Below are 115,343 nucleotides of genomic sequence, written 5' to 3'. Positions count from 1 at the left end.
CGGGGGTGGGCGGCTCCCAGCCGCGTGCCGGCGGCGGCATGCACGGCGGAGCGAGCATGAGCGGCCGGGTGAGGACGGGCGCCATCTCGCCCCCGGCGGGCGGCAACTCGCCCCCCGCGGGCGGCAGCTCGCCCTCCGCGGGCGGCAGCTCGCCCTCCGCGGGTGGCCGACTGTTGCGAGGTGTCGGGGGCGCGGCTCATGGCCGTACGAGATCGCGCAGGTCGGCGAAGCGACGGTCGCCGATGCCGTTGACCTCACGCAACTCGCCCACCGAGCGGAAACCGCCGTGCTGGGCGCGGTAGTCGACGATGTGCTGCGCCAGCACGGGGCCCACACCCGGCAGGGTGTCCAGTTGCTCCACGGTCGCGGTGTTGAGGGAGACAGGTGCCGCCGGTGCCGCTCCCGCTGCCGCACCAGGGGCGCCGCCGATGGCGGTTCCGCCCACCCCCACAGGAACCTGGGCGGGAGCGGGGCCCCCGACGACCACCTGCTCTCCGTCCACAAGGAAACGTGCGCGGTTGAGCCCGTCGGTGTTGGTGCCGGGACGCACCCCACCGGCTGCGCGCAGCGCGTCGGCGACGCGCGAACCGCTCGGCAGGCTGTGGATCCCGGGATCGCGGACCTTGCCACTGACGTCCACCACGATCTCGGGCCCGACCGTGCCCCCGGCCTTCGGCGCACCCGGCGAGATCGCCGACTCCGCCTCTTCGCCCCGCTGCTCCGATGGGTAGGGGGCCACCGCTCGCACCACCTCGGGCGCCCGGACGGACTGGGTCCGGCCCGCCCAGAAGTGCTGGACGGCGAAGGCCGCGGCCACCACCAGCAGCACCGTCAGCGCGAGCACACTGCGCCGCTCGAGGCCGCACCTCAGCTGCAACCACACAGGCAGCCGCTCCCGCAAAGCCGGCCCGACCCCGGCCCACCACGTCTCCCTTCCGCGGATCGCCAGGCCGTCCTTGCCCAGCGCCGAGCCATCACTCACAGCGCCCGGGTCGTCCGCGTCGTCCGCGTCCGAGTCCTCCAGGTCGTCCACGACTGAGCCGCCGTACGGGCCGTACGGGCCATGCGGGTTGTACGGCCCATGCGGGTTGTCCGGGCCATACGGGCCGCCCGGAACGCGCGAGTCATGCAGCGCTCGCGGCGCCTGCGACTCCGCCCTCAGCGCGGTGCCGCCCGGCGGCCCCTTCCCCGACTCCCGCCATTCCCCGACGCGTTCGTGACCCCCGACGCGTTCATGACCCTCGGCATGACCGGCCCCTTCGGCACGACCATCACCCTCGGCGTGACTGGCACCCTCGGCATGACCGGCACCCTCGGCACGTTCGGCGAAGAGTGCCTCCGCGCGTAGGCGGAGCTCGTCCGCCGACGCGTGACGTTGACGGGTCCTGCTTCGGCCGGAGGGACGATGGTGACGGGTGCGGCCGTCGGAGGCGGGTCCCCGTCCGGGGCCACTGGTCGCGGTCGCTGTGCGTGAACGTGATCGAAGTGCCATGCGACGAGGATCGATCACCTCGACACCCTCGCGATGATCATGGTCAAATCCCGTGGACAACCGCCCACTTGTGGATAACTCCGTCACCCACACGAGCGGACATCACGCCCCGTCACCGAGGTGAGACCACAACCCCCAACAGTCCGGGCCCCGTGTGCGCCCCGATCACCGCACCGACCTCGCTCACGTGCAGGTCGGCCAGCCCCGGCACCCGGGCCCGCAAGCGGTCCGCCAGGGCCGACGCCCGGTCGGGGGCCGCCAGATGATGGACGGCGATGTCGACGGGGGCGCTGCCCGCCCGGTCGGCCACAATCTCCTCGAGGCGGGCGATGGCCTTGGACGCCGTCCGTACCTTCTCCAGGAGTTCGATACGGCCCCCGCCCAGCTGCAGCAACGGCTTCACGGCGAGCGCGGACCCGAGGAGGGCCTGGGCCGCGCCGATCCGGCCGCCGCGCCGCAGATAGTCGAGAGTGTCGACATAGAAGTAGGCGGCCGTGCCGGCGGCCCGTTTCTCCGCGGCCGTGACGGCTTCGTCCACCGTGCCGCCCGCTTCCGCCGTCTCGGCCGCGGCCAGCGCGCAGAACCCGAGCGCCATCGCGACCATCCCGGTGTCCACCACGCGCACCGGTACGGCCGCCTCGCGGGCGGCGACGACCGCCGCGTCGTACGTACCGGAGAGCTCCGCCGACAGGTGCAGGGAGACGATGCCGGTGGCGCCGGACTCGGCGACCTTGCGATATGTCTCCGCGAAATGCTGCGGGCTGGGACGCGAGGTCGTGACCGACCGTCGCTTCTGCAGTGCCTGCGCGAGCGAACGGGTCGAGATCTCGGTGCCCTCTTCGAGCGCCTGGTCGCCGAGGACCACGGTCAGCGGCACCGCGGTGATGCCGTGGCGCTCCATCGTCCGCGGCGGCAGGTAGGCCGTTGAATCGGTGACGATAGCGACATGGCGGGACATGAGCTGGAGGTTACCTGGCGTAGCGCCCGGACGGCAGCCCGGCCCCGCCGGCCCGGGGCGGCCGTGTCCGGATCAAGTCGTGCTCTCGGGACGGGGTTTCTTCTGCCAGGGGTACACCGGGCGGTCGGCCGGCGGATCGAGGGCGGGAGACGTCGGCTCCTCGGCCGAGTGTGACCGGGGCGTCTGCGGCCAGGTCTGCTGGACCGTGGCGTGGTCGGCGACGGGCGCCTCCGGCCAAGGGGGCGGCGGCAACGGAGGCTCCGCCTTCGTCCAGTGCCGCAGGGCGCCGGACTCCACGTCGATCTGCGCGCTCAGCGCGTCCAGGTCGTCGTTCGCGAAGCGGTGGGCGCGGTCGCGGGCCGCCCAGCGCAGCGAGTCCGCCGAGTGTGTGAGCCGCTCGGTACGCTCACGCAGCGAGGGCAGCCGCTGGGCCAGCGTCGCCCGGTCGGGCTCGGACTCCATGCGCTTGAGCTCGCCGTCGAGTTCGTGGCCGTGCACGCTGAGCCGCTCGAACAGGCCGATGGACTCCTTGAGCGTCTCGTCCTCGGCCACGCCCGCGTGCAGCGTGTCCTGGGTGGCGCGCATCGAGGTGCGCAGCTTCAGCCGCAGCTGGGCGATCTCGCCGACAGGTCCCGGTTGCGCGAAGGACTTGGCCCGCAGGGTGTGGTCCTCGACCGTGCGGCGGGCCTGGGTGATAGTGCGGTCCACGCCCCGCTTGGCGGCGCCGACCACCTTCACCGTGGCATAGGCGCCGAGCGCCAGGAAGAGAACGAAGAGCAGGGCGACGATTGCGATCACTGCTTCCACAACGCTCCTCCTCGACCGGTGGCGGCGTTCGCCGCGCCACTTCAACGGTAAACGCAAAGGGCAGGCTCGGAGTTCCAGAAAAACCCCGAACCTGCCCGTAGGGGACTACCCCGAGCCAGGACAGCGACCCGAAACGAGACCGCTCACCATCTGGCCCACCGCCTACCGCCCACCAGCTACGCCGTGACGATGTTCACCAGCTTCGGCGCCCGCACGATGACCTTGCGGATTCCCGCACCGTCCAGCGCGGCCACGACCTTCTCGTCGGACAGCGCGACCTTCTCCAGTTCCTCCCCGGAGATGGACGGGGAGACCTCCAGGCGGGCCTTGACCTTGCCCTTGACCTGGACCACACAGGTGACGGTCTCGTCCACGACGTACGCCGGGTTCGCGACCGGGAAGTCCTGGTGGACGACCGAGTCGGTGTGGCCCAGCTTGCGCCACAGCTCCTCGGCGATGTGCGGGGCCAGCGGCGCCACCAGCAGCACCAGGTTCTCGGCGACGGAGCGCGGCACCGGGCCGGCCGCCTTCGTCAGGTGGTTGTTCAGTTCGGTGACCTTGGCGATGGCGGTGTTGAACCGCAGTCCCTCCAGGTCCTGGCGCACCCCGTCGATCGCCTTGTGCAGGGCACGCAGCGTCTCCTCGTCGGCCTCGGTGTCGACGACGGTGACCTCGCCGCTCGCCTCGTCGACGATGTTGCGCCACAGCCGCTGCAGCAGCCGGAACTGGCCCACCACCGCGCGCGTGTCCCACGGCCGCGACACGTCCAGCGGGCCCATCGCCATCTCGTACAGGCGCAGCGTGTCGGCCCCGTACTCAGCGCAGATCTCGTCGGGAGTGACCGCGTTCTTCAGGGACTTGCCCATCTTGCCCAGCAGCCGGGAGACCTTCTCGCCCTGGTAGTAGTAGGCGCCGTCGCGCTCCTCCACCTCGGCGGCCGGCACCGCGATGCCCCGGCTGTCGCGGTAGACGAAGGCCTGGATCATGCCCTGGTTGAACAGCTTGTGGAAGGGCTCGACCGAGGAGACGTGCCCCAGGTCGAACAGCACCTTGGACCAGAAGCGCGCGTACAGCAGGTGCAGTACGGCGTGCTCGGCGCCGCCGACGTACAGGTCGACGCCGCCGTGCGGCTGTCCCTCGCGCGGGCCCATCCAGTACTGCTCGATCTCCGGGTCGACCAGCTCCCGGTCGTTGTGCGGGTCCAGGTAGCGCAGCTCGTACCAGCAGGAACCGGCCCAGTTGGGCATGGTGTTGGTCTCGCGGCGGTACTTGCGCGGGCCACGTCCGTCGCCCAGGTCCAGGGTGACGTCGACCCAGTCCTCGTTCCGGGACAGCGGGGTCTCCGGGGAGGTGTCCGCGTCGTCCGGGTCGAAGGTGCGCGGCGAGTAGTCCTCGACCTCCGGCAGCTCCAGGGGCAGCATCGACTCGGGCAGGGAGTGGGCGACGCCCTCCTCGTCGTAGACGATGGGGAAGGGCTCGCCCCAGTAGCGCTGGCGGCTGAACAGCCAGTCCCGCAGGCGGAAGTTGACGGTGCCCTCGCCGATGCCCTCGCGCTCCAGCCACTCGGTGATGCGCGCCTTGGCGTCGACGACACCCAGACCGTCCAGGGAGACGGCGGTACCCGAGGAGTTCACGATCTTCGCGTCGTAGGACACGAAGGCGTCGTCCCACGAGGAGGTGTCGGTGTCGCGGCCGTCGGTGGGCTCGACCACGCAGCGGATCGGCAGCTCGAAGGCGCGCGCGAAGGCGAAGTCACGCGCGTCGTGGGCCGGGACCGCCATGATCGCGCCAGTGCCGTAGCCCATCAGCACGTAGTCGGCGATGAAGACGGGGATGCGCTCGCCGTCGACCGGGTTGGTCGCGAACACGCCGGTGAAGACGCCGGTCTTGTCCTTGGCCTCGGCCTGCCGCTCGACGTCCGACTTCGAGGCGGCCTGGGCTCGGTAGGCGGCGACGGCCTCGGCGGGCGTGGCGTGACCGCCCGTCCAGACGTCGTGCGTGCCCTCGGGCCAGGCGGCGGGGATGAACTTCTCGACCAGCGGGTGCTCGGGGGCCAGCACCATGTAGGTCGCGCCGAACAGGGTGTCCTGGCGGGTGGTGAAGACCGTGATGTGCTCGCCGTCGACCGGGAAGTCGACGCGGGCACCCTCGGAACGGCCGATCCAGTTGCGCTGCTGCAGCTTGATGGCCTCGGGCCAGTCCAGCGCGTCCAGGTCGTCCAGCAGCCGGTCGGCGTAGGCGGTGATCCGCATGTTCCACTGGCGCAGCTTGGCCTTGAAGACCGGGAAGTTCCCGCGCTCGGAGCGGCCGTCGGAGGTGACCTCCTCGTTGGCCAGCACGGTGCCCAGCCCGGGGCACCAGTTGACGGGCGCGTCGGAGGCGTACGCCAGGCGGTACTCGCTCAGGACGTCGGCGCGCTCGACGGCGCTCAGCTCGTCCCACGCGCGCGTGGTGCCCGGTACGGCACGGTCACCGCTCTCGAACTGGGCGACCAGCTCGGCGATCGGGCGGGCCTTGTCGGCCTCGACGTCGTACCAGGAGTTGAAGATCTGCAGGAAGATCCACTGGGTCCACTTGTAGTAGTCCGGGTCGATCGTCGCGAACGACCGGCGCTTGTCGTGGCCCAGGCCCAGCCTGCGCAGCTGGGACTTCATGTTGTTGATGGCCGCCTCGGTGGTGATCCGAGGGTGCTCGCCGGTCTGCACGGCGTGCTGCTCGGCGGGCAGGCCGAAGGCGTCGAAGCCCAGGGTGTGCAGGACGTTGTGGCCGGTCATCCGCTGGAACCGGGCGAAGACGTCGGTGGCGATGTAGCCCAGGGGGTGGCCGACGTGCAGGCCGGCCCCCGACGGGTAGGGGAACATGTCCATGATGAACTTCTTGGGCCTGGCGACCAGCTCGGGGTCGCCCGCCAGGTCACCCTTGGGGTTCGGGGCGGCGTAGGTGCCCTCGGCGTCCCAGAAGTCCTGCCAGCGTGCCTCGATCTCGGCCGCCATGGCGGCCGTGTAGCGGTGCGGCGCGACCGCCTCGGAGGCGGCAGCGGGGTTCGTCTCGCTCATGATCCTCAAAGCTCCATCGATCGTCTCTGCCTGCGGCTGCGACATCAAGAAATGAAAAATCCCCTCGCACAGGAGGGGACGCCGCGCCGATTCCGCACCAGCCGGCTGTCCGGCGGTCGGGACTGATCAGCGCGGCTCGCTAAGCAGAAGGCGTACGGCACGCATGGCGTTAGGGTACCGCAGGCGTTGAGCACGCGGCCACGCGCTTACGTATGCCTCCTTGGCACCGGGTGCCGCCCCCGTACGCCCCACGGGACTCGTCGGCATCGCCCGACAAAAACTGAACCAAGGTCAAAGGTTACTTCGCGTAACAGCCAGTAAAGGACATCGCAACGACACCGTGGTCGTTTGATAACAACGCAATAACCAAAACCTCGTACTCACCGGTATGGCGCCACCTAGAGTGCGGCAACGGGACCGCTTTCCCGAACTGCTCGGAGTTGCCCCCATGAACGATCGTCGTAGTAACAGCTCGCTTCCCCGGACAGGCCGGTCGGCCTACGGGATGGCGTCGGCTGTCGTCCTGCTCCTGATACCCGTGGTGGTGCTGGTAGGAGGTGACAGGTTCCGCGACTTCCTGAACTTCGGCGCGGGCGTCCTGTCACTGGTGTCGCTCAGCTGCTCGGTCATCTGGGGTCTCGTCGCCCAGGACCGGATCTTCCTGAACACACGTCAGCGGATCATCGGCCAGGCGGTGCACCGGACGACCGCGGTCGCCTCGATCGCGTTCCTGCTGCTGCACCTCACCACCAAGATCGCGCTGGATCACACCCAGTTGATCGCCGCGGTACTCCCCTTCTCCCTCGGCGTCACCGGTAGCGCCGGCCTCATCGGACTCGGCTCCCTGGCCGGCCTGCTCATGATCTTCGTCGGCATCACCGGCGCGCTGCGCAGCAAGTTCGCCTCCCCGGCCCCGGTGGCAGCCCGCTGGCGAGCCATGCACATGCTGGCCTACCCGGCCTGGTGCGCCGCTCTCATCCACGGGCTCTACGCGGGTCGCGCGGCGAAGCCGATCTTCGTGATCATGTACGGCATGTGCCTGCTCGGGGTCACCGCGGCCCTCGCCCTGCGCGCGGCGCCCCGGCCGGTCAAGCGCAGGGTCGCCGACCGGATCGCCGCGGTCCTGGGCTCCGAGGAGCGGCCGGGCCGCGAGGGTCTGGACGCGAGCCGCGCCAGGGTGGCGGAGTCCGCGCTCCCCGGCTACGAGAACCAGCGCGGCGGGCCACCGCGCGGCGGCGGGTCCCGCTTCGACGCACCGGCGGCGCAGCCCCCGGCCCCGGAGCCCGCGAACGGCTTCGCGGCCGCCTACCGGGCCGTGTCGACGCCGCAGCGCCCCCAGCAGCCCTTCGCCGCCGCCGACCAGACCGCCTGGATGAACACGCCGATGGACATGCAGCCCACCGAGGCGATCCCGCGCATGGACGGTTCGGGCAGCACGTCCGGCAGCTGGCCGATCCCCTCGCCGCCGCCCGTGGGCGAGGCGCCCCCGTCGGCCTACGACCCGATGCAGGACACCGGATACAACATCCCGACCTATGGCAGTTCGGGCGCGGCCGGGTACGGGACGAGTGACATGTACGACACGGGTGAGTCGAACAGTGCCTATGGCACGTATAACCCGAACGACACGTACAACAGCGGTCCCGCCACTGAAACACTGCCCGGTGCTTCCTACGACTACGACGCACCGGGTTCGGGCGAACCTTGGAACACGCCTTCCGGAGGCTTTAAGTGAACGAGGCCCTGCCCGACGTCCCAGAGGTCCGCGTGGTCGGACTTCCTCAGCTCACGTCGGGTTTCGACCTTGTCGAAAGGCTCGATCTGCCCATGCACCTCAAGGTGCACGGGCCGCTCGAACCCCTGGGCGGCGAGCAGCTCGCGAAGCTCGCCGAGAACATCAACCTGAAGGGCCGCGGCGGCGCGGGTTTCCCCTTCCACAAGAAGCTGCGCTCGGTCGCCGAGGCGGCGATCAAACGCGGCGTACGGCCGGTCGTCGTCGTCAACGGCAGTGAGGACGAGCCGGCCTGCCGCAAGGACACGGTGCTGATCAACCGTGCCCCGCACCTCATCCTGGACGGTGCCCTGCTGGTCGCGGAGGCGCTGGGTGCCCGCACGCTCGTGGTGGGGGTCACCCGCGAATCGACCCAGCGCTCCATGGAGGCCGCGCTCGCCGAGCGCGGCCTGAGCAACGGGCGCCGGTCGGCGCTGCGCGCGAGTGTGCAGCGCAACCCGATCCGGATGGTCACCGGTGCCGCCGCCTCGCTGATCCGCTCGATCGACGGCGGTCCGGCGATCCCGCCCGGCCGCAAGGTCAGCGCCTCACAGACCGGCGTGGGCGGCGCGCCGACCCTGCTGTCCAACGCCGAGACCTTCGCCCAGCTGGCCATCGCCGCCCGCATCGGCCCGGAGCGCTACGGCAACACCGGCCTGTACGACGAGCCCGGCACCGTCCTGCTGACGGTCTCGGGTGCCGTGGCCCGTCCGATGGTGATCGAGGTCCCCACGGGCGTCCCGCTGCGCTACGTCCTCCAGCTGGCCGGCGCCCCGCCGGTTCCGCAGGGCGTGCTGACCGGCGGCTACCACGGCAAGTGGATCGACGCGGCGACGGTCAACGAGGCGGTGGTCTCCCGTAACTCCCTGGACGCGGTGGGCGGGGCCCTCGGCGCGGGCGCGATCCTGCCGATCAGCCAGGAGACCTGCCCGCTGGGCGAGTCGCTGCGCGTGGCGCAGTGGCTGGCGGACGAGAGCGCGGGACAGTGCGGTCCCTGCTACCTCGGCCTGCCGGCCGCCGCACGCGGCATGGAGGACATCATCAACGGCGGCGGCCCGGCCGCCCTGGAGGCGCTCAAGCAGGTCGCCAAGAACGTCAAGCGGCGTGGCGCGTGCTCGCACCCGGACGGCTCCGCGATGTTCCTGGAGTCCACCATCAAGGCGTTCACCGACGACCTCGCGGCGCATGTCCTCGGCAACGGCTGTGGACGGCCCGTGGAGGGCGTTCTGCCGCTCTTCGAGGCCGGCATGACCCCCGCGGGCATCACGAGCGGCGCGCCGGCGGACGACGGCGGTGGCAGCCGCCAGAAGATCTTCGTCGACTGGACGCTGTGCCGTGGCCACGGCCTGTGCGCGGACATCCTCCCGGAGGTCTTCCAGCTGGGCGCCGACGGCTTCCCGACGGTGGCGCAGGCGAAGGTGCCGCAGTACGCGGAGGCGAAGGCCCTGCGGGCGGTACGCCGCTGCCCGGCGCTCGCCCTGCGCCTGGAGGAGGACACGCGCTCACAGGCGCCGTCCCGGAACCTCCCGGTGCTCTCCCAGGGCCGCGGACGCCGCGCTCTGGGCCGCTGAACACGGGGGCGGTGGGCCGCCCGGCTCGGGCCGCCCACCGCTGAGCCGCACAGGCGTACAACTCCGTGTCCGCGTCGTACACATGACGAGGGCGGGCCATCCGATTCGGATGACCCGCCCTCGACGTCTGTGGAGCTAAGGAGAATTGAACTCCTGACCTCCTGCATGCCATGCAGGCGCTCTACCAACTGAGCTATAGCCCCTCGTGGTGTTCCGCCCGGCTTCCCCGGCGGCGACGCCAACATTACACGGTCCACCGGGTGCAGCACCAAATCGTTTCCGTTCTGGACGGATACGGGCCGTACGCGGCCCTTGTGACGCCGTTCGCGGGGTCGGCGTCAGGCCGTGACGAAGGAGTAGAACCGCTTGAGCGTGCAGTGCTCTTCGAGGAGCCGGCCGTAGATCGGCTCGCCCTCCAGTTCACGGTACGTCTCGATCGGGTCGCCCTTTATGATCAGCGCCCGCGCGCATTCCTCGCACCAGTACTGGTAGTCGGGGTTCACCGGTTCCATGTCCCGGACAATGGGTGTGCCGCTGCCACACCAGTCGCACTTTCGCCTGTGTGCACCCATCGATCAGCTCCAGCTGTGGCCGCAGGCCGTGCACACGTAGGAGATTCCCCCGTTGTCCCCGAGGACTTGGGCGACCCGGACAGATCCGCAGGAAGGGCAGCTGAGACGGGTGACCGTGTCCCGAGTCGACGCTGCATCGAGGAGGTGGCCGACCTCATCGATGATGCTCGCAGGCATCACTGCTCCCTCCCGTCGGGCCGCGCCCCCTTCCGGCCGTTTGATTCTGCCACGACCGGACCAATACGGTCAGCGACGCCTCAGTACCAGTCCGGACACGGCACCCGCCGCGGCGGTCCCGGCCGGCGTGAACGTGCACGCCAACAGCGCCTCCGCAGAGGTATACGCCCCGGAGGCCCGAGTGACTCAAGTCGGATCGGACACAGTGTGCGGCTGCCCTGTGCGGGTGACCGTCGGCGGAATGAGAAATCCCGCCCCCCGGAAGGGGACGGGATCTTCGTGAAACCGATCTTTGACAACTCAACGGAGTGTCGATGTGTGGAGCTAAGGAGAATTGAACTCCTGACCTCCTGCATGCCATGCAGGCGCTCTACCAACTGAGCTATAGCCCCGCGTGTTCTTCCCGCTCGGCGGGGGCGAACAAGAAGAACTTTAGCCTGCGACCTGCCGGAAAGTGAAATCCGGGTCCCGGTCCCGAGCGACGCCCGGTCCGGGCCGCTCAGTCGTCGTCGCCGAGCACCGGCTCCGGGAGGGTGCCGGCGTTGTGCTCGAGCAGACGCCAGCCGCGGGCGCCCTCGCCGAGCACCGACCAGCAGCAGTTGGAGAGGCCGCCGAGGCTCTCCCAGTGGCGGGCCTCCAGACCGAGGAGGCGGCCGATGGTGGTGCGGATCGTGCCGCCGTGGCTGACCACGACGAGCGTGCCCTCCTCGGGCAGCTTCTCGGCGTGCCGGAGCACCACCGGGGCGGCACGGTCGGCGACCTCCGACTCCAGTTCGCCGCCGCCGCGGCGCACTGGCTCACCGCGCTTCCACGCGGCGTACTCGTCGCCGTGCCGGGCGATGATCTCGTCGTGCGTCAGGCCCTGCCAGACGCCCGCGTAGGTCTCGCGCAGGCCCTCGTCGTGGGTGACCTCGAGGCCGGTGAGCTCGGCGAGCTCGGCGGCGGTGTTCGCGGCCCGGCGGAGGTCGGAGGCGACGATCGCGTCGGGCTTCAGCGAGGCGAGCAGCCGGGCCGCGCGGCGGGCCTGGCCGATGCCCGTCTCGGTGAGCTCGACGTCCGTGGTGCCCTGGAAACGGCGCTCCACGTTCCACGACGTCTGGCCGTGCCGCCAGAGGATGACGCGACGGCCCCGGCCGCCCCCGCGGCCGGCCCCGGCTGCGGAGGGGGCAGTCACCGCAGCTCCCCGAACTCCTCGGCGTCCTCGTCGGACCGCACCTTGGCGTGCTCCTCGCCCTTGCCGCGGGTCGCCTTGGCGTCGGCGGGCAGTTCCAGCTCGGGGCAGTCCTTCCACAGCCGCTCCAGGGCGTAGAAGACACGCTCCTCGCTGTGCTGGACGTGGACGACGATGTCCACGTAGTCGAGCAGGATCCAGCGGGCGTCGCGGTCGCCCTCGCGGCGCACCGGCTTGGCGCCGAGTTCCTTCTGGAGCCGTTCCTCGATCTCGTCGACGATCGACTTGACCTGGCGGTCGTTGGGCGCGGACGCCAACAGGAAGGCGTCCGTGATCGACAGGACGTCACTGACGTCGTAGGCGATGACGTCGTGGGCGAGCTTGTCGGCGGCCGCCTGTGCGGCGGTGGTGATGAGCTCGAGAGAGCGGTCGGTCGCGGTCACTACATGGCTTTCCGTCGGCGGGCACTGGATGTCAAGGGTCTCACGGACAGCCGACGGCGCCCCACGTGATGAGTGGATCACGTGGGGCGCCGTTCGCCGCGTGGGCGGACAGGGGCCTAGGACGAGGAGGGCGTGTAGTCCTGGCCGAGGATCACCGAGACGTTCGCGTTCGAGGTGACCTTGCCCTTGGTCACGGAGCCGGTGGGCAGGCCCAGGGTCTTGGCGACCTCGGTGGCGTTCTCCTTGTCGGCGGCGTCCGTGTAGACGACCTCGGACGCGGCCCGGGTGGTTGCCGTACCGCCCCCCAGGAAGGTGAAGCCGCCGTTGAGGAGCACCACGCGGGCCTTCTCCGTGTTGTCCTTGGTGCCGCTGGCGTTCTGCACGGAGACCCGGACCGAGGTGCCCTGGTCGGGGCTCTTCGCGGTCCCGCCGAGCACGTCCTTGACGACGCTGGCGCTGGTCTCGGCGCTGAGCGTGCCGTCGGTCTGCACGGGCAGCAGGGCCGTCTTGTAGTCGCCGCCCTTGGCGAGGTCGGAGAGCTTGGCGAGGAAGGTGCCGAGGTCCTTGTCGGTCAGCGACGGGTCGAGGATCTGGGCGAGCGTCTGGACGGTGGTGGTCGCGCCCGCCGGGTCGGAGGACAGCTTGCGCATCACGCCCTGCATGACCTGCCCGAACCGCTCCAGCTGGGCGTTCTGGGCCTCGCCGGTGGCACGGTAGGTGGCGTAGGCGACGGCCGCCTTGCCGCTGAGTGTCTGGGCCTCGCCCTTGTGGACGAGGGGCGAGGTGCCCTTCTTGGCCGCCGGGTCGGGCACGTCGGCGTTGGTGTCGACCTCGATGTTGCCGACGAGGTCGACGAGGTTCTGCAGGTACGGGGTGTCCAGCCGCCAGGTGCCCTGGATGTCGGTGCCGAGGACGGTGTCGAGGGCGTCGCGCGTCCCCGAGGAGCCGTCGTCGTCGACGGACTTGGCGAGGGTGGTCGTGGAGCCGTCGTCGTCGGTCAGGGAGAGGGAGTTGGGCAGCAGGACCGTGGTGGCCTGCTTGGTGGTGGTGTTGTCGACGAGCAGCGCCGTGGAGGTGCCGCCCTTCCTGGTGTTGTGCAGGTGGACGACGATCACGTCCCGCTTCTGGGCGCCCGCGGCCGTGGCGGCGTTGGTCTTCGTGTCGGACGAGGACAGGCCGGGCAGCTTCCCGGCGTACCAGAGATAACCGACCCCGCCGACCGCGACCAGGGCGAGGGCGACGACCAGGGCGACCATGCGGCCGCGGGCCCGGCGCTTGGCCTCCTCCCGGCGCTCGGTGCGGTTCTCGGTGAAGTTCAGCCAGTCGATGACGTCCTCGGACTCCGTGTCGGGGTCCTCGACGAAGGCGAACTGCTCGGTGCGGTAGTCCCGTTCGGGCTCGGCGGAGTGCTCCGGTCCGGCCGCGGTCCCGTACTCGCCCCGCGGCTCGCCGTGGTCGGGTGCGGGGCGGGCCGGGGCTTCCGGCGTCCCGGGCGGGCCCGCCTGCTGCGGGATGTACGCGGTCTGCTCGGCGACGCCGGGCTGCTGGCCGCTGGTGGCGGTCTGGCCGTAGGGGTCGTACGCCGTGGTGGGGCCGCCGGTCTGCTGCGCGCCGGTGGCGTAGGGGTCGTACGCCGTGGTGGGGCCGCCGGTCTGCTGCGCGCCGGTGGCGTAGGGGTCGTACTGCGGTACGGCCGTCTGCGGGCCCGTGCCGTAGGGGTCGTAGGAAGGCGCGGGCTGCTGCCAGCCCGTCGCGTACGGGTCGTAGCCGTAGCTCTGCTGCGCGTACGGGTCGTACGGCTGCTGCGGAGCCTGTTGCGGCGGGACCTGTTGGTAGACGGGGCGGCCGTACTCGTCGTAGCCGACGATCTCGTAGGGGTCGCCCTCGTAGCCCGCGTCGTGTCGGTCGTTCACCGGTGCCCCTCTCGGCTCACTCGCCGCGGTACAGCTCACGCTTGTCGATGTAGCGCACAACGCCGTCCGGCACCAGGTACCAGACGGGGTCACCCTTGGCGACCCTCGCACGGCAGTCCGTGGAGGAGATGGCCAGGGCGGGCACCTCGACGAGCGAGACACCGCCCTCCGGGAGGCCGGCGTCGGACAGGACGTGGCCCGGCCGGGTGACTCCGACGAAGTGCGCCAGGGAGAACAGTTCTTCCGTGTCCCGCCAGGTCAGGATCTGTCCGAGGGCGTCGGCGCCCGTGATGAAGAAGAGATCCGTGTCGGGGTTGAGCGCGCGCAGGTCGCGCAGGGTGTCCGCGGTGTAGGTCGGGCCGCCGCGGTCGATGTCGATCCGGCTGACCGAGAACTGCGGGTTCTCGGCGGTGGCGATGACCGTCATCAGGTAGCGGTCCTCGGCCGGTGAGACCGCGCGGTGGGTCTTCTGCCACGGCTGACCGGTCGGGACGAACACCACCTCGTCGAGGTGGAACTGCGCGGCGACCTCACTGGCCGCCACGAGGTGCCCGTGGTGGATCGGGTCGAACGTTCCGCCCATGACGCCCAGGCGGCGCTTGCCCGGGCTGGCCGGGCCGTTGCGCGGGCCTCTCACCGAACGGCTCCCGACACCGCCGCTCACCGAGGGGTTTTTGGCACCGCTCACCGGCTCGTCGTCCGCACCGTTCGCCGCGTCGTTCGCCGGACCGGTAGGCATGTCCTGCTCTCCCATGCGTGCAGACCCTACCGGCCCGGCCTGAGAGGCCCGGCCGGGAGATCCCCCGGGACGGCCCGGAAAGGGGCCTTTGCCGGACTCAGCGGTCGCGGTTGAAGCGGGTGGTGATCCACAGCAGGAGCAGCAGGACGAAGAGCGCGCCGCCGCCGGTGAGGTAGGGGCTGAGGCTCTCGTGGTTGCCGCCGTGCTCCTCGCCCTCGGCGGCAAGGGTGACCAACTGGGCAGCGGTGCTGTGGAAGCTCATCTTCGTCAGGACCTATCCGGTGTGGGCGGGATAAAGATGTCGGCTCATGGTAAGCGGGCAGCTCGGGGGCGATCACGCCGACTCCACCGTTGGGAACCTTCCCGCGGCCTCAGTCGTCCTTCCGCTTGTACCCCCGCAGCAGGAACCACGCGGTCAGGACACAGCCCACGATCATCACGATCAGGACGACCCGGAGCAGATTGCCCGCCCCCTGCTGCTCGGCGGCGCTCGCGGCCTCGGTGAGCCAGGCGGCTGCGGGACTGTGCTCCATGGCTGGGCTCCTTCGCTGTACTGCCCGCCCACGGTATCTCCGCCTAGGCTGGGGCCTGCTTCGGGGGCGGGCAGGGCCGCAGACGGCCACACAGACGCACATGGGGGGAAGACATGTCCGACGACGGCCACGAGCAGAACGGGCACGAGCAGGTGCCGAGCAGGCAGCGCAGGCGCTTCGCGGGGATCTCCTCGCGGGCGTACGAGCACCCGGCCGACCGCTCCGCGCTGGTGGCGCTGCGCAAGCTGAGCGGGTTTGACACGGTCTTCAAGGCACTGAGCGGACTGTTGCCCGAGCGCAGCCTCAGGCTGCTGTTCCTGTCCGACTCCGTGCGCGTCTCGGAGCGGCAGTTCGCGCACCTCAACGACATGCTGCGGGACGCCTGTTACATCCTGGACCTGGAGAAGGTCCCACCGATGTACGTCACCCAGGACCCGCAGCCGAACGCGATGTGCATCGGCCTGGACGAGCCGATCATCGTCGTCACCACGGGGCTCGTCGAGCTGCTCGACGAGGAGGAGATGCGGGCGGTCGTCGGGCACGAGGTGGGCCACGCGCTGTCCGGCCACTCCGTCTACCGGACCATCCTGCTCTTCCTGACGGGCCTGGCCCTCAAGGTCGCCTGGATACCCCTGGGCAACCTCGCGATCATGGCGATCGTGACCGCGCTGCGCGAGTGGTTCCGCAAGTCGGAGCTGTCCGCGGACCGGGCGGGCCTCCTGGTCGGGCAGGACCTGCGGGCCTCGATGCGCGGCCTGATGAAGATCGCGGGCGGCAACCACCTGCACGAGATGAACGTGGACGCGTTCCTCGACCAGGCGGAGGAGTACGAGTCGGGGGGCGACCTGCGCGACTCCGTGCTCAAGATCCTCAACGTGCTGCCCCGCTCCCACCCCTTCACCACGGTGCGGGCGGCGGAGCTGAAGAAGTGGTCCGAGTCCCGCGACTTCCAGCGGATCATGGACGGCCACTACCCGCGGCGCAGCGAGGACAAGGACACCTCGGTCGCGGACTCCTTCCGGGAGTCGGCGGCGAGCTACTCCACCCAGGTCAAGAGCTCCAAGGACCCGCTGATGAAGCTGGTCACCGACATCGCCGGCGGGGCCGGGGACCTCGGCGGCCGGGTGCGGCGCGGATTCGGCGGCTTCTCGAACTCCGCACCGCAGGACGGGCCGCCGACCGAGCAGCCCCCGTCGGACCCGCCGCCGCGCGAGGGCGACTGACCGCGACGGACCGCGTGGTTCACACCCGCCTCACACCCTGGGCTGGGCGCTCGTCGCGAGGGAACCGCACAGGGCCGTGGCGCTGCCGGTCGCGTACGGGTCCGTGCCGGCCGGGCCGCCCGCCTTCGCGGTCTGGCCGGCGAGCAGCGGGCGCAGGTGGTTCGTCGAGTCCTCGGCGCAGGACAGAGGGCCGGCCTGGACGTACGAGACGACGAGCTGGGCCGTGTGCAGGCGCAGGTCGTCGCGGTCGAAGCGGAAGTGCAGTTCGCGCCGGACGGTGAACAGCGAGGCCTTGGCCCCGCTGTCGGCGCCGGCCGGCCGGAGGGCGTACACGAAGGTGTGGTCCGCGGTGACCTCGAGCGTGGAGGAGTCGGTCTCGGCGGCCTGGAGGGTGCCCTGGACCCGGATCTTGGGGTCGGCCAGCTCGGCGCCGGCCGGGTCGAAGCGCACCAGCCAGCCGGTCGGCGCGTGCCGTCCGTCGGCGGCCGGATGGGCGAAACTCTCGTCGAACTGGTCGAGTTGGTCCGTGTCGAGGAGCACCCGCACGGGACGGACCTGCCGGCCGGCGATGACCTCGGGGTAGAGCGAGGACCGGACGATGTAGTCCTTGGCGGTGGTCAGGGCACCGACGACCTGGCTGTCCGAGAAGTGCGCGGTACTCCGGGAGGCGGGCAGCGGGATGCCCTCGGCGCCGACGCGGAACTGCGCCGCGGGGCTGTGCGCGTACAGGTACTCGGGCGTGACGTGGCCGGGAACCGTGCCGCCGGGGGTGAGCGGGATGACGGTCATCCGCAGCGGCTCCACGGGCTGCCGGACGGCGGGGTCCTGGTAGGGGTGCCGTACGCCCATGTAGATCGCGGTGCCGAAGGCGACGGCGATCAGCAGGACCAGGACCAGCACCTGCCGGGACAGGCCCCGGCGGAGGGGCGGGCGGCGGCGTACGGCGGGCGCGTGGTCGGCCATGCGCTCCTGCGCGGAGAACTCCTGGAGGCGGGCAGCGCGGACGAACGACTCGTCGAAGACGACGGATCGGTATTCGTCCTCTCCACCACCGGGGCCGCCCTCGGGTGCCCCCTCAGGTGGTTCTCCAGGCCCTCCCATATCTTCAGGGTAGGTCTCCGGGAGCTCAGGTAAACGCCCCGCTGTGCGACAACTTCTGACAGGTTCTCACCAGGAATGCGCGGGAGCCCGCCGACTCGGGTCAGGGCGTGCGCGGGAACGCCGAGACGGTCGGCCGGGAGAAGTCGGCGGAGGCGGAGGGCGCCGCGGCGCTGCCCTGCTCCAGTCCGGTCGAGGCGGGCGGTGGGACCCGGTCCCGGCTGCCGCCCGAGGACGCGCCCCGGTAGACCGCCGCGAAGGCCAGCGCGACCATGCCGACACCCATCACGACAGCCAGCATCCAGGCGACGGGGCGGTGCCAGCGGACCTGCTTGCCGGAGGCGCCGTAGCGCCCTTCGAGGACGTCGGCGTCGTCCGGGTCGTCGAGGTCCGGATCATGCCCGAGACCGAACGGTCCGTCGGGGCCGAACCCGTGCTCGTAGCGTTCGCCTCTGCCGAGCGCCCGGCGTGTCTCGGCCTCGGAGGCCTCCGCTCTCGCCCGGGCGGCGGCCAGGAGGCGTTCGACGGCGGTCGGCTCGTGCACCACGGCCGCCTGTACGAAGGCCTCGTCGAAGACCACGGAGGCGAACTCTTCGTCCGGCACCCCGCGGTCGTGGTCGTCGTCGGGCTCCCAGCCGTCTGGGAACGGCATGCCCCCCACGTCCTCCGGCACGGATCCAGAGTAGACCTGGGGGGTCGTTTTGGGCAGGCGACGGGGAAATTCGTCCGGTCGGCGAGACGCCGCCGTCCCGGCCCGACGGGGCGCGCCTGCGCCCCGTGGACGGGCGCCTGCGCCTTCCGCCGCCATCAGCGCCGGATGTGCCCGTCGCCGGTGACGATGTACTTGGTGCTGGTCAGCTCCGGCAGCCCCATCGGGCCCCGCGCGTGCAGCTTCTGCGTCGAGATGCCGATCTCCGCGCCGAAGCCGAACTGCCCGCCGTCGGTGAACCGGGTGGAGGCATTGACGGCGACCGTCGTGGAGTCGACCAACTGGGTGAAGCGCCGGGCGGCCTGCTGGGACGTCGTCACGATGGCCTCGGTGTGACCGGAGGTCCACAGCCGGATGTGCTCGACGGCCTTGTCGAGCGAGTCGACGACGGCGGCGGCGATGTCGTAGGAGAGGTACTCGGTCTCCCAGTCCTCCGGGGTCGCCTCCACCACGGTGGCCTTGGAGTCCTTGGCGTAGGCGAGGACCCGCTCGTCGGCGTGCACGGTGACCCCGGCCTCCGCGAGGGCGTCCAGGGCGCGCGGCAGGAACTCGGGGGCGATGTCCTGGTGGACGAGGAGGGTCTCGGCGGAGTTGCAGACGCTGACACGCTGCGCCTTGGAGTTGATCAGGATGTCGACCGCCATGTCGAGGTCGGCCTGGGCGTCGACGTAGACGTGGCAGTTGCCGGTGCCGGTCTCGATGACCGGGACGATGGACTCCGAGACGACGGTCTGGATCAGCGAGGCGCCGCCGCGCGGGATGAGCACGTCCACCAGACCGCGGGCGCGCATCAGCTCGCGCACGCTCTCACGGCTCTCGCCGGGCACCAGCTGTACGGCGTCGGCGGGCAGCCCCGCCCCGCCCACGGCGTCGCGGATCACCCGGACCAGGGCGCTGTTCGACTCGAACGCCGAGGCCGAGCCGCGCAGCAGCACCGCGTTGCCGGACTTCAGGCACAGGGCGGCGGCGTCCACGGTGACGTTCGGGCGGGCCTCGTAGATGATCCCGACGACGCCGAGCGGGACACGGACCTGGCGCAGGTCGATGCCGTTGGGCAGGGTCGAGCCGCGGACCACCTCGCCGACCGGGTCGGGCAGGGCGACGACGTCCCGTACGTCGGAGGCGATCGCGCGCACCCGCTCGGGGGTCAGGGTGAGCCGGTCGATGATGGCCTCGCTGGTGCCGGCCTCGCGGGCCTTGGCGATGTCCTTGGCGTTGGCCTCGACGATCTCGCTCGTACGGACCTCCAACGCGTCCGCGACGGCGAGCAGCGCGTCGTCCTTCTCGGCCCGCGGCAGCGGCGCGAGGTCGGCGGCGGCGGCCTTGGCGCGGTAGGCGGCCCGGGTGACCGGGGACATGGAGTCGTACGGAGAGAGCGTGGTCATGAGCAAAGGGTAGTGCGCCGGGCGGGCGCGTACACCGGTCGTTCCACAGCGCGAGACAGGCTCAAAAGGGGTGAACCCCGACAGGGGTGGCAGGTGCCGGACCGTACCCCTCGGCGATGCGCTGGTGGTAGGTCTGGCGGTCGATGACCTCCAGGCCGACGATCTCCCACGGCGGCAGTCCCGCGGTCTGGCGGTGCTCGCCCCACAGACGCAGGGCGACGGCGGCCGCGTCGTGCAGGTCGCGCGCCTCCTCCCAGTAGCGGATCTCCGCGTGGTCGTTGGCGTATCTGCTGGTCAGGAGGAAGGGGTGGTCGTGCGCGAGCTGCTCGAGGGCGCGCCGCACCTCCTTGAGCGGGGCCTCGTCGCCGGAGACGCTGAGGGTGATGTGCCACAGCCGCGGCAGGTCCTCGGGCTGCTCGCCCTCGTACCGGTCGCCGGCCGCGACGCTCGTCAGGGCCCGCTCTTCGCCGACCGCGCGGGCGGTAGCACCACCGCGGGACGCCGCCGCCCCAGGGCGCACTCGTCTCACGACGGCCTCCTTTACACAACGGTCGAGCAGTGCGCGGGCAGTGCTCGTGCTCAATGGGTCCCTGAGACAAAGTTGAGCAGGCCGCAAGGGCTCGTGGGGCGGTTTTGCGGAACGTCCACCTCAGGGCGACGCCTCCACCGGGGCGTTCACCCCGTTTTCGGGTGCCTCGGGCACCTGTCCGGTCCGGTGCCGGGTCCGCTCAGGGCTGCAGAAGCACCAGGTCGTCCCGGTGGACGACCTCGCGCTCGTACCCCGGCCCCAGGTCACGGGCCAGTTCCCGGGTCGAGCGGCCGATCAGCCGAGGGATCTCCTTGGCGTCGAAGTTGACGAGCCCGCGGGCCACCGCGCGCCCCTCGCCGTCGAGCAGCTCGACCGGATCGCCCGCGCTGAACTCCCCCTCCAGCCCGGCGATTCCGGCCGGCAGCAGCGACTTGCGGCCCTCCACGACCGCGCGCACGGCTCCGTCGTCGAGGGTCAGCGAGCCCTGCGGGGTGGAGGCGTGCTGAAGCCACAGCAGCCGGTCGGCGGAGCGCTTGCCGGTGGAGTGGAAGTAGGTGCCCGTGTCGCCGCCGGTGAGCGCGTCCGCCGCGTGGACGGCGCTGGTCAGCACCACGGGGATGCCCGCGGCGGCCGCGATCCGGGCGGCCTCGACCTTGGTGACCATGCCGCCGGTGCCGACGCCCGCCTTGCCGGCGCTGCCGATGTCGACGTGCGCGAGGTCGGCGGGTCCCCGCACCTCCGCTATCCGCGAGGTGCCCGGCTTGGTGGGGTCGCCGTCGTAGACGCCGTCGATGTCGGACAGCAGCACCAGCAGGTCGGCGCGGACGAGGTGGGCGACGAGGGCGGCGAGCCGGTCGTTGTCGCCGAAGCGGATCTCGTCGGTGGCGACGGTGTCGTTCTCGTTGACGACCGGGAGGGCGCCCATCGCGAGGAGCTTGTCGAGGGTGCGGGAGGCGTTGCGGTGGTGGGAGCGCCGGCTCATGTCGTCGGAGGTGAGCAGGACCTGGCCGACGCGCACGCCGTAGCGGGCGAAGGAGGCGGTGTAGCGGGCCATCAGCAGTCCCTGGCCGACGCTGGCAGCGGCCTGCTGGCGGGCGAGGTCCCTGGGGCGGCGGCGCAGACCCAGCGGTGCGAGGCCGGCGGCGATGGCTCCGGAGGAAACGAGAACAATCTCACGTTCTCCGCCGCTGCGGATCTTGGCGAGGACGTCGACGAGCGCGTCGACCCGGTCGGCGTCCAGGCCACCGGTCGCGGTGGTCAGCGACGAGGAGCCCACCTTGACGACGATCCTGCGGGCCTCGTTCACGGCCTGCCTTGCCCCTGCCACCTTGGTTTTTGTCCCCTCGCGTAGGTCCTGGCCGTCCTCCCGGCAATCTACGCGAAGCGGGGCGGGGGCCGCGCGTCGGTCCATCTCGCGGACATACCGCAGCTGTAACTGCTCACTCACGCACCGCATATGGCAAAAAGGTTGTGCAGGTTGCTCATAGAAATCAAAGAGGGTTCAAATTTAATCTGAAGTTTGTGTCACCTACAGTTCGCCACGTGAAGCGCATACTCCTCAGATCGGGGAAGAGCCCCTACGACGTCGTCCCTGTGGAGGAAGCCCTCCACCGCGACGTCATCGCCACCAACTCCGGCAACCTGATCTTCAGCGACGCCGCACACAAGATCCTCGAGACTCCCGACACCGAGGTCGTCTCGAACCGCATGCGGATCGACCCGGCCGCGGCAGGGCGGATCAACGAGGAGTACGACGCGTTCGTCGTACCGCTCGCCAACGCCTTCCGGCTGTCGTTCGAGCCCGCGCTGCAGAAGCTCACGCGGCTCATCACCAAGCTGAAGATCCCGGTCGTCGTGGTCGGGGTGGGGGCCCAGTCCTCGCTCGACTACAACCCGGACCGACTGAAGGCCATGGAGCCCTCGGTACGCGAGTTCGTCGCCGCGGTGCTCGACCGCAGCGCCAGCATCGGCGTGCGCGGCGAGTTCACCGAGCGGTACCTGAAGGACATGGGTTTCCGGGACGTCGAGGTCATCGGCTGCCCGTCCCTCTTCATGTACGGCAAGGAACTCGCGGTGCGCAAGGGCCCGTCGGCGCTGAGCGCCGACTCCCGGATCGCGATCAACGGTTCCCACAGCGCGGTGCGCACCCAGGGCCTGGACCAGGTCATCCGCCGTACCCACGCCCGCTACCCGAACCTGCGGTACATCGCCCAGAACCTCAGTGACGCCAAGCAGCTGCACTGGCGGGACCTGTCGCACTCCAACGGCAAGGTCAAGGGGATGCCGTCGCACCCGGACCACCCGATGTACGCGGAGGACAAGGTCCGCATCTACATCGATCCGGTCACCTGGATCGACGACCTGCGCGACTTCGACTTCTCCTTCGGCTCCCGCATCCACGGCAACATCGCGGCGCTGCTCGCGGGCACCCCCGCGACGGTGCTGACCGCCGACTCGCGGACGCTGGAGCTGTGCCGTTACTTCGACATCCCGCACCAGCGCATCGACCAGATCCCCGAGGACCTGGACCCGGCGCGGCTGTACGAGGAGGCCGACTTCACCAAGCTGTCCAGCGGCCACCAGGAGCGTTTCGAGCGCTTCACGGGCTTCCTGGACAAGAACGGCCTGCGGAACACGTTCACGCACGGCGACGGCGGCGCGGCCTTCGAGGCCCGCATGCGGAAGCTGTCCTTCCCGGCGGGCATTGGCCCCTGGAACGACATCGACCTCACGTCGATCACCACGCGGTTCGGCTTCCTGGAGAGCCGTATCACGCAACTGTCGAAGGACAACGCGCAGTTGAAGCGGGACGTGGCGCGGGCCAAGGCGATTCCCAAGCAGACCGTGGTGTCCCTCAAGCCGTCCCAGGACGCGTCGTCGAGCTCGGTCTACCGCCGCGCCCGTCGTGCCGTCGGTCGTCCGCTGCGCCGCCTGCAGCCGGGTCGCGACTAGCAGTTCCCCCGCCCGGGTGCCTTCCGGGCAGACACGCGTGCGCGTGCCGACCAGCGGTCGGCACGCGCACGCGTGCGTCCTGCCCGGGGAACTCGACCCGGCCGGGCCACCCGGAGACAGGAGGCGTGCCCGGGACGGCTGCCTGTCCGCACCCGGGGGCGCCGTGCCGACCGCTTCCTGACGGTCGTACGGCCGGCGGGTCATGCCGCTGCCGCCCGGTCCCCGGGGCCGTCGTCGCGCGAGGGCAGGATGCGGCGGGCCCTGCGGGCCACCCGGCGCACCAGGGAGTCGAGCCGGTCCTCCCGGTAGCCCGGGAAGGCGCGGGCCTCGCGGGGTGGGGCGAGGTAGACGGTGTCGGGTATGCCGGCCGCCTCGTCGCGGAAGTGCGGGTAGGCCAGGTAGAGGCGGCTGCCCTTGCGTTCGAGGACGGGGGCGGGTGACTTCTTGGCCCGGACGAACGCCACGACCTCTGGGAGGAGTTCGGGCCGGCCGGTGGCGACCAGGTGCAGCCGCAGGCGCTCGTGGACCTTGAGGCGGCGGGCGACCTCGTCGTTCCAGTAGGCCTCCATCAGGGGCTTCGCCAGCGTGAACTTGTTGCGCCGGACCTTCTCGCCGTCCTTGAGGTACTTGGGTCCGAACTGCGGCAGAAGGGTGACGACGAAGGGGCGGACCATGAGTGTGTCGCGCCCGGGGCCCGGCGGGACCATCTCGGCTATGAGCCGCATCAGCGCGCGGGCGGAGTCGAAGCGCAGGGTGTAACTCCCCCGTTTCGTCACGTGCTTGCCGTCCTCGCGGCCCACCAGGTAGTAGCAGGTGTGGTCGGCGATGACGGAGACGCCGTCGGCCCGCAGGTAGGCCTCCATCGTGAACAGCGCGTCCTCGCCGGTCCACAGGGACTCGTCGAACCGCATGCCGTGGCGTTGCAGCAGGGCGCGGCGGAAGAGTTTCTGCGCGCTGAGCGTGAACTTGATGTTGGAGGAGAAGACGTCCGTACGGTCCAGGTTCTGTCCCCACATCGACTTGGGCGCGGTGCGGTTGACGCCCTCGACCCGGCCGACGACCACGTCCGTGCCGTTGCGGTCGGCGGTGGCGACCATCCGCTCCAGGGCTTCGGGGCCGAGCCGGTCGTCGGCGTCGAGGAAGAAGACGTAGCGGCCGGCGGCCTTGCCGAGACCGACGTTGCGCGGACCGCTGGGGCCGCCCGAGTTCTCCTGCCGGATCACCGTGACCGGCAGGGGAGCGCGCTCCGCGAACTCCTCCAGGTACTCCCCCGTGCCGTCCGTCGAGCCGTCGTCGACCGCGATGACCTCGATGCGCGCCGGGTCGAGGGTCTGGGCCTGAACCGAGGCGAGGCAGTCGACCAGATACGGCATCGCCTCGTACGCCCCGATGATCACGCTGACGTCAGGTTGCGGCAGGGTCACTCTTCCCCCTAGTCATGGAACAATCCCCCTGAATCCGGCCATTGGCTACCTGGAAGACGATCCGTCGCGGTGGCTGGTTGCCTGCGCTCCACCGTTTCGTGACCCAGGTCACGCGGTGATCGGAAGTCCTGTGTCCACGGTAGGCGGGGCGGGTAAGAGCGACGGCCGGAACGGTAAAGCGAGGACGAGAACAGCGAAAGGGCTCGGCCCCCGGGAAGCACTCCCGGGGGCCGAGCCCTTGGTACACGAGCCGAGGCGGTCAGCCGGCGGCCACCCCGTCCGGGTCGCCGGGCGTCGAGGCGGCCCGCGGCACGGGCATCGCGTCTGCCAGCTCCTCCGCCTCCTCGGCGCCGGCGGAGGCGATCCGCGCGTCCTGGCCGACGTTGCGGGTGTCGGCCTTGATCGCCAGGTTCTTCACCGCGGTGTCGAACTGGACGATGGACGTCGGCTCGTCCGGGCCGAGCAGGTACTGCTTCAGCTCGCCGCGGTCCTCGGCCAGCGGGTCGGACGCGGGGTCACGGACCGCCGCGAGCAGTCCGTCCAGCTCGGCCGCGCTGTTGGAGAGGATCACCGCGGCGCGCACCGCGGTGTTCTGCCGCTTGAACTCCTCCACGCCGAGCTCCGCGGAGTCGGTGACCGCGTACGGCTTGCCGCTCGCGATGAAGTCGGAGACCACGCTGGAGATGTCGGAGACCATCGCGTCGGAGACGTTGAAGCAGTCGTACAGACGCGGTTCCGCGCCCGTGATGACCCGGTGCTCCCAGCTGCCGAAGGAACGCCAGTAGGCGTCGTTCCACTCGGTGCGCAGCCGGGCGATCTCCTCGTGCTTCTTGACGTCGACCAGACCGTCGCGGGAGGCCTCCGCCTCGTCGCCCTTCTCGTCGCCGCTGCCGGACAGTTCGGCGATCCGGGCCTGGACGCGGGCGAGTTCCGCCTTGGCCTCGGCCTGGACGGTCGCGTCGGTGGTGAAACGCGGGTCGGCGGCGCGCTCGGCGGCCGCCTTCTCGATCAGGGCGGTGATCCGGCGGTGCGCGGCGCCGGCCAGGGCGCTGCGGGTGCCGGTGAAGGGGTGCGGCTTGTACAGGACACGGACCGGCGGGTCCGCCTGCACCAGCTTCCGCACGATGTTCTCGCCCGCGAGCAGGATGGAGGTGTTGCCGGGGTTGTCGTCCCAGCCCTCCCAGGTCGGGGCGTACAGCACGGTCGGGCAGTCGCCGTCGGCGGCCGCGCCGCGGGCACTCTCGGCGGCTGCCTGAGCGGTCCGGATCGGCGCGAGCTGGGGGCGGCCGACCTCCACGATGTCGTCGTCGCGGACGCCGACGTCGGCGATGGCGTAGCGGTCGCGGCCGGCCCGGCCCGCGGTCCACACCTCGTCGTACACCTTGCTGAACGGGTTGACGCTGGCGAGCTTGTCGCTGTCGCCGTGGCCGATGAAGACGTGCTTCATGGTCGGGACGCGCAGCAGGTGGATGTTCTTGCCGACGTTGGCCGCGTACAGCGCGACGCGCACCGTGGACAGGTCCATGTTCATCAGGTGCACCCCTCCGGGCACGCAGATGACGGGGACCGTGGTGGGCGCCAGGTTCTGCAGTATGACGCGCTCACGCAGCAGGATCAGCGGCCGCGACTCCAGCTGCTCCATGGTCTCCAGCCACATGTTGACCTGGTAGGTGGAGTCCTTGGAGCCGGAGAAGTAGAGCACCGTCTGCGGCCGGTAGTCGCCCAGCCACTCGTCCACCGCGGCCAGCACCCGTTCGGCGTTCGGCGGCACCTTGCTGCCGCGCACGTACGGCATCAGTGCGACGACGTAGAGGGTGCCCAGGAACAGCGTCACGCCTATGCCGACGAAGGCCGCCACAGCCGAGTCGGCGGCCCCGGCGACCAGCATGCCGACGACCGCCGCGAGGTCGAGGTGGAGCATCTTCTCCGCGGAGCGGTTCAGCAGGCCCCGCGGCGGGGCGTCCGGGATGCGGATACGCGCGGCCAGGTCGACGTTGCGGGTGGCCACCGGCATCCGGCGGCGGTTGCGGATCAGGGTGACCAGCGCGCCGTGCGGGGCCTGGAGGCCGTAGAAGGCGATGAAGCAGGCGATCGCCCCGTAGAAGACCAGACCGTCCGAGAGGTCGAGGCGGGCCAGCAGCAGGATCAGGAGCAGCTGTCGGATCAGGAAGCGGATCGACAGGCCGGCCCGCACCTTGCTGAGGCGGCTGACCAGGTAACTGTTCCTGCGATGCAGGAAATGGTCCGCGAGGTACGTCACGGCGGTCGCGGCTGCGAAGGCGGGGACGCTCGGGACAAGGGCGGCCAGCATGAGGCAGGGGTAGCCCAGCATCATGAGGACCGCCGCGGCCAGCTCGGCCGCGCTGCCCACCCGGGCCACGCGAATAGCGGTGGATATCACGGAGAACCTGCTCTGGGAGGGGTGCCGGTTGTCAAAGCCGAAAAAGTCCGGAAAGCGAATGGTGAAGGCTCCGGGAGTTTACGGATTCAGGCCCCTGTGAATGCTCGACGAACGGGCAGCCACAGAGGCCTGAATAACGGAAGGCTATTTGCTGTTGATTATGCCACGCCGTCCTGGCGGTCCAGCACGCTGGCCAGTGCCGCCTCGAAGCCGGAAGCCTCGCCGGCCGACGCCGTCGGGTCCTGCTGGCGGACGTCGATGACATGTCCGGTCAGCTCGGACAGCAGCACGTCGAGCGAGGTGCGGGCCACCGCCTCGGAGGAGAGCAGCGAGCCCGACGGCTCCTGACCGAAGGCCTTGGTGCGCATCGGCGTGGCGGTGCGCTCCGGGTTCACGCAGTTCACCCGGATGCCGTCACCGGCCCACTCGTCCGACAGGGCCTGGGTGAGGTTCACCATGGCGGCCTTGGTCGAGGAGTAGAGGCTGTACTCGGCGCGGCCGCGGGTGTAGCTGCTGGAGGTGTACAGCAGCAGCTGGCCCTTGGTCTCGGCGAGGTACTTGTAGGAGGAGCGGGCGATCTGCACCGGTGCCAGGTAGTTGACCTTCAGCGCTTCCTCGATGGTCGCGTTGTCGGTCTCGGCCAGCTTGCCGATGCGCAGCACGCCCGCGGTGTTGACGACGTAGTCGATGCGCCCGGTCTCGCCGTACGCCTTGGACAGCGCGTCGTCGACCTCCTCCGGGTTCTCGACGTGGGTGCCGGTGGTGGAGCGGCCCAGCGCGTACACCTTCGCGCCGTAGGACTCGGCGAGTTCCGCGATGTCCTTGCCGATGCCGTACGAGCCGCCGAAGACCACGACCGTCTTCCCGGTGAGCAGTTGACGGTAGTCCTCCTCGCCGTTGCGCTCGGGCGTGGCGGTGGAGGCCAGCTGGAAGAGCTTGTCGGCGATGAAGACGTCGACCGGCTGGGTGACCTTCATGTTGTACTCGTCACCCGCGACGACGTGGATCGGCACGTCCGGCAGGTACTTGAGCACGACCGAGCAGTCGTCCGTGGCCTGGAAGTTGGGGTCGCCGGCCGCGACCTCGTAGGCCCTGCGGATGGTGGACAGCTTGAAGGCCTGCGGGGTCTGGCCGCGGCGCAGCCGGGCCCGGTCCGGGATCTCCGTGATGAACTCGCCGTCCTCGCCGTGCGTGCGCGTGACGATGATGGTGTCCGCGGACGGGATGGCGACGTCGACGGCCTGGAAGCGCTCCAGGGCCGTGACGCAGTCGTCGATCACACGCTGCGACAGCAGGGGGCGTACGGCGTCGTGGAAGAGGACGTTGCGGTCCTCGCCCTCCGCCAGTCCCTCGCCGAGGGCGGAGATGGCCCGCTCGGTGGTCTCGTTACGGGTCGAGCCACCCTCGATGACCCGCGTGACCTTACGGAAACCGGCCTTGGCGACGATCTTCTCGACGTCGGGCACGTAACCCGGCGCCATCAGCACGATGATGTCGTCGATCGAGTCGGCCTTCTCGAAGGTGGTCAGAGTGTGCTCGATGACTGCCTTGCCGGCGATCTTCAGCAGCTGCTTGGGGATCGACAGACCCACCCGCTGGCCGGTGCCACCGGCCAGGATCACTGCGGTGGTACGGGGCTTGGCTATGTGCTGTGACACAGGTGACCTACCTTGGGGCGACAGGGAACGTGGAAATGGTCCCACTCCTGGTTACCGCAGTGCAAGGTGAGCGCCCTCCACTGCATATGTGCGCGCAACCCGTCATTCACCTCGCACTCCTGGTGATCGCGGAGACCTTCCGACGGCACTGTGAATTTACTGTGAGTAAGTCCACAGGTGTCCGGCTTTGCCGTGGACGGCACGGTGGGACGGACGGTGCGGCTCACCGCCGCCCCAGGCGCTTCAGGCAGCGATGGCCGAGCACCCTCACGAGCTCCTTGGACGTCGTCTGGTGAACCGTGCGCGCCTTGGCGGCCGCCGTGTGCCGGACGGGAGCCGCGGCGGCCGCGGCCAGCACCCCGTACAGCGCCTGCGCGGCGACCTCCGGGGCGATCCGCGGCGCGGCGGGCGTCTCGGCGGCCGCCGGTTTCGGCACGGCGGAAAGAAGTTCCGGATCGCCGAGGACCCGTACACCCATTGCGGTGATGCGCCCCGCCATCTCGGCCCCGATTCCGGCGGCGGCCTCGACGGCCCAGGCCGGGGTGCAGATCCGCACGTCCCCGGGCGAAGGCTTGCACGAGTTCTTCATATGCATGACCGCGCCGTTGCGGACAAGCTGTGAATACAGCTCGTCCGGCAGCCCATTCCCGCGGAATTCCTTATTAAGATTCCGCAGCATTTCGGTCTCGGCCAGGGTGAGGGAGCGATTCGCCGTGTCCGGTGCCGGCCGCAGCAGGTTCTCCGGCAGTCCCAGCAGCGACTCGAAGGTGCGCAGCAGACCGTCCCGGTCGCTGTCGTCGACCACCACGACCGTGACCCGGTCGGGGCCGAGCACCCGTGCCCAGCGCTCCACCAGCCGGTCGTGCCGGTGCCGGCGCCAGAAGCTCGGGGTGGGCTTCTCGTACGGGGCCCGGCGGAGCATGTGGTCGAGCCAGTCCTCGTAGCCCGTACGCAGGCCGTTCTGCACGTACTGCTGCCACTGCGAGGGCATGACGCGGGTCAGCGGGCGCAGGGTGACCAGGACGTGCGCCCGGCCACCGCCGAGCTGCTCGACGATCCGGGCGATCGTCGCTTCGCTTTCGGCGTCGGCGAAGAACTCGCTGCTGATCACGGAGGTGCTCCGGCCGGTGGCGTGCACCTGCTCCAGGAGCCGGTTCCAGTGTCTGTCGGCGGGCCGCGGGTCGCCGATCATGGCGGGCCGGGCGCACGCGGCGAGGACGGCCTCCATGGGGTGTCTGCTCGTGGCCGGGAACGCGACACCGTGCTCGGGCAGCGTGTCCTTCGCGGCGAACAGCGCGCCCTGGAGGGCGGTGGTCCCGGTCTTGTGCGGGCCGATGTGCAGCAGCCGGGTACCGGAGGGCAGCGGAGTGATCGCGCCGGCCGCCCCGCTGTCGTTACTCGTACAGTCCGTCTCCATGGTCAGAGGACGGTAGGAGGGGTGTCTGAGGCGAGGCTGAGAGAGACCTGGGACACGGATGAGTCCCAGGCTCCCGTCACACGCGGTTCACGGCCTCACACCGCCGTCACGCCCGGCCGGCCCGCCTCGACCCGGAGAGCGGCCAGCGTGCTGTGCGTGGCCCGCGGCTTCAGCACGGTGTCCACGACCCGGACCCGCGCGTCGATGCCGTCGCGGCGGATGTCGAAGAGGTGGTAGCCGCGGTGGGCGTCGATCAGCTTCCAGTGCGGGTTGTCGGCCCTCAGCGGATCGAACTGGGCGTGGAAGGCCGCCTGGTCCTGGTCGCCGTTGCTGGCGATCGAGGTACCGACGAACTCGGCGCCGACCACGGCCGAGTCCGGGTCCGCGAAGTCCCGCTTCAGGTCGCTGATCATCGTCAGGTGACGGTCGCCGCTGAGCACGACCGGGTTGCGGACGCCTGCGAACTCCTCCAGGAGGGCGTTGCGTTCGGCCTGGTAGCCGTCCCAGGCGTCGTAGTACCAGAGCTTGCCCTCGCCGATCTTCAGGTCGGTCTCGGCCATCATGATCTGCGAGGCGATCAGGTTCCAGCGGGCGGGTGAGCGGCGCAGTCCGTTCAGCAGCCACCGCTTCTGCTCGGCGCCGAGCATCGTCAGCGCCGGGTCCTGGGCACCGGCCTGGCCGGTCGCCTGGTCGCCGCGGAACTGCCGGGTGTCCAGCACGTTGAGCCGGACCAGGCTGCCGAACTCCAGGCGGCGGTACATCTGGATGTGGGGGCCGTTCGGGATCGCCGTCGCACGTACCGGCATGTGCTCGTAGTACGCCTGGTAGGCCGCGGTCAGCCGGGTCACGAAGGCGTCGTGCGACTGCTTGTCCGGGTCCTGCGGGACCTCGCCGGCGAAGTCGTTGTCGACCTCGTGGTCGTCGAAGGTGACCACCCAGGGGGCGTTCGCGTGCATCGCCGCGAGGTCCGGGTCCGAGCGGTACTGCGCGTACCGGTTGCGGTACTGGGTCAGCGTGTACGGCTCACCGGTCCCCTCGTGCCGGCGGACGGCGGTGGCCGAGGGCGCGGACTCGTAGACGTAGTCACCGACGAACAGCACGAAGTCGGGGTCCTGCTCCAGCATGTCGGCGTACGGCGTGAAGTAGCCGTGCTGCCAGTTCTGGCAGGAGGCGAGCGCGACGCGCAGGGTGCCGCCGGAGCCGAGCGGGTGCGGGGCGGTGCGGGTGCGGCCGACGGGTGAGAGGCGGCCGCCGGCCCGGAAGCGGTACCAGTAGACGCGGCCGGGACGGAGCCCCCGTACATCCACATGAACGCTGTGCCCGTACTCGGGCAGGGCTCGGGCGGTGCCCCGGCGTACGACCTTCTTGAACCGCCGGTCCGCCGCCAGCTCCCACTGGACCGACACCACTTGGTCGGGCATGCCGCCGCCGTTCAGCGGGTCGGGGGCGAGCCGCGTCCACAGCACGATGCCGTCGGGCAGCGGATCACCGGAGGCCACGCCGAGGCTGAACACGCCTTCGGGCAACGGGGTTTCGGCCGCGCGGGCGGAGGCCGGCAGCCACAGCTGGGCGGCGGCGGTGGCGCCCAGCACGGCGGCACCGGCGGTCAGAAAGCGGCGTCGGTCGGGTGTGACTGCTTCGGTCATCGGCGGACTCCCCTGCGTCGCTGGCCACTTGGACACCTGGAAGCTCACGCTTCGGGTCGGTCGGCCCGCTGAACACAAAGGCTCGCGTGCATGACAAGTGGGGAGACAACAGAAAACCCGTCGCGACACGGGCGGAGGCCGGGCCGCGGCGGGTCACCCCACCGGACGGTGGGCGGTCAGTAGGCGAAACCCCGTACCCAGCCGGGCCTTCGTGCCGTCGGTGCCGAGGCGGCCGTTGCCGAAGACGCTCGTCCCGCTCCCGGTGACCACACCGGCCGCGCCGGAGTCCTGGAAGACGGCGACCGAGCCGTACGGCTCGTGCCGCGGCTCCTCCAGGACCTCCGGCGGTCGCCCTCGAGGTCGCCGAGGGCCAGGGTGCCGGCCGCCTCTCGGGGCCGGCCCTGCGCGTTCTTCAGGACGGTGGGCCGCGTCAGGCCGTTACGGCTGCCGCGTACGAAACACGAAGCGGCGGGCGCGCCCGAAGGCACGCCCGCCGCTGGAACCCCTCGTACCGTTCAGGTGTGGCTAGAAGGGCTTGAAGTCGTCGAACTCCTGCGCCGCCTCGTCCCGTTCGGCGTCACGGTCGCGGCGTCGCTGGGCGGCGGGGCGCGGGGCCTCGAGGCGGTGGTCCTCGCCGCGGCGGCCGAGCATCTCCGCGCCGGCCATGACGGTCGGCTCCCAGTCGAAGACGACCGCGTTGTCCTCGGGTCCGATGGCGACGCCGTCACCGGAGCGGGCGCCCGCCTTCATCAGCGACTCCTCCACACCGAGGCGGTTGAGGCGGTCCGCGAGGTAGCCCACGGCCTCGTCGTTGCTGAAGTCGGTCTGGCGCACCCAGCGCTCCGGCTTCTCGCCGCGCACCCGGTACAGGCCGTCCTCCTCACGCGAGACGGTGAAGCCCGCGTCGTCGACGGCCTTGGGCCGGATGACGACCCGCGTCGCCTCTTCCTGCGGCTTGGCGGCCCGCGCCTTGCCGACCACGTCGGCGAGCGCGAACGACAACTCCTTCAGCCCCGTGTGCGCGACGGCGGACACCGCGAAGACGCGGTAGCCGCGCGCCTCCAGGTCCGGCCGCACCATCTCGGCGAGGTCCCTGCCGTCCGGTACGTCGATCTTGTTCAGGACGACCATCCGCGGCCGGTCGCCCAGCCCGCCGTACTCGCGCAGCTCGGCCTCGATGATGTCCAGGTCCGACAGCGGGTCCCGGTCGGACTCCAGCGTCGCCGTGTCCAGCACGTGCACCAGGACGCTGCAGCGCTCCACGTGCCGCAGGAACTCGAGGCCGAGCCCCTTGCCCTGGCTGGCGCCCGGGATCAGCCCCGGCACGTCGGCGATGGTGTACACGGTCTCGCCCGCGGTGACCACACCGAGGTTGGGGACCAGCGTCGTGAAGGGGTAGTCGGCGATCTTCGGCTTCGCCGCGCTCAGCACGGAGATCAGCGACGACTTGCCCGCGCTCGGGTATCCGACCAGCGCCACGTCGGCGACCGTCTTCAGCTCCAGGACGATGTTCTGGAGGTCGCCGGGTACTCCGAGCAGCGCGAACCCGGGGGCCTTGCGCCGCGCCGAGGACAGCGCCGCGTTGCCGAGCCCGCCCCGGCCGCCCTGCGCGGCGACGTAGGACGTGCCCTGGCCGACCAGGTCGGCGAGCACGTTGCCCGCGCGGTCGAGGATGACGGTGCCGTCCGGCACCGGCAGGACCAGGTCCTGGCCGTCCTTGCCGGAGCGGTTGCCGCCCTCGCCGGGCTTGCCGTTGGTGGCCTTGCGGTGCGGCGAGTGGTGGTAGTCGAGAAGGGTGGTGACGGACTGGTCGACCGTGAGGATGACGTCGCCGCCCCGGCCGCCGTTGCCGCCGTCGGGCCCGCCGAGGGGCTTGAACTTCTCACGGTGGACGGAGGCACAGCCGTGACCCCCGTTACCCGCGGCGACATGCAGTTCGACGCGGTCCACGAAGGTGGTCATGTGGGTGCCTCCAGCACTTCAAAACGTACGGTTGTGTCTACTGCTCTAACACGCGAAAGGCGGACCCGCCTTCCCACCCGGGAAGTGAGGTCCGCCTCGCGCGACGAAGCGTTCGGTCAAGCCTGTGTCAGGCGACCGGAACGACGTTCACGACCTTGCGGCCACGGCTGGTGCCGAACTCCACCGCACCGGCCTGCAGCGCGAACAGCGTGTCGTCGCCGCCACGGCCGACGCCCGCGCCGGGGTGGAAGTGGGTGCCACGCTGGCGGACCAGGATCTCACCGGCGTTGACGACCTGACCGCCGAAGCGCTTCACGCCGAGCCGCTGAGCATTGGAGTCGCGACCGTTCCGGGTGGACGATGCGCCCTTCTTGTGTGCCATCTCTCCTCAGTCCCTTACTTCGCAGCCGCGGGGATCTCAGTGACCTTGATCGCCGTGTACTGCTGGCGGTGGCCCTGACGACGGCGGTAGCCGGTCTTGTTCTTGTAGCGAAGGATGTCGATCTTGACACCCTTGTGGTGGTCCACGACCTCGGCCTGGACCTTGATACCGGCCAGGACCCACGGGTCGCTGGTCACGGCTTCGCCGTCGACCACGAGCAGGGTCGAGAGCTCGACCGTGTCGCCAACCTTGGCAGTGGAAATCTTGTCAACCTCAACGATGTCGCCGACAGCAACCTTGTGCTGGCGACCACCGCTGCGCACGATGGCGTACACGCGGATCTCACTCTCTCGCTCGGAACGGGATCCCCGCAGTCCAGCCGCCCGGCACGCGAGCGGCCTCTCCGGAGCACTCTGTGCCCTGGAGGATGAGGTTTACGGGGATGCGGCGCCTAGGGAACACGCCGACGGTCAAGACTACGGTCCTGCTCCCACCGGGTCAAACCGAGCCCAACGACCGCCTCCGGCGGCCAGATCCGGCACTCGTCCGGCACGCCGGAGGAACGGACACGAAGGAGGCGCGGGACACCGGCCGATGCCGGTGTCCCGCGCCTCCTCAGCCGCTTGGAGCGGGTCAGTCCTCCGTCGTGGCGGACACGGACGGCGCCGGCTGCTGCGCCGCCGCGGTCGTCTTCGACGTGGCCTTGGCGGCCGTCTTGGCGGTGCTCTTCGCCGCCGCCTTCTTCGCCGTCGTCTTCTTGGCGACCGTCTTCTTGGCCGCCGTCTTCTTGGTGGCGGCCTTCTTCGCCGTGGCCTTCTTGGCCGTCTTGCGGGCGGCCGTCTTCTTGGCCGGAGCCGCGTCCTCGGCGCCCTCGGCGTCCGGGACCTGCTCGGCGGCCGGTGCCTCCACCGCCGACGGGACGACCACGACGGCCGCCTCCTCGGACGCGGTGGGTGCGGTGGCCTTGCGGACGGCACGGCGACGCGGGCGGGCCGGGGCGGCGCTCTCGGCGGGCGCCTCCGACTGCCCGGCCGCAGCCGGCTCGGGCTCCACCGCGGCCGGCTCGGCCTGCGGTTCGGCCACCGGCACGGTCTCGGCGACGGTCACCACGGCGGCCTCGCTCCCGGCCGGCGAACCGGCGGGCGCGGACACCTTGCGGGTGGCACGACGGCGCGTACGTCCCTTCGGCGCGGCGTCCTCGACGGCCGGAGCCTCGACGTCCGCGACCTCGGGGGCGACCGACGCCTCGGCGACCGGCGCCTCGACGACCGGGTCCTCCGCGGCGGCCGGCGCGGCCTGCGCCTCGGCAGCCGTCTCCGGGCGAACCGGACGCTCGGCCTCCTGCTCGGCCGTGACGTCCTGGGCCGTCGGGACCTGGTCGCGGTGAGGAGCCTCGTACCTGCTCTCCTCGCGCCTCGGCGCACCGGCCGGAGCCGACGCCCGCCGGCTCGCCCGGCGCCGCGAACGACCCCAGCCGGCCGCGGCCTCCGCCTCGGCGGCGCTGCTGTACAGCTCCTCGTCCTGGGAGAAGTCCGGCGCGGGCAGCGCCAGGGGCTCGGCGACCTCGGCCTCGCCCTCGGTCTCCTCGGGAGCCTCCAGGATGTCGACGTCGGCCTCGTGCACGTGCCCGTCGCCGCCACGCCCGCGCTTCTTGCGCTTGCCGCCGCCTCCGGCGGAGGTCGGCTGCTCCATGTGCACGATGACACCGCGCCCGTTGCAGTGGACGCAGGTCTCGGAGAAGGACTCCAACAGGCCCTGGCCGACCCGCTTGCGGGTCATCTGCACGAGCCCCAGCGAGGTCACCTCGGCGACCTGGTGCTTCGTACGGTCGCGGCCCAGGCACTCCAGCAGGCGCCGCAGCACCAGGTCGCGGTTGGACTCCAGGACCATGTCGATGAAGTCGATCACGATGATGCCGCCGAGGTCGCGCAGCCGCAGCTGACGCACGATCTCCTCGGCCGCCTCCAGGTTGTTCCTGGTGACCGTCTCCTCGAGGTTGCCGCCCTGACCGGTGAACTTGCCGGTGTTGACGTCGACGACGACCATCGCCTCGGTCCGGTCGATCACCAGCGAACCGCCGCTCGGCAGGTAGACCTTGCGGTCCAGCGCCTTCGCGAGCTGCTCGTCGATCCGGTACGTCGCGAAGACGTCGACCTCGGAGGTCCACCGGGACAGCCGGCCGGCCAGGTCGGGCGCGACGTGCGAGACGTATCCGTGGATGGTCTGCCACGCCTCGTCACCGCTGACGACGACCTTGGTGAAGTCCTCGTTGAAGATGTCGCGGACGACCCGGACGGTCATGTCCGGCTCGCCGTAGAGCAGCGTCGGCGCGTTCGAGCTGCCGCCGCTCTTCGCCTTCTTCTGGATGTCGTCCCACTGCGACTGCAGCCGCTCGACGTCACGGCGCAGCTCGTCCTCGCTCGCGCCCTCGGCCGCGGTGCGCACGATGACGCCCGCGTCCTCGGGGACGATCTTCTTGAGGATGGTCTTCAGCCGGGCCCGCTCGGTGTCGGGCAGCTTGCGGCTGATGCCGGTCATCGAACCCTCGGGCACGTACACGAGGTAGCGGCCCGGGAGGGAGACCTGGCTGGTCAGGCGGGCGCCCTTGTGACCGATCGGGTCCTTCGTCACCTGGACGAGGACCGACTGGCCGGACTTCAGGGCGGCCTCGATACGGCGCGGCCCGTTGGCCATGCCCAGCGCCTCGAAGTTGACCTCACCGGCGTACAGGACGGCGTTGCGCCCCTTGCCGATGTCGATGAACGCGGCCTCCATCGACGGCAGCACGTTCTGGACCTTGCCCAGGTAGACGTTGCCGACGTACGAGGTGGCCTGCTCCTTGTTGACGTAGTGCTCCACGAGGATGTTGTCCTCGAGGACGCCGATCTGCGTGCGCTCGCCGCTCTGGCGGACGACCATCACCCGCTCGACGGCCTCGCGCCGGGCCAGGAACTCGGCCTCGGTGATGATCGGGACGCGCCTGCGCCCCTGCTCACGGCCCTCGCGGCGGCGCTGCTTCTTGGCCTCCAGGCGCGTGGAGCCCTTGATGGACTGCACCTCGTCGGAGAACTCGGCGGGCTTGCGGGGCTCACGGACCTTGACGACGGTGCGCTCGGGGTCGTCGGACGTCGTCTCGGCGTCGCCGTCGGAACCCGAGTCACCGGAGCGGCGGCGACGACGCCGACGGCGCCGGCTGCTGCTGGAGCCGCCCTGCTCGTCACGGCTCTCGTCCGTGTCCTCGTCGTCCTCCTCGGCCTGCTCGGCGGTGTCCTCGGCGTCCTGGTCGGCCTGCTCGGCGGCGAGCTCCTCGGAGTCCTCCGCGTCCTCGTCACCGGCGGCCTCGGCGGAGTCGCCACGGCGACGGCGACGGCCACCGCGGCGGCGACGGCGGCGCGAGCCGGTGTCCTCGGCCTCGTCGCCCTCGGCGTCGGCGGAGTCCTCGTCCGGCTCCTCGGCCTCTTCCGGCTCCTCCTCGACGACGACCTCGGCGGTCTTCGTCTCGGCCTCCTCCGCGGCACCGGCGCCCCGGCGACGACGTCGGCGGCGCCCGCCGGTCTCCTCCTCGACGGCCTCGGGAGCCGTGGAGGCCACAGGAGCCGCGGGGGCCGCGGGGGTCTCGTCCACCTCGGCCTCGGACACCTCGGCGGCGGCAGCGGCGGCGGCCCGCTCGGCGGTCTGGAAGACAGGTGCCTGGAAGACGGCGACCGCGGGCCGCACCGGACGGCGCGGGGCGTCGGCCGCGCCCGAACCGGCGGCGGGCTTCGGCGCCGAGAACCCGCCGGCGGCCTGGCGAACGGCCCGACGGCGCGCACGGCGCGGGGCGTTCTCCTCGGCGGCCTCGGTCTCGGTCTCGCTCTCGGCCGCCTGGGGCTCCACGGCGGTCTCGGCGGCCTGCATCTCGGCGGCGGCCGCGACGGGCGCGGCCTCCTCGCTCACGGGGGTCGTCTCGGCGGGCGCGGTCACGCGCCGCGTGGCCCGACGGCGCGTCCGGCGCGGCTCGGCGTCCTCGGTCTCCGCGACGGGCTCCGCGGCGGTCTCGGCGACGGGCTCGGCCGGGGCGGCGGGCTGCTCGATTGTCTCGGCGGGCGCGGTGGTACGGCGGGTGGCCCGCCGGCGGGTACGGCCGGCCGGCGCCTCGGCCGGCGCTTCGGCCGGTGCCTCGGCACCCTCGACGGCCGCGGTCGTGTCCTCGGCCTCGGCGTTCTCCGCGACCTCGGCGGCGGCGGGCGCCGACACACGACGGGTCGCACGCCGACGGGGCCGCCCGGCCGGTGCGGCCTCCTCGGCGGCGGGCGCCTCGGTGGGCGCCTCGGCGACGACCTCGGCCGGAGCCGCCGTGGCGGGCACCACGGTCTCGGCGGCCTCGGCGGAAGCGGGTGAGGCGGCGGGCGCGGACGCACGACGCGTCGCACGCCGACGCGGCCGCCCGGCCGGTGCGGCTTCCTCGACGGCGGGCGTCTCGACGACGACCTCGGCCTCCTCGGCCTCGGTGAGCTCGACGTCCTGCGCGATCTCGTCGGTCACGAGGTCCCCGGACTCCGCGGCCGGTATGGCCGGAGCGGTGGTCTCCGCGGGGGTCTCGGCGGTCCCGGCGGGCGGTCCCGCCGGCCGGGAAGCGGCCCTGCGCCGACGACGCGGCGGCAGGGTGTCGCTGGGGGTGTTCTGTTCGGAACCCTCAGTGGGTTCGGTGGGCTCGAGCATGCGGGCGTTTCTCCCGTCAGGCTCCCGGGCGCCGCGCCTGGTCCGGCGGTGATGCCGGTGACGTCCGCGGCTCGCGCGATGCGCGGTGCCGCCGTCCGGGGCGCGGGCGCCGCACGGGAGCTCTCTAGTGTCCTGTCTCGCCGGTTCCGTACGCCGAATGCGGACGGCCTGGCGAAAGTCTTGTGGTCGGTGCGCTGCCCGACCCAGGTGGCTCCCGAGTACCAGGGCGGCGCTACGACATCCGTCCCTACGCGGAACCTTCCTTACGCCGGCGCTTTCGCGGCGGCAGTTACGACGACCGTGGATTGCTCGGTCGGCGCTGCCTCGCGGTCGGGCGCGAGCGGGTCGGTCACCGCACCGGTCTCTTCATCGAACAGCCCCTGCGCCAGCCTGGTCACCCCTGCGGGGACCGGCGGCGCCAGGTCGGCCACGGCGCGAAGACCGGACAGGACGTCGTCGGGTCGAACGGCAGGCGTCACGTGCCGAACAACCAGCCGCAGTATCGCACAGGGCTGGTCCGTCGGCCTATCAGCCTGTGCGTCACGCGTTTCCAGGTGCGCGACGGCGGGGCGGGCGTCGAAGGTGCGCATGCCGTTCTTGGCCATGCGCTGGACCTCGACGCTGTCGGCCGCGTTGAACGCGGCGACCGCGCGCTCGGCGTCGGCCGGGTCCACTCCGACCAGCCGCAACTCCCACACGGAAGCCGTGAGCCGGTCGGCGAGACCCGAGGTCCGGGCCTCGACCGCCTCGATGACGTCGAGCCCGGCGGGCAGCGACTCGTCGAGGAGGATCCGGAGCTGTTCCGGGTCGCGCGCGGCGGTGAGCGCGATCTCCAGGTACTCCGCCTCACTGCCCGTGCCGGTGGGTGCGGCATTGGCGTACGACACCTTCGGGTGTGGCGTGAACCCCGCCGAGTACGCCATGGGCACCTCGGCACGGCGCAACGCACGCTCGAAGGCGCGCTGGAAGTCACGGTGGCTGGTGAACCGGAGGCGGCCGCGCTTGGTGTAGCGCAGTCGGATGCGCTGCACCGCGGGTGCGGGCGGCGGGCCTTCGGGCTGTCGCTTGCCCAGTGTCGTTCAGTCCTTCGTGAGAGCGGTCGTACTTCTTCCTAGAGTACGTGTCTCCGGCGCGGGAGGTTCCCGCCGGTCCACCGCCTCCGGGGGCCGTGGTGCCCCGAGGAGCAGCCGCCGGAAGTCGGCCCGGGCCTGCCGGGCTGACTCGCGGGCGGTGGTGAGCACCTGTCGGGTGGCCCGCCCCACGGCGCGCGCGACCTGGCCGGCGGGCCGCAGTACGAGGTCACGGACGGCATGCCCGACGGGTGTGAGGACCGTTCGGTACACCCACCGCACCGGCTCCACGAAGATCCACCGGAAGAGGGTGGCGAGGAAGCGGCCGACGGCGAGCGAGAGGTGCCCGGCGATCCGCCAGGCGTGTCCGAGCGCCTCGCCGACCTCCCGCCCGACGACGAGCAGTACACGCCCGGCGGGAGCGAGAACCCACCGCCACAGGGCGACCGCCGGCAGCACGACAACGATCCGGGTGACCCAGTACAGGGCGAGACCGACACCGGTCACAACCCCGCGCACCACCCACGCGACCGCCCGTCCGACTGGCACGAGGACCCACTGCCACAAGGCGACCGCCGGCAGCACGACAACGATCCGGGTGACCCAGTACAGGGCGAGACCGACACCGGTCACAACCCCGCGCACCACCCACGCGACCGCCCGTCCGAAGGGCGCGAGGATCCACGCGTACACCCAGCCGGCAGGCACCACGAGGAGATACCTCGCGAGCCACGCCACGGCCGTGTACACCCCGCCGCCGAGCGCGACGAGCCCGGCCCCGATCTGCCCGAGCGCCCAGAGCAGGGCGTGCCCGACCGGGGTGAGCACGCGCGCGTACACCTGGGCGAGGCCGTGTCCGAGGGGGGTCAGCACAAAGCGGTAGAGCGCGACCACGGGCAGGACCAGGAGAACATGGCCGAGCACGACGAGCGCCCTGCCCAGTGGGACGACGGCGTACCGCCACAGGGCCACCAGGGGCCACACGAACACCGCCCGCCCGGCCCACACCAGTGCGCGCCCCAACGGCCGTAGCACCACGTCGTTCAGCACCCGCCCCACGACGACGAGCAGGTCCCACGCCATCCGCACCGGTACCACCAGCACGAGCACGACGATCCGCACGGGCAGGCGGATCGCGACGGCGAGGCACCCCTCGGGGTCCTGCGTGCGCGGCGGCGGCTTCTCAGGGTCCATACCGGCGTAGACGCCGGAACCGCCCGTCCGGATGCATGGCACGAGCCCCCCGCCTCGATCGGCCGGGGGGCTCGTCACGTCGACGGGGGTGCCGCGAGGTGTCAGTGCGTGTGTCCGCTTCCCGCGGGCTGCTTCACCGAGAGCGGCAGGAGCTTCTTGCCCGTCGGGCCGATCTGGATGCTCGTGTCCATGGCCGGGCACACACCGCAGTCGAAGCACGGCGTCCAGCGGCAGTCCTCGACCTCGGTCTCGTCGAGGGAGTCCTGCCAGTCCTCCCAGAGCCAGTCCTTGTCGAGGCCGGAGTCGAGGTGGTCCCACGGGAGGACCTCCTCGTAGGTGCGCTCACGCGTGGTGTACCAGTCGACGTCGACGCCGAACGGGACCAGCGCCTTGTCCGCGCAGCTCATCCAGCGGTCGTAGGAGAAGTGCTCGCGCCAGCCGTCGAAGCGGCCGCCGTCCTCGTAGACGGCACGGATGACCGCGCCGATGCGGCGGTCGCCGCGGGAGAGGAGGCCCTCGACGATGCCGGGCTTGCCGTCGTGGTAGCGGAAGCCGATGGAACGGCCGTACTTCTTGTCGCCGCGGATCTTGTCGCGGAGCTTGGTGAGCCGGGCGTCCGTCTCCTCCGCCGAGAGCTGCGGTGCCCACTGGAACGGCGTGTGGGGCTTGGGGACGAAGCCGCCGATCGACACCGTGCAGCGGATGTCGTTCTGGCCGGAGGCCTTGCGGCCCTCGGCGATCACGTTCATCGCCATGTCGGCGATCTGCAGGACGTCCTCGTCGGTCTCCGTCGGCAGGCCGCACATGAAGTACAGCTTGACCTGGCGCCAGCCGTTGCCGTAGGCGGTGGAGACGGTCCGGATCAGGTCCTCTTCGGAGACCATCTTGTTGATGACCTTGCGCATGCGCTCGCTGCCGCCCTCGGGGGCGAAGGTCAGTCCGGACCGGCGGCCGTTGCGCGTCAGCTCGTTCGCGAGGTCCACGTTGAAGGCGTCCACGCGGGTCGACGGGAGGGACAGACCGATCTTGTCCTCCTCGTAGCGGTCCGCGAGTCCCTTGGCGACCTCGCCGATCTCGCTGTGGTCCGCGGACGACAGCGACAGCAGGCCGACCTCCTCGAAGCCGGTCGCCTTCAGGCCCTTCTCGACCATGTCGCCGATGCCCGTGATGGAGCGCTCGCGGACCGGGCGCGTGATCATGCCGGCCTGGCAGAAGCGGCAGCCGCGCGTGCAGCCGCGGAAGATCTCCACCGACATGCGCTCGTGCACCGTCTCCGCGAGGGGGACGAGGGGCTGCTTGGGGTAGGGCCACTCGTCGAGGTCCATCACCGTGTGCTTGGACACCCGCCACGGGACGCCCGACTTGTTGGGGACCACACGGGCGATACGGCCGTCCGCGAGGTACTCGACGTCGTAGAACGCCGGGACGTAGACCGAGCCGGTCTTCGCGAGGCGGAAGAGGACCTCCTCGCGGCCGCCCGGGCGGCCCTCCGCCTTCCAGTCCCGGATGATCTTCGTCACGTCGAGGACGGCCTGCTCGCCGTCGCCGATGATCGCCGCGTCGATGAAGTCCGCGATCGGCTCGGGGTTGAAGGCCGCGTGACCGCCTGCCAGCACGATCGGGTCGTCGAGCGTACGGTCCCTGGACTCCAGCGGGATGCCCGCCAGGTCCAGCGCCGTCAGCATGTTCGTGTAGCCGAGCTCGGTCGAGAAGGACAGCCCGAACACGTCGAAGGCCTTCACCGGGCGGTGGCTGTCCACGGTGAACTGGGGGACGTGGTGCTCCCGCATCAGCGCTTCCAGGTCCGGCCACACGCTGTAGGTGCGCTCGGCGAGGACGCCCCGCTGCTCGTTCAGCACCTCGTAGAGAATCATGACGCCCTGGTTGGGCAGCCCGACCTCGTACGCGTCGGGGTACATGAGCGCCCAGCGGACGTCGGAGGACTCCCACGGCTTGACCGTGGAGTTGAGCTCCCCGCCGACGTACTGGATCGGCTTCTGCACGTGCGGGAGCAGAGCTTCGAGCTGCGGGAAAACCGACGCAGCGACTTCGGCAGGCATCTCGCGAACCTTCGTGAGCTGGACTGAACGGACAGGGGTGACCATCCAGACTAACGCGAACGCGACGGCTCCCCGGACCGTCAGACGTCCGTCGTGCCCGTGATGGCCTGCCACGCCCCGGGCAGCGCGGCCTCCACGGCGGCCGCACGGCCCTCCTCCCGTCCGTACAGCACTCCGTAGGTGAAGGAGCTCTCGCCCGCCGCGTGCGCGACCGCGGAGATCTCGCGCAGGGTCTGGCGGACCATGACGCTGTCCTGGTGGTCACCGAGCAGGCCCTGCAGCGACTTCATGGACCTGGCCAGGGCCTTGGCCGGGTCGCCGAGGGCGAGCACGGCCGCCTCCGCCGCGTACCGGGTGCGCTTGGCCTGCTTGCGGGCCTCGTGCACGGCGACGTCCCGGTCCTGTCCGGGAGACAGTTCGATCGCCTCGGTGACGAGCCCGGAGAGCCTGCCGAAGTCCTTCCGTACGGCCTTGGCGATCACCTTGTCGGGCTTCCCCGCGGCCGCCTTCAGCAGCGGCGGCTCGTTGATCAGAGCGTCCAGCGCGTCGAGCAGGGCCACGTAGCGCTCGGAGTCCAGCACGCCGATCAGCCGCCGGCGCGAACCGCCGCGACTGGCGTTCGCCCAGGTGAGCAGGCGGGAGCCGACGGGGCCCGAGACCAGCGTGGGGGGCACCTCGGCGAGGGCCGCGGTCAGCCGCTCGGTCAGCACCTCCCGGTCCCGGTCCACGCCCAGCTCACCGGCCAGCCACTTCAGTTCCGCGCCGATGGGATCGGTGGCCGCGCGGTCGAGGACCTTCCCGTACGAGCGCAGGGCGCTGCGCGTCCGGCGGGTGGCGACCCGCATCCGGTGCACGGAGTCGTCCTCGTCCTGGCGGACGGCCGGGTCGAGTGCGACGACGGCGTCCCGCTGCGCGCGGACGTACGCGAGAACGTGGTCGCCGGCCGTCACGGGCTCCGCCGCCGACCGCTGCGGCAGACGCCGCTTCCTGCCGCGCGGAGCGGTCTCCGCGAGCGCCCGCGCCAGTTTGGAGGCCGACTTCGACGGCTGTACGCCCGCCTTGCGCAGTCGCTTCTCCACCGTGTCGAGGAAGACCGGGTCGCCGTCGTCGGCGAGTTCCACCTCGATCTCGGTCCACTGGGCGCTGCCGCCGCCCCCGGTGAGCCGCTCGGCGCGCACGGAGTCCACGCTCACCTCGGCGAGCAGCCGGCCGTCCGCGTCCAGGAGATCGCGCACGTCCCGGTCGGAACGCAGCCGGACCACGGGTACGAGTTCGGCCTCGCGCACCCGGGAGCGGACGAGGCCGGCGAGTTCAGGGGGGACGCTGTCGGAGAGCGGCGCCCGGATCTCGTCCCGTACGCCCGGAGCGACGGGGAACTTCAGATGCCAGCCGGCGTCGGACCCGCCGGTGCGGCGGCGCAGCGTGATCGAGGCCGCGGCCAGGCGTTCGTCGGTGGTGTCGTGGTAGACGGCGTCCAGTTGCGCGACACCCTTGTCGACGACGGCCGCGACCCCGGCGACGCCGGTCAGATCGGGCAGTCCGCTGTCGTCGGACTCGTACTTCCGCTCGATCTCACGCTTGGTGTCCGCCATGACCCGAATCTAGTGGTCGGGGGGCGGTTAGGGCAGAGGGCCGCCTTCGGGCGGGTGCGCCGGGCCGGCCGTGGCGCCCGGCCGGCCCGGCGGCGGCTAGTGCCGCAACAGGCAACGTTCGCCCCGTCGCGACGCCCGGCACGCCCTCTCGCCGCACCGGCCGAAAGCCCAAGTACGTCCAGTACGAGGACTTCCGGCCGGCACACCGAGAGCACGCACCGGACGCCGCTCCTTGACGGGCAAACGTTGCCTGCCGCGGCACTAGGCGGACATCGGCCGTTGCACCCTGATCGACTGCAGCAGCCCCACCGCCACCCACACCGCGAACATCGAGGATCCGCCGTACGACACGAACGGCAGCGGCAGGCCGGTGACCGGCATGATGCCGAGCGTCATGCCGACGTTCTCGAAGGTCTGGAAGGCGAGCCAGGCCACGATCCCGGCCGCGACGATCGTGCCGTACAGCTCGGTCGAGTCGCGGGCGATGCGGCAGGCACGCCACAGGACGACGCCCAGCAGCAGGATGATCAGGCCCGCGCCGGCGAAGCCCAGCTCCTCCCCCGCGACCGTGAAGACGAAGTCGGTCTGCTGCTCCGGCACGAACTGCCCGGTGGTCTGCGAGCCGTGGAAGAGGCCCGCGCCCGTCAGGCCACCCGAACCGATCGCGATGCGGGCCTGGTTGGTGTTGTAGCCGACGCCGGCCGGGTCGAGGCTGGGGTTGGCGAAGGCGGCGAAGCGGGCGATCTGGTACTCGTCCAGGATGTGCAGCTGCCAGACGGCGATCGCGCCGGTGGCGCCCGCGGCGATCAGGCCGAACACCCAGCGGTTGGAGGCGCCGGAGGCGAGCAGCACGCCCAGCACGATGATCACCATCACCATGACCGACCCGAGGTCGGGCATGAGCAGCACGACCATCATCGGTACGGCGGCCAGACCGAGGGCCTGCAACACCGTGCGGTGGTCGGGGTAGGGCTTGTCGCCGGCGTCGACGCGGGCCGCCAGCAGCATCGCCATGCCGAGGATGATCGTGATCTTCACGAACTCCGAGGGCTGCAGCGAGAAGCCGCCGCCGAGCACGATCCACGAGTGCGCGCCGTTGACCGTCGAGCCGAGCGGGGTGAGCACCATCAGGAGCAGGAACACCGAGGCGCCGTACAGGAGCGGCACGGCCGTGCGCAGGGTGCGGTGGCCGAGCCAGACCGTGCCGAGCATCAGGGCGAACCCGATGCCGGTGTTCATGAGGTGCCGGATCAGGAAGTAGTACGGGTCGCCCTGGTTGATCTCGGTGCGGTTGCGGGTGGCCGAGAAGACGAGCACCGAACCGATCAGCGACAGTGCCAGCCCCGCCAGCAGTATCGGCCAGTCCAGCCGGCGCGTGAGCGAGTCGCGGGCGAAGACCCGGGTCCAGCCCGCGCGTTCGGGCCCGTACCCGGAGACGGAGAAACTGTTCGCGCCCGTCATGTGAGCATCCTCCGGCTTCCTCTCGCCCGCCGTCGCCGGCGCGTGTCACGGTTGGTCGCCGTGGCCGTCGCCGTGGTGGCTCCGGGCAGCTGCTCGTCCTGTTCGGCCGGGCCCTCCTGGCTGGCCCGCTGCTCCTTGGCCGGGTCCTTGGCGACCTTCGGGGACTTGATGGTGCCGTCCGTCCGGACCTTCGGCAGGCCCTTCTGCGGGGTGGGCAGCAGGGCGTTCTTCTTGTTGATCGCGCCGTCGGCGGACACGCCGTACAGGGCGTTGTAGATGTGCCGCACGGCCTCACCGGAGGCGCCCGAACCGGTACCGGCCTGGGCGATCGTCATGACGATCGTGTAGTCCTTGCTGTACGTGGCGAGCCAGGACGTCGTCTGCTTGCCGTAGACCTCGGCGGTACCGGTCTTGGCGTGCAGCGGGATCTCGTCCTGCGGCCAGCCGCCGAACTTCCAGGCGGCGGTACCGCGGGTGACCACGCCCTCGAGGGCGGCGTCCATGCCCTTGATCGTCGCCTGGTTCACCGGCAGCCTGCCCTGGGCCTTGGGCTTGATCTCCTTGACCGACTTGCCGTCGGCGCTGACGATCGCCTTGCCGATGGTCGGGGTGTACATGGTGCCGCCGTTGGCGAGCGCCCCGTAGATCACGGCCTCCTGGATCGGCGTGACGAGGGTGTCGCCCTGGCCGATGGAGTAGTTGATCGAGTCGCCCTCGCGCATCTTGTTGCCTTCGAGGCAGTTCTCGTACGCGATCTTCTCGACGTAACTGCCGTCCTTCTTGCCGGTCTTGCACCAGCCGTCCTTGTTGGCCTTCCAGTAGCTCTCCTTCCACTGGCGGTCGGGGACGCGGCCGGTGACCTCGTTGGGCAGGTCGACGCCGGTCTCCTTGCCGAGGCCGAACTGGTGGGCCGCCTTGTAGAAGTAGTCCTTCGGCTCACCCTTCTTTGGGTTGATGCCGCCGTCCCTCTTCCACTCCCGGTCGGCGAGGCCGTAGAAGACGGTGTCGCAGGAGACCTCCAGGGCGCGGCCCAGGGAGATCGGGCCGAAGCTCTCGCCCTCGAAGTTCTTGAAGACCTGCCCGCCGACGGAGTAGGAGCTGGTGCACGGGTAGCCGCCGTCCCACTCGTAGCCGGCCTCGACCGCGGCGGCCGTGGAGACCACCTTGAAGGTCGAACCGGGCGCGGACTGACCCTGTATGGCCCGGTTGAGCAGCGGGTAGTCGGAGTTCTTGCCGGTGAGCTGCCGGTAGTCCTTGGCGGAGATGCCGCCGACCCAGACGTTCGGGTCGTACGTCGGGGCGGACGCCATGGCGACGACGCGGCCGGTCTTGGCCTCCATGACGACCACGGCGCCCGAGTCGGCCTTGTAGTTCTCGCCGGTGATCTTGTCGAACTGCTGACGGGCGATCTTCATCGCGTCGTTCAGCTCGAACTCGGCGACCCGCTGGACACGCGAGTCGATGCTGGTGACGAGGGCGGAGCCGGGCTCGGCGGCGTCGGCCTCGGCCTCTCCGATGACCCGGCCGAGGTTGTCGACCTCGTACCGGGTGACGCCCGCCTTGCCGCGCAGCATCTTGTCGTACTGGCGTTCCAGGCCCGACCGGCCGACCTGGTCGGAGCGCAGGTAGGGCGAGTCGGTGTCCTGGGCCTTGGTGATCTCGTCGTCGGTGACGGGCGAGAGGTAGCCGAGGACCTGCGAGGTGTTGGCCCCGCCGGGGCTCGGGTAGCGGCGCACGGCCTCCGGCTCGGCGGTGATGCCGGGGAAGTCCTCGGAGCGCTCGCGGATCTGCAGCGCCTGCTTGGGGGTGGCCTCGTCGGTGATCGGGATCGGCTGGTACGGCGAGCCGTTCCAGCAGGGCTGCGGCGTCTTCGCGTCGCACAGCCGCACCTTCTGCATGACGTCCTCGGGGGCCATCCCGAGGACGCCGGCCAGCTTGGTGAGGACCGCCTTGCCGTCGTCGCGCATCTTCAGCAGGTCGGTGCGGGAGGCGGAGACGACCAGCCGGGTCTCGTTGTCGGCGATCGCCACGCCGCGCGCGTCCAGGATCGAACCGCGCACGGCGGGCTCGACGACCTGCTGGACGTGGTTGCCGGACGCCTCCTTGGCGTACTCGGCGCCCTCCCGGATCTGCAGGTACCACAGGCGGCCGCCGAGGGTGCCCAGCAGGGAGAGGACGAGGATCTGGATGACGACGAGCCGGATCTGGACACGTGGGGTCCGACCGGTCTCCGGGATGTTGGTCATGGGCGCGGCCCATTCCGCGGAAGGGTGGTGGTGGGCGACGGGTGGGCGTTGGTCACTGCGGCCGCCTTCCCCTCTCAGAGCGTGTGCGGGCAGAGCGTGTGCGAGCCGTACGCACGCGAGCGGTGCGCATGCGAGCTGTGCTGCGTGTACGAGTCGTATACGACGGACCTGTGAGACCGGGGCCGGCCAACTCGCGTGACGTCACAGCCGCTTGACCCCCTTGATGCGTCCGGCGCGGGCGGTGCGGGCGCGGGCGGCCTTGACCCTCAGTCCGTTGCGCTGGCCGCCGATTCTCAGGCCCGTGCCGGCGGACAGCCAGCCGGAGGAGATGTCGGTCGCCTTGGCACCGGAGTTGCCCTCGGCGAGCGGGTCGTTGTCGGCACGCCGGGCCAGTGCCATGATCCCGGGGACGACGAACGGGGCGAGCAGCAGGTCGTACAGGGCGGCGGAGAACAGCAGGCCGGGCAGGCCCACATGGCGGGCGGCGGTGTCGCCGACGAGGGCGCCGACCCCGGCGTACAGCAGGGTGGAGCCGATGGCCGCGGCGACCACCACGAGCATGGGTCCGGTGGCGGACTTGAGCCGGCCGTTCTCCGGCTTGGCGAGCCCGGCGAGGTAGCCGATCACGCAGAGCACGAGGGCGTAGCGGCCGGCGGCGTGGTCGGCGGGCGGGGCGAGGTCGGCGAGCAGACCGGCGCCGAACCCGACGAGGGCGCCGCCGACATGGCCGTAGACCATGGCGAGGCCGAGGACGGTGAGCAGCAGCAGGTCGGGGACGGCACCGGGCAGGTGGAGGCGGGCGAGGACGCTCACCTGGAGCACCAGGGCGACGACGATCAGGGCCGAGGACAGCAGGATCCGGTTGACGCGCATGGGCTACAGCTCCTACTGCTCTTGCTGGATCTGGCCGTCGACCGGCTGTCCGGACGGGGTGACGGTCACCGTCACGGTCGGCGTGGGCGTCGGTTTGGGCTTCTTCGGGAGCACCGTGTCGCGCGGGTCCTTCTTCGGGGCCTCGACGACGACTCCGACGACGTCGAGCTTGGTGAAGCCCACGTACGGCGTGACGTAGAGGGTGCGGGTGAGGCCGCCGCCGGAGGGGTCGACGCGGGAGACGAAGCCGACCGGGACGCCGGGCACGAAGGGCTTGTCGGCCTGCGAGCCGAAGGTGACGAGCCGGTCGCCCTTCTTCACCTCGGCCTTTCCGTTGAGGAGTTCGACGCGCAGCGGACGGTCGCCCTGACCGGAGGCGAAGCCGAGTTCGTCGGTGGACTCCATGCGGGTGCCGACGGTGAAGTCGGGGTCGTTGGCGAGGAGCACGGTGGCGGTGTTCGGGCCGACGGTCGTCACGCGTCCGACCAGGCCGTCCCCGTTGAGGACGGTCATGTCGCGCTTGAGTCCGTCGTTGGCGCCGGCGTCGATGGTGATGGTCCAGGAGAAGCCCTGGGCCGCTCCTATCGCGATGACCTCGGCGCCCTTGATGCCGTACTGGCCCTGGCCCGCGATCTTCAGCATTCTGTCGAGCTGGGTGAGGCGGCTGCGGTTGCGGTCGTCGCTGCCGAGCTTCGCCTTGAGAGCCGCGTTGTCCTTCTCCAGCGCGGCGAGCCGGTCGTGCCGCTCGCCGGAGTCACGGATCGCGGAGACGGCGTTGCCGACCGGGGCGACGGCGCCCGACACGCCGTTCTCGATCGGGCCGAAAACCGTGGCCGCGGCCTGGCGGGCACCGTCGACCGGTGAGTCCTCCCCACCGCGGATGTCGACCGTGATCAGCGCGAATGCGACGGCGATCAGCAGCACCAGGAGCAGCCGGCTCTCTCGTGTGTCCCTCACGTGCGGCGGCCGTGCCCTTCCTCGTCGTAATGCGGGAATTCGTGTGTGACGCCACGGGAAACCCGGGCGCTATAGGGGAGCTTATGCATCTATGTCAACGATCCGCCGTACGAGAGGAGATCATCTCGTACGGCGGAATCGAAGCGTTACGTCATCTGCGCGGCTGGGCGTCCAGCACCTGCTGGAGCGCCTCGAACTCCTCGACGCACTTGCCGGAGCCGAGCGCCACGCTGTCCAGCGGGTCCTCGGCGATGTGGATCGGCATGCCGGTCTCGCGGCGCAGCCGCTCGTCGAGCCCGCGCAGCAGCGCTCCGCCGCCGGTCAGCACGATGCCCCTGTCCATGATGTCGCCGGACAGCTCCGGCGGGCACTTGTCGAGGGTCGTCTTGACGGCGTCCACGATGGCGTTGACGGGCTCCTCGATCGCCTTGCGCACTTCGGCGGCCGAGATCACGACGGTCTTGGGCAGCCCGGAGACGAGGTCCCGGCCGCGGATTTCGGTGTGTTCGTCGTTGTCGAGGTCGTACGCCGAACCGATCGTGATCTTGATCTGTTCGGCAGTCCGCTCACCGAGGAGGAGCGAGTACTCCTTCTTGATGTGCTGGATGATCGAGCTGTCCAGTTCGTCACCCGCGACGCGGATGGACTGGGCGGTGACGATGCCGCCGAGCGAGATGACCGCGACCTCCGTGGTGCCGCCGCCGATGTCCACCACCATGTTGCCCGTGGCCTCGTGGACCGGCAGGCCGGAACCGATGGCCGCCGCCATGGGCTCCTCGATGATGTGCACCTGGCGGGCGCCGGCCTGGGACGACGCCTCGATCACGGCACGGCGCTCGACGCCCGTGATGCCCGAGGGCACACAGACGACGACCCGCGGACGGGCCAGGTAGCGGCGCTTGTGGATCTTCAGAATGAAGTAGCGGAGCATGCGCTCGGTGATCTCGAAGTCGGCGATGACACCGTCCTTCAGCGGGCGTACGGCAACGATGTTGCCCGGCGTCCGCCCGATCATCTTCTTGGCTTCCGAGCCGACCGCGAGGATGCCACCGGTGTTGGTGTTGATCGCGACGACGGACGGCTCGTTGAGTACGATCCCGCGACCCCTGACGTACACCAGCGTGTTGGCGGTCCCGAGGTCGACAGCCATGTCACGGCCGATGAACGACATTGAGTTCCCCATCAGGATTCGACTGGCCTTCCCATGAGCTTTTGAGGGCTTTTCAGGTCGGCGAGGTGGGTGCTGTGACGTGCAGGCTTCCATCGTAGACGCGCCTGCCCGAACACTGCGCGAGGGTCTTCGCCATTGTCAGCAGATCATGCGCCGCCCCGCTTGTGGAGACGGCCCATAGGGGGCATGCGTTCCCCCGATCGGCACGCATATGCCACGGGACGGCCGAAAATGCGCGGCCGTCCCAGGTCAGGGGGGCGAGGGACCTGACGGTCCCTCGGAAAAATTGGTCCGACCGGCTCAACCGCGGCCGGGGAAGAAGAGCTTCACCTCGCGCTGGGCCGACTCCTCGGAGTCGGAGGCGTGGATCAGGTTCTCCCGGACGATCACACCGTAGTCGCCGCGGATGGAGCCGGGGGCGGCGGCGATCGGGTCGGTCGGACCGGCCAGCTGCCGCACACCGTCGATGACCCGCTCGCCCTCGACGATCAGCGCAACGACCGGACCGGAGGCCATGAACTCCACCAGCGGCTCGTAGAAGGGCTTGCCCTTGTGCTCGCCGTAGTGCTGCTCCAGCGTGTCCTGGTCCAGCGTGCGCAGCTCCAGCGCGGTGATCGCCCAGCCGGCCTTGCGCTCGATGCGGCTGATGATCTCGCCGGTCAGGCCACGACGGACGGCGTCGGGCTTGAGCAGGACGAGGGTGCGCTGGCTCACGACGAGCTCCTTCAGGTCAGAGATTGTGCGGGAGGACGAGGCTACAGGGCGTGTCGGGACGTCCGTTACGCAGCGTCAGGTGTAGAGGCGGCGGCCTGGGCCGCGAACCTCGCCTTCGCCTCGTCGATCTTCCGTCCGTAGTGGACCGACGCCCACCACAGGGCCGCGAAGGCCACACCCAGCACGAACATGGTCGGGACGACGAGGCCGGAGGCGACCAGGGCGATCTGGAGGGCCCAGCCGAGGGCGACTCCCCCGGGGCGGGTGACCATGCCGCACAGCGCCACGCACAGGAACATGGCGATACCGCTGACCGTCCACACCGTCGCCGTGGACAGGCCGGGGTCCTTCATCGCGACGAGGCCGGCGAAGCCGATGATGAAGACCTCACCGATCAGGGTCGAAGCACAGAGCGTACGCACGGGGTCAGCCCCTCCCCAGCAGCAGTCGGGCCTCACCGACGGTGATGACGGAGCCGGTGACGAGCACACCGCCGCCGGCGAACTCGCCCTCCTCCTCGGCCAGCGTGATCGCGGCCTCCAGCGCGTCGGGCAGTCGCGGCTCGACCTGTACGCGCTCCTCGCCGAACACCTCGACGGCGATCCCGGCCAGCTCGTCCGCGTCCATCGCGCGGTGACTGGAGTTCTGGGTGACGACGATCTCCGCGAAGATCGGCTCGAAGGCCTCCAGGAGCCCCCGGACGTTCTTGTCGCCGCTGGCCCCGACCACACCGATCAGCCGGCTGAAATCGAAGGCCTCCCCGACGGCCTCGGCGGTGGCACGGGCACCCGCCGGGTTGTGGGCCGCGTCCAGGACGACGGTCGGCGAGCGCCGTACGACCTCCAGCCGGCCCGGCGAGGTCACGGCCGCGAAGGCCTTGCGGACCGTGTCGACGTCGAGCGGCTCGGGCCGCTGGGAGCCGACGCCGAAGAACGCCTCGACGGCGGCCAGCGCGACGGCCGCGTTGTGCGCCTGGTAGGGGCCGTGCAGCGGCAGGTACACGTCGGTGTACTCACCGCCGAGCCCGCGCAGGGTCAGCAACTGCCCGCCCACGGCGACCTGCCGCGCCACGACTCCGAACTCCAGACCCTCACGGGCCACGGTGGCGTCGACCTCCACCGCCTTCTTCAGCAGCACCTGCGCCGCGTCCACCGGCTGCTGGGCCAGGATGACGGTCGCGCCCTGCTTGACGATCCCGGCCTTCTCCACGGCGATCTCGCCGGGCGTCTCACCGAGCCGGTCGGTGTGGTCGAGGTCGATCGGGGTGACGACGGCGACGTCCGCGTCGATGACGTTGGTGGCGTCCCAGCTGCCGCCCATGCCGACCTCGACGACGGCGACGTCGACGGGCGCGTCGGCGAAGGCCGCGTACGCCATCCCGGTCAGCACCTCGAAGAAGGAGAGCCGGAACTCCTGCATGCCGTCGACCATCTCGACGTACGGCTTGATGTCCTCGTACGTCTCGATGAACCGCTCGGCGGAGATGGGCTCCCCGTCGAGACTGATCCGCTCGGTGACCGACTGCACGTGCGGCGAGGTGTAGCGCCCGGTGCGCAGGTCGAAGGCGCCGAGCAGGGTCTCGATCATGCGGGCCGTGGAGGTCTTGCCGTTCGTCCCCGTGATGTGGATCGAGGGGTACGACCGCTGCGGATCGCCCAGCACGTCCACCAGCGCGGCGATGCGGGCGACGGACGGCTCCAGCTTCGTCTCGCCCCACCGCGTCGCCAGCTCCGCCTCGACCGCGCGCAGGGCCTTGTCGACCTCGGGGTCCGCCGGACGCGTGGGTACGTCGGTCCGGGACAGGCCGCCCCGGGTGCGCAGGGTCCGGCTGCCGGCCTCGATGACCGCGAGATCGGGGTCGCGGTCGGTCTCCTCGGCGATGATCTCGTCGAAGGAATCCAGGGGATCGGGCAGGTCGTGGTCACCGTTCGGGGGGAGCTCGCTCACGGGGCCAGTCTACGGAGCTGTGCCGCACCCCGGGGGCCAGCCCCCGGACCCCCGCTCCTCAAACGCCGGAGGGGCTGATCATCAGCCCGTCCGGCGTTTGAGGACGAGGCCCGTTCAGGGCCGAAGCGGGGGTCTGGGGGCGGCAGCCCCCAGCACGGCCAGCGGGGCCAGAGCCCCGCTAGACCTGCGGCAACCGCTCCAGCTGCGCGGCGATCCGCACGATGTCCGCCTCCGCCTTGGCGAGCCGGCTCCGGATCCCGTCGACCACCTTGTCCGGCGCCTTGGCGAGGAACGCCTCGTTGCCGAGCTTCCCGTTCGCCTGCGCCTTCTCCTTCTCCGCGGCGGCGAGATCCTTGGCCAGCCGCTTCCGCTCGGCGCCGATGTCGATCGTCCCGGACAGGTCGAGCGCCACCGTCGCCCCCGCGACCGGCAGCGTCGCCGTGGCCGAGAACTCCTCGCCCTCCGGCTGGAGCCGCAGCAGCTGACGGATGGCCGCCTCGTGCGGGGCGAGCGCGGTGCCGCCGAGCTCCAGGCGGGCGGGCACCCGCTGACCGGGCTGCAGGCCCTGGTCGGCGCGGAAGCGGCGGACCTCGGTGATGACGGACTGGAGGCTCTCGATCTCCCGCTCGGCGGCGGTGTCCCGGAAGCCGCTGTCCGCCGGCCACTCGGCGATGACGACGGACTCGCCACCGGTCAGCGTGGTCCAGAGGGTCTCCGTGACGAAGGGGACGACCGGGTGCAGCAGCCTGAGGGTCACGTCGAGGACCTCGCCGAGGACCCGCTTGCTGACCTCGGCCGGCCCGCCGCCCGCCTGGAACGTCGTCTTGGACAGCTCGACGTACCAGTCGAAGACCTCGTCCCAGGCGAAGTGGAACAGCGCGTCGGAGAGCTTCGCGAACTGGAAGTCCTCGTAGAGCGCGTCGACCTCGGCGACGACGGAGTTGAGGCGGGACAGGATCCAGCGGTCGGTCGCCGACATCTCCGACGCGTCCGGCAGCGGGCCCTCGACCGTCGCGCCGTTCATCAGCGCGAAGCGCGTGGCATTCCAGATCTTGTTGGCGAAGTTGCGGGAGCCCTGGACCCAGTCCTCGCCGATGGGCACGTCGACACCGGGGTTGGCGCCGCGGGCGAGGGTGAACCGGAGCGCGTCGGAGCCGTACTTGTCCATCCAGTCCAGCGGGTTGACCGCGTTGCCGAAGGACTTCGACATCTTCTTGCCGAACTGGTCGCGGACCATGCCGTGCAGGGCGATGGTGTGGAACGGCGGGGTGCCGTCCATCGCGTACAGGCCGAACATCATCATCCGGGCGACCCAGAAGAAGAGGATGTCGTAGCCGGTGACCAGGACGGAGTTCGGGTAGAACTTCGCGAGGCTCTCGGTCTGTTCGGGCCAGCCGAGGGTGGAGAAGGGCCACAGGCCGGAGGAGAACCAGGTGTCGAGGACGTCGGTGTCCTGACGCCAGCCCGCACCGCTCGGCGGCTCCTCGTCGGGGCCGACGCAGACGGTCTCGCCCTCGGGGCCGTACCAGACCGGGATCCGGTGCCCCCACCACAACTGCCGCGAGATGCACCAGTCGTGGAGGTTGTCGACCCAGTCGAAGTACCGCTTCTCCATCTCCTGCGGGTGGATCTTGACGCGTCCGTCGCGGACGGCGTCCCCCGCGGCCTTCGCCAGCGGGCCGACCTTGACCCACCACTGCATGGACAGCCGCGGCTCGATGGTGGTCTTGCAGCGCGAGCAGTGGCCGACCGAGTGGACGTAGGGCCGCTTCTCGGCGACGATCCGGCCCTCTGCGCGCAGCGCGGCGACGATGGCGGAGCGGGCCTCGAGCCGGTCCAGGCCCTGGAAGGGGCCGTGGGCGGTGATGACGGCGTGCTCGTCCATCACGGCGATGGCGGGCAGGTCGTGGCGCCGGCCGATCTCGAAGTCGTTCGGATCGTGGGCCGGGGTGACCTTGACGGCGCCGGTGCCGAACTCCGGGTCGACGTGCTCGTCGGCGACGACCGGGATGGAACGGTCGGTCAGCGGCAGCTTGATGAGCTTGCCGACCAGGTGCTTGTACCGCTCGTCCCCGGGGTGCACGGCGACGGCCGTGTCACCGAGCATGGTCTCGGCGCGGGTGGTGGCGACGACGATGGTCTCGTCGCCCTCGCCGTACTTCATCGAGACGAGCTCGCCGTCGTCGTCCTGGTACTCCACCTCGATGTCCGAGATGGCGGTCAGGCAGCGCGGACACCAGTTGATGATGCGCTCGGCGCGGTAGATCAGCTCGTCGTCGTAGAGCCGCTTGAAGATGGTCTGGACGGCCTGGGACAGCCCCTCGTCCATGGTGAAGCGCTCACGCGACCACGCGACACCGTCGCCGAGGCGCCGCATCTGCCCGGAGATCTGGCCGCCCGACTCGGCCTTCCACTGCCAGACGCGCTCGACGAACGCCTCACGGCCCAGGTCGTGCCGGGACTTGCCCTCCTTGCCGAGCTCCCGCTCGACGACGTTCTGCGTGGCGATGCCGGCGTGGTCCATGCCGGGCTGCCACAGCGTTTCGTAACCCTGCATGCGCTTGCGGCGGGTGAGGGCGTCGATGAGGGTGTGCTCGAAGGCGTGCCCGAGGTGCAGGCTGCCGGTGACGTTCGGCGGCGGGATGACGACGGTGTACGGGGGCTTCTCGCTCTTCGCGTCCGCCTCGAAGTAACCCCGCTCCACCCAGCGCTCGTACAGCGGCCCCTCTACCTCGGCCGGCGCGTACTGGGTCGGCAGTTCGGTCTCGGGCGCTGATGGCTGCTGCTGAGCGTTCTCGGTCACGGGCTCAGTTTAGGGGTGTCACGGGGCAGTCCCGAAACGCGATTCTTGTGTAACGGTGCGGCCCCCGCCGCGTTGTGCGTCGCGCCCCTGCGCCAGGATGTCAGGAACACATAAGTATCTGGAGGGGAACCCAGGAATGAGTCACAACCAGCCGGGCCCGTACGGCGGGCAGCCCCAGCAGCCCGGACCGTACGGTCAGCCGGGGCCTTACGGCCAGCAGCCGCCGCAGGCCCCCCAGCCCGGCTACGGGTACCCGCAGCAGGCCCCTGCGCCCGGCCAGCCGGGCTACGGCTACCCCCAGCAGCAGGGCGTCCCGCCGCAGACACCGGCGTACGGCCAGCCGCCCGCCTACGGCCAGCAGCCCGCACAGCCCTACGGCCAGCAGCCGTACGGCGCCCCGCAGCCGCCCGCTCCGGGCGGCGGCAAGAAGAAGACGGGCCTGATCATCGGCGCGGTGGCGGTGGTGGCCGCGATCGCGGTGGGCGCGGCACTCATGCTGGGCGGGGGGAGCGCCGGCGGCTCGGGCGTCTCCGACGACGGGGCGCACAAGCTGGCCGCGCCGGCGACGATCCTCGACGGGGCGTACAAGAAGTCGGACGACAACTCGGCTGACGGACTGAGCGACAAGGACCTGAAGGACACCGAGTCGTGGGGGGTCGACAACCCCAAGGACGTCAGCGCCGGCTACACGTCGGGGTCGGGCCTGACGGCGAAGAACCTCGGGTTCGCGGGCGTGTACGGCACCATCGACGATCCGGAGAAGGTCGTCGACGCGATGTTCGCGCAGATGCAGAAGGACGCCAAGAGCGAGTCGTCCTCCGACGGCAAGCTCGTCGGCAGCCCGCAGGAGGTCACCCCCGCCGGGTTCTCGAACGGCATCATGAAGTGCCAGAACATCGAGAGCAGCGAGTCCGGCAAGACCACGAGGATGCCGTTCTGCATCTGGGGGGACCACAGCACCCTGGCGTACGTGCTGTCGTTCGACATCGCCAGCCTCAGCGCGGGCAAGAGCACCTCGATCGCCGACGCGGCGGCGCTGACCGCCAAGGTCCGCAACGACGTGCGCGTCAAGGCCTGACGCCGGCAACGAGGAAGGGGCCCCGGTCGGTCGACCGGGGCCCCTTCCTCGTGCGTGTGCCGCCTAGGCGGTCTTCTGCTCGCCCGGACCCCGCCCGTTGCGCGCGTCGCGCGGGATCAGTGTCGGGTTCACGTTGGAGTGGACGACGTCCGCCGTGATGACGACGCGGGCCACGTCCTTGCGGGAGGGGACCTCGTACATCACCGACATGAGGACTTCCTCCATGATGGCGCGCAGGCCGCGCGCGCCGGTCTGGCGGAGGATGGCCTGGTCGGCGATGGCCTCCAGGGCCTCGCGCTCGAAGTCCAGCTCCACACCGTCGAGTTCGAACAGACGCTGGTACTGCTTCATCAGCGCGTTGCGCGGCTCGACGAGGATCTGGAGCAGGGCCTCGCGGTCCAGGTTGTGGACCGAGGTGATCACGGGGAGCCGGCCGATGAACTCGGGGATCATGCCGAACTTGACCAGGTCCTCGGGCATGATGTCCTCGAACTGGTCCTTGGCCTCGAGCTCCCGCTTGGAGCGGATCGTCGCTCCGAAGCCGATGCCCTTGGCGCCGGCCCGCGACTCGATGATCTTCTCCAGACCGGAGAAGGCACCGCCCACGATGAACAGCACGTTCGTCGTGTCGATCTGGATGAACTCCTGGTGCGGGTGCTTGCGACCGCCCTGCGGCGGCACCGAGGCCGTGGTGCCCTCCAGGATCTTCAGCAGCGCCTGCTGCACACCCTCGCCGCTCACGTCACGCGTGATCGAGGGGTTCTCGCTCTTCCGGGCGACCTTGTCGATCTCATCGATGTAGATGATCCCGGTCTCGGCCTTCTTGACGTCGTAGTCCGCCGCCTGGATCAGCTTGAGCAGGATGTTCTCGACGTCCTCGCCGACGTATCCCGCCTCCGTGAGCGCGGTCGCGTCGGCGATGGCGAACGGGACGTTGAGCATGCGCGCCAGTGTCTGGGCGAGGAGTGTCTTGCCGGAGCCCGTGGGACCCAGCAGGAGGATGTTGGACTTCGCCAACTCGATGGCGTCGTCGCGGCCCTGGGCGCCGCCGTTCTCGCCGGCCTGCACCCGCTTGTAGTGGTTGTACACCGCGACCGAGAGCGCCTTCTTGGCCGCCTCCTGGCCCACGACGTACCCCTCGAGGAACTCGTAGATCTCACGGGGCTTGGGGAGTTCCTCCCAGCGGACCTCGCTCGTCTCCGCGAGTTCTTCCTCGATGATCTCGTTGCAGAGATCGATGCACTCGTCGCAGATGTAGACACCGGGCCCTGCGATGAGCTTCTTGACCTGCTTCTGGCTCTTGCCACAGAACGAGCACTTGAGCAGATCGCCGCCGTCACCGATGCGTGCCACGGTGTGCTTCCCCTTCGCCTGGGAGACGCCTGGGTACAGCGGCTCCTGGTGCTGCCTTATGTCCGACGGTACCTTGCCGGGCCCCCCGTTCGGGCCCCCCTTGGCGCGGTTCACTTTGACGTGCAGCGTGTCAAACCCGGCCAAGGGGCGGCAGACGATACATGCTCCCGTGTTACTTCACGGCGGCGTTGTTCATCTTCCGGGTGGAGATGATCTGGTCGATCAGGCCGTACGACAGCGCTTCCTCGGCCGTGAGGATCTTGTCGCGCTCGATGTCCTCGCGGATCTTCTCGATCGGCGTGGTGGAGTGCTCGGCCAGCATGTCCTCGAGCTGCGCGCGCATCCGGAGGATCTCGTTGGCGGCGATCTCCAGGTCGGAGACCTGACCGCGGCCGGTCTCGCTGTAGGGCTGGTGGATCAGCACCCGGGCGTTCGGCAGCGCCATGCGCTTGCCGGGCGTACCGGCGGCCAGCAGGATCGCGGCGGCGGAGGCCGCCTGGCCCATGCAGACCGTCTGGATGTCCGGCTTCACGAACTGCATCGTGTCGTAGATCGCGGTGAGCGCGGTGAACGAGCCGCCGGGGCTGTTGATGTAGACCGAGATGTCCCGGTCGGGGTCCATCGACTCCAGGCACAGCAGCTGCGCCATGACGTCGTTGGCGGAGGCGTCGTCGATCTGGACGCCGAGGAAGATCACCCGCTCCTCGAAGAGCTTCGCGTACGGGTCGTACTCGCGGACGCCCTGCGAGGTGCGTTCGACGAAGCGCGGGATGACGTAACGGGACTCCGCCGAGGGGCCCGTGTACTCGGCGCGTGAGCGGTCGTACAGGCCGCTGCCGGGGAAGTCGTTCACTGTCTTGTCTCCTAGGGGCTGAGGCGGTCGGCTGGGGGCTGTGCGGGGGTCTTCCGTCCCCCTGCTGGGGCTCAGGCCCCGGTGCCGCCGCCGCCCGGCATGTTGGCGGCCCGCGTGATGACGTCGTCGATGAGGCCGTACTCCTTGGCCTCCTCGGGGTCGAACCAGCGGTCGCGGTCGGAGTCGCGGGTGACCTGCTCGAACGTCTGACCGGTGTGCTCGGCCGTGAGCTCCGCCATGCGCTTCTTGGTGTGCAGCAGTCGCTCGGCGTGGATCTTGATGTCGGAGGCCGAGCCCGCCAGGCCCGCGGAGGGCTGGTGGATCAGGATCTCGGCGTTCGGCAGCGCGAAGCGCTTGCCGGGCGTACCCGCGCTGAGCAGGAACTGCCCCATCGAGGCGGCGAGGCCCATGGCGATGGTCACCACGTCGTTCTTGATGAACTGCATGGTGTCGTAGATCGCCATGCCGGCCGTGATCGAGCCGCCCGGGCTGTTGATGTAGAGGTTGATGTCCTTGTCGGGGTCCGCAGCGGCAAGGAGCAGCAGCTGTGCGGTGATCTTGTTCGCGATGTCGTCGTCGACCGCCTGGCCGAGGAAGATGATCCGCTCGTTGAGCAGCCGGTTGTAGACCTGGTCGCCGAGGCCACCACCGATGGAGGGGTCGCCGGCGGCGGAGGGCATCAGATTCGTCACGTATCCACCTGCTCGTCTACTGACGGCGCCGGGCCGTCTCACGTGTACTGCCGGGGGCTCGGGGACTCCCCTGCCCTCGTATTCATGGACCCTAACGCGCAGGTCCCTCCGGTGAATCCCGCAGAGGTAACTGTTCGCTGTCAGCGCATGCGCTCCGCTGTCGGGCGGGGGCTCGGCCGGGCCCCGTCAGGGGCGCGGGAAACGGTGCGTCCGCCCCCGCCGTACGCGGCCGCGTACGGAGCCGGTGGCGCGTCGGTGAACGTGGCTCGCGGCGGGTCGCTCGCGCGCTTCCGCGCGCCCCTCAAAGCCCGACGGGCCCCCGGGGGCGGTACACGTCCCGGGGGCCCGTCGCAGCGTTCAGCGGGGCGGTCAGGCCTCGGTGCTCTTCTCGTCGGACTCGGCCGGGGCGGCGTCCTCGGAAGCGGCCTCGACGGCCTCGACCGTCTCCGCCGTCTCGTCCTCGTCGTCGTCCAGGTCGATGACCTCGCCGTTGGTGTCCTTGACCGTGGCGGCCTCGACCACGACGGCCAGGGCCTTGCCGCGGGCGACCTCGCCGACCAGGAGCGGAACCTGGCCGCCCTCGACGACCGCCTGGGCGAACTGGTCGGGGGACATGCCGGAGGAGGCCGCGCGCCGCATGAGGTGCTCGGTGAGCTCCTCCTGGTTGACGTTCAGCTTCTCCTTGTTGACGAGCTCGTCCAGCACGAACTGCGTCTTGATGCCCTTGACCGCGGCCTCACGCGTCTCGGTCTCGAACTCCTCCTCCGTCTTGCCCTGGATCTCCAGGTACTTCGGGAGGTCGAGGCCCATCTGACCGAGCTGGTGGTGCTCGAGGTTGTGCTTACGGGTGTTGATCTCTTCCTCGAGCAGCTTCTCGGGGACCGGGACCTCGACCAGCTCGAGCAGCTTCTCCAGGACGCGCTCCTGGGCCTGCGTGGCCTGGTCGTACTGCTTCATGTTCTCCAGGCGCTTGCGGCTGTCGGCCCTGAGCTCCTCGAGGGTGTCGAACTCGGAGGCGAGCTGCGCGAACTCGTCGTCCAGCTCGGGGAGTTCACGGGCGGCGACCTGGGTGACCTTGACGGTGACCTCGGCCTCCTTGCCGGCCGCCGAGCCGCCCTTGAGCTCGGAGGTGAAGGTGGTCTCGCCACCGGCCTCCACGCCCGTCACGGCCTCGTCGATGCCTTCGAGCAGCTCGCCGGAGCCGATGGTGTAGGAAACACCGCTGGCGATGCCGTCCTCGAGGACCTCGCCGTCGACCTTGGCCTCCAGGTCGATGGTGACGACGTCGCCGTCCTGCGCGGCGCGCTCGACCGGGGAGGTCGAGGCGAAGCGCTCACGGAGCTGCTCGACCGACTTCTCGATGTCCTCGTCGCTGACCTCGACGGCGTCGACCTCGACCTCGATGCCGGAGTAGTCCGGGATCTCGATGGCCGGCCGGATGTCGACCTCGGCGGTGAAGTTCAGCGTCTCGCCGTCCTTCAGCTCCGTGATGTCGACCTCGGGCTGGCCCAGGACGTTGAGCTCGGCTCCGTTGACGGCCTCGGTGTAGAACTTCGGAAGCGCGTCGTTGACCGCCTCCTCCAGGACCGCACCGCGGCCGAACCGCTGGTCGATGACGCGCGCCGGGATCTTGCCCTTCCGGAAGCCCTTCACCGTGACCTGCTGGTTGATCTTCTTGTACGCCGCGTCGAGGCTGTCCTTGAGCTCCTCGAAGGGCACCTCGACAGTGAGCCGAACCCGAGTCGGGTTCAGGGTCTCCACGGCGCTCTTCACGGTTCGGTCTCCTTGTGGCTGACATCTGGATTTCTGCCGGGACCAGACCGGTCCGGCGGATTTAGCAGCCCGGAGGACTTCAGTGATGAGACACACGGGCGTGCAGCTTGCATAGTAACGGCAGCGGCGACACGCCCCAAAGGCGATCACCCGAGGTGGTCGCGCGAGTGGCCCACGACGAGCGGAGATGGCCGGAGTTGGCCGATGACAGCCGCTCGATGGCCGGGGACGGCCGTTCGACTGCCGTTCGTCGGTCGGAACCGCCCGTGGGCCGTTCCGTGGTCGGGGTGGCGGGATTTGAACCCACGGCCTTCCGCTCCCAAAGCGGACGCGCTACCAAGCTGCGCCACACCCCGTCTGGTGCGACACGTAGGGTACATGCCCCCAGGCTGCGGGACCGCCGCATTTCGTGAGCCCGGCCACGGCATCGGACCCGGAGGAAACGGGGTGTGCGACCAGAGGGGACGACCCGCTACGATGCTCTCGGTACCGCCGCGATCACCCGACCGTGGTGTGTCCTGTGCGGGCGTAGCTCAATGGTAGAGCACTAGTCTTCCAAACTAGCTACGCGGGTTCGATTCCCGTCGCCCGCTCCGAAAGGCCTCCGGCCCGGTCCCTCCAAGGACCGGGCCGGAGGCCTTTGTGCGACTTCCGCCCTGCGCTTGTTCGGCGCTTGTCCGGGTTTCGGCCGACTTTCGTTCGACTTCCGCCCGGCTTTCGCGCGAGAGCAGTGGACCGATCCCTAGAACTGGATCGAGTTGAGCGTCTCGGCTATCGAGTCCAGGAAACGCTGGATGTCGTCCGCCATGCCGGTCGAGGCGAGGAAGAAGCCGAAGAGCACGGCGACCACGGCGGGGCCCGCCTTCAGGGAACCGCCCCGGAGCAACACCACCAGGATGATCGCCAACAGCAGCACCACAGACAGTGAAATGGCCACAACTGATCACACCCTCGGTCGGTCCGCTCTCCCGGCCCGGGGACGCAACCCCGTGCACCCCCGCCAGAACCATCGTGCCACCAACACGGCTCGCATATGCGGCCCGTGACGCATCGTTGACCCTGCCCGGCCGGACCCGCCGGTACGCCCCCTCGGTGCGGGGACCCTCGGACCGCACACCGCACACCAATTCGAGGGCGTACCCGCACAGGGAATTCAACGAGATCGTTTCGGTGTCCACACATCTCGTTCGCAGGCAATTCCCATTGCCGCTACAAGCACATCGAGGCCTTATCGCAGCCCGTGGTGAATGGTTACTTTATGCACCATTTAGTCATGATGAATCATGACAATCAGGCAGTCCGCGCGGGTCCGATCGAGTACCCCGCAATGTGTCGGTCATCACGCCCACAGCGAGGCCGACTTTCCTGAATCCCGGGTATGCGCAGCGAATAAGCAGGAATGACGCCGAGGGTTTTACGGAAACCCACAGTGAACGCTAGGGTGCCTCAGATGTTCCACGCTGCCCCGTCCCCCGAACGCGCAGCGAGGTCCTGGATCCTCCTCCCCGGTTTCCGTCGGGAGGGTCTGTGACGAACTCGCTGCAGCCGCACGGCCACGACCGAACACCGCTCCCCCCGGCACAGTCGCCGGCGGACGGAGTGCCGAGTCCGCGCTCGCCGAGGAGCCGGCAGGACCAGCGAGACCGGCAGGACAGACCGAGGACACCCGGCAAGCAGCGCGACTCGTTCTTCGACAACGCCAAGTACCTGGCGATCGTGCTCGTGGCCGTGGGGCACTCGTGGGAGCCCCTCAAGGGGGACAGCCGGATTCTCGAGGGGCTGTACACGGTCGTGTACAGCTTCCACATGCCGGCGTTCATCATCATCTCCGGCTTCTTCTCACGCAGCTTCGACCTGCGACCCGACCGGCTCAAGCGGCTGATCACCGGCGTCGCCGTGCCGTACATCCTGTTCGAGACCGCGTTCTCGCTCTTCAAGCGCTTCGCCGACCATGATCCGCACCAGGAGATCAGCCTCCTCGACCCCTGGTACCTGACCTGGTTCCTGGTCGCGCTGTTCGTCTGGCGGCTGACCACGCCCATCTGGAAGCTGGTGCGCCATCCGCTTCCGCTCGCGCTCGGTGTCGCCATGCTGGCGACCATCACGCCGGACATCGGTGACGACCTGGATCTCCAGCGGGTGCTCCAGTTCCTGCCGTACTTCGTGCTCGGCCTGTGCCTGAAGCCGGAGCACTTCCGGCTGGTGCGCCGGCGCTCGATGCGGATCGTGGCGGTGCCCGTGTTCGCGGTCGCGCTGGCCTTCGGCTGGTGGGCGGTGCCGCGCATGAACACGGCGTGGTTCTACCACCGTGACTCCGCGCAGGAGTTGGGCGCGCCCTGGTGGGTCGGGCCGGTCATGGTGCTGGCCATGTTCGGCTGCTCGCTGGTGCTGACCGCCTGCTTCTTCGCCTGGGTGCCGGGCCGGACCATGTGGTTCACCGCGCTCGGCGCGGGGACGCTGTACGGCTATCTGCTGCACGGCTTCCTGATCAAGGGCGCCGACTTCGCGGGCTGGTTCGACCATGCCTCGCTGCACCGGCCGCTCGGCGAGATCTTCGTGACCCTGCTCGCGGCCACCGCCGTCACGCTGCTGTGCACCCGTCCCGTACAGCGGGTCTTCCATTTCGCGATGGAGCCGAGGATGGCGTGGGCCTTCAAGCCGGATGCCGCCGAACTGGCCCGCGAGCGGGAGACGGCCGAGCGGAGGGCCGAGGGCCGGAAGGTCGAGCGCGCGAAGGTCGACGCCTAGTCGCTCCGGCGGGAGTCCGGTCAGCCACCCGCGGGCGTGTCGTGGCTGGTCGCGCGGTTCTCCGCGCCGCTGCCGGGCGCGGACACCAGACCGAGGAGTGCGCGCATCCGCGCGTACTTGTCGGTCAGTCGTGTGCGGGTGGCATCGTCGAGGACCGCGAGGCGCGCCGGGTCCGCGTTGTGCGCGAGATCCGCCTCCTTCACCAGGAGCGCGCCGGGTGTGGCGCGGATGCGCCCGGCGTACGCCTCGGGTGGCTCCCCCGCCCGCTTGGTGACCGCCAGCACGATGTCCTTCGTACGACGGCTCAGCGCGGCCTCCCGCAACCACTGATCGGTGAGCGCGTCGTCCTCGACGGCGTCGTGCAGCCAGGCAGCCGCGATCTGCTCGTCGTCGCCGCCGCGCGCCCGTACGCCCTCCGCGACCGCCCGGAGGTGCTCGGCGTACGGCCGTCCGGCCTTGTCGGTCTGGCCCTCGTGGGCGGCGCGGGCGGTGGCCTCTACTTCGGCCAGGGTCAGGTGAGAGGTGTGCGTCACGCGGCCAGTGTCTCCCGCCGCGGCGCCGCGCGGGCGGCGGCGGGGCGGTTCAGCGAGGCGCCGCCTGGGCCGTCGGGCCCTCCCGGCAGATCAGCAGCAGCGCCCGGTCGTCGTTGACGTCCTTGGCCACCGCCTCGATCAGGTGCCAGGCGGCTCCGTGGAAGCCGCCGGCAACGTAGCGGTCGGCCTCGCCGGTGAGGCGGTCGATGCCCTCGACGATGTCGCGCTCGGACGTCTCCACCAGTCCGTCCGTGAACAGCATCAACACGTCGCCCGGGCGGAGCGAGCCCTTCACCGGGTGGAACTGGGCACCGTCGTACACACCCAGCAGCGGGCCGTCGGCGGCCTTCTCCTCCCAGCGACCGCTGCCCGCGCTCAGCTGCAGCCCCGGGGGATGTCCGGCGGAGTAGAGCTCGTAGTCGCCGGAGTCCAGGTCCAGGACGAGGTGGATCGAGGTCGCGAAGCCCTCGTCCCAGTCCTGGCGGAGCAGGTAGCCGTTCGCGGCCGGGAGGAAGGCGTGCGGGGGCAGGGAACCGAGCAGGCCGCCGAAGGCGCCGGACAGCAGCAGCGCCCGTGAGCCCGCGTCCATGCCCTTGCCGGACACGTCGGTCAGTACGACCTCCATCGTGCGGCCGCCGTTCGTCCGGGCCGCGACGACGAAGTCACCGGAGAACGACTGGCCCCCCGCCGGCCGCAGCGCCATCTCCCGGTGCCAGCCCTGTGGCAGTTTGGGCAGTTTGCTCTGTACCCGGATGCGTTCACGGAGGTCGAACAGCATCGTGCCGCCGCGCCGCCAGGGCACACCGACCCGGCTGCGGAACTGGGCGATGAGCAGGCCGAAGAAGCCGCAGGCGGCGACCACGAGCACCACACCGGGAGTGACCCGGGAGGGCCCTTCCGTATACGGGCCCAGCTGGACCGACTCCACGATCAGTGCCGTGGCCGCGGCCGCGTACAGACCGAGCAGACTCGCGGGGCGCAGCACCAGGCCGCCCGCCACGATGGGCAGGACCAGCGCGGCCGGGGAACACCACACCGAGTTGGCGAGTGTCGTGGCCGTGATCAGCGGGACGGTGATCAGCAGGCCGGCCAGCGCGACCCAGTCCGAACCGTCCCCGCGGAAGTAGTCGACGGCACTTCTGCGCAGGCCGACGCGAGCCCGGTGCCACTGCATCTTCAACCGGGCCGTGAACGTGTCGGCTTCCGCGCGCCGCTCTCGTCCTGCTGCCATTAGTTCGGGACCCTATCCATCGGACCAGGTTCTTGGCACGGGAGGTCCCACTTGTCCCCCGTCCGAGGCTCAACTCACAGTGAACTTCACAGAATGCCCTGGCGCGGCCCCCAAGGCGAAATTCCTTCGCTCGTCCCGCAATGCCCTGCTAAGCATGGTCCATGGGGACTGACATGCGGGTACTGCGGCGGGACGAATGGGACGAGTGGTACGACAGTTTGATCCGTGCCTTCGGCGGGGTCCCGGAGCCGGAAGAGGAACGGGCGGCGTTCCGCGGGCTCACCCAGTTCGACCGCTCCCTCGGCGTCTGGGACGGCGACGCGTGCGTGGGTACGGCGGGGGCGTTCCGTTTCCGGCTGACCGTGCCCGGCGGGGCCCCGGTGTCCGCGGCGGGCGTCACCATGGTGAGCGTGGCGGCCACGCACCGGCGGCGCGGTGTGCTGCGGTCCCTGATGCGGCGGCAGTTGGACGACGTACGGTCCTGGGGCGAGCCGCTGGCCGTGCTGACGGCCTCCGAGCCGGCGATCTACGGCCGCTTCGGTTACGGCGCCGCCACGCACCACGTGAACGCGCGGATCGACACCGACCGGGTCCGGCTGACCGTGCCGGCCGGCACCGATGACGTACGGCTGCGGTACGCGGCGCCCGTCGACGCGCTCGACGCGTGCGAGGCGGTCTACGCGCGACTGGTGTCGCGCCGGCCGGGAATGGTGGCGCGGAACCCGGGCTGGGAACGGCTGTGGGTACTCGACCCGGAGAGCGGCCGGGACGGGGCCTCGCCGCTGCAGTGCGTGGTCGCGGAGCGGGACGGCGAGGTCGTCGGCTACGCGCGCTTCCGGGTCAAGGCGGACTGGGAGCCCGCGGGGCCCAAGGGCACCGTGGTCGCGCAGGACGTGGACGCGCTGGACCCGGCGGCGCACGCGGCGCTGTGGCGGTTCCTGTTCGACGTCGACCTGACGTCGGCCATCGACATCAGGCGGCGGCCGGTGGACGAACCCTGGCAGTACCTGGTCTCCGACATCCGGCGGTGCTCGCTGCTGGTTCGGGACTCGCTGCACGTACGGCTGGTGGACGTCGGGGCCGCGTTGCAGGCGCGGACCTATCAGGCGCCGGTGGACGTCGTGTTCGAGGTCGAGGACGCCTTCTGCCCCTGGAACGCGGGGCGTTGGCGGCTGACCGGGGACGCGAAGGGCGCGTCCTGCGAGCGCACCGAGGACGCGGCGGATCTGGCCCTGTCCGTACGGGAGTTGGGGGCGGCCTACCTCGGTGGCGTGAGTCTGGCCGCGCTGGGCGCCGCCGGACTGGTGCGGGAGCTGCGGCACGGCGCGCTGGCGGAGGCGGCGGTGGGATTCGGGTCGACGGTGGCGCCCTGGCTGCCGCACGGCTTCTGACCGCGACCGGGGTGGCGGCCGGTCACATCCGCCGACAGGCCGGGCACCGGAAGCCGACGGTGGCACCCCGGCCGCCGCACGGCTTCTGACCGCGACCAGGGTGGCGGCCGGTCACATCCGCCGACAGGCCGGGCACCGGAAATCGGCGGTGGCACCCCGGCCGCCGCACGGCTTCTGACCGCGACCGGGGTGGCGGCCGGTCACATCCGCTGGCAGGTGGGGCACCAGAAGAGGTTGCGGGCGGCGAGATCGGCGGTGCGGATCTCGCCGCCACAGATGTGGCAGGGCCGGTTCGCCCTGCGGTAGACGTACACCTCGCCGCCGTGGTCGTCGACGCGCGGCGGGCGGCCCATCGCCTCCGGGGTGTGTTCCGGGCGCACGGTGTCGATGCGGTTGTGGCGGACCCCCTCGCGCATGAGCGCGACCAGGTCGGCCCAGATCCCCTCCCACTCGGCGGGGGTGAGGTCCCGGCCTGCGCGGTAGGGGTCGATGCCGTGCCGGAAGAGGACCTCGGCCCGGTAGACGTTGCCCACCCCCGCGATGACCTTCTGGTCCATCAGGAGCGCGGCGATCGTCGTACGGCTGCGGGAGATCCTGCGGTAGGCCGCCCGCGGGTCGGCGTCCGGGCGCAGGGGGTCGGGGCCGAGGCGGTCGTGCACCGCGTCCTTCTCGGCGTCGGTGATCAGGGCGCAGGTGGTGGGGCCGCGGAGATCGACGTAGGACGTGTCGTCGGCCAGGCGCAGCCGGACGGTGTCGGTGGGAGGCGGCGCGGGGGCCGGACCGAAGGTGACCTTGCCGAAGAGGCCGAGGTGGATGTGGATCCAGTCGGCGTCCCGGAAGCCCAGGAACAGGTGCTTGCCGTGGGCGTCGGCGGTGCTCAGCGCCTGGCCGTCGAGGAGGGCCGCGGCGTCGGTGAACTTGCCCTGGGGGCTCGTCACCCGTGTGACCCGGCCGGAGAAGCGCGAGGCGTAGTCCTGCGCGAGCCGGTGAATCGTGTGCCCCTCTGGCACCTCGCTCTGTCCTTTCCCCACCGTCTGCCCGTCCGTCGCGGTGCCGACGGACGGGACTTCACGTGCCGTTACGGCTGCGGGTGGTGCGCCGGGATCGGGGGCAGGTCGCCCGTCGTCTCGTACGCCGACAGCATGTCGATGCGACGGATGTGGCGTTCGTCGCCCGAGAACGGGGTGTTCAGGAAGGTCTCGACGAACTTCGTCGCCTCCTCCTGCGTGTGCATGCGCGCGCCGACCGCGACGACGTTGGCGTTGTTGTGCTGCCGGCCGAGGGACGCGGTCTCCTCGCTCCAGGCCAGCGCCGCACGCACGCCCTTCACCTTGTTCGCCGCGATCTGCTCGCCGTTGCCGGAGCCGCCGATCACGATGCCGAGGGCGTCGGGGTCCGCGGCCGTCCGCTCGGCGGCGCGGAGGCAGAACGGCGGGTAGTCGTCCTGGGCGTCGTAGATGTGCGGACCGCAGTCCACGGGGTCATGGCCGGCCGCCTCGAGCCACTCGGCGAGGTGGTTCTTGAGTTCGAGGCCGGCATGGTCGGAACCGAGATACACGCGCATGGTCCGAGTGTGACACGACTGTTTCGGGGCAGCAGCCTCGGGGGCCGACCAAGAAAACTCCGAGCAACACCAAGGAACCTCAAGCAAACCTCAAGTAACGATCCGGATTCAAAGGTTCACGAATTCGTTTGCCTCCGATTCACTGGACCGACCCGTACACCGCTCGTACGGGAGACAGCTCACCCGGCGCAAAGGAATTCCGTCCATGACCACGCAGCCGACCCTCCCCCAGGCCGGTCACGCGCCCGGAGCCCCCGGCGAACCCGATGGCGGCCTCCAGGCGGGACTCAAGAACCGTCACCTCTCGATGATCGCCATCGGTGGTGTCATCGGTGCCGGACTGTTCGTGGGATCCAGTACCGGTATCGCCACTGCCGGACCCGGCATCCTCCTGTCGTACGCCCTCGTCGGCACGCTCGTCGTCCTCGTGATGCGCATGCTCGGCGAGATGTCCGCGGCCAACCCGACGTCCGGCTCGTTCTCCGCGCACGCCGACCGCGCCCTCGGCCGCTGGGCCGGTTTCTCGATCGGCTGGCTGTACTGGTTCTTCTGGGTGGTCGTGCTCGCCGTGGAGGCCACCGCCGGCGCCAAGATCCTCGAGTCCTGGATTCCCTCCGTGCCCCAGTGGGGGTGGGCGCTGCTCGTGATGGTGGTGCTGACCGCCACCAACCTGGTCTCGGTGGGCTCCTACGGCGAGTTCGAGTTCTGGTTCGCCGGCATCAAGGTCGTGGCGATCGGCGCGTTCATCGTCGTCGGCGGGCTCGCGGTGTTCGGTGTGCTGCCGGGTGCCGACAGCGACAAGGCCGGGCTCGGCAACCTCACCGACAGCGGCGGCTTCCTGCCTCACGGTCCGGGCGCCATCCTCACCGGCGTGCTGCTCGTCGTCTTCTCCTTCATGGGCAGCGAGATCGCGACCCTGGCCGCCGGCGAGTCCGAGGACCCGCAGCGGGCCGTCACCAAGTCCACCAACAGCATCATCTGGCGGATCGGCGTCTTCTACCTCGGCTCGATCCTGGTCGTCGTCACGCTGCTGCCGTGGAACGACCCGTCGATCAAGGAGAAGGGCTCGTACGTCGCCGCCCTCGACTCCCTCGGCATCGCGCACGCCGGCCAGATCATGAACTTCATCGTGCTGACCTCGGTGCTGTCCTGTCTCAACTCCGGCCTGTACACGGCCTCCCGCATGGCCTTCTCGCTCGGCCGGCGGGGTGACGCGCCGAAGGCGTTCGCACGGACCACCTCCCGTGGTGTGCCGATGGCGGCGATCGTCGCGTCGGTCGTGTTCGGCTTCGTGGCCGTCTTCTTCAACTACAAGTTCCCGGACTCCGTCTTCCTCTTCCTCGTCAACTCCAGCGGCGCCGTGGCCCTGTTCGTCTGGCTGGTGATCTGCTTCTCGCAGCTGCGCATGCGGAAGATCATCCAGGCCGAGGCGCCGGAGAAGCTGGTTGTGAAGATGTGGCTGTACCCGTATCTGACCTGGGCGACGGCCGCCCTGATCGTCTTCGTGCTGGGCTACATGCTCACCGACACCGAGCACGACGGGCGCGAGACCGTCCTGTTGTCGCTGCTGGTCGCGGCGGTCGTGATCGCCATCGCCCTGGTGAAGGAGAAGGTCGGCAGGGACCGGCCGGCGGACCTGAAGGCGCGCGGCTAGAAAACCGACGCGGACCCGCGGGGGCCGGTGGTGCGGGTACGCACCACCGGCCCCCGCCCCTTTTTCCGCCGTACCGGCGCGGTCACAGGACGGTGAAACTGTCCTTCACCTTGCCGTAGACCTCCAGTGCCTGCTCTTCGATGTCCGGCTGGTACCAGGTGTTGATCTGGTACGACTTCCCGTTCTCGTTGAAGCCCAGCAGACGGGCGTGCCAGGGGACGCCCTGGAGCGTGAACGTGTACTCCCAGACGACCGCCTGACGGCCACGGAACGTCGTCTCCTCCAGGCGGACCTTGTGGTAGTCCCGCCCCTGGCGGGCGTTCTGTTCCGAGGTCCGCCAGGTGTCCATCAGGTCCCCTCGGGCCAGAGACGACTTGGCCGCGAGTTCCTGCTTGCCGTCCGGCGAGGTGTAGTGGACCTCCGCTCCCGTCTGCACGTCCCGGCGCCAGCCCCGGGGCGTCGCCCAGGCGAACCCGCCCGCCTCGCGGTGCGTACCCGGCGGCAGGGTCTGCGGCCTCGAGGTGCCCTCGACGGTGGACGACGGGCTGCCCGCCGGGGTGGTCGCGGACGTGGCCGAAGACGTCGAGGCGCCCGCCCGGTTGTCGTCGGGCGCCCCGGAGTTCGCGGTGAGGACGATCGTGACGACCACCGCCACGACGACCAGACCCGCCGCGACGGCCAGGCCGGTCCGGCGCCGGCCGCGCCGGCGACCGGCCGGAACCGCGGGACCGGGCAACTCGCCCGGCGGCATCCCGCCCCGCGCCGCCGCGGGCACCGGCCGCCGCTCGGTCAACGCCTCGGCACGGGACAGTGAGACGACCGCCCGGTGGGGCATGGGCCCGACCTCCGACCGCGGTTCCGAGGCCGCCTCGGTGGAGGCGTTGGGGGCGCGGAGAGTGGACGGGGTCGGCGGGAGCGCGGGGGTGGTCGGGGTGGGCGGGAGTGCCGGGGTGGGCGGGGCCGACAGCGTTGACGCGGTGGCCGGGGTGGCCGGGGTGGCCGGTGAGGGCGGCGGTGCGTCGCGGACGGGGGCATCGGCGGGGGCGGAATCGGTGATGTGGGTGGAGCTGGTGGTGAGGGTGGAGTTGGGAGCGGGGCGCTGCGCGGGGTCGGGAGCGCGCTGTTGTGCGGGACCGGCTCCGGGCACCGCGTCGCGTTCGGGCACGGCACCAGGACCGGGAGTCTGACCGGTTCCGTCTCCCGCTCGGGGACCCGGACCCGGACCCTGCCCCGGGCCGGCTTCTGTCCCGGAACCCGTTCCAGTCCCGGAACCCGTTCCGGGTCCGTCCGCCGGCCCCGGTTCGAGCCCTGGCTCCGGTTCGGGCCGCGGTGGGGATGCGGGCCGCCTGGGGTCGCGGATCGTGCGTATGACCCGGGTTTCTCCGTCGCCCGGGGTGAGGGACTCCCCCGGCACCGATGGACGGGGAAGGGCCACGTCCTGGGTCTCCACGTGCCGGAGTGCTACCGGAAAGCCCTGGGCAGGCCGGGTCTCCGGGAGATCCGAAATCCCCCGCTTCCCCGGGGCCTCGGAGCGCTCGGATCCCTCTGAGTGCCCGTCAGTCGCCCTGTCCCCGTCCGCCTCCGTGCGCCCATGGTTCTCCGCGTTCCCGGACGCTGTCTCCGTTCCCACCCGCAGCGTGGGTGTCGGGGGCGGGAACGCGATGTCGTGCAGGGTGGTGCGCAGGTCGTCGAGGGAGGGGCGGACCGACGGCTCCTTCTCCAGCAGCGCGGCAAGGATCTCGCGCAACGGACCTGCGGTGGAAGGGAGTTCGGGCTCCTCGTACAGGACCGCGTGCAAGGTCGCCAGTGTGGTGCCGCGGGAGAACGGCGAGCGGCCGCCCAGGGCCGCGCACAGCGTCGCGCCCAGCGACCAGACGTCGGACGGCGGGCCCTGGGGGCGTCCGGAGACGCGCTCGGGAGCCATGTAGTCGGGCGAGCCGACGAGCATGCCGACCATGGTGAGAGCCGTGGTGTCCTGGATGGCGGCGATACCGAAGTCGGTGAGCACGATCCGGCGCGCGCCGTGCTCCACCAGGACGTTGCCGGGCTTGATGTCGCGGTGCAGGACGCCCCGCGCGTGCACCTGGCGCAGTGCCTCCACCAGTCCCAGTCCGATGCGGGCGGCCTCGCGCGGGCCCAGCGGTCCGTCCTCCGCCAGCAGCCCTTCGAGGGAGCGGCCGGCGATCAACTCCATGACGATCCACAGGCGTTCGCCCTCGTCCACGACGTCGTACACGCGCACCACGTTGGGATGGTCGATGCGGGCGGAGGCCCTGGCCTCGCGCAGGGTGCGTTCCCGGCGGGTGCGGGCGTCCTCCGCGTCGAGGCCGTCTATGCGCATCTCCTTGACGGCGACCGGCCGGTCGAGCATTTCGTCGGCGGCTCGCCACACCCGCCCCATTCCCCCCTGGCCGATACTTTCGACCAATCGATAGCGCCCTGTCACCAGTAACCCTGGAACGCCACCGCTCCTCGTGTTTCCCGTATTCCCCGGCAATCCGCTGCACCCCCTCGACGATCTCCACGCCCCACAACGCCACGACAACGTCCCGACTGGAACACAATGGTCACACTTCAGGCCGTACCAGCATAGTGCGGAGAAATCTTGTGGTACCTCTTCAAGTACTGCGAATTCAGGCGCAGCCAAGGGGGACGAACATGAGTTCTCGTCGTACGACGACCATCGCGGGGTCGCTGGTCACGGCATCTTTCTCGCTGGTGATGATTTTTTCCGCCACCGCCGGCGCGGACGACCAGGGGCCCGGGAGCAGCAAGGGGGGAAAGGCCGTCGACGAGGCGCCGGCGGGCGTCGAGCTGACCACGTTGCTGCCGGAGAAGATCTCCGTCGACAACAGTTCGCAAAAGACGGCGGCCACTGCCACGGTGAAGAACGAGGGGACCAAGGACAGCGGAAAGATCCGGCTTTTGGTCGTCGGTTTCGACGGCCTTACGGTCAAGAACGTTCAAGGCTGCTCTCCGATCGCCAAAAAGAATCTGCCGGAGGGCTCGAACAGCGGTTTCTCCTGCCCCATCGACAATCTCGCGGCCGGCAAGTCGAAGTCGTACCCGGTGGACGCGACATTCGATCTCGGAAAGACCGGGAAGATCTGTCTGCCCGTGCAGACCGGCGACGGGAAGAAGACGTACTGGCAGCAGGGTCCGGTTCCGTTCGGTACGACGAACCCGTCGCCGAACGCCCCGGCCACACCGCTGCTGCTCGGTACCGACAACACACCGGTGGGGCCGGGCGGCGACGCGCTGCCGAAGACCGGTGTCGGGCGTGACGTCCTGCCGCTGGGCATGGCGGGCGCGGCACTGCTGACGGCGGGGGCCGCCGGGCTCTGGTGGTCGCTGCGCCGGCCGGCGCAGCGGGAGGCCTGAGCCACAAAAGACCGGAGGCGTGACCCGACGGCTCCCGCCGGGTCACGCCTCCGCCGTCACAACCGTACGGACGACCGTCACAGCCGTACGGACGACCGTCACAGATGTAGGGACGACGTCTACGACTGCTTCCGCACGAGCTTCCAGGCGGTGGGCAGCACGCCCATCGCCAGGGCCGCCTTCAGGGCGTCGCCGAGCAGGAACGGGGTGAGGCCGGCCGCGATCGCCGCGCTCGCCGACAGGCCGGCGGAGGCGGCCAGATACGGCACGCCCACGGCGTAGATGATCGCCTCGCCGAGCAGCATGGTGCCCGCCGTCCGCAGGACGGAACGGTCGGCGCCGCGGCGGGCCAGGGCGCCGACGGCGGCGGACGCGAGGATCATGCCGAGGACATAACCGAAGGAGACGGCGCCGGCTCCCGAGGTGCCGCTCGCGAACCACGGCACGCCGACGACTCCGGCCAGCGCGTACAGGGCGAGCGCGAGGAAGCCGCGGCCGGCGCCCAGGCCGGCGCCGACGAGCAGCGCGGCGAAGGTCTGGCCGGTGACCGGCACCGGGGAGCCGGGCACGGGCACGGCGATCTGGGCGGCGAGGCCGGTGAGCGCGGCGCCGCCGAGCACGAGCGCGACGTCCCGGACACGGGAGACGGGGATCAGGTCGGCGAGGACCTGCCCGGTGCTGGCGGGGGCGACGGCGGCGGTGCTCATGGGGACTCCGCGGGTGGGTGTGGGCACGTAGGGACACGGCGACGCTATCCCAGCGCCCTCGGGCCGATCATGGTCAGCGCTCGACAAAGGCTGGAACGCGGGCTTGGTGGGCTTCCGACAATGATGGGGCTCCACACCGAGTACGGCGTGATACCGGTCACGGAGGTGAAGTGGTTTTGCGTACGCACGGGTGGGGACGGCGTCTGTAGGTTCTCACCAAACGGGTTCTCACCGTTTCCGGAGGCCGTCTCGCCCGTCGGTCACCGTCTGGGCAGCGCTCGACCGTTTTGCTAGCTTCGAACGCATGGTTGCCCAGGCCCGGAACTTCTCGTCGCGTCGCCACGTCGACCTGCGACGCGTGGGTACGGCCGCCTGTCGCCGCTCCGGGTGAGGCGGCTCCGGCGCGCCTCCCCTCACGAGACGGCGCAGTGTCGGACCCGTTCCCGAGGATGACCTCCATGCCCCATGCCGCGGCACCTCCCTTCACCCCTGCTTCCCGCGCCCACTCCACCGGCGCCTCCTCTCCCGTGCCCCGCGCGGCCGACAGCGAGCGGCGCCGTACCAGTGCCAGCGTCGTGCTGCGGTCCGTGCTGGAGCACGGACCCGTCGCGCGCAGCGGCATCGCCCGGCTGACCGGCCTCTCCCCGGCGTCGGTGACGGACTACTGCGCCCGGTTCACGCGGCTCGGGCTTATCCGCGAGGCCGCCGCGCCTCACCGCTCCGGCGGGGTGGGCCGGCCGCACCTTCCCGTCGACCTGGACGACTCTCGGTTCGTGGTGGGCGGGATCCATGTCGCCGTCCCCTACACCACGGTCGCGCTGCTCGATCTGCGCGGGCGGGTGGTGGCGGAGCGGCAGCTGAAGCACGAACGGACCGATGCCGGGTGGGTGTTGGAGCGCGCCGCCGACGGACTGGCGGCGCTGCTGGCCCGGGCTCCCGGCCGACGGCCGCTGGGCGTCGGTGTGGCCGCCGGCGGGTGGGTCGACCGGGATTCCGGGACCGTGGTCGAGCATCCGCTGCTGGGCTGGCGGGACGTGGCGGTGGGCGAGGCGCTCGGCGCGCGCACCGGGCTGCCGGTCCATGTGGACGGGCACGCGCGGGCGCTGGTCAACGCGGAGCGCCTGTTCGGCCGGGCCCGGGGCAGCCGGAGCGTGCTGCACCTGTTCGTCGGCAACATGGTCGACGCGGCGTTCGCGACCAACGACGAGGTGCACCACGGTCCCCGTTCGCAGGCCGGGGCGATCGCCCATCTGCCCCTGGGTGGCGGCACCCAGCGGTGCGTGTGCGGGCGCGTGGGCTGCCTCCAGGTCGAGTTGAGCGAGCGGACGCTGTGCCGGCGGGCCCGCGAGGCGGGCGTCACGGACGGGGTGAACCCGATGCGGGTGCTGGAGGCGGCGGCGGCCGGCGATCCGGTGGCCGCGCGGCTGCTGGTGGACCGGTCCCGGATGGTGGGGCGGGCGGCGGCGCTGCTGCTCGACATCCTGAACCCGGAGACGGTCGTCGTCACGGAGATCGGGGCGATGTACCGGGCGGACTGCCTGGCCGCGTTGCGGGAATCGGTCGGGCCGGAGCGCGCCGCGTCGGTTTCGCCGACGAGTTTCGCCGATTCCGTATTGGCGACAGCCGGTGGATCGGTCGCTCTGGACATGCTGTTCCGGGATCCTCTGGGCTCCTCACCTCAGCCGACTTAATTCAGAAACTCCGAATGTTGACAGGCCCCACGAGAGACCGGGAACATCATGTTCATGCTGCTCACGAGCTGTCGCACCCTCTGTTGCTGACACCGCTGACGCGCTGACGTTCCGTCAGTTCTTCGCCGGCGTTCCGTCGGTATCCCCGTTGCCGCGCCCTCTGCGCGCGCCCCTTTTCCGCGCCCTGCCGCACCCCTTTCCGCACTTCCGGTTCTTCCCTGGCCGAATTGCGCGCGCATTCCCGCCACTTCAGTTTACGGAGTTTCCGTCATGCCATCTCTGCCTGCCTCCGGCGTCGACCGGCGGCTGTTCCTGACCTCTCTGCTCGGTGTCACGGCCGCCGCGGCCGGGCTGAGCGGGTGCGCGCAGAGCAGCGCCGCCACCACGGCCAAGGGCGCCTCGACGGCCCCGCTGGCCGACAAGGTCCCGGCCGGCACCAGCCTGAAGATCGCCTCGTACCAGAACGTCCAGCAGCTCCAGTTCAAGCTGGCCAAGCTGGGCGAGCTGCCGTTCGAGGTCGGCAGCTGGGCGAACATCGGCGCCGGCCCCGACGTCATCAACGCCTTCCGCGCCAAGTCCCTGGACGTCGCCAACAACGCGGGAATCCCGCCGATCCAGGCGCACTACCAGGGCTACGACGCGAAGATCGTCGCGATCAACGTCACCCGCAAGCCCAACTACCTCTTCGCCACGAAGCCCGGCAGCGACATCCGTACGACCGCCGACTTCAAGGGCAGGAAGCTCGCGTTCTCGCAGGGCCAGGCACAGGGGGTCGTCCTCCTGCGGGCGCTGAAGGAGGCCGGGCTGGCGTACGACGAGGTGACGCTCGTCCCGCTGACCAGCAACCAGTTCCTCACGGCCCTCCAGTCGGGCCAGGTCGACGTCGCTCCGCTCGCCAACCAGCAGGCGCCCGCCTACCTCCAGCAGTACGGGGCCAAGGGCGCCCGCAGCATCCCGACCGACGTGGTGGACCTGCTCAACCTGCTGTGGGCGCCGGCCACCGTACTGGCCGACTCCGCGAAGGCGGCCGCGGTCGCCGCGTACATCCCGTACTGGGCCAAGGGCCAGGTATGGCAGTACGAGCACCCCGACGTCTGGAACAAGGAGTTCTACGTCAAGACGCAGAACCTCACCCTCCCCCAGGCGCAGTCGATCACCGACCTTGCCAACAAGCCGCTCTTTCCGCCGAGTTGGGACGAGGCCATCACATGGGAGCAGGAGACCGCGGATCTGCTGGCGGAGGGCGGCTTCGTGAAGGAGTTCACGGTCGGCTCGCTCTTCGACCGGCGGTTCGAGGGCATCGCGGCCAAGTCCGTACCGGCGGAGTACCGGAGGTGAGCGCCGTGACGACGAGCACCTCGACCGCTTCGACCACCATCGCGGACGCCCCACCCGGCGTCGAGGCCGGGGAGGGCACCCAGGTCCGCAGGCGCCGCCGCCTCTCCCCCGGCAAGCGGCTGCCCGCCTCCCGGCTCGTCGGGCCAGCCCTCTTCATCGCCCTGTGGGCGGCCGCCTCCGCCGCCGGGCGACTGGACCCGGCCGCGATCCCGGCCCCCTGGACTGTTCTGCGGACGACCGGCCATCTGTGGACCGACGGGACGCTGCCGACCGACATCCTGACCTCACTGCAGCGGGCCGGATCCGGCTTCGCGATCGGGCTGACCGCCGGCATCGCGCTCGCGCTGGCCGCCGGGCTCAGCCGGACCGGCGAGGCCCTGATCGACGGGACGGTGCAGCTCAACCGGGCGATCCCGACCCTCGGTCTGATCCCGCTGTTCATCCTCTGGCTGGGCATCGGCGAGACCTTCAAGATCGCCATCATCGCGATCGTCGTCTACATCCCGATCTACCTCAACACGCACGCCGCGCTGTCCGGCATCGACCACCGCTACGTCGAACTCGCCGAGGTCCAGGGCCTGTCCAGGTTCGCCTTCATCCGGCAGATCGTCATCCCCGGCGCCCTGCCCGGCTTCTTCGTCGGACTCCGCCTCGGGGTGACCGGCTCCTGGCTGGGCCTGGTCGTCCTGGAGCAGATCAACGCCACCAGCGGACTCGGCTACATGATGTTCCAGGCCCAGAACTACGGCCAGAGCGACGTCATCCTGGTCGGCCTGCTGATCTACGGCGTCTTCGGTCTGGTCTCCGACAGCGCGGTCCGTCTCATCGAACGGAGGGTGCTGTCATGGCGCCGCACGCTGAGCAACTGACCCGCCCCGCGGTCCGCCTCCGCGGTCTGACCCGGTCGTTCGACGGCCGCACGGTCCTCGACGCCCTCGACCTCGACCTCCCGGCCGGGCAGTTCACCGCCCTGCTCGGACACAGCGGCTCCGGCAAGAGCACCTTGTTGCGAGCGGTCGCGGGCCTCGACCACCAGGTCGCCGGAAGCGGACAGCTGACCGCCCCGGAACGGGTGTCGGTGGTCTTCCAGGACTCCCGGCTGCTGCCCTGGCGGCGCGTCCTCGCCAACGTGCTGCTCGGCCTCGACGGCAAGGAGGCCGAGCAGAAGGCCCGCGCCGCCCTCGCCGAGGTGGGCCTCGCGGGCCGCGAGAAGGCCTGGCCGAGCGAGCTGTCGGGCGGCGAGGCACAGCGCGCGGCACTGGCCCGGTCGCTGGTCCGCGAGCCCGAACTGCTGCTGGCCGACGAGCCGTTCGGCGCCCTGGACGCGCTCACCCGGATCCGTATGCACGTCCTGCTCAGGGAACTGTGGGAGCGTCACCGCCCCTCGGTTCTCCTCGTCACCCACGACGTGGACGAGGCGATCGTGCTCGCCGACCGTGTCCTCGTCCTCGACCGGGGCCGTATCGGCCTCGACCTGACCATCGACCGCCCGCATCCACGCTCGTACCGGGATCCCCTGCTCGGCGAGTACCGGGAGCGGCTGCTGGCCGCCCTGGGCGTCACGGAGGACCACAAGTGACCCGTCAGCTGCACCTCAACGCGTTCCTGATGAGCACCGGCCACCACGAGGCGTCGTGGCGACTGCCGGAGAGCGACCCGTACGCCCATGTGGACCTGGCGCACTACGTGCGTCTGGCCCGGACCGCCGAACGCGGCACCTTCGACTCGCTGTTCCTCGCCGACGGGCCGCAGCTGTGGGGCAGTGTCGCCCAGCGTCCGGCCGGCGCCCTGGAGCCGCTGACCCTGCTCACCGCCCTGGCGACGGCCACCGAGCACATCGGCCTGATCGCCACCGCCTCGACCTCCTACAACTCCCCCTACAACCTGGCCCGCAAGTTCGCCTCCCTGGACATCATCAGCGGCGGCAGAGCGGGCTGGAACATCGTCACCACGGCCGGCGCGGAGGCCGCCCGCAACTTCGGTCTGGACGCCGAGCCCGCGCACGCCGACCGCTACGCCCGCGCCTCGGAGTTCCTCGACGTGGCCCTCAAACTGTGGGACAGCTGGGAGGACGACACGATCGTCGCCGACAAGGCGACCGGTGTCTGGGGCGACGACAGCAAGATCCATCCACCCCGGCACCAGGGGACGTACTTCCAGGTCGAGGGGGCGCTCAACGTCCCCCGCTCGCCGCAGGGTTACCCGCTGCTCGTGCAGGCGGGCTCCTCCGAGGACGGCAAGAACTTCGCCGCGCGGTACGCGGAGGCGGTGTTCACCGCCCAGCAGACCCTGGCCGACGCACAGGCCTTCTACGCCGACCTCAAGTCCCGCACGGCGGCGGCCGGCCGGGACCCCGAACACATCAAGGTGCTGCCCGGCATCGTCCCGGTGATCGGGTCGACGGAGGCCGAGGCGCGGGCGAACGAGCGGGTCCTGGAGGACCACATCGTGTACACGCACGGCGTGGGCCGACTGGAGAGCCTGCTGCAACTGGAGCCGGGCACGCTGGAGCTGGACGCCCCGCTGCCCGCCGACCTGCCCCCGGAGAGCGCGATCGAGGGCGCAAAGAGCCGCTACACGCTCGTGGTGGAGCTGGCCCGGCGCGACCGCCTCACCGTGCGGCAGCTGGTCGGGCGGCTCGGCGGCGGGCGCGGGCACCTCACCTTCGCCGGTACGCCCGAACAGGTCGCCGACGCGATCGAGCGGTGGTTCACACTCGGCGCGGCCGACGGCTTCAACATCATGCCGGCCGTCCTGCCGTCGGGCCTGGAGACCTTCGTCGACCAGGTCGTGCCGATCCTGCGCGCCCGGGGCCTGCTCCGCACGGAGTACGGCCCGCGCCGCACCCTGCGGGAGCGCTACGGCCTTCCGCGCCCCGCCAACCAGCACGTCACCGCCACCCCGGCACTCGCCACCGCCTGAGAGGACCGCACATGTCCGACATCGAGATCCGCAAGGTCACCGCGAGGATCGGCGCCCAGGTGTCCGGCGTCGACATCTCCAAGCCGCTCGACGAGGGGACCGTCGCCGCCCTGCGGGAGGCGCTCAACCTCCACAAGGCCCTGGTGTTCGACGACGTGAACCTGGACGACGAGGGCCAGCAGGCCTTCGTCCGCCACTTCGGCGACACCACCACCGCCCACCCGACCGTGCCCTCGGTCGACGGCGTCCCGAACGTGCTGCCCGTCGACAGCGAGCGCGGCCGCGCCGCCAACCACTGGCACACCGACGTCACCTTCGTCCTCAACCCGCCACAGGCCAGCACCCTGCGCAGCATCACCGTCCCGCCGTACGGCGGCGAGACCCTGATCGCCAGCTCCGCGGCCGCCTACCGCGACCTGCCGGAGCCGCTGCGCACGCTGGCCGACACCCTGTGGGCCGAGCACACCAACGACTACGACTACGCGGTGCCCGAGGAGGCGCTCGACGAGGAACACGCCGCCCAGCGCGCCCAGTTCACGTCCATCAAGTTCCGCACGGTGCACCCCGTGGTCCGTGTCCACCCGCTGACCGGCGAGCGCGGACTGTTCATCGGCGGGTTCGCGCAGCGGCTCGTGGGGCTGTCGGTGGGCGAGTCCCGCAAGCTCCTGGACCTGCTCCAGACGTATGTGACCCGGCCGGAGAACATCCTGCGGCACCGCTGGTCGCCGAACCAGCTGGTCCTGTTCGACAACCGCATCACCCAGCACTACGCCATCGACAACTACGACGGGCTGCCCCGCCGCCTGCACCGGGTGACCGTCGCCGGTGACGTGCCGGTGGGCATCGAGGGCAAGGAGAGCTACTCGATCCAGGGGGACGCCTCGCACTACACCCCCGTAGCGGCGTAACCCCGCACGAAAGGCCCTCGCGTGGAGACACGCGGGGGCCTTTGCGTTGCCCCCGGCCCCCTTGTTGTTGTTAATCTGTAGTTGCGAACTAGTTGCAACAAGTCCTTCGCGACAAGAGTGACCGCAGGCCGGAGGGGACGCCTCTCCTGCCCGTCTACACGCTGGCCGACGTGATCGTCTTCTCACCCTTCACGCCGGCGGGCGGAAAGAGGGAAACCCCCGCGAGGACGTGACTCGCGGGGGTTCTCCCTGCCTGCGACGCCGGGTGCGCGGACGCCTACAGGTTGCTGAAGTCCGGGCCGGCCGTGCGGGTGCGCTTGAGCTCGTAGAAGCCCGGGACGGAGGCGACCGCGAGGGTGCCGTCCCAGAGCCTGGCGGCGGCCTCGCCCTGGGGGGCGGGGGTGACGACCGGGCCGAAGAAGGCGAGCTGCTCGCCGTCGGGGCCGGGGACGGCGATGACCGGGGTGCCGACGTCCTGGCCGACCTTGTCGATGCCCTCCTTGTGGGAGGCGCGCAGCTCGGCGTCGAACTCGAAGTTCTCCTGCTCCGCGTAGTCGATCAGGTCGGCGGGCAGGCCGACGTCCGCCAGGGCGCCGGCGATGGCCTCCAGGGTGGGGCCCTCACCCTGGTTGTGGATGCGGGTGCCGAGCGCGTTGTAGAGCGGGCCGAGTATGTCGGCGCCGTGCTTCTGCCAGGCCGCGGTCACCACGCGCACCGGCTGCCAGGCCTTGACCGCGAGCATCTCGCGGTACTCCTCGGGCAGCTCGTCCAGCTTGGGCTCGTTCAGCACCGCCAGGCTCATGATGTGCCAGCGGACCTCGATGTCCCGGACCTTCTCCACTTCCAGCACCCACCGGGAGGTCATCCAGGCCCAGGGGCACAGCGGGTCGAACCAGAAGTCGACGGGGGTCCTGGCGGAGGTGGTCGCTGTCTCGGGCATGGCTCTCCTCGGAAGGTGGTCGTCTGCCCTGGCAACACCGACTCCCACCGCCCCATTCCCGGGTGCCCGCGGTCAGGGGCGCATGGCAGGATCGGTGCTGTCCACATACTGAACGCCGCCCGAGGGAGTACCGCCCGTGCCCGGTGAGAACCTGTCCCGCGACGAGGCCCGGGAGCGGGCCGCCCTGCTGTCCGTCGACGGGTACGACGTGTCCCTCGACCTGCGCTCCGCGGTGGGCGACGAGGCCGGGGACGGGCCGCGGACCTTCCGGTCCGTGACCACGATCCGCTTCCGCTGCGCCGAGCCGGGGGCGGCGAGCTTCGCCGACCTGATCGCGCCGAGTGTCACCGCCGTCTCCCTCAACGGCAAGGACCTCGACCCCGGCGAGGTCTTCGACGGCTCCCGGATCGCGCTGACGGACCTCGCCGCCGAGAACGAGCTGGTCGTCGACGCCGAGTGCGCCTACTCCCGCACCGGGGAGGGCATGCACCGCTTCGTCGACCCCGAGGACGGCGAGGTCTACCTCTACACCCAGTACGAACCGGCCGACTCGCGTCGCGTCTTCGCGAACTTCGAGCAGCCCGACCTCAAGGCCCCGTTCCGCTTCGAGGTGCGGGCGCCGGAGGGCTGGACGGTCTGGGGCAACGGGGCCGGCGAACTCACCGACGGTGTCTGGCGGTTCGCGGAGACGAAGCCGATCTCGACGTACATCACCTGCGTGGTGGCGGGCCCGTACCACTACGTGACGGACTCCTACTCCCGCACCCTCGCCGACGGCACGACGCTGGAGATCCCCCTCGGCGCCCTGTGCCGCAAGGGCCTCGCGCCCTACTTCGACGCCGACGACGTCTTCCTCGTCACCAAGCAGGGCCTGGACTTCTTCCACGACCACTTCGACTACCCGTACCCCTTCGGGAAGTACGACCAGGCCTTCGTGCCCGAGTACAACCTCGGCGCGATGGAGAACCCGGGCCTGGTGACCTTCCGCGAGGAGTTCATCTTCCGGGGCAAGGTCACGCAGGCGTCCTACGAGGGCCGCGCCAACGTGATCCTGCACGAGATGGCCCACATGTGGTTCGGCGACCTCGTGACCATGGAGTGGTGGGACGACCTGTGGCTCAAGGAGTCCTTCGCGGACTTCATGGGCGCCTTCGCCCTGGTCGGCGCGACCCGGTTCGAGAACGGCTGGATCACCTTCGCCAACCGCCGCAAGGCGTGGGCGTACCGGGCGGACCAGCTGCCCTCCACGCATCCGATCACCGCCGACATCCGCGACCTCCAGGACGCCAAGCTCAACTTCGACGGCATCACGTACGCGAAGGGTGCCAGCGTGCTCAAGCAGCTGGTGGCGTACGTCGGCCAGGACGCGTTCCTGGAGGGAGCGCGCCGGTACTTCAAGCGGCACGCGTACGGCAACACGCGCCTGGGCGACCTGCTGTCGGCGCTGGCGGAGACCAGCGGCCGGGACATGGCCGCGTGGTCGCGGTCCTGGCTGCAGACCGCCGGGGTCAACTCCCTCACCCCGCAGGTGCTGCTGGACGCGGAGGGCCGGATCGACGAGCTCACCGTGCTCCAGGAGGCGGCCGAGTCGCACCCGGAGCTGCGCCCGCACCGGGTGGCGGTGGGCCTGTACCGCCTGGAGGACGGCCGTCTGGTGCGGTACGCCCGCGCCGAGGTCGACGTCGACGGCCCGCGCACGGTCGTGACGGAGGCGGCCGGCGCCGAGGCACCGGATCTCGTGCTCGTCAACGACGACGACCTGACGTACTGCAAGATCCGTTTCGACGAGACCTCGCTGGAGACGCTGCGCGGTCACCTGGGCAACGTCACCGACCCGCTCGCGCGGGCGCTGTGCTGGTCGGCGCTGTGGAACCTCACCCGGGACGCGTTGCTGCCGGCGCGGGACTTCGTGGACCTGGTACTGCGGTTCGCGGGGCGCGAGTCCGGGATCGGCGTACTGCAGATGCTGCACGCCTGGGCGAACTCGGCGCTGGTCCACTACGTGGCACCGGACTGGCGGAGGACGGGCGGGCGGTTGCTGGCGGAGGGCACGCTGCGCGAACTGCGGCTCGCCGAGCCGGGCAGCGAGCACCAGCTCGCATGGGCCCGCTTCTTCGCGACGGTGGCGTCGGGCCCGGCCGATCTCCAGTTGCTGCGCGGCCTGCTGGAGGGGACGGAACAGATCGACGGGCTCGTGGTGGACCAGGAGCTGCGCTGGGCGTTCCTGGAGCCGCTGGCCTCCCACGGTGTGGCGGACGAGGCCGTGCTGGCGGCCGAACTGGCCCGGGACGACACGGCGTCCGGCAAGCGCCACCAGGTCCGCTGTCTGGCGGCCCGACCCTCGGAGGCGGTGAAGGCGCAGGCGTGGGCGCAGCTGGTGGAGTCCGACGCCCTGTCCAACGCCCTGGTCGAGGCGACGATCTCGGGCTTCGCGCAGCCCTCGCAGCGGGAGCTGCTCGCGCCGTACGCCCCGAAGTACTTCGCGGTGATCGAGCGGGTGTGGGCCGAGCGGTCCATCCAGATCGCGATGCACGTCGTCCAGGGCCTGTTCCCGTCGCTCCAGGACTCGCCGGAGACGCTGGCGGCGGCGGACGCGTGGCTCGCGGCGCACGAGGACGTGGCCCCCGCGTTGCGCCGTCTGGTGCTGGAGGCGCGGGACGACCTGGCACGGGCGTTGCGGGGACAGGCGTGCGACGCGGCGGCGACCGTCGACCGAACCCCGTGATCTCTGGCCAAAGCTTGGGCGGTTCGTAGCCGTTACGGAATTCAGGCAATAGGGCCGTAACCCCTGGTCCGCACCCGACGGACCAGGGGTTTCGGCATCCGAACACCCGTCCTTTAGCGCAGGCTTGTCCGGATTTGTCGACGGACGTGTAACAGCGGTTCAGAGGCGCTCAGGACGCGGGAGATTGCCGGTCATGAACCACAACACCCCGCTGTCCCCCCGCCCGCTCCACCACCTCTCCGAGGTGCACCGCCGGGTGATGACGGCCGCCCAGCTCCGCTCGCACGGCATCGCGACCGCCGAGGCGAACGAGCAGTGCCGCGCCGGCGGCCCCTGGCAGCAGATCCTCCCCGGCGTCTTCCTGCTCCACCCCGGCCCGCCGACCAGCGAGGAGCGGCTGCACGCGGTGCTGATGTACGCGGCACGGGAGCGGGGGGCCGGTGTGCCGGCCCAGCCCGGCGCGGAGGAACCGCACCGGCCGGCGTACGCGGAAGCGATGATCACCGGCCTCGCGGCGCTGACGTTGTACGGCTTCGCCTCGACCCCGCCGCTGCTCTCCCTGGACCGGATCGACGTCCTGGTCCCCCGGCTGCGCCGGCTGCGCGCCACGGGGTGCGCGCGCATCGTCCGGACGGCGGGCCTGCCGGCCCCGCGACAGGTCAACGGGCTGCCGGTGGCGCCGGTCCCGCGCGCCCTGGCCGACGCCGTGGCCGGACTGACGGACGCGGGCGCCGTACGCCGGCTGCTGACCGAGGCGGTACGCGCCGGTCACTGCGAACCCGCCGCGGTGGTCAAGGAGTTGAATCAGGCGAAGCTGCTGAGCCGGCCGCACGTGGTGGACGCGGTGGACTCCCTGCTCGCCGAGGGCCGCGCGATCGCGGAGAACCGCCTCTACCGGATGGTCGCGGAGTACGGCCTGCCGGACCCGGTCTGGAACGTCGACCTGCGCCTGCCCGGCGGCCCCCACCTCGGCGGTCTGGACGCGTACTGGCCGGAACAGGCGGTGGCGGTCGAACTCGACACCCGCGCCCCCATGCAGGGCGACCGGCAGGACGACGACGCCCTGTGGTCGGAGTACGCCCGCAAGCGCGAGCACCTGGAGCGCCTCGGCATCACGGTCGTCCACGTCACGCCGAGGAAGCTGCGGGACGCGACGGAACAGCAGGCGGCGGTGATCCGTACGGCCCTGATGGCGGCCGGTGACCGGGAGCCCGCCGCCTATGTCGTGATGCTGCCCCGGTAGTGACGGACCGGGCGACACCAGGAGGGGAGAGGAGGGGCCGCCGGGTCACCGGGCGGCCCCTCCTCGTGCGGACGGAGTCCTCCGCGCGGGTCAGCCCTTCTTCAGCACCAGCTCCGTGTTGCGGTCCCCGGCCGCTCCGCCCAGGTCCGTGCGCGCGCCCGGCGCGTTGAAGGACAGCTCGCGGTACAGGGCGGCGAGGCCCGTCTGGGAGAGGTCGGCGAAGTCCGTGCGGTGCGGGGCCGCGGACTCGACGAGCGTGGTGAAGACCGAGAGCGTGCCGTCCTTGTTGTCGGCCAGCTCGATGACGCGGGCGAGCTGCGGATAGTCGACGTGGGAGGCGGTGGAGATCTCCCAGAAGGAACGGCCGCCCGCGGCGGCGTGCGGGGTGATGTCGTTGCGGTGGATGTGGCCGTTCACCCACGCCAGGACGCCCGCGTGACGGCCGAGGAGGGCGATCACCTCGTCGCCGCTGTGCCGGCGCTCGCCGGGGCGGGCCGGGTCGGGGCGCGTGTTGTCCATCGTCTTGCTGGTGTGGTGGCTGAAGACGACCGCGTACGCGTCCTTGTTGTCGCGGAGGGTCCTGTCCAGCCAGTTCAGCTGGGCCGTCCCGATCGAGCCCTCGTAGTGGCCGCCGGCGTCGGTGGTGTCGAGGCTGATGCCGATGACGTCCTCGGCGATCCGGAAGCTGTAGTACTGGGTGCCCGCGTCGAGGTTCGCGGTGGAGTAGCCGTGACCGACCGGGCCCACGCCCCGGTACGCCGGATCGAGGTGGGCTCTGACGTACTCGGCCGGGGTGTACGGGGCGCGCCGCTCGTCGGGCGTGACCGACCGCATGTCACGGGTGTGCGCCCTGAGCAGGTCGCGGAAGTGGGTGCCCCGGGGGTCGGTGGCCTTCGAGATGGACGTCTGGAGCTTCTTCGCCTCGGCCGCGGGCAGGCTCATCAGCTTCCGGCCGCCGACGGCGTACTCGGCGAGCCAGGAGTCGCCGTGGCCGTAGCAGCCGAGCGGCATGGCGTCGTGGTTGCCGACCGTGGAGTACCACGGCAGGTTGAGGCCGGGGCTGTTCAGCTCGCGGATCGCGGCGGCGAGGAAGCCCGCGAGGTGCGGGAAGCCGCGCTGCTTGTCGGCGTCGCGGACGGTCGAGTCGGGGTTCCAGAACTGCTTGAGACCGCTGTTCTGGACGCCCTCGTAGTGGCGCGGGTCCCCGGAGTTGGGGGTGATGCGGCCGCCGCTCATGACCTTCAGGAACCACTCGAGCTCGGTCTTGGCGTTGTTGTCCGTGTTGTCGCCGGTCGTCATGGCGAAGTGCAGCGGGGTGCCGGTGACGGGGGCGCCGCGCAGCGCGTTGATCCGCTCCACCAGGGAGATCGCGCCGGGCACGGACAGCGCCTCGTGCGGCCGCCAGGCGTGCACGTCGGTCGAGCGCAGGTACTCCAGGCGCATCGGGTGCTGACTGTCCATCAGGTGCAGGTCGGTCAGCTGCACGAACGCGGCGAGCGCGGTACGGCGGCCGGCCCGGCCCGACTTGGGGGCGGCCAGTTCGGCGCGGACCGTGCGGCTCCAGCCGGGGCCGTCGCCGAGACGGCGGTAGCCGGAGCTCGTGCGCGGGGCGGCGACGGCGGCGACGGTGGTGCCGCGGGTGTACGGGGCCAGCGGCGCGGCCGGGGCTCTGCGGGACTGCGCCACAGGCGTCTCCGCCGTGGTCGCGGCCGCGCTCTCGGTGGGCCGCAGGGCGTAGCCGACGCCTGCGGAGACGGACACCGCGGCGGTCGCGGCGAGGACGGTACGGCGGTTGACCCCCGGCACGGGGCCGGCGACAGAGCGTGTGCGCGACATGGCGCGATCTCCCCGAGTACGAACTGCGTCGGCAGTGGTCGCGGGGGCCGCCGCAGACCACTGCCGCGAATTTCCCGCTCGTACTGGATCGTTGGCACCGGGAATGACCTGTGCGTGAACGAGACCGCAACGCGCAACGCCGATCACCGTACGTGGATCTCGGCCCACCCCGCGCGTCCGGGAACGGCTGTCCGATGGCCGGGGGACGGTTACTCCGTGTTCACTTTCCGGGGTAGCGGAGCTATTCCCGCGGGAGGACGAGCCGGCCCGCCGCCGGCCGGTCGCGCCACAGTCCGAGGCCGACGTCGACCAGTCCCACCCGGGTCAGCCCGGCCACGGCGTCCAGGTCGTGCCAGGCCGCCATGTCGGTGGAGCCGCCGATCTCGAAGCGGAGTTCGCCGTCGGTCACCCGCGCCTCGTAGACGACGCGTACGCCGTGGTGGTCGACGAAGCGGCCGAAGCGGCGCGGGAAACGCAGGCTGATGGTGTCCACGCCGAGCAGGGCGGTGACCTCGACGCCGTATCCGGTCTCCTCCAGCACCTCCCGGCGGACGGTGTCGTAGGGGTCCTCCCCGTGTTCCATGCCGCCGCCGGGCAGGGTCCACTCGGGCGTGCCGTCGGCCTTGATCCAGCGGGCCAGCAGAACCTGTCCGTCGCGGACGCACACGGCGTAGGCCGCCACCCTCGTCTTCCTTCGCATGAGGGGACGTTAGACCGCCGGGTCCGGATTGGCAGGCGAGTATGCGGGAGCCGACCAGCGCAGGGGCACCGCCCCCTCGGTCCCGACGGCCTCCGTGAGCATGAAACGGACGCGGCGCTCCCCGTCGGCGGCGAACTCCGTCCGCGCCTCGCCGGTGAGCTGGAGCGCGGTCCCGGTCGTCCAGTCCAGGAAGAGCAGGCCCGCGCGCGGGTCGGCGGCGAGGTTGCCGAGGGTGAGGAACATGGAGTTGCCCGGGTAGTCGCGCCAGCTCAGCCGGTGGGGGGAGTCGACGCGGACGAAGCCGGGGTTGCCCCCTCGGTGGCTGGTCTCCACGCCCGCAGGGTGCACGGTCGTCACGAAGAAGGTGTCGGCTCTCGCGATGAACTCGGTCTGTTCCGGGGTGAGTTCGGTGCCGTGCCGGGGTGTTCCCGGCCGGCGGCCGGCGACCGTCTCGTAGGACTCCCTGCGCTGGAGGTACTTGGGGCAGTTGGAGAAGACCCGGTCGGCCTCGACGGCGAAGCCCTGTGCCGTGGGCCGGAGGCGGCCGTTGAGGCGCATCCGGCGGCGGGTGCGGGGGTCCAGGGCGAGGGTCCCGGCGGGGGTGCCGGGCGTGCCGAGCGCCGCCGCGAGGGGGTCGGACGGCCGGACCACGGCTCTGACGGACATCTGGCGCGGGCCGGTCGCCCGGACGAACCCGGGGCTGCCGGTGACCGGGGAGGCCCACACCCTCCCCGTCGCGGGGTCGGCGGCGCCGAGCACCAGCAGCGGCTGGAGCTCCAGGAAGGCGGCGGCCACCGGTCCGATGCCCTGGCCCACCGACCGGCCGACGTGATCGGCGAACTCGCGGACGCCGACGCGGTCCTGCACGGCCCGCGAGCCCGCGTGGTAGACACCCATGGCTAGAAGAATCCGCAGGTCGGGGCGTCTTCGTGCGGGGCGGGGGCCCCTTCGGCGCCGGCCGGCACCGAGATCTCCAGGCGGGTGCCGTCCGGGTCGTGGAAGAAGATGCCGCCCGAGGCCGCGCCCTCGCGGTGGGCGACCACCCCGTCGTGGGCGAAGTCGGCGCCGTACGCCCGCAGCGCCTCCTCGTACCGCCTGACCCGCTCGATCGAGTCGGCCTCCAGAGCGAGGTGGTGCGGGCCGGCGCCGCCGCTGTCGTACGACGCCCGCGCCTGCTGCCAGAGAGTGAGGACCGGGCGCCCGTCCTCGCCGAGGAACGCGTACCGGCGGTTTTCGTCCTTGCCCTCGGTGATCACGCCGAATCCGAGCACGTCGCGGTAGAAGGCGAGGGAACGGTCGAGGTCGGTGACGTTGAGGCCGATGTGGCCGGTGCGCAAGGTCATGGCTGCCCTTTCAAGCGGATGTAACCCCTGTAAACGACATTAGAGGTTAGACTGGAGTGCGTCAACCGGTCACGTAGTCTTGAACGGTTAGCACAGAAGGGAGCCCCACATGTCCGCCGCCCGCGACCCTCGCCCGCTCACCGGTGAGCCGCTCGCCCTCGACCTGCTCAACACGCGCTGGAACCGGGAGGGAGTCACACAGGACCTGCTGGCCGAGGTCGACGGGCTCGCGGTCTGGCTGGCGGCGAACGGACTCGACGGGCGGTTCACCGCCGACGCGACGACCCTGCGGCACACACTCCGGGCGCGGGACGCGCTGAAGCGGGCCGTCGACGGCCCGCTCGCCGAGAGCGCGCCGGCCGTGGACGCCGTCCTCGACCACGGACGGATCCGCGCGACGCTGGGCGCCCAAGGGCCGGGCGAGCGGGCCGAGTTCGCCGACGACGCCTGGGGCCCCGGCTGGCTCGCCGCCCGCAACTACCTGGAACTCCTCGCCACCGCGCCGGACCGCATCCGGGGCTGCGCGCACGCTTCCTGCGTCCTGCACTTCTTCGACACGTCGCGGAACGGGACACGGCGCTGGTGCTCCATGGCGGCCTGCGGCAACCGTGCGAAGGCGTCCCGTCACTACGCACGGTCCAAGGACGCCTGAAACGGGCAGTGGGCGTCGGTGACTTGTCACCCTTAAGAGGACTCATCCGCCTAAAGCCCATCGCGGGTTTTCCCCATACATCCATTTCGATTCGGTCAACACTCCCCAAAGGGCTGTCCCTTGGGTAAAGCTGTGCGATCGTCCGGGGTCATATTCCGGACACCGCTCAACCAGGGTCGATCGACCCCGGTTGCTCGACGCACGTTCCTTTACCTACAAGGGATGCCGATGACCCTCACCCCCCAGCGTGAACCGATATCGGGCGCGAGACGCGCGGCCCGCATAGCCGCGGCCGCCGGCCTGGTGGCCGCCCTGTCCGCGGCGGGGCCGATACCCATGGCCTTCTCCGCGGGCAACGGCAGCGGCGCCACCGCCGACCCGGGCCTGAAGTCCGCCGGCGCCAAGCTCGGTTCGGACGACGCCGAACTGCTCGCCGACGCCAAGGCCGACGGCGCCAAGAACGTCACGATGATGGTCGCGACCGCGCCCGGGCAGACCGAGCAGGTCGCCAAGGAGCTGGACGCGGTCAAGGGCGGCTCCGTGGGCCGCTCCTACGACAAGCTCGGGTACGTGCGCGCCACCGTCCCGACCGCGAAGGCGGACTCGGCCATCGCCGCCGCCGCCAAGCTGTCCTCCGTGCACGGCATCGACCTGCGGCAGGACATCCCGCTGGACGACCCGACACCGAGCGCCGACACCGCGAAGGGCGCCTCGGGCAAGGGCAGCACCACCTACCCCGCGCCCAGCGGCAAGACCCCCGCCACCAACCCGTACAACCCGTCCTTCGAGACGGGTGCGGTCGACTTCGTGAAGAAGAGCCCGAAGTCGGACGGCCGGGGCGTCACCATCGGCATCCTCGACTCGGGCGTGGACCTGGGTCACCCGGCGCTGCAGAAGACCACCACCGGCGAGCGCAAGATCGTCGACTGGGTGACCTCGACCGACCCGATCCTGGACAGCGACGCCACCTGGCGCGCGATGACCTCCGCGGTGTCCGGCCCCGCCTTCACCTACGGCGGCAAGAGCTGGACGGCGCCCGCCGGGTCGTACCAGATCAACCTGTTCCGCGAGTCCGCCACCACCGGCGGCGACGCCAAGGGCGACGCGAACCGCGACGGCGACACCACCGACAGCTGGGGCGTCCTCTACGACGCCGCGGCCGGCACGGTCCGTGTCGACCTGAACAACAACTTCGACTTCAGCGACGACACGCCGATGAAGCCGTACAAGAACGGCTTCCAGATCGGCTACTTCGGGACCGACAACCCGTCGACCGACGTCGCCGAGCGTCAGCCGTTCGTCGTGGAGATCCGCAAGGACGTCCCGATGGACCCGTACGGCGGCGACTGGGTCGGCAAGAAGGCCGACTTCGTCAACATCGGCGTCATCGAGTCCGAGCACGGCACCCACGTCGCCGGCATCACCTCCGCCAACGGCCTGTTCGGCGGCAAGATGAACGGCGCGGCCCCAGGCGCGAAGCTCGTCTCCTCCCGGGCCTGCACGTGGACCGGCGGCTGCACCAACGTCGCGCTCACCGAGGGCATGATCGACCTCGTGGTCAACCGCGGTGTCGACATCGTCAACATGTCGATCGGCGGCCTGCCCGCGCTGAACGACGGCAACAACGCGCGCGCCGAGCTGTACACGCGCCTGATCGACACCTACGGCGTCCAGCTGGTCATCTCGGCCGGCAACTCCGGCCCCGGCGCCAACACCATCGGCGACCCCGGTCTGGCCGACAAGGTCATCTCGGTCGGCGCGACCATCTCCAAGGAGACCTGGGCGTCCAACTACGGCTCGGCCGTCGAGAAGAAGTACGCGATGATGCCCTTCTCCTCGCGCGGCCCGCGTGAGGACGGCGGCTTCACGCCGACGCTGTCCGCGCCGGGTGCGTCGATCAACACCACCCAGACATGGCTGCCGGGCTCCCCGGTCGCCGAGGCGGGCTACACCCTGCCGGCCGGCTACTCGATGCTCCAGGGCACCTCGATGGCCTCCCCGCAGGCCGCGGGCGCGTCCGCGCTCCTGCTGTCCGCCGCCAAGCAGAAGCACATCGCCCTCACCCCGGCGACCCTGCGCACCGCGCTGACCTCGACCGCCGGCCACATCAAGGGTGTGCAGGCGTACGAGGAGGGTGCGGGCCTCATCGACATCCCGGCCGCCTGGGACTCGATCCGGCACGGCGCCACCGCGCACGACTTCACGGTGAAGGCTCCGGTCGACACCGCGATCGACTTCGCGCTGAAGACGCCGGGCTTCGGCACCGGCCTCTACGACCGCGAGGGCGGCCTCAAGTCCGGCCAGAAGAAGACGTACCCGGTCACCATCACCCGTACGTCCGGCTCCGCCAAGGCGCTCCGGCACGAGCTGCACCTCGCGCGCAACTCCGGCGGCACGTTCAAGATCGTCGGCTCCGACGAGGTCAAGCTGCCGCTGAACAAGCCGGTGACCGTCAAGGTCCAGGCCGCTCCGAAGTCCGCGGGCCTCAAGAGCGCGATCCTGGAGGTCGACGACCCGGGCACCGAGGGGACCGACAAGCAGATCCTGACCACCGTCGTGGTCTCGGCTCCGGTCAAGTTCACCTACACGGCGTCGAACTCGGTGCAGCGCAACAGCACCCGGTCGTACTTCGTGACCGTCCCCGAGGGCGCCAAGTCCCTCGAGGTCGCGATCGGCGGGCTGAAGGCCAAGAGCCAGACCCGGTTCATCGCCATCCACCCGTACGGCGTTCCGGTCGAGGAGACCGGCACCCCGTACTGCTACAACAACTACCTCGACGGCAACGGCTGCAAGCCCGACGCGCGTTCGTACGCGGACCCGCAGGCCGGCGTCTGGGAGATCGAGGTCGAGTCGCGCCGTACGTCGCCGCTGCTCGACAACCCGTACAAGCTGGACGTCACCGTCTACGGCGCGGCCTTCGACCCGGAGGTCGTGACCGTCCCCGAGGCCAAGGTCGGCACGCCGGTCAGCGCCTCCTGGAAGGTGAAGAACAACTTCGCCGCCATCGACGGCAAGCTGGTCGGCGGCCCGCTCGGCTCGTCCAAGTCGGCCCGCCCGACCATCGCGCAGGGCGAGACGCAGACCACCACGGTCGAGGTCCCCGCGGGCGCCAAGTCGCTGGACGTCGCCATCGGCAACGTCTCCGACGCCTCCGCCGACCTGGACCTGACGGTCTACGACGCGAACGGCACGCAGGTCGGCCAGTCCGCCGACGGCGACTCCGAGGAGGCCGTCTCCGTGGCCTCGCCGGCCGCCGGTACGTACACCATCGAGGTCGCCGGCTACGCGGTTCCGGCCGGCACCACGGCGTACGACTACCAGGACGTGTTCTTCTCCGCCTCGCTCGGGACGGTCACCGTCGACGAGTCGTCGCCGGTGAAGCTCGCCACGGGCGCCTCGACGAACGTCTCGGCGAGCGTCACCGCCGCGGCGGCCGCTCCGGAGGGCCGTGAGTTCTTCGGCCAGGTCCAGCTGGTGAACGCGCGCGGCACGGTCGCGGGCCTCGGCAGCGTGAAGATCGAGAAGGTCACGCCGTAACCATCCGGTACGACCGAGGGGCGGGCGCCTGCCGGGCGCCCGCCCCTTCCTCGTCCCTGGTACCCGCCCTCACTCACACGTGATGCCGGACGACTCGGCCAGCGCCCGGGTGACCCACTCGCGTTCCCCGGACACCTCCTTGTCCCCGACGAACCAGGTGTCCGGGGCGACCGCGGAGCGCGTGCCCACGACGAGCACGTGGTCGCCCCTGCGGACGACGGGCGCCGTGGTCTCGTCCCGCAGCACGCTGATCTCGTCCTTGCCCTCGGCCGGCTTGTAGGAACGGATCACGCGCAGGGTGACGCGCTCCAGGCCGGGATCGGCGGGCAGTTGCCGGACGGCCGTGACCGTGCCCTCGACGACGAGCCGGGCGCAGGCCACGTCCCGCAGGGCGTTCTGCCCTGCCGCACTGTCCGAGGCACTCTTCGCGTCACTGTCGCTGGACTCGTCGCCGATCCCCCCGCCGCTCTGGGCGGCGAGCCACGCCACACCGGAGAACACCGTGGCGGCGCAGGCCACCGCGAGGGCGCCGACGGCCAGTGAGAAGGCCCGTCGCCGGCGCCGCGGCGCTCGCACGGGGGCCTGCTTCGGGGCGGGTACGGGTTCGTCCAGGGCTTCGGCGATGACGGCGAGCTGTTCCCGCAGCAGCGCCACGTCGGCGGCCGCGGAGCGGTACTCGGACCGCAGGGCGGCGTCCCCGCGGGCCTCGGGCGGCAGCTGCTCGCCGGTGATCGCGGCCATCAGCGCGTCCACACCGGTGTCCTCATGGTTGTCGGCGGTCACGTCACACCACCTCGTCCTCGTGCAGGCGGGTGCGCAGAGCCCGTACCGCCGTGTGCAGCCTGCTCTTGACCGTGCCCTCCGGTATGCCGAGCTCCTCGGCGATCCCCCGGACCGGAAGATCGGCGAAGAAGCGCAGGACGAGGACCTGCCGCTGGGCGTCGGGCAGCTCGTCCAGGCCCTGGGCGACGGCGAGGGAGAGCACGCTGGTGTCCTCCCCCGAGGGGTGTTCGTGCTGGCGCAGGGAGGCCAGGCGCTCCCCCAGCCGCTCCTGGCGGCGCTTGGTGCGGTGCCAGTCCATGGCGAGGTTGGAGGCGACGACCGCGGCCCACGCGGACACGTCACGCGGCGCCTCGTCCCCTCGCGCCGCCCGCTCCAGCAACCGCAGGCGGACCTGCTGCACCCCGTCCGGCAGGTCCGTCTGCGGTACGCCGCCGAGCGCGAGCACCGCCCGCACCCGGCGTTCCTGGGCCGCGTCCAGCGGGTCGTCGGGCACACGGTGCAGGCCGTGTCCGTCGTCCCCCTGGCCGCGGCGCGCCTTTCTGCGCAGCACAGCCACCCCTCTCCTCGCCGCGTTTCCCCTATGACGCCGGTGGGAGCCGGAACGTTCGGCAGAGTTTCCCGCGGATTCCCGCACTCCGGCAGAGGCGTACGTCACACGTTCGCGTGGACCGGACGGCGGCGGGCAGGCACGGGGCAGTACAGCTTGCGGTACAGAGCGCCCGCGAGATGATTTTCTGCAGCTCAGGGCCGTTGCGGGCGAGAGGTGCGCAAGCGCGCCCCCGCCCGTGTCGTCCCACTCCTCGGGCGCTCGGGGCAAAGAATTGGACAGGTTGGCCGGGGTGGGACGCATCATGGAAACGCCTCGGTCTTGCAGCAGGCACAGGAACGCCACGCGAAGGAGTCGCCGTGAGGGTCGGAATCGTCGGAGCCACCGGTCAGGTCGGCACGGTCATGCGCAGGATCCTCGTGGAGCGGGACTTCCCGGTCACCGAGCTGCGCCTGTTCGCCTCGGCCCGCTCGGCGGGGACGGTCCTGGACGGCGTGACCGTGGAGGACGCGGCCGTGGCCGACTACTCGGGGCTGGACATCGTCCTGTTCTCGGCGGGCGGCACGACCTCGAAGGCGCTGGCCGAGAAGGTCGCCGCGCAGGGCCCGGTCGTGATCGACAACTCCTCCGCCTGGCGCAAGGACCCCGAGGTGCCGCTGGTGGTGTCCGAGGTGAACCCGCACGCGATCACCGACCGCCCCAAGGGCATCATCGCCAACCCGAACTGCACCACGATGGCCGCGATGCCGGTGCTGCGGCCGCTGCACGAGGAGGCGGGCCTGGAGGCCCTCGTCGTCGCCACCTACCAGGCGGTGTCCGGCTCGGGCCTCGCGGGCGTGGCGGAGCTGCACGGCCAGGCGCAGAAGGTGGTCGCCGACGCCGACAGGCTGACCCACGACGGCGGGGCGGTCGACTTCCCCGAGCCCCAGGTCTACAAGCGGCCCATCGCCTTCAACGTGCTCCCGCTCGCCGGCTCGATCGTCGACGACGGTCTCCACGAGACCGACGAGGAGCAGAAGCTGCGCAACGAGTCCCGCAAGATCCTGGAGATCCCCGGGCTCAAGGTCTCCGGCACCTGCGTGCGTGTCCCGGTCTTCTCCGGCCACTCCCTCCAGATCAACGCCCGCTTCGCGCGTCCGCTGTCCGTGGAGCGGGCGACGGAGCTGCTGGCCGGCGCGCCCGGCGTGACCCTCTCCGACATCCCGACGCCCCTGCAGGCGGCCGGCCAGGACGCCTCGTTCGTCGGCCGTGTCCGCGCCGACGAGACGGTGGAGCACGGCCTCGCCCTGTTCGTCTCCAGCGACAACCTCCGCAAGGGCGCGGCGCTGAACGCGGTGCAGATCGCGGAGCTGGTGGCGGCCGAACTGACCGCCTGACCGGCTGAAGATCAGCCTCTCCGGCGTTCGAGGAGCGGGGTCCGGGGCGGCGCCCCGGGGCGGGAAGGAAAGGGCGGCGGGGGCGAGGAAAGCTACGGGCGGCGCACCTCGTACAGGAAGCAGCCGTACTCCACGGCCCGGACGTGGACGAGTGCCACCTCCGGGTCGGCGAACGCCTCCGCGCACGCCTGCCCGAGCCCTTCGGGAGCGCCGACCAGCCGCCCGCCGAGGATGTGCCCCTCGGCGGAGTAGCGGCGCACGACGCGGTGGGCGTTCGCGAACGGGAGGCCGTCCTCGTCCGGCCCCGCGCACTCCTCCGCGTGGACGAACACCGGCCCCCGCTCGTCGTAGGCCCCCGGGTCGGCGCCCGTCTCCGCCGCCCAGCGGCGCAGTGGGGCGTACGAGACCAGGGCGATCCGCTCGCCGGGCTCGCTGCGGCGCAGACAGCAGCGGAGCGGAGCGCCGCCCTCCGTGTCCGTCACCGGAACCGTCTCCCGTCCCGCGTCGTCGGTGGAGCGCAGCTCCTTCAGGACCGACGGGGGGACAGGGCGTGCGCAATACGTCGTCATGGCTCCAGATTCCCGCGCGTCCGACCCGCTCACCGGCGGGATCCGGACATCGCTTTCCGTGCAGGTCCCGTGGAAGGATGGCGCAACCCACACATAACGAGGAGATGACCGCGTGCCTGGCACAAACCTGACTCGCGAAGAGGCGCAGCAGCGGGCGAAGCTGCTCACCGTTGACTCGTACGAGATCGATCTCGATCTCTCCGGGGCGCAGGAGGGCGGTACCTACAGGTCCGTGACCACGGTGCGCTTCGACGTCGAGGAGAACGGCGGCGAGTCCTTCATCGACCTGGTCGCCCCCGCCGTGCACGAGGTGACGCTCAACGGCGACCCGCTCGACCCCGCCGAGGTCTTCGAGGACTCGCGGATCGCGCTGCCCGGACTGCTGGAGGGCCCCAACGTCCTGCGTGTCGTCGCCGACTGCGCGTACACCAACACCGGTGAGGGCCTGCACCGCTTCGTCGACCCCGTCGACCAACAGGCTTACCTCTACACCCAGTTCGAGGTTCCGGACGCCCGCCGCGTCTTCGCGTCCTTCGAGCAGCCGGACCTGAAGGCCACCTTCCAGTTCACCGTGAAGGCGCCGAACGGCTGGACCGTCATCTCCAACTCGCCGACGCCCGAGCCCAAGGACGACACCTGGGTCTTCGAGCCGACGCCGCGCATCTCGTCGTACATCACGGCGCTCGTCGTCGGTCCGTACCACTCGGTGCACAGCGTGTACGAGAAGGACGGGCAGTCCGTGCCGCTCGGCATCTACTGCCGGCCCTCGCTCGCCGAGTTCCTGGACTCCGACGCGATCTTCGAGGTGACGCGGCAGGGCTTCGACTGGTTCCAGGAGAAGTTCGACTACGCGTACCCGTTCAAGAAGTACGACCAGCTGTTCGTGCCGGAGTTCAACGCGGGCGCGATGGAGAACGCCGGCGCGGTGACCATCCGCGACCAGTACGTGTTCCGTTCCAAGGTGACCGACGCCGCGTACGAGGTGCGCGCGGAGACGATCCTGCACGAGCTCGCCCACATGTGGTTCGGCGACCTCGTGACCATGGAGTGGTGGAACGACCTGTGGCTGAACGAGTCGTTCGCCACCTACACGTCCATCGCCTGCCAGGCGTACCACCCCGACTCGCGCTGGCCGCACTCCTGGACCACGTTCGCCAACTCCATGAAGACGTGGGCCTACCGGCAGGACCAGCTGCCGTCCACGCACCCGATCATGGCCGAGATCGGCGACCTGGACGACGTCCTGGTCAACTTCGACGGCATCACCTACGCCAAGGGTGCCTCGGTCCTCAAGCAGCTCGTCGCCTACGTCGGCATGGACGAGTTCTTCGCCGGCGTGCAGGCGTACTTCAAGCGCCACGCGTACGGCAACACCCGTCTGTCCGACCTGCTGGGCGCTCTGGAGGAGACCTCCGGCCGCGACCTGACGGCCTGGTCGGAGAAGTGGCTGCGGACCGCCGGCATCAACATCCTGCGCCCGGAGATCGAGACGGACGCGGACGGCGTCATCACGTCCTTCGCGATCCGCCAGGAGGCCCCGGCCCTGCCCGCCGGAGCCAAGGGCGAGCCGACCCTGCGTCCGCACCGCATCGCCGTCGGGTTCTACGTGCTCGACGACGCGAGCGGCAAGCTGGTGCGCGACGAGCGCGTGGAGCTGGATGTCGACGGTGAACTGACCGCCGTACCGCAGCTGGTGGGGCAGCGCCGACCGGACGTCGTCCTGCTCAACGACGACGACCTGTCGTACGCCAAGGTCCGCCTCGACGAGACGTCGCTCGCCTTCGTCACCGAGCACCTCGGCGACTTCGAGGCGTCGCTGCCGCGCGCCCTGTGCTGGGCCTCGGCGTGGGACATGACCCGGGACGGCGAACTCGCCACCCGCGACTACCTGTCCCTGGTCCTGTCGGGCATCGGCAAGGAGTCCGACATCGGTGTCGTGCAGTCGCTCCAGCGCCAGGTGAAGCTGGCGATCGACCTGTACGCCGACCCTGCCGCCCGCGAGGCCCTCCTCGCACGCTGGACGGACGCCACGCTGGCGCACCTGCGCGCGGGAGCGCCGGGCAGCGACCACCAGCTGGCGTGGGCACGCGCCTTCGCCACGACGGCCCGTACGCCGGAGCAGCTGGACCTGCTGGAAGCGCTGCTCGACGGTTCCCAGACGATCGAGGGCCTGGTCGTCGACACCGAGCTGCGCTGGTCGCTCGTGCAGCGGCTCGCGGCCGTCGGACGGTTCGACGAGGCGGAGATCGCGGCCGAGTACGAGCGGGACCGGACGGCCGCGGGCGAGCGGCACGCGGCGAGCGCCCGTTCCGCCCGCCCGACCGCGGAGGCGAAGGCGGAGGCCTGGTCGTCGGTGGTCGACAGCGACAAGCTGCCGAACGCCGTGCAGGAGGCGGTGATCGGCGGTTTCGTCCAGACCGACCAGCGCGAGCTGCTGGCTCCGTACACGGACCGGTTCTTCGAGGTGGTCAAGGACATCTGGGCGTCCCGTTCGCACGAGATGGCCCAGCAGATCGCGGTCGGTCTCTACCCCGCCGTCCAGGTGTCCGAGGACACGCTGCGCAAGACGGACGAGTGGCTGGCCGCCGCGGAGCCGGGCGCGGCGCTGCGGCGCCTGATCTCGGAGGCCCGCTCGGGCGTCGAGCGGGCACTGAGGGCGCAGGCGGCGGACGCGCGGGCGGCCGACGCGTAGCCGGTGCCGTGCGGCGGGCGGACGGCCGGACCGGTCGTCCGCCCGCCGCGCACCCGGCGGCTCGTACGACGGCTCCTGTGCCGGCTCAGCCGGGGAACATCCCGCCGGTGACGTTGACGAACGTGCCGGTGATCCCGCCGGCGTGCTCGGAGGCGAGGAAGACGGCGGTGGCCGCGATCTCGCCGAGCGTCGGGTTGCGGCGGGTCATGCGCATGTTCGCGAGGTTGGCGAGCAGCCCCTGCAGGGCGGCGTCGTCGAGGTCCAGGCCCGCGTCCACGGCGGCCAGCTTCTCCTTCGTCAGCGTCTCCGGCACCCCGGCCGCCCACAGCCCCACGGCCCGCACCCCGCGCGGGCCGAGTTCGATGGCCAGGTTGCGCACGAGAGTGTCGGTCGCGGCGTCCGCGGCCCCCGTGCCGCCCATCATCGGACTGCCGTGCGCGGAACCGCTGTTGAGGGTGAGGATCACCCCGGAGCCGCGCTCGGCCATACGGCGGGCGGCGGCCCGGGCGGTGACGAAGTTGGCGCGGGTGCCGTTGACGACCGGCCGCAGGAAGTCGTCGACGGCCAGGTCGGTGAGCGGCACTCCCTGCACGTCGCCGCGGGTGACGAGGTTGAAGGAGATGTCGACGGCGTCCACGGACGCGACGTGCGCCTCGACGGCCTCCTCGTCCAGCGCGTCGACCACGGCCGTCTCGGCCAGACCGCCGGCCGCCACGATGTCCTTGGCCACCGCGTCCAGCGTCTCTCCGGTACGCCCCACCAGGTGCACCCTGGCGCCCTCGCGGGCGAAGGCACGGGCGACGGCGCCGCCGATGGATCCGCCGGCGCCGTAGACGATCGCGGTCTTGTCGGTGAGCAGCATGGTGATCTCCTTGAGTACGGGTGTCGCAGGTCGTACGAGTCGGTCATGGAGACGTACGAAGGGCACTCCACTCATCGGTCGCCCCACTCGCCGGACGCGGCGCCGTTCGCCGGTCACAGCCGCAGGGGCAGTCCGAACGCCGGGAAGAGGTGCGGCTCGAAGGAGGTGATCTCCACGATCCGGTCGCCCTCGAAGCGGAGCACGTCCAGGACCTGGGCGCGGTAGACGGTCGTCCCCGGGCGCCGTACGTAACCCCCCGCCGCGAGCTGCCCGTTGGCGCGGGCGGGCAGGTGGCGCCAGTGGCCGAAGAACGCCGGGGACGCCGGGTCGAGGCTGGTTCTGAGGAAGTCGGAGACCGCCTCGCGGCCGACGAACCAGAAGGGGTTCGGCGGCATCGTGAGCGTGACGTCCTCGGCGAGCAGGGCGGCCACCTCGCTGAGGTCGAGCCGCTCGGCGGCGGCCATGTACCGCTTCAGCAGGGTCCGTTCCCGTTCGGTGGGCTCGGCGGCCGTCCAGTCGGCACGCCGGCCGGGCAGGTGGTCGCGCAGGGTGGGCCGGGCGCGCTGGAGGGCGCTGTTGACCGAGGCCACGGTCAGTTCGAGGGCCTCGGCGCTCTCGGCGGCGCTCAGCCCGAGCACGTCCCGCAGGACGAGCACGGCCCGCTGGCGGGGCGGGAGATGCTGGATCGCGGCCAGGAAGACGAGCTCCAGCGTCTCCCGGGAGACGGCGGTGGCCTCCGGCTGGTCCTCCGTCGAGGGCAGTTCGTCGTCGGGGTAGGGCTGAAGCCAGGTGATCCGGGCGGGTGGTGCTCCGTCGCCGTGGTTCATCCCGGGCACCGGCTCGTACCGCCGGGGCCGGCGGGCGGTCCGCCGCTGGAAGTCGAGGCAGGCGTTGGTGGCGATCCGGTACAGCCAGGTCCGCGCGCTCGCCCTCCCCTGGAAGGTGTCACGGGCCCGCCAGGCCCGCAGAAACGTCTCCTGCACCAGATCCTCGGAGTCGTCGTACGAGCCGGTCATCCGGTAGCAGTGCACCCGGATCTCACGGCGATACGACTCGACCAGCGCGGCGAACTCGTTCTCGCCGACGACCGGTTTCGTCACCGGGGCGGATGCCGTCACGGGGGTGGGGTCCGCGTCCGGAGCGGATTCCGTGCCGGGGACGGATTCCGTCACGGCGGTGGGCGTGACGATGTCCTCGGTCCCCTGGGCGGCGGCCCGGTCCTGGGTGGTGTCGCGGGCGAGGCGGGCGATGCGCCGGAGCCGGGTGACGGAGGACGACAGGTCCGTCACCCCGGAGTAGAAGACGGAGGCCGGCCGCGGCACCAGTTCCCGCACCTGCCGCCCGATGTCCTCGATCAGTCCCTCCACCCCCACCCCGGCGGGGCCGTGCCGCTCCCGGTACGCCCGCTGCCGGCAGGCGGCGGAACAGTAGACGGAGCTGCGGCCGGTGCGGCCCGCGCGCGCCGCGAGCGGCTTGCCACAGCTGCGACAGACGTCTTCGGCCACGGCCACCTCCGGGAGTTGCGTCACGCGGGGACGGAGTGACGTTACAAGGCGGACGCCCGCCGCACATCCCGTCGTGGGCCGCGCGTTCCGTCCTCCGTCCTCCACCCGTTCCAGGGAACGCGTCGAGGGCGCCGACCACGCCCACGTACGGCATGTCGCGCGTACGTACGGCGGGTCGGCGCCCTCGACGGAGTGCGCGGCCGGGCCCGAGCCCGGGTCCGAACCCGAGACGGGTCGGTCGGGTCAAGAGGGCCCCGGTCGGGCGGCCGGCCCTTGGCGGGCCGTCGCCCTCGTCCCGGTCAGGCCTTCGCCTTGGCCTTTTCCTTCGGCTGACGGTCCGTGGACTTGTCCAGGGCCATCACCAGGCCCGCGATGAGCGCGAACAGGGCGAGCGGGGCCACGACGTAGAGGCCCAGCGTCTCGACCACGCTCAGGCCGTTGCCGGGGTCGTCGCCGTCGTCGCGGGTCAGCGCGAGCGCGGGGGACGTCATGAGCAGCATCATCAGCGTCGTACCGGCAGCCAGGGCGCCGGCGCGCAGGGCGTTCTTCTTGTCCACAGGGTCAACGTAGCGAACGGCCGCGCGGGGCGCGCGTCCGGGGGTGCCGTAGGGGGGCGGCGCGGTCACGCGGCGCCCCGCGTCACGTGCGTGCCTCCGGCGCCCCCGCCCGCAGTACCTCCATCAGCGCGTGCAGCCGGGGTGAGCCCGCGAGCTCCTCCAGGGTCACCGGCCGCCCCTCCGCGTCCGCGATCGGCAGGCGCCAGTTCGGGTACTGGTCCCAGGTCCCCGGCAGGTTCTGCGGACGCCGGTCGCCGACCGTGTCCGGCAGCCACACGCCGATCATGCGGGCGGGGGTGCGCAGCAGGAAGCGGTGGACCGCCTGGACCTCGGCCTCCTCGGAGGAGAGACCTCCGCCCCCGCCGGCGCCCTGCAGCAGCTCCAGCCGGGCGAGCACCTCGAGCCACTCCCCGATGTCGGCGGCCGCCTCCGCCCGCTCCTCCTCGAGAGAGCGGGTCAACAGGCCCAGGCGGTCCCGGAGTTCGACGTGCTCGCCGGTCAGGCGGGCCGCGGTGGACGGCAGGTCGTGGGTGGTGGCGGTGGCCAGACAGTCGGCCCGCCAGCTGTCCGGCGGCAGGGGCCGGCCGTCGCCGTCCCAGTCGCGTTCGAACCACAGCACCGACGTGCCGAGCACCCCGCGCTCGCGCAGCGTCTCGCGCACCCCGGGCTCGACCGTGCCCAGGTCCTCGCCGATCACCAGCGCCCCGGCCCGCGAGGCCTCCAGCACCAGGACGGCGAGCATGGCCTCGGCGTCGTAGGCGACGTAGGCCCCCTCGGTGGGCGGCAGGCCCTGCGGGACCCACCAGAGCCGGAACAGGCCCATCACGTGGTCGATGCGCAGAGCGCCCGCGTAGTGGAAGAGGGCCCGCAGCAGCTGCCGGAACGGCGCGTAGCCCGATGCGGCCAGCCGGTCCGGGCGCCAGGGGGGCAGGCCCCAGTCCTGGCCGCGCGCGTTGAAGGCGTCCGGCGGGGCGCCCACCGACATCCCGGCGGCGAAGTACTCCTGCTGCGCCCAGGCGTCGGCGCCCTGGGGGTGCACCCCCACCGCGAGGTCGTGCACGATCCCGACCGGCATCCCGGCCTCGCGCGCGGCGCGCTGGGTGGCGGTGAGCTGGGTGTCGGTGAGCCAGGCGAGCCACGACCAGAAGTCGATCCGGTCCAGCAGCTCCGCGCGGGCGCGTTCCGTCCCGGCGGAGCGGGGGTCGCGCAGCGCGGTGGGCCACAGGTGCCAGTCCGAACCGTGCACCTCCGCGAGCGCGCACCAGGTGGCGTGGTCCTCCAGGGCCTCGCCCTCGCGGGCGAGGAAGTCGGCGTAGGCGGCGCGGCGGCCGGGCCCCAGCGGCACCTCGCGGACCAGTTCCAGCGCCTCCCGCTTGAGCTGCCACACGGCGTCCCGGTCGATCAGCGCGCCCTTGTCCAGTACGGCTTCCCGGAGTCGGCCGGCCCGGTCCAGCAGTGCGCGCACGCGGTCGCGGCGCTCGCCGTCCGTCCCGGCCACGTCACCGGAGCCGTCGATGACGTACGCGAACTCGGGGATGTCCTCGACCCGCAGGTGCACCGGGTCGGGGAAGCGGCGCGAGGAGGGCCGGTAGGGGGACGGGTCGGTGGGGGCGCCGAGCACGGCCGCGTGCAGCGGGTTCACCTGCACGAACCCGGCCCCGAGCGCCCGGCCGGCCCAGGCGGCCAGCTCACCGAGGTCGCCGAGGTCGCCCATGCCCCAGGAGCGCCGCGAGAGGAGGGAGTAGAGCTGGACGAGCACGCCGTACGAGCGGCCGGGGGGCGTGGGCAGCCGGGCCGGGGCGACGACGAGGTGGACCTCGGCGGTGCGACCGTCGGGCGCGACGGCGGTCAACCGGTGGACGCCGGGCGGAAGATCCTCGGCGGCGGCGCGGGTCTCGCCCTGTTCGGTCTCGATGCGCAGCCGGGTTCCCTCGGGCAGCGCGGCCAGCGCGGCGGGGGCGGCGCCGGTCCAGCACACCACCGTCGGCGGGAGCAGTCGGGTGCCCAGTTCCCGTTCGCGGGCGGCGAGGGCGGCCCGAGTGGCCTCGGGGGTGCTCGTGTCGACGCCGAGGGCGGCCAGGGCGTGGGTGACCGCGGCGGCCGAGGCGGTGACGGTGCGGCCCGGGGAGGGGCTGTACGAGGTGGCGACGCCGTGCAGCCCGGCGAGCCGGGACAGGTCGTCGGTGAGGGGTACGGCCGGCCGGGGTGCGGTCATCTACAGCTCCGGGCCGTCGAGGTCCGGGTAGACGGCGGGCTCGCTGGTCAGCTGCGCCGCCTCGAAGAGCGGCGGCTCGCTGGTGAGCGGCTCGGCGTCGGGCAGCGGCGGTTCGCTGGTGAGCGGGGCCTCGGCGCAGGAGCCCTCCGCGCTGAAGGCGCACAGGTGCGCCTCGGGTTCGGCGGACATCTCCGGTTTGGAGAGGGCCGAGAGCAGAAGGTGTGCCGATGCGGCCACGGGCGGCCTCCTTGTCGGGTACGACGACGGTCACCGCAGCCCTACCCAGCGGACGCGGCAGCAGACGTACAGAACACAACAACGTGCTTCTGGTCACATTCTGCACCTCCGGACCCCTGCCTCCCCCGCTCTCACTCTCCCCTTTCCTCCGATCACTATTCACTCAGTACATGTATCCAGTGCATAATGATCGGCATGAGCACCCGCCACATCCTGCTGGGGCTGCTCGCCTCGGGGCCGAGCCATGGCTACGACCTGAAGCGACGCCACGACCAACGCTTCCCGCAGGCCCGCCCGCTGGCCTACGGGCAGGTCTACACGACCCTCCAGCGCCTGGTCCGCGACGACCTCGCGGAGATCGACGGCACCGACGCCGACGGCGGGCCCGAGCGGACGAGGTACCGCTGCACGACCGACGGGACCCGTGAACTGGCCCGGTGGGCCGGGGAGATCGCCCCGCCCGCGCCCTTCGTGACGAACGAGATCTTCGCCAAGGTCGTCGTCTCCATCCTCACCGGCGGCGACGCGGAGGCCTACCTGAAAGCCCAGCGCACCGCCCACATGGAGCGGATGCGACAGCTCACGGCGGTCAAGACCGCCACCGGCGTGGACCTGTCGACCGTGCTCTCGGCGGACTACGCCCTCAACCACCTCGACGCCGACCTCCGCTGGATGACCACCACGGCGGCCCGGCTCACCACCCTGACCGCGGAGGTCGACACAGCATGAGCAACGGGGAGAACGCGATACCGGTGCTGGCAGCCCACGACCTCGTCAAGACGCACGGCAGGACCCAGGCCCTGCGCGGCGCCTCGGTCGAGCTGCGCGCCGGCGAGATCCTCACCGTCACCGGGCCCAGCGGCAGCGGCAAGTCCACGCTTCTGCACTGCCTGGCGGGCATCGTCCGTCCCGACGCGGGTTCGGTGACCTACGACGGCCGGCGGCTCGACCGGCTGCCCGAGAACCGGCTGAGCGAGTTGCGCCGTACCGACTTCGGGGTGGTCTTCCAGTTCGGCCAGCTGATTCCCGAGCTGACCGCCCTCGACAACGTGGCCCTGCCGCTGATGCTCGCCGGCACCTCACGGGCCGAGGCCCACGCCCGGGCCGGTGAATGGCTGGAGCGGTTCGGGGTGCGCGGACAGTCCGAACTGCGGCCCGGGGAGCTGAGCGGTGGCCAGGCCCAGCGGGCCTCCCTGGCCCGGGCCCTGGTCACCGGCCCGAAGGTGGTGTTCGCGGACGAGCCGACCGGGGCGCTGGACTCACTGGCGAGCGAACAGGTGATGACGGCCCTGGTGCACACGGCCCGCGAGACCGGCGCCGCCCTCCTTCTGATCACGCACGACGCCCAGGTGGCCGCGTACGCGGACCGCGAGGTGCGCATCGCCGACGGCACCGTGACCCCGCTGGAGGTGACCGCGTGACGAGCCTCCGCTCCGATCTGCGCCTGGCCTGGCAGCTCACCCGCGGCTCCGACCGCCGTGAGTGGTGGCGGATCTCGCTCACCGCGACGGGCGCGGCGCTCGCGACCGGGTTCGCGCTGGCCGCCGTCACGCTGGCCTCCCTGCGGGGCCACTACGCCGTACCCGTCGGCAACGGTCTGCTGGACCAGCCCGGCGAGCGCTCCGGAGCGGTCGTCGCGCTGCTGCTCCTGCTGGTTCCGGTGCTCGGCTTCCTCGGCCAGTGCGCCCGCATCGGCGCGGTGCACCGCGACCGGCGGCTGGCCGCGCTACGGCTGGCCGGGGCGACGCCGGGGCAGGTGCGGCGGATCGCCGCGCTGGAGACCGGTCCGGCCTGTCTGCTCGGCTCGGCCCTCGTCACCCTCGTCGCGGCCGGTTGCGTGCTGAGCCTGTGGGACCACGCGACCGCCGTCACCTGGGCCGGGATCGCGGCCGTCGCCCTGGGCGTTCCCGTGCTGGGCGCGGCGGCGGGCGCGCTGGCGCTGCGCCGGGTCGTCATCTCGCCGCTGGGCCACGTACGACGGGTGCGGCCGCAGTCGGGACGCGGGCCGGGGCTGCTGTTCGCGGGAGGGGTCCTGCTCATCGCGGTGGTCGCGGGGGTCGCCGTCTTCGGCACCTCCGCCGGCTCGCCCAACACGCGGCCGGGGTACGGGCAGGTGCCCCTGATGGTGGCCGGCCTGCTGCTGACGGTCGGCGCGGGTTCGGTCTGGCTCGTCGGGGCCACGGCGGGGCTCGTCGGCCGGCTGTCGGCCCGGCGGGCGCGGACGGCGGCGACGCTGATCGCGGCGGAGCGGCTGCGCGACGACCCGTGGGCGGCGGCCCGCACGCACGCGGCCGTGCTCATGGTGACGGTCGGCGGGACGGGCTTCGTGGGCATCCGGCAGACACTTCTCGCCGACCTCCACGGCATGGACCGCGCGGGCCACCTCGGCATGAGCATGTCCTTCTACACCACGGGGCTGAACCTGACGGGCGCGGCCGTCCTCGCCGCCCTGCTGATCACCCTGTCCGGCCTCGCCGTCGGCACCGCCGAGTCGCTGGCCGGCCGCCGCCGGGGCCTGGCCGCGCAGACCGCCGCCGGCGTGCCGCGGCGGGTCCTGGCCCGGGCGCAGCTCCTGGAGACCGCGCTGCCGCTCGCGCCGGCGGTGCTGCTGGCCGGGGTCGGCGGCATGACGATCGGCACCTGGTACGCGTCGATCACCACCGAGTACGCCGACCCGGGCGTGCCGTACGCGGCGCTGCTGGTCCCGCTCGCGGTGTACGCGTCCTGTCTGTCGGCGGCGGCGACCTCACTGCCCCTGCTGCGCCGCTCGGTGCACCCGGCGGAACTACGCCAGGTGTAGTACGCGGCCCGCGCCGCCATCGACCGTCCTGCCCCGGGGGCCGGGGGGACCCCCGGGGCAGGACACACGAAGGTGCCGGCCGCGCGGTGGGGCGACAGCGAGGCCAGGCGGCCGCGGAGACCGCCGGTAGGCGGTGCCGCACGCGGCCGCCGGTCCCGGGCGGCGGCGTCCGGGACCACGCACGGTGCCGGCGGGGACTCCGGCGGCACCGCCGCACACCACGCCGCACTCCGGCGCGTCACCGTGCACGACGTCGCCGGATGTGCGAAAGCCCGGATTCTCAGGCGGAGATGCCGTCGATCCGGGCCAAGGCGTCGTCCGCGCCGAACGGCTGCAAGTACGGCATCCAGCGCGGATCCCGATGGCCGGTGCCGATGATGCGCCAGGCCAGGCCGTTGGGCGGCGCGGGTTTGTGACGCAGCCGCCAGCCGATCTCGACGAGATGGCGGTCGGCCTTCACGTGGTTGCAGCGGCGGCAGGACGCCACCACGTTGTCCCAGACGTGTTTGCCCCCGCGGCTGCGCGGGATGACGTGGTCGACGCTGGTTGCGACGCCACCGCAGTACATGCACCGGCCCCCGTCACGTGCGAAGAGCGCACGACGGGTCAGAGGAACGGGCCCCCGATAGGGAACCCGGACGAATCGCTTGAGCCGGACCACGCTGGGTGCGGGGAGTGTGACGGTGGCGCTGTGCATGAAGGCGCCGGATTCCTCGAGGGAGACTGCCTTGTTCTCCAGGACGAGGACGAGCGCGCGACGGAGCGGTACGACGCCGAGCGGCTCGTACGACGCGTTGAGGACCAGGACATGCGGCACGGATGGCCTCCTTGTACGCCGGCGGCGCGTGGCTCGCGCCGGGACGATCCGTAGTCAGTGTCCCCTCTTGCCTGGTGGAAGCGCCACCATGTCCCGGTAACGGGCTGGGAGTGTTTTCGACCACACGCTTCGACATGCCCAGGTGAGCACGGTCTCTCCCCCGGACATCGCACCGATCCACACACGATGCACCGTTAGTGTGGTGGGTCTGCCGCCCGGTGACCTTTCCGTGACCTTGACTCCCCGCCGGGTGCGGAGCGCAGCACCTGGAGGTACCTGCCGTGTCCTTGTCCGCCGTCCTGCTCGCCGCCGGTTCGTCGCCGTCGCCGACCCCGTCCGAGTCGACGACCCCGGCCGTCCCCTCGCTCCAGGACGCCCAGGAGAGCGCGACCAACGCCGCCAGCTGGGTCGAGCAGAACTGGTCCACCTGGCTCGCGATCGGGCTCAGGGTCCTGCTGATCCTGGTGATCGCGGGGGTCCTGAGAATCATGGTGCGGCGGGCGATCACCAAGCTCATCGATCGCATGACCCGGACCGTGCAGGCGGTGGACGGCACGGCGATCGGCGGTCTGCTGGTGAACGTCGAGCGCCGCCGTCAGCGCTCCCAGGCCATCGGCTCGGTCCTGCGCTCGGTGGCGAGTTTCCTGATCCTCGGCACGGCCGCGCTGATGATCCTGGGCACGTTCCAGATCAACCTCGCCCCGCTGCTGGCCTCGGCGGGTGTGGCGGGTGTCGCGATCGGTTTCGGCGCCCGCAACCTGGTGACGGACTTCCTCTCCGGCGTCTTCATGATCCTGGAGGACCAGTACGGCGTGGGTGACTCGATCGACGCGGGCGTCGCCTCCGGCGAGGTCATCGAGGTCGGCCTGCGGGTGACCAAGCTGCGCGGCGACAGCGGCGAGATCTGGTACGTCCGCAACGGCGAGGTCAAGCGGATCGGCAACCTCTCCCAGGGCTGGGCGACGGCGGGCGTCGACGTGACCGTGAAGGCGTCCGAGGACCTGGACCGGGTCAAGGCCACCCTCGACGAGGTCGCCGAGAAGATGAGCAAGGAGGAGCCCTGGAACGAGCTCCTCTGGGGGCCGATCGAGGTCCTGGGCCTGGACAGTGTGCTGCTCGACTCGATGGTCGTCCACGTCACCGCCAAGACGATGCCGGGCAAGTCCCTCACCGTCGCCCGCGAACTGCGCTGGCGCATCAAGCGGGCCTTCGACGCGGCCGACATCCGCATCGTCGGCGGCGCGACGGCCCACCCGGAGGAGGAGGCGGCCGCCGACGCCGCGGCGGCCGTCGCCGCCCCGTCGGTGTACGCCAACGCCGAGTCCCCGCAGTCCGCGGCGGCCTCCCCGCTCGGGGCTCAGCGACCGGCTCCGAAGTAGGGCGTACGACCCCGACGACGGGATCGCCCCCAGGTATCGCGCAGCCCCCGCAGGTAACGAGTCTGTTGCCTCGGGGGCTGTCCCTATTGACGCCTTATTCCCCCTGGGCTTACGTTCCTGCCATCCGATAGGAAACCTTCCTAACAGTGATCTTCGAACGGTCCCTCCGTGATCACCCGTGGACTTACCCACCCGGTCACTGAGAAGCTGGACGGCCGAAAGGCAGGTGTCGACCCCATGGCAGCAACCGCCGGTACGCCGGGCACCCCGCGCGTCCTGCGCGCCATGAACGACCGGGCCGCCCTGGACCTCCTCCTGGCGCACGGGCAGCTGTCCCGCACCCGGATCGGCAAGCTCACCGGCCTCTCCAAGCCGACCGCCTCCCAGCTGCTCGCCCGCCTGGAGTCGGCCGGCCTTGTCCTGGCCACCGGCACCACGGAAGGCCGGCCGGGACCCAACGCCCAGCTCTACGAGGTCAACCCGGCGGCCGCGTACGCCGCCGGACTCGACGTCACCCCCGAACGCGTCCTCGCCGCCGTCGCCGACGTCACCGGCCGGACGATCGGCCGGTACGAACTGCCCACCCCCGGCAGGCACCCCGGCATCCCCGTCGTCCAGCAGGTCACCGACGCCCTCGACGGCGCCGTGAAGGCCGCCGGGCTCGCCCGTGCCGACGTCCACCGGCTCGTCATCGGTACCCCCGGCGCCTTCGACCCCAACACCGGTCGCCTGCGCTACGCCTCCCACCTGCCCGGCTGGCACACCCCGGCCCTCCTCGACGAGCTGGCCGCCACCCTGCCGATGCCGGTCGAGTACGAGAACGACGTCAACCTCGTCGCCGTCGCCGAGCAGCGGCTCGGCGCGGCCCGCGGGCACGGCGACTTCGTGCTGCTGTGGAACGAGGGGGGCCTCGGCGCCGCCCTGGTCCTCGGCGGGCGGCTGCACCGCGGCTGGACCGGCGGCGCCGGCGAGGTCGGCTTCCTGCCGGTGCCGGGCACTCCCCTGGTCCGGCAGGTCACCAAGGCCAACAGCGGCGGTTACCAGGAACTTGCCGGTTCGCAGGCGATCCCCAAGCTGGCCCGCCGACTGGGCGTCGAGGAGATCCCCTCGGGCCCGTACGCCGAGGTCGCGGCCGCGATCGTGGCCCGGGCGGCGGAGGCCGACGACGGTCCCCACCGCAGGCTCCTGGAGACCTACGCGACCCACCTCGCGACCGGTCTCGCCTCCCTGGTGTCCGTCCTCGACCCGGAACTCGTCGTCCTCAGCGGCGCCTCGCTGACCGCGGGCGGCGAAACGCTGCGCGCCCTCGTGCAGGCCGAGCTCGAGGAACTGGCCGCGTCCCGGCCCCGGCTCGTCGTCGGTGACGTCCATGAACACCCCGTGTTGCGCGGCGCGCTGGAGAGCGCGCTGGCGACCACCCGCGACGAGGTCTTCGACACCTCGCGCTGAGCCCGCCCGCACCCCCACAGTCCTCCCCCACACCGCCCCGGCCCCGCACGCCGATCGTCCCGTTCACCCCGCCCCTGCCCCGCCCTGCCCTAGGGAGACCCCGTCATGCCCGGAAAGTCCCGCAAAGTGGCCGTCGCACTGGCCGCCTCCGCCTCCATCGCCCTCCTCGCCACCGCCTGTACCGGCCAGTCCGACACCGGCGCGAGCGACGACGCGTCGAAGGAGACGACCATCAACTTCTGGCACGCCTGGAGCGCGCCCGGAGAGGTCAAGGGCGTCAAGGACCTGGTCGCCGGCTTCGAGAAGGCGCACCCCAACATCCATGTGAACGTCGTCGGCAACATGACCGACGACAAGATCAACCAGGCGCTGCGCACGGGCGGCGACAAGGCGCCCGACGTGATCTCCTCCTTCACCACGAACAACGTCGGCAAGTTCTGCTCCTCCGGCGCCCTGGTCGACCTCAACCCGTTCTTCAAGAAGGCCGGGATCGACCCGGAGACGACTTTCCCGAAGGCGATGAACGAGTACACCCAGTTCGACGGCAACCGCTGCACCGCACCGCTGCTGGGCGACGCGTACGGGCTCTACTACAACAAGACGGCGTTCGCGAAGGCCGGGATCAAGAGCCCGCCGAAGACCTGGTCGCAGTTCGAGGCCGACGCGAAGAAGCTGACGATCACCCAGGGAGACAGCTACAAGCAGCTCGGCTTCATGCCCGACTACCACGGCTGGGAATCGACGACCGAGCACTACCTTGGCCAGTTCTCCCCGACCTACTTCGACTCGAGCGGCAAGTCGAACCTCGCGAAGGACCCCGCCTTCGCGGCCGGTTTCACCCTCCAGAAGAAGCTCGTCGACGAACTCGGCGGCTACAAGAAGCTGGAGACCTACCGCTCCAAGCTCGGTGACGAGTGGGGCCCCAAGCACCCCTTCCACACCGGTCAGGTCGCGATGCAGCTGGACGGCGAATGGCGTCTGGGCATGGCCGTCGACGCCAAGCCGGACTTCGAGATCGGCGTCGCCCCGCTGCCGGTGCCCGACGACCAGGCCGACCAGTACGGCAAGGGCTACATCACCGGCACCATCACCGGCATCGCCGCCACCAGCAAGAAGCAGAACGCGGCCTGGGAGCTGGTGAAGTACATCACCACCGACACGGACGCGGTGGTGAACTTCTCCAACGCCATCCACAACGTGCCCTCCACGCTGGCGGCGCTCAAGTCCCCGAAGCTCAAGTACGACCCGCGCTTCAAGACGTTCCTGGACATCGCGGCGAACCCCAACTCCACCACGTCTCCCGCCTCCATCAACGGCGGCGTGTACCTGGTGACGATCCAGAACTTCGGCTACGACTACGAGAGCGGCAAGGTCGGCGACCTGAAGGCGGGCCTGAAGAAGACCGCCGCGCAGATCGACACGGACATCGCGCAGGCGAAGTAGCGACGACGATGAGCACCATCACCCTGGCGTCGAAGCGCCGCCGGTCGGCGCTTCGCACAGCCGCCTTCATGTCGCCCTGGTTGATCGGCTTCACGGTCTTCTTCGCCTATCCGCTGCTCTCGACCGTCTACTTCTCGTTCATGCACTACGACGGCTTCAAGCCGCCGACGTGGAGCGGCACGAAGAACTGGACGTACGTCTTCGAGCACTACCCCCTCTTCTGGCCCGCCCTGCGCAACACCCTGTGGCTGGTCGTCATCATGGTCAGCCTGCGCGTGCTCTTCGGGCTGGGCATCGGCCTGCTGATCACGAAGATCAAGACGGCCACGGGCGTCTTCCGCACCCTCTTCTACCTGCCGTACCTGGCCCCGCCCGTGGCGGCCACCATGGCCTTCGCGTTCCTCCTCAACCCCGGTACGGGCCCGGTCAACTCCCTCCTGGAGAAGATCGGCGTGCCGGCCCCCGGCTGGTTCAACGACCCCACCTGGTCCAAGCCCGCCCTCACCCTGCTCGCGCTGTGGGGCATCGGCGACCTGATGGT

At 70.9% G+C, this 115,343-nt stretch carries 91 protein-coding genes and 4 tRNA genes (1 of these 95 running past the window's edge); 29 read left to right on the top strand and 66 right to left on the bottom strand.

Going from position 1 to position 115,343, the window contains the following annotated elements:
* Positions 1 to 196: 196 nt before the first annotated feature.
* The 4 genes from OG985_RS30680 to leuS all read right to left on the bottom strand — a co-directional run bounded on the left by OG985_RS30680 (position 197) and on the right by leuS (position 6,313).
* On the bottom strand, positions 197 to 1,492 hold the full coding sequence (locus OG985_RS30680) for a helix-hairpin-helix domain-containing protein (RefSeq protein ID WP_371671585.1): 1,296 nt from the start codon (positions 1,490 to 1,492) through the stop codon (positions 197 to 199).
* Positions 1,493 to 1,604: 112 nt separating this feature from the next.
* Positions 1,605 to 2,450 carry a DegV family protein gene (locus tag OG985_RS30675; RefSeq protein ID WP_371671584.1) on the bottom strand — a complete coding sequence of 282 codons (846 nt, stop codon included), beginning with the start codon at positions 2,448 to 2,450 and terminating at the stop codon, positions 1,605 to 1,607.
* A 72-nt stretch (positions 2,451 to 2,522) separates the two neighbouring features.
* A complete protein-coding gene (locus tag OG985_RS30670) occupies positions 2,523 to 3,257 on the bottom strand; it encodes a hypothetical protein (RefSeq protein ID WP_371671583.1) in 735 nt (244 codons plus the stop codon).
* Positions 3,258 to 3,433: 176 nt separating this feature from the next.
* On the bottom strand, positions 3,434 to 6,313 hold the full coding sequence (leuS, locus tag OG985_RS30665) for a leucine--tRNA ligase (protein ID WP_371671582.1): 2,880 nt from the start codon (positions 6,311 to 6,313) through the stop codon (positions 3,434 to 3,436).
* Positions 6,314 to 6,818: 505 nt separating this feature from the next.
* Here leuS and OG985_RS30660 point away from each other — a divergent pair.
* Both OG985_RS30660 and OG985_RS30655 read left to right on the top strand, forming a co-directional pair.
* Positions 6,819 to 8,048: a cytochrome b/b6 domain-containing protein gene (locus OG985_RS30660; protein ID WP_371671581.1), complete on the top strand. Its 1,230-nt coding sequence runs from the start codon at positions 6,819 to 6,821 to the stop codon at positions 8,046 to 8,048.
* On the top strand, positions 8,045 to 9,655 hold the full coding sequence (locus OG985_RS30655; protein ID WP_371671580.1) for an NADH-ubiquinone oxidoreductase-F iron-sulfur binding region domain-containing protein: 1,611 nt from the start codon (positions 8,045 to 8,047) through the stop codon (positions 9,653 to 9,655). Before OG985_RS30660 ends, OG985_RS30655 begins: the two co-directional genes overlap by 4 nt.
* A 130-nt stretch (positions 9,656 to 9,785) precedes the next feature.
* Here OG985_RS30655 and OG985_RS30650 read toward each other — a convergent pair.
* The 9 genes from OG985_RS30650 to OG985_RS30610 all read right to left on the bottom strand — a co-directional run bounded on the left by OG985_RS30650 (position 9,786) and on the right by OG985_RS30610 (position 15,203).
* Positions 9,786 to 9,858 (bottom strand) — tRNA-Ala (locus OG985_RS30650).
* Positions 9,859 to 9,993: 135 nt separating this feature from the next.
* On the bottom strand, positions 9,994 to 10,227 hold the full coding sequence (locus OG985_RS30645; RefSeq protein WP_003976229.1) for a hypothetical protein: 234 nt from the start codon (positions 10,225 to 10,227) through the stop codon (positions 9,994 to 9,996).
* 496 nt (positions 10,228 to 10,723) lie between these two features.
* Positions 10,724 to 10,796, bottom strand: a tRNA-Ala gene (locus OG985_RS30640).
* Positions 10,797 to 10,903: 107 nt separating this feature from the next.
* Complete coding sequence (locus OG985_RS30635) at positions 10,904 to 11,578, bottom strand: histidine phosphatase family protein (RefSeq protein WP_371671579.1); 675 nt, start codon at positions 11,576 to 11,578, stop codon at positions 10,904 to 10,906.
* Complete coding sequence (gene rsfS / locus OG985_RS30630; protein ID WP_371671578.1) at positions 11,575 to 12,018, bottom strand: ribosome silencing factor; 444 nt, start codon at positions 12,016 to 12,018, stop codon at positions 11,575 to 11,577. The genes OG985_RS30635 and rsfS overlap by 4 nt, the downstream gene beginning before the upstream one ends.
* Before the next feature lie 116 nt (positions 12,019 to 12,134).
* Positions 12,135 to 13,931: a LytR C-terminal domain-containing protein gene (locus OG985_RS30625; protein ID WP_371671577.1), complete on the bottom strand. Its 1,797-nt coding sequence runs from the start codon at positions 13,929 to 13,931 to the stop codon at positions 12,135 to 12,137.
* A 16-nt stretch (positions 13,932 to 13,947) separates the two neighbouring features.
* A complete protein-coding gene (nadD, locus tag OG985_RS30620) occupies positions 13,948 to 14,685 on the bottom strand; it encodes a nicotinate-nucleotide adenylyltransferase (protein ID WP_371671576.1) in 738 nt (245 codons plus the stop codon).
* Positions 14,686 to 14,767: 82 nt separating this feature from the next.
* A complete protein-coding gene (locus OG985_RS30615; protein ID WP_192583393.1) occupies positions 14,768 to 14,932 on the bottom strand; it encodes a hypothetical protein in 165 nt (54 codons plus the stop codon).
* A 109-nt stretch (positions 14,933 to 15,041) separates the two neighbouring features.
* The gene (locus OG985_RS30610; RefSeq protein WP_371671575.1) at positions 15,042 to 15,203 is read right to left on the bottom strand and encodes a hypothetical protein; all 162 of its coding nucleotides are present in this window, start codon (positions 15,201 to 15,203) and stop codon (positions 15,042 to 15,044) included.
* Between the two features lie 113 nt (positions 15,204 to 15,316).
* Here OG985_RS30610 and OG985_RS30605 point away from each other — a divergent pair, with 113 nt between their 5' ends.
* Positions 15,317 to 16,426: a M48 family metallopeptidase gene (locus tag OG985_RS30605; RefSeq protein WP_371671574.1), complete on the top strand. Its 1,110-nt coding sequence runs from the start codon at positions 15,317 to 15,319 to the stop codon at positions 16,424 to 16,426.
* Between the two features lie 30 nt (positions 16,427 to 16,456).
* Here OG985_RS30605 and OG985_RS30600 read toward each other — a convergent pair whose 3' ends face one another.
* The 5 genes from OG985_RS30600 to proB all read right to left on the bottom strand — a co-directional run bounded on the left by OG985_RS30600 (position 16,457) and on the right by proB (position 21,474).
* Positions 16,457 to 17,527, bottom strand: a complete 1,071-nt coding sequence (locus OG985_RS30600) for a hypothetical protein (RefSeq protein ID WP_371671573.1) — start codon at positions 17,525 to 17,527, stop codon at positions 16,457 to 16,459.
* Between the two features lie 100 nt (positions 17,528 to 17,627).
* Complete coding sequence (locus OG985_RS30595; RefSeq protein WP_371671572.1) at positions 17,628 to 18,197, bottom strand: hypothetical protein; 570 nt, start codon at positions 18,195 to 18,197, stop codon at positions 17,628 to 17,630.
* Positions 18,198 to 18,331: 134 nt separating this feature from the next.
* A complete protein-coding gene (locus OG985_RS30590; RefSeq protein ID WP_371671571.1) occupies positions 18,332 to 19,618 on the bottom strand; it encodes a glutamate-5-semialdehyde dehydrogenase in 1,287 nt (428 codons plus the stop codon).
* Positions 19,619 to 19,679: 61 nt separating this feature from the next.
* Positions 19,680 to 20,138, bottom strand: coding sequence for a hypothetical protein (locus OG985_RS30585; RefSeq protein WP_371674538.1), 459 nt, complete (start codon positions 20,136 to 20,138; stop codon positions 19,680 to 19,682).
* 208 nt (positions 20,139 to 20,346) lie between these two features.
* Positions 20,347 to 21,474: a glutamate 5-kinase gene (gene proB, locus OG985_RS30580; RefSeq protein WP_371671570.1), complete on the bottom strand. Its 1,128-nt coding sequence runs from the start codon at positions 21,472 to 21,474 to the stop codon at positions 20,347 to 20,349.
* Between the two features lie 215 nt (positions 21,475 to 21,689).
* On the opposite strand from proB, the gene OG985_RS30575 reads away from it, so the two are divergent.
* Positions 21,690 to 23,099, top strand: a complete 1,410-nt coding sequence (locus tag OG985_RS30575; RefSeq protein WP_371671569.1) for a polysaccharide pyruvyl transferase family protein — start codon at positions 21,690 to 21,692, stop codon at positions 23,097 to 23,099.
* 200 nt (positions 23,100 to 23,299) lie between these two features.
* Here the strand turns inward: OG985_RS30575 and OG985_RS30570 are convergent, their stop codons facing one another.
* From OG985_RS30570 to OG985_RS30465, 22 genes are all read right to left on the bottom strand, one after another.
* Positions 23,300 to 24,523, bottom strand: a complete 1,224-nt coding sequence (locus tag OG985_RS30570) for a glycosyltransferase family 2 protein (RefSeq protein WP_371671568.1) — start codon at positions 24,521 to 24,523, stop codon at positions 23,300 to 23,302.
* Between the two features lie 259 nt (positions 24,524 to 24,782).
* Entirely contained in the window at positions 24,783 to 26,924 is a 2,142-nt protein-coding gene (locus OG985_RS30565) for a hypothetical protein (protein ID WP_371671567.1), read from the bottom strand.
* Between the two features lie 158 nt (positions 26,925 to 27,082).
* On the bottom strand, positions 27,083 to 28,582 hold the full coding sequence (locus OG985_RS30560) for a D-ribitol-5-phosphate cytidylyltransferase (protein ID WP_371671566.1): 1,500 nt from the start codon (positions 28,580 to 28,582) through the stop codon (positions 27,083 to 27,085).
* Positions 28,583 to 28,805: 223 nt separating this feature from the next.
* Positions 28,806 to 29,999 carry a hypothetical protein gene (locus OG985_RS30555; RefSeq protein ID WP_371671565.1) on the bottom strand — a complete coding sequence of 398 codons (1,194 nt, stop codon included), beginning with the start codon at positions 29,997 to 29,999 and terminating at the stop codon, positions 28,806 to 28,808.
* A 95-nt stretch (positions 30,000 to 30,094) separates the two neighbouring features.
* Positions 30,095 to 31,645 (bottom strand): alkaline phosphatase, encoded by a 1,551-nt coding sequence (locus OG985_RS30550; RefSeq protein ID WP_371671564.1) that lies wholly within the window; start codon positions 31,643 to 31,645, stop codon positions 30,095 to 30,097.
* Positions 31,646 to 32,170: 525 nt separating this feature from the next.
* A complete protein-coding gene (gene obgE / locus OG985_RS30545) occupies positions 32,171 to 33,607 on the bottom strand; it encodes a GTPase ObgE (RefSeq protein WP_371671563.1) in 1,437 nt (478 codons plus the stop codon).
* A gap of 127 nt (positions 33,608 to 33,734) precedes the next feature.
* Positions 33,735 to 33,989 carry a 50S ribosomal protein L27 gene (gene rpmA / locus OG985_RS30540; RefSeq protein ID WP_193473216.1) on the bottom strand — a complete coding sequence of 85 codons (255 nt, stop codon included), beginning with the start codon at positions 33,987 to 33,989 and terminating at the stop codon, positions 33,735 to 33,737.
* Positions 33,990 to 34,003: 14 nt separating this feature from the next.
* Entirely contained in the window at positions 34,004 to 34,324 is a 321-nt protein-coding gene (rplU, locus tag OG985_RS30535; protein WP_030601628.1) for a 50S ribosomal protein L21, read from the bottom strand.
* Between the two features lie 298 nt (positions 34,325 to 34,622).
* Positions 34,623 to 38,690: a ribonuclease E/G gene (locus OG985_RS30530; protein ID WP_371671562.1), complete on the bottom strand. Its 4,068-nt coding sequence runs from the start codon at positions 38,688 to 38,690 to the stop codon at positions 34,623 to 34,625.
* A 263-nt stretch (positions 38,691 to 38,953) separates the two neighbouring features.
* The gene (locus OG985_RS30525) at positions 38,954 to 39,721 is read right to left on the bottom strand and encodes a TIGR03936 family radical SAM-associated protein (protein WP_371671561.1); all 768 of its coding nucleotides are present in this window, start codon (positions 39,719 to 39,721) and stop codon (positions 38,954 to 38,956) included.
* Between the two features lie 48 nt (positions 39,722 to 39,769).
* Positions 39,770 to 40,954 (bottom strand): hypothetical protein, encoded by a 1,185-nt coding sequence (locus OG985_RS30520; RefSeq protein WP_371671560.1) that lies wholly within the window; start codon positions 40,952 to 40,954, stop codon positions 39,770 to 39,772.
* A 101-nt stretch (positions 40,955 to 41,055) separates the two neighbouring features.
* Positions 41,056 to 43,014 (bottom strand): TIGR03960 family B12-binding radical SAM protein, encoded by a 1,959-nt coding sequence (locus tag OG985_RS30515; RefSeq protein WP_371671559.1) that lies wholly within the window; start codon positions 43,012 to 43,014, stop codon positions 41,056 to 41,058.
* Positions 43,015 to 43,094: 80 nt separating this feature from the next.
* Positions 43,095 to 44,606: a CHAD domain-containing protein gene (locus OG985_RS30510; protein WP_371671558.1), complete on the bottom strand. Its 1,512-nt coding sequence runs from the start codon at positions 44,604 to 44,606 to the stop codon at positions 43,095 to 43,097.
* A gap of 261 nt (positions 44,607 to 44,867) precedes the next feature.
* Complete coding sequence (gene rodA / locus OG985_RS30505; RefSeq protein ID WP_371671557.1) at positions 44,868 to 46,067, bottom strand: rod shape-determining protein RodA; 1,200 nt, start codon at positions 46,065 to 46,067, stop codon at positions 44,868 to 44,870.
* The gene (gene mrdA / locus OG985_RS30500; protein ID WP_371671556.1) at positions 46,064 to 48,313 is read right to left on the bottom strand and encodes a penicillin-binding protein 2; all 2,250 of its coding nucleotides are present in this window, start codon (positions 48,311 to 48,313) and stop codon (positions 46,064 to 46,066) included. Before mrdA ends, rodA begins: the two co-directional genes overlap by 4 nt.
* 201 nt (positions 48,314 to 48,514) lie before the next feature.
* The gene (gene mreD / locus OG985_RS30495; protein WP_371671555.1) at positions 48,515 to 49,186 is read right to left on the bottom strand and encodes a rod shape-determining protein MreD; all 672 of its coding nucleotides are present in this window, start codon (positions 49,184 to 49,186) and stop codon (positions 48,515 to 48,517) included.
* Positions 49,187 to 49,198: 12 nt separating this feature from the next.
* Positions 49,199 to 50,143: a rod shape-determining protein MreC gene (gene mreC, locus OG985_RS30490; RefSeq protein ID WP_371671554.1), complete on the bottom strand. Its 945-nt coding sequence runs from the start codon at positions 50,141 to 50,143 to the stop codon at positions 49,199 to 49,201.
* 151 nt (positions 50,144 to 50,294) lie between these two features.
* A complete protein-coding gene (locus OG985_RS30485) occupies positions 50,295 to 51,314 on the bottom strand; it encodes a rod shape-determining protein (RefSeq protein ID WP_053741250.1) in 1,020 nt (339 codons plus the stop codon).
* 300 nt (positions 51,315 to 51,614) lie between these two features.
* A complete protein-coding gene (gene ndk / locus OG985_RS30480; protein ID WP_371671553.1) occupies positions 51,615 to 52,028 on the bottom strand; it encodes a nucleoside-diphosphate kinase in 414 nt (137 codons plus the stop codon).
* A gap of 65 nt (positions 52,029 to 52,093) precedes the next feature.
* Positions 52,094 to 52,450, bottom strand: coding sequence for a DUF4233 domain-containing protein (locus tag OG985_RS30475; protein WP_371671552.1), 357 nt, complete (start codon positions 52,448 to 52,450; stop codon positions 52,094 to 52,096).
* Positions 52,451 to 52,454: 4 nt separating this feature from the next.
* Entirely contained in the window at positions 52,455 to 53,975 is a 1,521-nt protein-coding gene (locus OG985_RS30470) for a folylpolyglutamate synthase/dihydrofolate synthase family protein (RefSeq protein ID WP_371671551.1), read from the bottom strand.
* 178 nt (positions 53,976 to 54,153) lie between these two features.
* Positions 54,154 to 56,778 (bottom strand): valine--tRNA ligase, encoded by a 2,625-nt coding sequence (locus tag OG985_RS30465; RefSeq protein ID WP_371671550.1) that lies wholly within the window; start codon positions 56,776 to 56,778, stop codon positions 54,154 to 54,156.
* 136 nt (positions 56,779 to 56,914) lie between these two features.
* Between OG985_RS30465 and OG985_RS30460 the strand changes: the two genes are divergently transcribed.
* Positions 56,915 to 57,856 carry a hypothetical protein gene (locus OG985_RS30460; protein ID WP_371671549.1) on the top strand — a complete coding sequence of 314 codons (942 nt, stop codon included), beginning with the start codon at positions 56,915 to 56,917 and terminating at the stop codon, positions 57,854 to 57,856.
* 63 nt (positions 57,857 to 57,919) lie between these two features.
* Here OG985_RS30460 and clpX read toward each other — a convergent pair whose 3' ends face one another.
* The 5 genes from clpX to OG985_RS30435 all read right to left on the bottom strand — a co-directional run bounded on the left by clpX (position 57,920) and on the right by OG985_RS30435 (position 62,883).
* Complete coding sequence (gene clpX, locus OG985_RS30455; RefSeq protein ID WP_371671548.1) at positions 57,920 to 59,209, bottom strand: ATP-dependent Clp protease ATP-binding subunit ClpX; 1,290 nt, start codon at positions 59,207 to 59,209, stop codon at positions 57,920 to 57,922.
* A 172-nt stretch (positions 59,210 to 59,381) separates the two neighbouring features.
* The gene (locus tag OG985_RS30450; RefSeq protein WP_371671547.1) at positions 59,382 to 60,062 is read right to left on the bottom strand and encodes an ATP-dependent Clp protease proteolytic subunit; all 681 of its coding nucleotides are present in this window, start codon (positions 60,060 to 60,062) and stop codon (positions 59,382 to 59,384) included.
* A gap of 71 nt (positions 60,063 to 60,133) precedes the next feature.
* Positions 60,134 to 60,754 carry an ATP-dependent Clp protease proteolytic subunit gene (locus tag OG985_RS30445; RefSeq protein ID WP_371671546.1) on the bottom strand — a complete coding sequence of 207 codons (621 nt, stop codon included), beginning with the start codon at positions 60,752 to 60,754 and terminating at the stop codon, positions 60,134 to 60,136.
* Positions 60,755 to 61,123: 369 nt separating this feature from the next.
* The gene (tig, locus tag OG985_RS30440) at positions 61,124 to 62,527 is read right to left on the bottom strand and encodes a trigger factor (RefSeq protein ID WP_371671545.1); all 1,404 of its coding nucleotides are present in this window, start codon (positions 62,525 to 62,527) and stop codon (positions 61,124 to 61,126) included.
* A 279-nt stretch (positions 62,528 to 62,806) separates the two neighbouring features.
* Positions 62,807 to 62,883, bottom strand: a tRNA-Pro gene (locus tag OG985_RS30435).
* Between the two features lie 166 nt (positions 62,884 to 63,049).
* Between OG985_RS30435 and OG985_RS30430 the strand changes: the two genes are divergently transcribed.
* Positions 63,050 to 63,120, top strand: a tRNA-Gly gene (locus OG985_RS30430).
* A gap of 149 nt (positions 63,121 to 63,269) precedes the next feature.
* Here OG985_RS30430 and OG985_RS30425 read toward each other — a convergent pair.
* Positions 63,270 to 63,464: a hypothetical protein gene (locus OG985_RS30425; RefSeq protein ID WP_371671544.1), complete on the bottom strand. Its 195-nt coding sequence runs from the start codon at positions 63,462 to 63,464 to the stop codon at positions 63,270 to 63,272.
* Positions 63,465 to 64,054: 590 nt separating this feature from the next.
* Here OG985_RS30425 and OG985_RS30420 point away from each other — a divergent pair.
* A complete protein-coding gene (locus tag OG985_RS30420) occupies positions 64,055 to 65,275 on the top strand; it encodes an acyltransferase family protein (protein ID WP_371671543.1) in 1,221 nt (406 codons plus the stop codon).
* Positions 65,276 to 65,295: 20 nt separating this feature from the next.
* Here OG985_RS30420 and OG985_RS30415 read toward each other — a convergent pair whose 3' ends face one another.
* Positions 65,296 to 65,808, bottom strand: coding sequence for an HD domain-containing protein (locus OG985_RS30415; protein WP_371671542.1), 513 nt, complete (start codon positions 65,806 to 65,808; stop codon positions 65,296 to 65,298).
* Between the two features lie 49 nt (positions 65,809 to 65,857).
* Entirely contained in the window at positions 65,858 to 67,039 is a 1,182-nt protein-coding gene (locus OG985_RS30410; protein ID WP_371671541.1) for a PP2C family protein-serine/threonine phosphatase, read from the bottom strand.
* Between the two features lie 161 nt (positions 67,040 to 67,200).
* Between OG985_RS30410 and OG985_RS30405 the strand changes: the two genes are divergently transcribed.
* Positions 67,201 to 68,430, top strand: coding sequence for a GNAT family N-acetyltransferase (locus OG985_RS30405; protein WP_371671540.1), 1,230 nt, complete (start codon positions 67,201 to 67,203; stop codon positions 68,428 to 68,430).
* 200 nt (positions 68,431 to 68,630) lie between these two features.
* Here the strand turns inward: OG985_RS30405 and OG985_RS30400 are convergent, their stop codons facing one another.
* The gene (locus OG985_RS30400) at positions 68,631 to 69,440 is read right to left on the bottom strand and encodes an Fpg/Nei family DNA glycosylase (protein WP_371671539.1); all 810 of its coding nucleotides are present in this window, start codon (positions 69,438 to 69,440) and stop codon (positions 68,631 to 68,633) included.
* 68 nt (positions 69,441 to 69,508) lie between these two features.
* Complete coding sequence (locus tag OG985_RS30395; protein WP_371671538.1) at positions 69,509 to 69,994, bottom strand: ribose-5-phosphate isomerase; 486 nt, start codon at positions 69,992 to 69,994, stop codon at positions 69,509 to 69,511.
* A 205-nt stretch (positions 69,995 to 70,199) separates the two neighbouring features.
* On the opposite strand from OG985_RS30395, the gene OG985_RS30390 reads away from it, so the two are divergent.
* On the top strand, positions 70,200 to 71,648 hold the full coding sequence (locus OG985_RS30390) for an amino acid permease (RefSeq protein WP_371671537.1): 1,449 nt from the start codon (positions 70,200 to 70,202) through the stop codon (positions 71,646 to 71,648).
* A gap of 82 nt (positions 71,649 to 71,730) precedes the next feature.
* On the opposite strand, the gene OG985_RS30385 is transcribed toward OG985_RS30390, so the two are convergent.
* The gene (locus OG985_RS30385) at positions 71,731 to 74,049 is read right to left on the bottom strand and encodes a serine/threonine-protein kinase (RefSeq protein WP_371674537.1); all 2,319 of its coding nucleotides are present in this window, start codon (positions 74,047 to 74,049) and stop codon (positions 71,731 to 71,733) included.
* A 257-nt stretch (positions 74,050 to 74,306) separates the two neighbouring features.
* On the opposite strand from OG985_RS30385, the gene OG985_RS30380 reads away from it, so the two are divergent.
* On the top strand, positions 74,307 to 75,029 hold the full coding sequence (locus OG985_RS30380; protein ID WP_371671536.1) for a hypothetical protein: 723 nt from the start codon (positions 74,307 to 74,309) through the stop codon (positions 75,027 to 75,029).
* Positions 75,030 to 75,148: 119 nt separating this feature from the next.
* Here OG985_RS30380 and OG985_RS30375 read toward each other — a convergent pair whose 3' ends face one another.
* Positions 75,149 to 75,736, bottom strand: a complete 588-nt coding sequence (locus OG985_RS30375) for a biotin transporter BioY (protein WP_371671535.1) — start codon at positions 75,734 to 75,736, stop codon at positions 75,149 to 75,151.
* A gap of 458 nt (positions 75,737 to 76,194) precedes the next feature.
* On the opposite strand from OG985_RS30375, the gene OG985_RS30370 reads away from it, so the two are divergent.
* The 6 genes from OG985_RS30370 to OG985_RS30345 all read left to right on the top strand — a co-directional run bounded on the left by OG985_RS30370 (position 76,195) and on the right by OG985_RS30345 (position 82,595).
* The gene (locus tag OG985_RS30370) at positions 76,195 to 77,427 is read left to right on the top strand and encodes an ROK family protein (protein ID WP_371671534.1); all 1,233 of its coding nucleotides are present in this window, start codon (positions 76,195 to 76,197) and stop codon (positions 77,425 to 77,427) included.
* A gap of 270 nt (positions 77,428 to 77,697) precedes the next feature.
* The gene (locus OG985_RS30365; protein WP_371671533.1) at positions 77,698 to 78,765 is read left to right on the top strand and encodes an ABC transporter substrate-binding protein; all 1,068 of its coding nucleotides are present in this window, start codon (positions 77,698 to 77,700) and stop codon (positions 78,763 to 78,765) included.
* On the top strand, positions 78,762 to 79,634 hold the full coding sequence (locus tag OG985_RS30360; protein ID WP_371671532.1) for an ABC transporter permease: 873 nt from the start codon (positions 78,762 to 78,764) through the stop codon (positions 79,632 to 79,634). Before OG985_RS30365 ends, OG985_RS30360 begins: the two co-directional genes overlap by 4 nt.
* Positions 79,610 to 80,344 carry an ABC transporter ATP-binding protein gene (locus tag OG985_RS30355; protein ID WP_371671531.1) on the top strand — a complete coding sequence of 245 codons (735 nt, stop codon included), beginning with the start codon at positions 79,610 to 79,612 and terminating at the stop codon, positions 80,342 to 80,344. Before OG985_RS30360 ends, OG985_RS30355 begins: the two co-directional genes overlap by 25 nt.
* On the top strand, positions 80,341 to 81,687 hold the full coding sequence (locus OG985_RS30350; RefSeq protein ID WP_371671530.1) for an LLM class flavin-dependent oxidoreductase: 1,347 nt from the start codon (positions 80,341 to 80,343) through the stop codon (positions 81,685 to 81,687). Before OG985_RS30355 ends, OG985_RS30350 begins: the two co-directional genes overlap by 4 nt.
* A gap of 11 nt (positions 81,688 to 81,698) precedes the next feature.
* The gene (locus OG985_RS30345) at positions 81,699 to 82,595 is read left to right on the top strand and encodes a TauD/TfdA dioxygenase family protein (RefSeq protein ID WP_371671529.1); all 897 of its coding nucleotides are present in this window, start codon (positions 81,699 to 81,701) and stop codon (positions 82,593 to 82,595) included.
* A 277-nt stretch (positions 82,596 to 82,872) separates the two neighbouring features.
* On the opposite strand, the gene OG985_RS30340 is transcribed toward OG985_RS30345, so the two are convergent.
* The gene (locus OG985_RS30340; protein ID WP_371671528.1) at positions 82,873 to 83,535 is read right to left on the bottom strand and encodes a DsbA family protein; all 663 of its coding nucleotides are present in this window, start codon (positions 83,533 to 83,535) and stop codon (positions 82,873 to 82,875) included.
* Between the two features lie 136 nt (positions 83,536 to 83,671).
* Here OG985_RS30340 and pepN (OG985_RS30335) point away from each other — a divergent pair, with 136 nt between their 5' ends.
* Positions 83,672 to 86,260 carry an aminopeptidase N gene (gene pepN / locus OG985_RS30335; protein WP_371671527.1) on the top strand — a complete coding sequence of 863 codons (2,589 nt, stop codon included), beginning with the start codon at positions 83,672 to 83,674 and terminating at the stop codon, positions 86,258 to 86,260.
* 193 nt (positions 86,261 to 86,453) lie between these two features.
* Positions 86,454 to 87,503 (top strand): hypothetical protein, encoded by a 1,050-nt coding sequence (locus tag OG985_RS30330; RefSeq protein WP_371671526.1) that lies wholly within the window; start codon positions 86,454 to 86,456, stop codon positions 87,501 to 87,503.
* A gap of 90 nt (positions 87,504 to 87,593) precedes the next feature.
* Here OG985_RS30330 and OG985_RS30325 read toward each other — a convergent pair whose 3' ends face one another.
* The 4 genes from OG985_RS30325 to OG985_RS30310 all read right to left on the bottom strand — a co-directional run bounded on the left by OG985_RS30325 (position 87,594) and on the right by OG985_RS30310 (position 91,382).
* The gene (locus OG985_RS30325) at positions 87,594 to 89,339 is read right to left on the bottom strand and encodes a TIGR03767 family metallophosphoesterase (protein WP_371671525.1); all 1,746 of its coding nucleotides are present in this window, start codon (positions 89,337 to 89,339) and stop codon (positions 87,594 to 87,596) included.
* Positions 89,340 to 89,580: 241 nt separating this feature from the next.
* The gene (locus OG985_RS30320) at positions 89,581 to 90,039 is read right to left on the bottom strand and encodes an NUDIX hydrolase (protein WP_371671524.1); all 459 of its coding nucleotides are present in this window, start codon (positions 90,037 to 90,039) and stop codon (positions 89,581 to 89,583) included.
* 9 nt (positions 90,040 to 90,048) lie between these two features.
* A complete protein-coding gene (locus OG985_RS30315; RefSeq protein ID WP_371671523.1) occupies positions 90,049 to 90,936 on the bottom strand; it encodes a pyridoxamine 5'-phosphate oxidase family protein in 888 nt (295 codons plus the stop codon).
* A gap of 2 nt (positions 90,937 to 90,938) precedes the next feature.
* Entirely contained in the window at positions 90,939 to 91,382 is a 444-nt protein-coding gene (locus tag OG985_RS30310; protein WP_371671522.1) for a VOC family protein, read from the bottom strand.
* 109 nt (positions 91,383 to 91,491) lie between these two features.
* Between OG985_RS30310 and OG985_RS30305 the strand changes: the two genes are divergently transcribed.
* Complete coding sequence (locus tag OG985_RS30305; RefSeq protein ID WP_371671521.1) at positions 91,492 to 92,034, top strand: CGNR zinc finger domain-containing protein; 543 nt, start codon at positions 91,492 to 91,494, stop codon at positions 92,032 to 92,034.
* A 228-nt stretch (positions 92,035 to 92,262) separates the two neighbouring features.
* Entirely contained in the window at positions 92,263 to 95,571 is a 3,309-nt protein-coding gene (locus tag OG985_RS30300; protein WP_371671520.1) for a S8 family serine peptidase, read from the top strand.
* A gap of 69 nt (positions 95,572 to 95,640) precedes the next feature.
* Here OG985_RS30300 and OG985_RS30295 read toward each other — a convergent pair whose 3' ends face one another.
* Together OG985_RS30295 and OG985_RS30290 are read right to left on the bottom strand one after the other, a co-directional pair.
* Positions 95,641 to 96,354: a hypothetical protein gene (locus OG985_RS30295; protein ID WP_371671519.1), complete on the bottom strand. Its 714-nt coding sequence runs from the start codon at positions 96,352 to 96,354 to the stop codon at positions 95,641 to 95,643.
* 1 nt (position 96,355) lies between these two features.
* On the bottom strand, positions 96,356 to 96,910 hold the full coding sequence (locus OG985_RS30290; RefSeq protein ID WP_371671518.1) for an RNA polymerase sigma factor: 555 nt from the start codon (positions 96,908 to 96,910) through the stop codon (positions 96,356 to 96,358).
* Between the two features lie 350 nt (positions 96,911 to 97,260).
* Between OG985_RS30290 and OG985_RS30285 the strand changes: the two genes are divergently transcribed.
* Positions 97,261 to 98,277, top strand: coding sequence for an aspartate-semialdehyde dehydrogenase (locus OG985_RS30285; RefSeq protein WP_371671517.1), 1,017 nt, complete (start codon positions 97,261 to 97,263; stop codon positions 98,275 to 98,277).
* Between the two features lie 92 nt (positions 98,278 to 98,369).
* Here OG985_RS30285 and OG985_RS30280 read toward each other — a convergent pair whose 3' ends face one another.
* Positions 98,370 to 98,846 carry a DUF1203 domain-containing protein gene (locus tag OG985_RS30280; RefSeq protein WP_371671516.1) on the bottom strand — a complete coding sequence of 159 codons (477 nt, stop codon included), beginning with the start codon at positions 98,844 to 98,846 and terminating at the stop codon, positions 98,370 to 98,372.
* A gap of 112 nt (positions 98,847 to 98,958) precedes the next feature.
* Between OG985_RS30280 and pepN (OG985_RS30275) the strand changes: the two genes are divergently transcribed.
* Complete coding sequence (gene pepN / locus OG985_RS30275) at positions 98,959 to 101,538, top strand: aminopeptidase N (protein WP_371671515.1); 2,580 nt, start codon at positions 98,959 to 98,961, stop codon at positions 101,536 to 101,538.
* 85 nt (positions 101,539 to 101,623) lie between these two features.
* Here the strand turns inward: pepN (OG985_RS30275) and OG985_RS30270 are convergent, their stop codons facing one another.
* From OG985_RS30270 to OG985_RS30250, 5 genes are all read right to left on the bottom strand, one after another.
* Positions 101,624 to 102,400, bottom strand: coding sequence for an SDR family NAD(P)-dependent oxidoreductase (locus tag OG985_RS30270; protein ID WP_371671514.1), 777 nt, complete (start codon positions 102,398 to 102,400; stop codon positions 101,624 to 101,626).
* Positions 102,401 to 102,513: 113 nt separating this feature from the next.
* Positions 102,514 to 103,905: a sigma-70 family RNA polymerase sigma factor gene (locus OG985_RS30265; protein WP_371674536.1), complete on the bottom strand. Its 1,392-nt coding sequence runs from the start codon at positions 103,903 to 103,905 to the stop codon at positions 102,514 to 102,516.
* A 299-nt stretch (positions 103,906 to 104,204) separates the two neighbouring features.
* On the bottom strand, positions 104,205 to 104,462 hold the full coding sequence (locus tag OG985_RS30260) for a hypothetical protein (RefSeq protein WP_371671513.1): 258 nt from the start codon (positions 104,460 to 104,462) through the stop codon (positions 104,205 to 104,207).
* An 82-nt stretch (positions 104,463 to 104,544) separates the two neighbouring features.
* On the bottom strand, positions 104,545 to 106,677 hold the full coding sequence (gene malQ, locus OG985_RS30255; RefSeq protein ID WP_371671512.1) for a 4-alpha-glucanotransferase: 2,133 nt from the start codon (positions 106,675 to 106,677) through the stop codon (positions 104,545 to 104,547).
* On the bottom strand, positions 106,678 to 106,914 hold the full coding sequence (locus OG985_RS30250; protein WP_371671511.1) for a hypothetical protein: 237 nt from the start codon (positions 106,912 to 106,914) through the stop codon (positions 106,678 to 106,680).
* A gap of 195 nt (positions 106,915 to 107,109) precedes the next feature.
* On the opposite strand from OG985_RS30250, the gene OG985_RS30245 reads away from it, so the two are divergent.
* Genes OG985_RS30245 through OG985_RS30235 form a run of 3 tightly spaced genes read left to right on the top strand, consistent with a single transcriptional unit; the run spans position 107,110 to position 109,714 of the window.
* Complete coding sequence (locus OG985_RS30245) at positions 107,110 to 107,643, top strand: PadR family transcriptional regulator (protein ID WP_371671510.1); 534 nt, start codon at positions 107,110 to 107,112, stop codon at positions 107,641 to 107,643.
* Entirely contained in the window at positions 107,640 to 108,335 is a 696-nt protein-coding gene (locus tag OG985_RS30240) for an ABC transporter ATP-binding protein (protein WP_371671509.1), read from the top strand. Before OG985_RS30245 ends, OG985_RS30240 begins: the two co-directional genes overlap by 4 nt.
* Positions 108,332 to 109,714, top strand: coding sequence for an FtsX-like permease family protein (locus tag OG985_RS30235; RefSeq protein ID WP_371671508.1), 1,383 nt, complete (start codon positions 108,332 to 108,334; stop codon positions 109,712 to 109,714). Before OG985_RS30240 ends, OG985_RS30235 begins: the two co-directional genes overlap by 4 nt.
* Positions 109,715 to 109,994: 280 nt before the next feature.
* On the opposite strand, the gene OG985_RS30230 is transcribed toward OG985_RS30235, so the two are convergent.
* A complete protein-coding gene (locus OG985_RS30230) occupies positions 109,995 to 110,531 on the bottom strand; it encodes an HNH endonuclease (RefSeq protein ID WP_371671507.1) in 537 nt (178 codons plus the stop codon).
* 281 nt (positions 110,532 to 110,812) lie between these two features.
* Here OG985_RS30230 and OG985_RS30225 point away from each other — a divergent pair, with 281 nt between their 5' ends.
* From OG985_RS30225 to OG985_RS30210, 4 genes are all read left to right on the top strand, one after another.
* Positions 110,813 to 111,910, top strand: a complete 1,098-nt coding sequence (locus OG985_RS30225; protein ID WP_371671506.1) for a mechanosensitive ion channel family protein — start codon at positions 110,813 to 110,815, stop codon at positions 111,908 to 111,910.
* A gap of 237 nt (positions 111,911 to 112,147) precedes the next feature.
* Complete coding sequence (locus OG985_RS30220; protein WP_371671505.1) at positions 112,148 to 113,359, top strand: ROK family protein; 1,212 nt, start codon at positions 112,148 to 112,150, stop codon at positions 113,357 to 113,359.
* A 105-nt stretch (positions 113,360 to 113,464) separates the two neighbouring features.
* The gene (locus OG985_RS30215) at positions 113,465 to 114,802 is read left to right on the top strand and encodes an ABC transporter substrate-binding protein (RefSeq protein WP_371671504.1); all 1,338 of its coding nucleotides are present in this window, start codon (positions 113,465 to 113,467) and stop codon (positions 114,800 to 114,802) included.
* Positions 114,803 to 114,810: 8 nt separating this feature from the next.
* Positions 114,811 to 115,343, top strand: partial view of a carbohydrate ABC transporter permease gene (locus OG985_RS30210; RefSeq protein ID WP_371671503.1) — the 5' portion only. It continues 409 nt past the right edge of the window; the window shows 533 of its 942 coding nt (coding positions 1–533); the start codon lies at positions 114,811 to 114,813; its stop codon lies off the right edge, out of view.

This window comes from Streptomyces sp. NBC_00289, from assembly GCF_041435115.1.
Classification (GTDB): domain Bacteria; phylum Actinomycetota; class Actinomycetes; order Streptomycetales; family Streptomycetaceae; genus Streptomyces.
The sequence above is the reverse complement of the archived record's forward strand: the minus strand, read 5'-3'. Positions and strand labels throughout refer to the sequence as shown.

Excerpts from the sequence above, each read along its gene's own strand:
- OG985_RS30680 (WP_371671585.1), bottom strand. The coding sequence starts at position 1,492 with ATGGCACTTCGATCACGTTCACGCACAGCGACCGCGACCAGTGGCCCC.
- OG985_RS30675 (WP_371671584.1), bottom strand. The coding sequence starts at position 2,450 with ATGTCCCGCCATGTCGCTATCGTCACCGATTCAACGGCCTACCTGCCG.
- leuS (WP_371671582.1), bottom strand. The coding sequence starts at position 6,313 with ATGAGCGAGACGAACCCCGCTGCCGCCTCCGAGGCGGTCGCGCCGCAC.
- OG985_RS30660 (WP_371671581.1), top strand. The coding sequence starts at position 6,819 with ATGGCGTCGGCTGTCGTCCTGCTCCTGATACCCGTGGTGGTGCTGGTA.
- OG985_RS30645 (WP_003976229.1), bottom strand. The coding sequence starts at position 10,227 with ATGGGTGCACACAGGCGAAAGTGCGACTGGTGTGGCAGCGGCACACCC.
- nadD (WP_371671576.1), bottom strand. The coding sequence starts at position 14,685 with ATGGGAGAGCAGGACATGCCTACCGGTCCGGCGAACGACGCGGCGAAC.
- OG985_RS30615 (WP_192583393.1), bottom strand. The coding sequence starts at position 14,932 with ATGAGCTTCCACAGCACCGCTGCCCAGTTGGTCACCCTTGCCGCCGAG.
- OG985_RS30610 (WP_371671575.1), bottom strand. The coding sequence starts at position 15,203 with ATGGAGCACAGTCCCGCAGCCGCCTGGCTCACCGAGGCCGCGAGCGCC.
- OG985_RS30605 (WP_371671574.1), top strand. The coding sequence starts at position 15,317 with ATGTCCGACGACGGCCACGAGCAGAACGGGCACGAGCAGGTGCCGAGC.
- OG985_RS30600 (WP_371671573.1), bottom strand. The coding sequence starts at position 17,527 with ATGGGAGGGCCTGGAGAACCACCTGAGGGGGCACCCGAGGGCGGCCCC.
- OG985_RS30590 (WP_371671571.1), bottom strand. The coding sequence starts at position 19,618 with ATGACCACGCTCTCTCCGTACGACTCCATGTCCCCGGTCACCCGGGCC.
- OG985_RS30555 (WP_371671565.1), bottom strand. The coding sequence starts at position 29,999 with ATGGAGACGGACTGTACGAGTAACGACAGCGGGGCGGCCGGCGCGATC.
- OG985_RS30550 (WP_371671564.1), bottom strand. The coding sequence starts at position 31,645 with ATGACCGAAGCAGTCACACCCGACCGACGCCGCTTTCTGACCGCCGGT.
- obgE (WP_371671563.1), bottom strand. The coding sequence starts at position 33,607 with ATGACCACCTTCGTGGACCGCGTCGAACTGCATGTCGCCGCGGGTAAC.
- rpmA (WP_193473216.1), bottom strand. The coding sequence starts at position 33,989 with ATGGCACACAAGAAGGGCGCATCGTCCACCCGGAACGGTCGCGACTCC.
- OG985_RS30530 (WP_371671562.1), bottom strand. The coding sequence starts at position 38,690 with ATGCTCGAGCCCACCGAACCCACTGAGGGTTCCGAACAGAACACCCCC.
- OG985_RS30520 (WP_371671560.1), bottom strand. The coding sequence starts at position 40,954 with ATGGACCCTGAGAAGCCGCCGCCGCGCACGCAGGACCCCGAGGGGTGC.
- OG985_RS30515 (WP_371671559.1), bottom strand. The coding sequence starts at position 43,014 with ATGCCTGCCGAAGTCGCTGCGTCGGTTTTCCCGCAGCTCGAAGCTCTG.
- OG985_RS30510 (WP_371671558.1), bottom strand. The coding sequence starts at position 44,606 with ATGGCGGACACCAAGCGTGAGATCGAGCGGAAGTACGAGTCCGACGAC.
- rodA (WP_371671557.1), bottom strand. The coding sequence starts at position 46,067 with ATGACGGGCGCGAACAGTTTCTCCGTCTCCGGGTACGGGCCCGAACGC.
- mrdA (WP_371671556.1), bottom strand. The coding sequence starts at position 48,313 with ATGACCAACATCCCGGAGACCGGTCGGACCCCACGTGTCCAGATCCGG.
- mreD (WP_371671555.1), bottom strand. The coding sequence starts at position 49,186 with ATGCGCGTCAACCGGATCCTGCTGTCCTCGGCCCTGATCGTCGTCGCC.
- OG985_RS30485 (WP_053741250.1), bottom strand. The coding sequence starts at position 51,314 with ATGTCGTTCATCGGCCGTGACATGGCTGTCGACCTCGGGACCGCCAAC.
- OG985_RS30460 (WP_371671549.1), top strand. The coding sequence starts at position 56,915 with ATGAGTCACAACCAGCCGGGCCCGTACGGCGGGCAGCCCCAGCAGCCC.
- OG985_RS30410 (WP_371671541.1), bottom strand. The coding sequence starts at position 67,039 with ATGGCAGCAGGACGAGAGCGGCGCGCGGAAGCCGACACGTTCACGGCC.
- OG985_RS30405 (WP_371671540.1), top strand. The coding sequence starts at position 67,201 with ATGGGGACTGACATGCGGGTACTGCGGCGGGACGAATGGGACGAGTGG.
- OG985_RS30395 (WP_371671538.1), bottom strand. The coding sequence starts at position 69,994 with ATGCGCGTGTATCTCGGTTCCGACCATGCCGGCCTCGAACTCAAGAAC.
- OG985_RS30390 (WP_371671537.1), top strand. The coding sequence starts at position 70,200 with ATGACCACGCAGCCGACCCTCCCCCAGGCCGGTCACGCGCCCGGAGCC.
- OG985_RS30385 (WP_371674537.1), bottom strand. The coding sequence starts at position 74,049 with ATGGGGCGGGTGTGGCGAGCCGCCGACGAAATGCTCGACCGGCCGGTC.
- OG985_RS30380 (WP_371671536.1), top strand. The coding sequence starts at position 74,307 with ATGAGTTCTCGTCGTACGACGACCATCGCGGGGTCGCTGGTCACGGCA.
- OG985_RS30375 (WP_371671535.1), bottom strand. The coding sequence starts at position 75,736 with ATGAGCACCGCCGCCGTCGCCCCCGCCAGCACCGGGCAGGTCCTCGCC.
- OG985_RS30370 (WP_371671534.1), top strand. The coding sequence starts at position 76,195 with ATGCCCCATGCCGCGGCACCTCCCTTCACCCCTGCTTCCCGCGCCCAC.
- OG985_RS30365 (WP_371671533.1), top strand. The coding sequence starts at position 77,698 with ATGCCATCTCTGCCTGCCTCCGGCGTCGACCGGCGGCTGTTCCTGACC.
- OG985_RS30355 (WP_371671531.1), top strand. The coding sequence starts at position 79,610 with ATGGCGCCGCACGCTGAGCAACTGACCCGCCCCGCGGTCCGCCTCCGC.
- OG985_RS30345 (WP_371671529.1), top strand. The coding sequence starts at position 81,699 with ATGTCCGACATCGAGATCCGCAAGGTCACCGCGAGGATCGGCGCCCAG.
- OG985_RS30340 (WP_371671528.1), bottom strand. The coding sequence starts at position 83,535 with ATGCCCGAGACAGCGACCACCTCCGCCAGGACCCCCGTCGACTTCTGG.
- OG985_RS30330 (WP_371671526.1), top strand. The coding sequence starts at position 86,454 with ATGAACCACAACACCCCGCTGTCCCCCCGCCCGCTCCACCACCTCTCC.
- OG985_RS30325 (WP_371671525.1), bottom strand. The coding sequence starts at position 89,339 with ATGTCGCGCACACGCTCTGTCGCCGGCCCCGTGCCGGGGGTCAACCGC.
- OG985_RS30320 (WP_371671524.1), bottom strand. The coding sequence starts at position 90,039 with ATGCGAAGGAAGACGAGGGTGGCGGCCTACGCCGTGTGCGTCCGCGAC.
- OG985_RS30315 (WP_371671523.1), bottom strand. The coding sequence starts at position 90,936 with ATGGGTGTCTACCACGCGGGCTCGCGGGCCGTGCAGGACCGCGTCGGC.
- OG985_RS30310 (WP_371671522.1), bottom strand. The coding sequence starts at position 91,382 with ATGACCTTGCGCACCGGCCACATCGGCCTCAACGTCACCGACCTCGAC.
- OG985_RS30305 (WP_371671521.1), top strand. The coding sequence starts at position 91,492 with ATGTCCGCCGCCCGCGACCCTCGCCCGCTCACCGGTGAGCCGCTCGCC.
- OG985_RS30300 (WP_371671520.1), top strand. The coding sequence starts at position 92,263 with ATGACCCTCACCCCCCAGCGTGAACCGATATCGGGCGCGAGACGCGCG.
- OG985_RS30280 (WP_371671516.1), bottom strand. The coding sequence starts at position 98,846 with ATGACGACGTATTGCGCACGCCCTGTCCCCCCGTCGGTCCTGAAGGAG.
- OG985_RS30270 (WP_371671514.1), bottom strand. The coding sequence starts at position 102,400 with ATGCTGCTCACCGACAAGACCGCGATCGTCTACGGCGCCGGCGGATCC.
- malQ (WP_371671512.1), bottom strand. The coding sequence starts at position 106,677 with ATGACCGCACCCCGGCCGGCCGTACCCCTCACCGACGACCTGTCCCGG.
- OG985_RS30245 (WP_371671510.1), top strand. The coding sequence starts at position 107,110 with ATGAGCACCCGCCACATCCTGCTGGGGCTGCTCGCCTCGGGGCCGAGC.
- OG985_RS30240 (WP_371671509.1), top strand. The coding sequence starts at position 107,640 with ATGAGCAACGGGGAGAACGCGATACCGGTGCTGGCAGCCCACGACCTC.
- OG985_RS30220 (WP_371671505.1), top strand. The coding sequence starts at position 112,148 with ATGGCAGCAACCGCCGGTACGCCGGGCACCCCGCGCGTCCTGCGCGCC.
- OG985_RS30215 (WP_371671504.1), top strand. The coding sequence starts at position 113,465 with ATGCCCGGAAAGTCCCGCAAAGTGGCCGTCGCACTGGCCGCCTCCGCC.